The organism is Rhizobium sp. 05L419, assembly GCF_056397845.1.
In genome coordinates this window covers 1-114,352 of record NZ_JBFTOF010000016.1, presented here as the reverse complement: position 1 = coordinate 114,352, position 114,352 = coordinate 1, and the positions used below count along the sequence as shown (strand labels likewise).

Sequence of the window (114,352 nt, the reverse complement as noted above, 5' to 3'; positions counted from 1 at the left end):
CGCACCGCTGAAGCCGCGGATCGCATTGTCTTCGGATATGCCTTCGCCAACCCAGGGAGCGCGGCCATCACCCGCTGCTTCGATCAAAGCCAGCCCATCGCCATCGGGGCCGATGAAGCGCAGACGGTTGGCGCCGAACGTCGCATCGGCCTGAATGCCACCGACACCCTGTGCGACGAGGCGGTCTCGCCAGAAACCAAGCGAGCCTTTGGGGATCGAGAATTGGGTTTCGCCGACTTCGCCAACACCCGGGCGGCCGATCATCATGTGCGGGAACGGAAAGTAGGTCATGACCGTGCCCGGTGTGCCATTCTCATCGCCATAGTAGAGGTGATAGACGCTCGGGTCGTCGAAGTTCACAGTCTTCTTCACACGGCGCAGGCCGAGGGTATCAGTGAAGAACCTGTTGTTTTGCTGCGCATCCGACGCCATCGAGGTGATGTGATGCAGTCCCTTGATATCCTTGATCATTGTCGTGTCCTTCTGTAGCTGGCGTTGTTCGTCTCTGTTGAGAGAAGGTGTAGCCCAGTTGATTGATGCGCAGAATTGCAATATTTCTTTCGAATGAATTGTCCTTTTTGAAATAATCGAGATGAACGACTACAAAGCCCTGAAAACCTTCCTGCTGGCTGCCGAGAAACGCAACTTCGCACAGGTGGCACGCGAACTCGACATGACGCCCGCGGCGGTCACGCGTGCGATCGCGGCGTTGGAAGAGGATCTTGGAGTTCAGCTGTTCGTTCGCACGACCCGTCAGGGGTCTCTGACCACCGATGGCGCTGTCTTTGCCGCGCAAATCCAGCCGGCCGTCGATGCGTTGGAAAATGCCCGCAAAGACGTCAGGAACGCACACAAAGCCGATCAGGGGCGCCTGAGGATCAGCGCACCGACCTGGCTCGGCAAGACCATCCTGCCGCCAATCCTGTCCGGTTTCCGCGAGCTCTACCCCAAAATGAGCTTCGAAATCTCGCTATCGGATGGCCTGGTTGACATCGTCGACGACGACTACGATCTCGCCATCCGCATTTCGTCTCAGCCGTGGACAAGTTCACGATCTGGCGCAAGATCAGGGCGGTGCCGAGGATCCTGGTGGCCGCGCCCGGTAGCCGGTTCACGCAAATGGAACATCCGAGCGAGCTGACCCCGGACGATTGCCTTGCCTATAGCGGTGAAAGTCGCCGGGAGAACTGGGTTTTGTCCGACGGCGGATCGAGCATAACCATTCCAGCCGGTCGAGCGTTCAGCGCCAACAATGGCGAGGTCCTCGCGGACATGGCTGCGGACGGCGCGGGCGTGGCCCTGCTTCCGGGATTTCATATCGCCGAGCACATCCGAAGCGGGCGGCTCGTCCATGTTCTCCGAGGTTGGGCACCGCCAGAGCTCTGGCTGACGCTTTATTATCCGCCCTACCAATCTCTGCCGCCTCGTATCGCAACATTTTCGAAGTTCTTCGAGCAGCAACTGGCTTCTCACATGATCATGTTGGACTAGCCACTGAGATGCTGCACGATTGGCGGCGGACAGTATCGTGCGTAGGTAGAGCGCCTCGGACGGCGCGCCGTATGACAGAGGTCGTCGTCCCGCACGGAGTTAAGCGGCTGATTTTCGTCAATTTCGGCATGCCCTCATTCACCCCAAAGCCTAGACCGATGGTCTCACGCGGTCGGGATGCGCTATTTTAAAGGCTGGCAAAGCCGTGCATCTGCGATCGATATCGACGATACGCTTGAAACCAGTCACGTCTACTCCCCAGCGGCGGGCGTTGTAGACCTGGGGAACCAGACAAAGGTCTGCCATCGTCGGCGCATTTCCAAGACTGAAATCTCCATCGAATTTGTCGAGCATCGCTTCCAGTTTGCGCAGCCCTGCCGAAATGAAGTGCTTCATCCAATCCTCGCGCGCGTTGGCCTTACTCACTATCGTCATGACATGCGCCGCGACATGCATGTTGCAGACTGGATGAATGTCCATGGCGATCGCGTATGCGAGTGCTCTTACGTGTTGCCGGTCTGAAATGTCCAATGGCAGCAATCCACATTCTGGCCGAACCTCTGCCAGATATTCGATGATCGCCAGCGACTGCGTCAGCGTCCGTCCATCAATCACCAATGTCGGCACGAGGCCCTGGGGATTGAGCGCAAGATAGTCCGGGTTCTTGTGCGCTCCCTCCAACAAGTCGATCGGCACCGTCTCATAGTCGATCCCCAACATGTTGAGAGCGATACGAACGCGATAGCTCGCGGACGATCTCCAGTAATCGTAGAGAACGACCTCGTTCATTGCGGCCCGCCCCCGCCGTATCTCTCGACGGTTTGCTCGATCGCCCCGAAGATCGAATGCCCGGCTCGGTCCTTCATCTCGATTTTGACCTTGTCGCCGAACTTCAGGAACGGAGTCTTCGGGGATCCGGTCTGGATGGTCTCAATCATCCGTATCTCGGCGATGCAGGAGTAGCCGTCCCCTCCGTCTTCGATCGGCCTGCCCGCCCCGCCATCCAGCTTGTTGGAAACCGTTCCCGAACCGATAATCGTTCCGGCCGCGAGATTGCGTGTCTTGGCGGCATGGGCGATCAGTTGGCCAAAATCGAATGTCATGTCGATGCCGGCATTCGCTTTGCCGAACGCTTTGCTGTTCAGGGTCACGAGCAGCGGACGATGCACCTTGCCACCGTCCCAGTCGTCTCCGAGTTCGTCCGGCGTCACCGCGACCGGAGAAAATGCCGATGCGGGCTTAGACTGGAAAAACCCGAATCCCTTCGCCAGCTCTTCCGGTATGAGACTGCGTAGTGACACATCGTTGACAAGCATCACCAGCCGGATAGCGCCACGAGCGACCTGCGGACTGGACCCCATAGGCACGTCGCCGACGGCGACGGCGATCTCTCCCTCCATGTCTATCCCATAAGCCTCGTCGGCCACCATGATCGGGTCACGCGGGGCGAGAAAACCGTCCGACCCCCCTTGGTACATCAGTGGATCGACCCAGAAGCTGGCCGGCATCTCAGCCTTGCGTGCCCTGCGTACGAGTTCGACATGATTGACATAGGCCGAACCGTCGGCCCACTGATAGGCCCGCGGCAACGGCGACGCGGCGTCATGTTCATGGAACCTGCTCGTCGGCTGGGCTCCGGTTTCGACGCCTTGTGCAATCCGCGCAAGTTTCGGAGCCACATGCTCCCAGTCGTCGAGAGCTGCCTGCAACGTGCGGGCAATGTGACCAACCTCGCAGCAGCGGGTAAGGTCGCGGGAGACGACGACGAGCCGACCGTCCCTCGTGGAGTCCTTCAATGTCGCGAGCTTCATGTCCCAATTCCCGTGGCGGAAGATGCGTAGCCGGTCGTCACTTGATGCCCGGGGTTCCGTCGAACTTGCGTTCCAGGCCGTCCCAGCATTCCAGGTAGTTGTCCTGCAGCGTTTCAAGCTCGGCAGCATACTTTGTCAGTTGCTGCGGGTACCGGGTCTCGAACATGAAGGCCATGGTATGATCGAGCTTGACGGGCTTGAGTTCGGATTTGGAAGCCTTTTCGAAGCCCAGCGTGTCCGGCCCGTGAGGGAGCATCATGTTGTGCAGGCTCATGCCGCCCGGAACAAAGCCTTCCTCCTTCGCATCATACTGACCATGGATCAGACCCATGAATTCGCTCATGATGTTTCGATGGTACCACGGCGGACGGAAGGTGTGCTCGGCGACCAGCCAGCGCGGGGGAAAGATCACGAAATCGACGTTCGCCGTACCCGCCTCTTCAGTTGGCGCGGTCAGCACCGTGAAGATCGAAGGATCGGGGTGATCGAACAGGATTGCGCCCACCGGGGAAAATGTCCGCAAGTCGTATTTGAAAGGCGCATAATTGCCGTGCCAGGCCACCACATCGAGGGGCGAGTGGCCGATTTCTGTGACATAGAACTTTCCGCACCACTTAACATGGACGCGGCAAGGCGTTTCCTTATCCTCGAAAGACGCGACAGGTATCTTGAAGTCGCGGGGATTTGCCAGGCAGTTCGCGCCGATCGGTCCTCGATCCGGCAGCCTGAATTTCGCGCCGTAGTTTTCACAAATATACCCACGCCAGACCGCATGCTCTCCGCGGCGCATCACTTTGAACATCATGCCACGGGGAATGAGACATATTTCGAGGGGCTCGACATCCATGATGCCCATTTCGGTGAAAACGCGGATCGCGCCGAGTTGCGGAACGATCAAGAGCTCGCCATCGGAGTTGAAGACGTAGTCGTCAATCATGTCTTCGTTGAAGGTGTAGACATGTGCGGCCATCCCTACCTGGGTCAGGACATCGCCGGCGGCCGTCATAGTCCGCACCCCCTCGATAAACGTCAGCTTCTCGCTCGGCGCGGTGATAGGGTCCCAGCGAAGCTGGCCCAGAGGAAGCGAGTGTTCGTCCAAGCAGGGCGCAGACTTCCAAAGCGGATAGGAAGCGTTTGAAAAGCGACGGGTGTGGCGCACGCTCGGGCGAATGCGGTAGAGCCAGGACCTTTCGTTCGTGCCTCGGGGGGCGGTGAAAGGCGAGCCAGAGAGCTGCTCCGCGTAAAGACCGTAATTGCATCGCTGCGGGCTATTTTGGCCTTGTGGCAAGGCGCCAGGAAGAGCCTCGCTCTCGAAGTCGTTTCCGAATCCCGGCAAATATTTGAGCGTGCCTACCGCGGAAGCCTCGCCGTCGGGAGCCTGCGTTACTGTTTGTTCCATTGCTCAAGTTCTCCCCGAAAACTGAGGGAGACCCCACGATGCCGAGGGTCGCCTCAAAATTATTCTGCCGCGGTGCCGATCACGCCTCGCTTGATCTGATCCGCCTCTATCGATTCGAAGAGAGCGCGGAAATTGCCTTCGCCGAAGCCTTCATCACCCTTGCGCTGGATGAATTCGAAGAAGATCGGGCCGATCACGGTTTTGGAGAAAATCTGCAGCAGGATTTTCGTCATGCCACCATTCACGACCCCTTCGCCGTCAATGAGGATGCCGTGTTTCTTCATGCGTTCGATAGGTTCGTCATGGCCGTTCACCCGTTCATGGGACATGTCGTAATAGGTCTCCGGAGGGCCTGGCATGAAGCGGAGCCCGTTGTCGGCAAGCCTGTCGGTGGCCTCATAGATGTCTTCTGTTCCAACGGCGATGTGCTGGATGCCCTCGCCCTTGTACTTCTTCAAAAACTCCTCGATCTGGCTCGTCTCGTCCTTTGATTCATTCAGCGGAATGCGGATCTTGCCACAAGGCGACGTGATGGCCCGGCTGACGAGACCGGTAATGCGTCCGTCGATATCAAAGAAGTGGATCTGCTTGAAATTGAACAGCTCACGGTAAAAATCCCACCACTTGTCCATGTTGCCGCGGAAGACGTTGTGCGTCAGATGGTCGAGATAGTAAAAACCCAACCCGCCGGGATGCGGGTTGCGTTCGTCAAGCCAATCGAATTCGGCGTCATAAGCCGATCCTTTTGCACCGTAGGTCTCGACAAAATAGAGCAGTGAGCCGCCAATGCCAACAATCGCCGGGACGTCGAGCGCCTTGTCCTTGCCTTCATAGGCAACGGCACCTTGCGACACGGCATGGTCGAAAGCGTGCCTGGCGTCGACGACACGCCAAGCCATCGACGGGGCCGAGGGACCGTGCTGTGCGACGAAACGAGTGGCATGACTGCCCGGTTCGGCGTTCAGGATATAGTTGATGTCGCCCTGACGCCAGACGGTGATGTCTTTCGTCTTGTGCCTCGCGACCGCAACGTAGCCCATGCGTGTGAAAAGGTCGCGCAGCTTGTCGGGCTCCGGATGGGCGAATTCAACGAATTCGAAGCCATCGGTGCCGGCCGGATTGTTGGCGGTGATCTCCGGCGGCGGCGCATCATGCGGGAATGGGCCCATTTTCTCCTCCAAGGAAATTTGCTTTCTGGCTATGCAAAGTGTGATCCAAAACGCGCGCAAAGTTCTTGCATTCTTGGCGGCCGGGGAAGAAATTATGCACGGTTCGTGAGATTTTTAGGGATTTCGTGCAATGGATGAACGACTTGACAAGTTCGATTTGCGGCTGCTCCAGGAACTCCAAAAGGACGGCAGGTTGACCAACAACGAGTTGGGCGAGCGGATCGCGCTTTCACCCTCGCAGTGCTCGCGCCGGCGAACCAGGCTGGAGTCGGAGGGATTTATCAGGGGCTACCAGGCCAACCTGGATAGGCAGAAGCTGGGCCTGGATATGCTGGTGGTGATTTCCGTGACGCTCGCAACCCACAACAGAGACAATGCCCGCAGATTTTCCCAACTCATCAACGGACTACCGGAAGTTCTCGAAGCCTATGCGCTAACCGGTGAAATGGACTATCACCTGAAGGTCGCGACACGGGGGCTCACGGACCTTTCACGCTTCGTCAACGACGTTCTGTTGCCCCATGAGTCGGTGCAGCACGTGAAGACTTCGATCGTCCTCGACACGCTCAAGACGTTCGAAGGGCTACCAGTGCACATGTTGAGCGGCTGAGCATCGCCGGGCTGCACTGCTTTGGGCGACACGCTAGATCGGCAGTTCGGTCGAGAATTTCAGCTCGCGCAGCACAAAACTTGACACAACCGTGCGCACATGCGGGTTTCGCATCAGGTACCGGGTCATGAAAGCCTCATAGCTTTCGACGTCCCTTGCGCGGATCTTCAACATGTAGTCGAACGCGCCGGACAATGCGTAGCACTCCATGATCTCCGGCCGCTCCAGAACCACCGAAGCGAAAGATGCTACCGCTTCTTCGTGATGGTCCTCCAGCGTCACGTGCGCAATGACACAGAGCTTGAGATCGAGTTTTCCAGGATCGAGCAATGTCACACGCTTGCGGATGACGCCGTTCGCTTCCAACTCCTGGATCTTCCGCCAGGCCGAACTTTGCGACATGCCGGCCCTGTCCGACAGTTCCGCCAGCGAAAGGCTGCCATCGGCCTGGATGAGCTCCAACAGCTTGCGCGGAAAATTCCCGGATTCTTTCATTTCTAGCGCCATCCCTGAGAATATCTGCCACCGTTGTTTCAGTATCCAGAAGAAAAGGAAAGAAAATTCACAAAAGCCGGAGCATAGTAGTGAGAGACGGCAGTGCCTCGGAGGAACGGGATGACCAAGCAAAGCAGCTACACCGCCAAACTGCCCGGCCCGGATGGTCTGTATTCCTACACCCCTGAAGAAGATGCGATATGGGGAGAACTCTACACGCGTCAGCTGACGCTACTGGGCAATATGGCCTGCCGCGAATATCTCGACGGCGTCAAAACCCTGGGACTCAACCCGCACAAGGTTCCTCAACTCCTCGACGTCAACCGACGCCTGAACGAGACCACCGGCTTCGGAGTCGAAGGCGTGCCAGCGCTCATTGCGCCATCGCGCTTCTACGAACTCCTGTCGCAAGGCAAATTCCCGCTCGCAACCTTCCTGCGACGCCGCGAACACATCGACTACATCGAAGAACCGGACCTGTTCCATGAGGTTTTCGGCCACTGCCCGCTGCTCACCAACCAGAGCTATGCCAACTTTGTACGGCGCTTCGGCGAGACCGCCGTCCGCCTCGGCAAGGGGTATTCCTGGCATTTGTTCCGCATCTTCTGGTTCACCGTCGAATTCGGTCTTATCAACACACCGCAAGGCCGCCGCTGCTACGGCGCGGGTATTGTCTCGTCGCCAAGCGAAGCAAGGGCAGCGATGGAAGGCACTGCGTGCGAATTCCGGCCGTTCKATCTGCTGAGCGTGCTCAGGACACCGTACCGGATCGACATCGTCCAACCTATCTACTATGTCATCGACAGCTTCGCCGACCTTGAGGTGATCGTCGAGCATGATATCGAGAACCTGATCCTGTCGGCGAAGTCGCTCGGTGACTTCGCGCCCGCGTTCGAAGCGAAAGCCTCGTGAATCGGCAATTGCCCGGTTGGTGAATATCACGCGGGCCGGCGATTGTGGCGGCTGGAGCGCTCCCGCAACCTATATCTCCCTTCGCGGTATCAACACCAACGGCAAAAGCGGAAACCGTTACCGTGTCTCCGCTAGGCATTGATCTCCGGTAATGTTCCGGAGATTGGCAATGTTTAGAGGTCGGCATTTCGAGCAGTCTGTGATCTTGTTGTGCCTGCGTTGGTATCTGACCTATGGCCTGAGCCTGCGCGACGTGAAGGAAATAATGGCCGAGCGTGGCATCAGCGTCGATCATTCGACGATCCATCGCTGGGTCGTGCACTTTGCGCCCCTGCTGGCGGAGCGGTTCAACCGGCGAATGGCATGCCGACGAGACGTATATCAAGGTTCGCGGTCGTTGGACATATCTCTATCGGGCGATCGACAGCAACGGATGCACGGTCGAGTTGTGGCTCAGCGAGCATCGTGATCTTTCTGCCGCCAAACGCTTCTTCAAAAGGGCGTCCGCTCGGCATGGCCGGCCGGAACGCGTCGTTATCGACGGCAGCCAGACCAACTGGGAAGCGATCATTTCCTGTGACACCATCAGCCGCCTTCAGGATCGGTCGCGCCGCCGACTTGAACCCGTCCGCATCCGACAACGTCAGTATCTGAACAACCGCATCGAGCAGGATTATCGGCGGATCAAGCGACGCGTCAGATCGATGCTCGGCTTCAAGTCTTTCAGATCCGCAGTCGCAACATTGTCTAGCATCGAGATGATCCACACGCTGCGCAAGCACCAACTGCAAGACGCTCACACTGCCAGCTTGTCGATCGCCAAACAGTTCGAAACCCTCGTTACCACGATCTGAGAAGCCGTAGAAATCGCCCGGCCTCGCGGATACCTCAAATTTTGCAACAGAACCCCGCCATCCGGATCGAGTTTGACGATCGGTGGCTACACGACGCCGATGGCCCTGATTGATGCGCACAACAGCGCGTCGGACTGTGGCGAGGATTTCGATTGGCGTGACCTATCGGGATTGTCCTTCAGGCCGCGCGGATCGACTGCAATCAACTGCATGGGAATGACCCTTCGGTATCGGGCGGACGGACTGTCCTTGCCTCCTCGTCTTCTTCTCGAAGACATCTCCAGAACCGCAGGGCGGGCCGGCGGCTGCAATTGCGCCGGAGCAGACCTGGCTTGCGATTGAGCGAGGCACACCTGCCTTGCGAGATAAGCTGGCCCGGTCTCGGCGACCGGCGCGATATAAGCCATTGCTATAATCTTCGGAACTTCACACAACAGAAGTGATCTAGGCATTTAGTTCTGTTGGCGCATGATTGCTCGCCGGCGCAACTTCGACCTCCGATAGCGATCCGTATAGCAATCTATGTCAAGCCCACGCGGAGCGCGCCTGCGGCCCGGTCTGGCGATGGGTGAGGACGCGGCTCGCCAGGCGCCTGGTCTGTGATGGCTCAGATGCTACCTAGGAAGGGTATCCTTCATAGGTATGGAAATTAACCCTCCATTAACCATCTCTGCCTAGCCTCCATACTGCTTTCTCTCAAGGAGAGGTGGCTCTTCGCACGGGCGCCAGTGGTGTACCATCAAGACACGGGTTGAGTCGCGCGCGATGCGCGGACCCACCAGTCACAGTGTTTCCTAGGAGATCGAGATGCCACTCGTTGCGATACCCGGCAAGATCAAGTTGATCGGCGCAGACACCATCATTGTCATGGACGCGGGCACCGCGCATCAAGCCGTCCATATCACTGAAGATGCCCTGAACAATAGCGGGGGCGAACTGACGCGCCAGCATCTCGCCGCCCAGCTGGAGCTCATCGAGCAGGTTGCGAGCCATAAATTCGACAGAGGCGAGCTGGCGTTTGATGGCAGCATATGGATCACGTCGGAGGATATTCTTTCCTGGCGCCGCGGGCGGTCGCATTAGCTGGATTTCCCATTCGCCCATTGACGCTAGCCTCGCTTAACCGCCCGGTTCGCGGACGGTGGCGAAATTCCTCCGATCTGAATTGCCGAGGGGTGAAAATGATTGAGCAGCCCTTGAAATGCGATGGCGCGGACGTCATCTAACGCTCACTACCCGTACTGATAGCCTGCGGTGTCGGCCTCTCTGGTCGGCCAGCGTTTGCTGTCCGGGAAGAAAAGGCGCTCCCCGAAAGGGTCGAGCGCCTTTTTCGTTCCGCCGCAGGTGTCAAAAGGCGGCGATCTGCAGGCCGTTCGCGCAATGCCCGATCGATGCCTCCGTTGGTCTTTGCCCCTTGAAGACGATCACTTCGGAGAGAGTACGCATCTTGGCACCTTGGTGCCCTGTCGGTCAGCAAGCGCGATTGCCGGGTCTTCGCTGCGGGGCGAGGCGCAAGCAAGCTGGACCTCGCAGGCCCCGACGATCCGGCGCTACGGATGCCCGATGCGACGCCCGCCGACGGACACGAGGCGTCGGGCCGCCGCAAGAGGCTAGTCCCGTCAAGGCCCGCACTCGGCCCAGCTCGTCTTCGGAGGCGCTCCAGCAACACGGCTGCGATCGGGGCCGCGACCCAATTGAACCCTCGAGCGTCTACCAGATGCTCTCGCTGCCGCTGACCGGCCACCTTCCATCAGCGGCGGATGCAAGACGGCCGCGACTGCCTCTGGAGCAACGTCCAACCGCTCGGGAAAGTGCGATGACGAAGCACCTGGTCCAGCCGTTGCTCTTGATGCTCCAGGGTGAGCCGGTTGTTCCCCGCGGGGAACTCTCGATGCCGGTGCCGACAATGGCTCGCCCGATCCCGTCGCCGACGCGACCGGAGGCTTCACCGGCTACAATCGGCAAACGCTGACAAACCGACCGTCTCACCGGCAAACGCCTCGCGGCCCGCCCGTCTCAATTGGCTTGGGAAGGGCCTACGCCGCGATACCGTCACTGCGCACGCCTTCCGCCTCCTGGGAGCGTCCTGCCCCCAGCGCCTTAGAATTCACCCGATGGCAACCTGCAGACAACGTCCCGTAAGAAAAAGCCGTTCCATGCCGCAGCGTCCATTGCCAACAACTGGGCATCACGCTCACGTGCGTGTTTCCGGCGCCCATAGCCACCACAACACTGCAAATCTCGCCTGCTCAACAATGCGATGGCGAAACGCGGGTCAGGCCCGCCGCTCTTGACCCTTTGGCACCGACAGAGTGTTCCCCGCGGGGAACACTCTGTCGGTGCCGGCAACCCCGTGCGGCCCGTTTCCCCACTAGACCTCGGATATTGGCTGGCGCCGGCGACGACCCGCCCGATCCTGTCACCGAGCGGCAGGCGGTCTGGCCTGCCTCAATCTACCGACGCTGGAACCGTGACGGTCTCCACCCACAGGCGCCTTGCAGACGCGCCCACGCGAACGGCCTCAATTGGATTTGGAAGGACGCATGCCGCGATATTGTCACTGCGTCGCCTTCGGCCTCACGGAAACTTCCTGCGCAGAGCGCCTGCGATGTCCCCCTGATGGTCAGCCCCGACTGGTTCGCCACCGTCGTCGAATTGGGCGCCCCGGGAACCAGCGAGCGGCCCGGGCGCCGGCCTTTTCGCCAACCACTCCCCAAAGAAAGGTAACAACAATCGCATTCTTCCACGCGCCACTTTCGCCCACCGGGTGTCGCCCAGTTGCGCTCCGCTGGGAAATCCTTGCTCGGTCCGGCCTTCCTCGCACGACACACCGCCAGTAGTTCCCCGCGGGGAACACGCCCATTTGCCGTCGCGTGCGAATCGGGATACTTCTTTAACTACGCAAAAAAAGCGAATTATCGGTTTTCGTCGAAACAACATGCCGGTTGACCCCGTGTGAACCAACTCGGCGCTTAGGTTTTTGAAACGAATTGAGGGAAGAATCGTGACCCGGCACTTAAGCAGCCTCGACTTCATGCAGAGTTTCTCAAGCAAACTCGAGCTCGCATTGCAAAATCTGTCGATGGCACAATACCCACCCGATGCCCGCAGGGAAATGCGCAAGTTCGCATCGTCGGAAGTCGCGGCACTCCTTGATGTCTCTGAAGCCTACATCAGGCAGATTGTCGTGAAAGAAAAAGGGCCCGCGCCGGAGACCACCTCCAACGGCCGGCGAATGTACTCGCTCGACCAGATTCTCGAGCTCAGGATGATGCTTTCCGAAAAAGGTCGCAAGAAATGGATGAACCCCCGCCGGATCGACGGCGAGGAGTGCCAGATCATTGCTGTCACCAATTTCAAGGGAGGATCGAGCAAGACCTCCACCACAATCCATCTCGGCCATTATCTGGCGCTCAAGGGTTATCGCGTGCTGGCCGTGGATCTCGACCCTCAGGCGTCGCTGACCAGCCTCCACGGCGACCTGCCGGATTTCAATCCACGGGAAGATGAGACGCTCTATGCGGCGATCCGGTTCGACGAGCCAAAGCCAACCAGGTCCCTTATCCACAACACCCATATTGCCGGCTTCGACGTGATCTGCGCTGGCCTCGACCTGACTGAATTCGAGACGGCCGTGGCGCTGGAAATGCGCAAGCACGGCGGAACCAGTTTTCTGTTGCGGGTCTCTCAAGCGCTCGAGCAGGTATCCGGCGATTACGATGTGATCCTCATGGATTCCGCACCCTCGCTTAACTTCTTGACGCTCTCCTCCCTGACTGCGGCGACCGGCGTCATCATTCCTGTGCCGGCCCATATGCTGGACGTCGACTCGACCGGAAAGTTCCTCGAACTCGCCTCGTCCTACATGCAGATCCTCAGCGACATGGGCGCGTCCGCCGAGTGGGACTTCGCCAAGTTCCTGGTCACGAAATTCGAGCCGAACGACCATCCGCAGGCCAATATGACAGCGCTGATGCGACAGGTATTCGGCGACGACCTGCTGTTGAACATGGTGGCAAAGTCCACCGCTGTCGCCGACGCACTGACCTGGAAGCAAAGCCTCTATGAGGTACAGCGCTCACGGTTCTCCGCGCCCAAGACCTATGATCGCGCGATGGAATCGATCAATGCGTCGAATGCCGAAATCGAGAAACTACTCTGTGCAGCATGGGGGCGTGAATGAGCCGCAAAGACTCGCGTGGCATGTTTGCCAACGTACTCGGCCAGCTTGACCAACAGGCGGCCACCGCTCAGCCGGCCAAAACGACATCGCCGCACCTGTTGAAGGTCGCCGCTGGTGTCCGACAGATACAGGAGAAAGGCGAAGTCCTCGATCGCCTGTTGAAAGACGGCGACCACATCGTCGATGTCGATCCGAACGACGTCGCTCCGTCCCCGATACCCGATCGTTTTGACGGATCTTACGACGATGCCGCGATCGAAGACATCGTCGCCTCGATCAAGGAGCGTGGACAGATCGTACCTGGCTTGATCAGGCCGCATATCGCCGGTGGCCAATCCTATCAGATCGTGTTCGGACGCCGCAGGCTTGCAGCCGTCAAAGCCCTCGGCCTCAAGTTCCGCGCCATCGTTCGCGACCTCAGCGATGAACAGGCAATCGTTTTCCAAGGCGAAGAAAACACCAACCGCAACGACCTTTCTTTTATCGAAAAGTGCGCTTTCGCGTTCTCGCAAGAGCAGGCGGGCTACAGGCGCGATGTCATCTGTGCGTCGCTTTCAACCGGCAAGTCGCACATATCGGAAATGCTGCGTATCGCATCGACCGTCCCGCGCGCAACGCTGCACGCGATCGGAGCCGCACCGGATGTAGGCAGGCGCCGATGGATCGATTTCGCTGAGGTTTTTGCAGCGCGCACCGATGCGGTTGAGTGCGTTCAGCAGGTGCTGGCGACCGTGCCCCCCGCCATTGGAACGGATCGGTTTGCCATCGCACTTGGCGCTCTGAAAACCGAAGCCCCCAGGGAGCCTGTTGCCGATGCCGCTCAAACAGCCGAGATCCGCGCAAACGGGTTCCTGCTAGCCACAGTCAGCTACCCGAAGTCGGGTCCACGCATCAACTTTACCAAGTCGGTGCCGACAAGTTTCGTCGATTTTCTGAATGATCGCATGGAAACGCTACATGGCGAGTTCCTGCAGTCGATAGACCACAAACGCAAAGGATAATACCGCAAAAGAAAAAAGCTCCCGAACGTTGCCGTCGCGGAAGCCCTTCTCATTGGTTTAGCAGCTAGAGAATCGCACTTCCGGGAATCACTGTCAAGAGTCTTGGCGTCGTTTTGGCGAGTAGAATTCTTTTGCCTTGAAGAAGGTGAAGGTAATGGAAGGTCAAGTTGTAACGACGCCGTTCGGGCGGCGGGCGATGACGTTTGGCATGCTCGCAACCCAGGTAAAAGCCAGGGACATCAAACCCGGGCGTGCCGTCGACAAATGGAAATTGTATCGCGCACTCTGTGAAGCCAAGCCGCTGCTCGGGGTAACCGATCGCGCACTCGCCGTTTTGAACGCACTGCTGAGCTTCTATCCGACTGCCGAGCTTTCGGAAGCCGCGGGGCTTGTGGTATTTCCGTCCAACGCACAGCTGTCGATGCGATCGCACGGTATGGCCGAGCAGACGATCCGACGGCATCTGGCGGCGTTGGTGGAAGCTGGCCTGCTGACCCGCAAGGACAGCCCGAACGGCAAGCGCTATGCACGCAAGAACAGGGCTGGCGAAATCCGCGAGGCATTCGGCTTCTCCCTGGCACCGCTTCTGGCGCGTGCCGACGAGATCGAGCACCTTGCATCGCAGGTCGTTGCCGAACGATTGCACGTGCAGGATCTGCGCGAACGCATCAGCCTATGCCGCCGCGACATATCCAAGCTGATCGAAGCAGCCGTCGCGGAGAGGCTCCCAGGTGACTGGACGGTTGCCTTCAACCATTTCCGAGACCTCGTGGAGGGGATTCCGCGCTCGCCTACAACGGCTCAGCTGGAGGCTGCGTTGGATGCAATTACCATTCTTCGCCAGGAGGTGCTTAACCAGTTGGAGGCACAGCTTAAATTTAGAAATCAGAGCGCCAATCCCGGTCAGAATGAGCGCCACATACAGAATTCTAATCCCGAATCTATCTTTGATCTTGGAGCGGGTTACGAAATGAAGCAGGACGCGCTACCGAAAGACCAGTCGTCTCTGCCGCCGGTATCGACAGTCGATGCCTCAAACATTGCGAACGAACCAAGCCACAAAACCAAGCCCGAGACCCGACCCCAACCAGCGCCGAGAACCGACGCTGTGGGCGAGCGTGAGCTGAAATCCTTCCCGCTAGGGCTTGTTCTTCAGGCCTGCCCTGAAATCGCAGCCTACGGGCCGGGGGGGATCGTCCGAAACTGGCGGGATCTGATGACCGCCGCAATTGTTGTGAAGTCCATGCTTGGCGTCAGTCCCTCGGCCTATCAGGAGGCCTGCTCGATCATGGGCCCGGACAATGCGGCGACCGTCATGGCCTGCATCCTGGAACGCGCAGAGCAGATCAACTCCCCGGGCGGTTACCTGCGTGATCTGACACGCCGAGCCGAACGAGGCGGGTTTGCCATAGGGCCTATGCTAATGTCGCTGGTTCGCACAAATGTAGTGCAAGCGACACACACCGGCTGAGCGTTGTTGTGGCCAGTGCCGGGTTTCGTCGAGCTGTGGATACTCTAACGGTAGCCAACGTGGCCTTAGCGGAGCTCCAAACGAGCCATTTGTCGTGTGTGAGAATGCTGCTGTGGGCCGGGATTTGCAGCCGCAAAACCGAACATGGCCGAAGACACATCGCTGCCTATGAGGAGAGGGCCGGTCACTGACAAAAGCAAACCCGCAGTTTGCTTCACTATGAGAAGATCATTTTGTGAGATCAAGGCGTTACGCTGAAGAAATCTGGGATCCCAAACTGCGTCTGTATGCCATCTTCCAGCAGGTTCGACCGTAACGATCTTGCCAAAGAACAACGTGAAAATCGCTGTTGATTGACGATACGACAGGATTAAACGCCATGCAACAGCGTTGCCTGCACTGATTTTTCCACAGAAGGGCAAAAGGAGAACCGGCTTTTCTTTAATCTACAAGATTTATAGACAATATTGCCGGCATGGAACTGGTCGCTGAAAGGAAATGGAATGTCGGCTCCGAAACTCGTTGGCCTTGCAGGCAGCTTCAATCGCCCGTCAAAGACCTATGCGTTGGTTAAACACGTGGCAGACCTTGCTGGCGGCCAGTACGGCTTTGAACATACAATCTACGACCTGGCCGATCTCGGTGCGTCGCTGGGCCAGGCGCAATGGCGCAAGGACCTTGACGACACGGCAAAGCGCGTCATCGACGATATCGTCAGCGCAGATGCCTTGATCATCGGCTCGCCGACCTACAAGGGATCTTATCCCGGTTTGTTCAAGCATCTGATCGACCTGATCGATCCGCACGAGCTTCGCGCCAAACCGATCATCATAACGGCAACAGGCGGAGGCGATCGCCATGCCCTGATGGTCGAGCATCAGCTGCGGCCGCTGTTCGGCTTCTTCATGGCGCACACGCTGCCGACGGCGGTCTATGCGTCGGACCGCGATTTCACCGACTACAAGGTAGCGTCCGAACCTCTCTCCCAGCGCATCGACGAGGTCGTCGGCGAACTGGCCGCTTTCTTTCCAGCCAAACGGGCGGTTCTCGCCGCCGCCGAATGACATCCCGACATCGGTGACATAACGCGGGATCTTCCCTCGCAAATTCTCCTTAAGCTCTATCGCCCCATACGCCGTTAAAGTGATAGCGTGCGGAAAAGCATAAAAGCCGGAGGAAGAGATGACGAAGAGAACGCTTGGCGATTGGCACACCCTTGCCGAAAGAGAGCTGCGCTCTTCGCCCGATACGCTCGTCTGGAACACACCGGAAGGCATCGACGTCAAGCCGCTTTATACCGAGAGCGATCTGGAGGGTCTTGATCACCTCGGGTCAGTGCCGGGCCTCGCGCCGTTTACCCGTGGCCCGCGCGCCACAATGTATGCCGGCCGCCCCTGGACCATCCGCCAATATGCGGGCTTCTCAACTGCGGAAGCCTCCAATGCCTTTTACCGCAAGGCGCTCGCGGCCGGCCAGCAGGGTGTTTCGGTGGCCTTCGATCTCGCCACTCACCGCGGCTATGACAGTGACCACCCCCGGGTGGTCGGCGATGTCGGCAAGGCCGGCGTGGCAATCGACAGCGTCGAGGACATGAAGATCCTGTTCGACGGCATCCCGCTGGAAAAAGTCTCGGTGTCGATGACGATGAACGGTGCGGTCATTCCGATCCTTGCAAGCTTCATCGTCGCTGGCGAGGAACAGGGGGTGCCACGCGCCGCACTTTCAGGCACCATTCAAAACGACATCCTCAAGGAGTTCATGGTCCGCAACACCTATATCTACCCGCCCGAGCCCTCGATGCGGATCGTTGCCGACATCATCGAATACACGGCAAAAGAAATGCCGAAGTTCAACTCGATCTCGATTTCCGGCTACCATATGCAGGAGGCCGGCGCCACACTGGTGCAGGAACTGGCCTTCACGCTTGCCGACGGCAGAGAGTACGTGCGCGCCGCGATCGCCAAGGGGCTTGATGTCGACGACTTTGCCGGCCGCCTCTCCTTCTTCTTTGCGATCGGCATGAACTTCTTCATGGAGGCGGCAAAGCTGCGCGCAGCGCGGTTCCTGTGGACCCGCATCATGGAAGAGTTCAGGCCGCAGAAGGCCTCGTCGCTGATGCTGCGCACGCATTGCCAGACATCGGGCGTGTCTCTGCAGGAGCAGGATCCCTATAACAACATCGTCCGTACCGCCTTCGAGGCGATGTCGGCAGTCCTTGGCGGCACCCAGTCGCTGCACACCAATTCCTTCGACGAGGCGATTGCGCTACCGACCGAATTCTCCGCACGCATCGCCCGCAACACGCAGCTGATCCTGCAGCACGAGACAGGTGTGACGAAGGTCGTCGATCCGTTGGCGGGCTCCTACTACGTCGAGAGCCTGACGCAAGAGCTGGTCGACAAGGCCTGGGCGCTGATCGAGGAGGTCGAGGCGCTCGGCGGCATGACCAAGGCCGTCAACGAGGGATTGCCGAAGCGGCTGATCGAGGAAGCGGCGACACGCCGGCAGGCGGCCGTCGACAAAGGCGAGGAAGTGATCGTCGGTGTCAACAAATATCGCCTGGAGGACGAGCAGCCGATCGACACTTTGGAGATTGACAACACAGCGGTGAGAGCAGCGCAGGTCAAGCGGCTCGAAGACACGAAGCGCCGACGCGACGGCGAGTGGGTACGCCAGGCCCTCGACGCGCTTGCGCGCGTGGCAAGCAGCGGCACAGGCAACCTTCTTGAGGCAGCTGTCGAGGCCGCCCGTGCACGCGCGACGGTCGGCGAGATTTCCGACGCGATGCGAAGCGCCTTTGGCGACCATACAGCGACGCCGGAGGTCATCAGGGATGTCTTTGGCGAGGCCTACCGTGACGAACCGGAGCTTGCCGTTCTGAAAACCCGTATCTCGGATGTCGGCGCGGCACTCGGCTACCGGCCGAAAATCATGGTTGCCAAGCTCGGCCAGGACGGCCATGACCGAGGCGCCAAGGTCATCGCCTCGGCCTTCGGCGACATAGGCTTTGACGTGCTCGCCGGCCCGCTGTTCCAGACTCCGGAGGAGGCGGCCGATCTGGCCATTGCCAGCAAGGTCAACATCATCGGCATCTCGTCGCTTGCCGCCGGCCACAAGACGCTGGCGCCACAGCTGATCGAGGCGCTGAAGGCCAGCGGCGCCGACGACATTATCGTCGTCGTCGGGGGAGTTATTCCGCGCCGGGACTACCAATTCCTCACCGACCACGGCGTTGCCGCCGTCTTCGGACCCGGAACCAACGTCATCGAGGCGGCAAATTCGGTGCTGGATCTGCTGGAAGGAAAGCGGCGGAACAACTGACGTCCCGTTGCCGTTGTCTCGTGCCGCGGGTTCCATCCGTGGATGCCATGCTCGATGGAGCGACATCTTCCTTGCTTCGTCCGTTTTAAATTAGGATAAGCATGTATCAACATTGCGAAGCCAGCCACCGGCACGGCACAGGGTGGAACGGCGAACTCGGATGACCTGCTCGTTTGGTGAGCGCTCATGCTTGTTTCCGAGCGAGCCGCCAGCAGCTCAAACGCGCTGCCCCGTGATGAAAATCGAAGGCTCGCCAAAACAAGCGCTTATGAAAATTAATTTCATAGTTTCAACTTTTTGCGTGATTCGTGTTGACGACATCGAATTTTTGTCTCAACTTGACGAAAATAAATTACGTAAATGGGAACGAGAACGGCATGAAAGTGGGAATTATCGGGCTAGGTTTCCGGCTCGGCTACCTTGGCTATGTTTTCAAGTCTGTCGATGAAAGCTTCGAGATCGTCGGTTATGTCGATCCCGAGCCGGCGGGACTTCCTGGCCTGGTTGAACAGGGCATTTCTGCAGGCAAGGCCTATGCTTCTCCCGCAGAGCTGATCGCCAGCGAAAAACTCGATCTGCTGATGATCGGGTCGCCGAACCACATGCATCTCGACCATATCCGGCTCGGCCTTGAGGCTGGCCTGAAGGTGTTCTGCGAAAAGCCGATCGTCACAACGATTGCCGAGAGCATCGAGCTTGCCCGTCTGATGGCGAAGTTCGGACACGAGCGTCTGATGGTCGGCCTCGTACTGCGCTATTCGCCGCTCTATAAGGATCTGCGCGCCATTCAGGGCGCCGGCACGCTTGGCCAGATCGTCTCGATCGAGGCGGCGGAACATATCGAGCCCTATCACGGCGCTTTCTTCATGCGCGACTGGCGCCGCTACGAGCGCTATTCCGGCAGCTTCATGCTGGAAAAGTGCTGCCATGATCTCGATCTCTACAACGGCGTTGTCGGAGCACGGCCCGAGCGGGTTGCAAGTTTCGGTGGCCGCAAGAGCTTCACGCCGGTAAACGATCCTGCCCGCGAAGGCATCAACGATCTCGAACTGTTCCATCGCAAGCCGAGCGGCTGGATGGGGTCGGAGAAGGTTTTCGACAGCGACGCCGATATCATCGACTACCAGGTCGCGATCGTCGAATACGCCAACGGCGTCGGAATGAACTTCCACACCAATTTGAACGTTCCCGACCAATTCCGCCGCTTTGCCATCATGGGCTCTCGCGGCATGGCCGAGGGTGACTTCGTTCGCGGCTATCTCGATGTGCATGAGCAGCTGACCGGCAAGAAGGTCGTCGAGAACAAATACGTCGCGACAGAGCTTTCCCAGCACTACGGTGCCGACGAACAGATGGCTGCCGATTTGCTCGACAGCGTGCGCACCGGGACAGAGCTCCCCGTCTCTACGCTCAATGCTCTTGAGGCGGGCATCCTTGCCCTGTCGATGGACGAGGCCCGGATCAAGAAGGCGATCGTCGACCTGCGCCCGGTATGGGACAGCTTCGACGAGGCGCTCCACGCAAGAGCGGCTTGAGGAGGGCGGCAGGATGAATGTTCAACGAAGCACGGTCATCTTCGCCTGGTTACTGCTTCTCCCGGCTGTTCTCTATGTCGCGGTGATCGTCGCCTACCCACTGGTCGATACCTTCATCCTTTCCTTTACCGACGCATCGCTGAAGAAGACGACCAATTGGGTCGGCTGGGTCAACTACGGGAAAATATTCAACTCGACGTTTGCCGAGGTCATCATCAGGACCTTCGTCTGGACGTTCTTCTCCGTCTCCATCAAGATGATCATCGGCGTATTCGGCGCGACGATGCTGAATTCGGCGGTTCCCGGCAGGGCGCTCTTCCGCGTCCTGACCATGCCGCCCTGGATTGTCCCCATGGCGATCGGCATTTTCATGTGGGGCTGGATGTACAACGGCCAGTTCGGCATGATTTCGGGCATGCTGCAGCGCGTCGGCCTGGCCGATGGACCTGTCGCTTTCCTCGCGGAAGGCTCCACGGCATTCTGGGCGACTGTTATCACCGACGTCTGGATCGGCGTCCCCATGGTTACGCTCTATATGCTTGCCGCCATGCAGGCGATCCCGCAGGATCTGTACGAAGCCGCCTGGACAGACGGGGCTGGCCGTTTCTATCGCTTCCGCCGCATTACCATGCCGCTGATCGTGCCCTCGATGATCACCATGTCGATGCTGTCCCTGATCTCCACCTTCAACTCCTTCGACATCATCTGGATTCTCACGCGCGGTGGTCCGAGCGGCGAAACGACGACGATGATCATCGACACCTACCGCACCGCGATCGGTTCGAACAAATATGGCGAAGGCGCTGCGCGGGCAGTGCTGATCTGCATTTTCCTTTCGATCTTCTGCGTCTGCTACTTCCGCCTGACCAGCCGCCTTGCTTCCGGAGACAAGCGATGAAACAGCCCCCTCAGCTGATCAATCGGTACAAATGGTATGAAGTCATCGGCATCTATGCCGGCATCCTGTTGTTTCTCACCTTCGTGCTCGCACCGTTTGTCGAGGGCTTCCTCGTCTCGCTGAAACCGCTCAGCCAGCTGTTTTCCTCGCCGTACCGCTTCATTCCCCAGAACGGCTCCTTCGAGGCCTACCGGACCATGTGGGTCAGCGTGCCCGGCTTTGCGCGCTATATCTTCAATTCCTTCTTTATCTCGACCATCGTCACCGCCGTCGTCCTAATTCTCGTCATCCCCGCCTCCTACGCCTTTGCGCGGTTCGAGTTCAAAGGCGCAGGGCTGCTGCTCGGTGCGTTCCTGGCCGTCAACATGTTTTCGGGCGCCGTGCTACTCATTCCTCTGTTCCGGCTGATGCGCACGCTCGGCCTGCTCAATACCTATTTCGCAATCATGGTCCCCGGCATCGCCTTCCTGATCCCCTCCGCGATCTGGCTGCTCAGAACCTACATGATGCGCATTCCGAGGGAATTGGACGAGGCGGCCTTCGTCGACGGCGCCAGCCATTTCTACACGCTGCGCCGTGTCATTCTGCCGATTGCCATGCCCGGCATCACAGTGGTTGCGATCACGACCTTCATCGGCTCCTACGCCCAGCAGTTCATCTTTGCGCTGACCTTCAATTCCAAATCCGAATTCGCGCCGTTGCCAGTCGGGCTCTTCGCCTACTTCGGCCGGCAGGAAGTTGTGTGGAACGAGCTGATGGCTGCAAGCTTCGTTGGCATTGCGCCTGCCATGATCGTGATCTTCTTCCTTCAAAAGTATCTCGTCAGCGGGCTGACCGCGGGCGCGGTGAAACAGTAAGCCAACCACCAGAGAAAAATGGGAGCTAAAAAGTGACGATTCAACTCAAGACCGGGCTGATTGCCCTTGCCCTGCTCGGCTCCACCGCGCTCGGCACCATGACCGCTCACGCCGCTGACAAGGAGATCAGCTGGATCTATTGCGGCGACAAGATCGACCCCATTCATGAGAAGTACATCAAGGAGTGGGAAGGCAAGAACCCGGGCTGGAAGGTTACGCCTGAGGTTGTTGGCTGGGAGCAGTGCCAGGATAAGGCCACGACGCTCGCCGCCGCAGGCACGCCTGTCGGCATGGCGTATGTCGGCTCGCGCACGCTCAAGGAATTTGCCCAGAACGACCTGATCGTTCCTGTGCCGATGACCGACGAAGAGAAGAAGGCCTACTATCCGAACATCGTCGATACCGTCACCTTCGAAAACACCCAGTGGGGCGTACCGGTCGCCTTCTCGACCAAGGCCCTCTACTGGAACAAGGACATCTTCAAGCAGGCTGGTCTTGATCCGGAAACCCCGCCGAAGACCTGGGCTGAAGAAATCGCCGACGCCAAGCAGATCAAGGAAAAGACCGGTATTGCTGGTTACGGCCTGCCGGCCAAGACCTTCGACAACACGATGCACCAGTTCATGCATTGGGTTTACACCAACAACGGCAAGGTCATCGATGGCGACAAGATCGTCGTGGACAGCCCTGAAGTGCTTGCAGCCCTCCAGGCCTACAAGGACATCACGCCCTACTCCGTCGAAGGTGCAACCGCCTACGAACAGAACGAAATCCGCGCCATCTTCCTCGACGGCAAGGTCGGCATGATCCAGGCAGGCTCCGGCGCTGCTGCCCGCCTCAAGGACACCAAGATCAACTGGGGCGTCGCACCGCTGCCGCTCGGCCCTTCGGCCAAGGGTGAAGGCACGCTGCTCATCACCGACAGCCTTGCGGTCTTCAAAGGCACGGGCGTAGAAGAAAAGGCGGCGGAGTTTGCCAAGTTCATCACGTCTCCGGGCCCACAGGGCGAGTACGAGCTTCAGGGCGGCGCAGGCCTGACACCGCTGCGCCCGTCGGCGAAGGTCGATGAATTCGTCAAGGCCGACCCGTCGTGGAAGCCGTTTATCGACGGTATCGCGTTCGGCGGTCCAGAGCCTCTCTTCACCGACTACAAGGGTTTCCAGAACTCGATCATCGAGATGGTCCAGTCCGTCGTGACAGGCAAGGCCCAGCCGGCTGATGCCCTCAAGAAGGCTGCCGGCGAGATCGAAGCGTTCAAGTAAGCCTTTGTTGGGATCGCGGGCGCAACACCCGCGATCCTTTAATTATCGAGTGTAAGCGCCGCACGCGCCGGCGACCGGAGACAGGTTTTGGGACAGCTTTTTCTCAACAAGGTTCAGAAGTTCTACGGCGACTTCGAGGTTCTCAAGAGCGTTCAGCTCGAGGTGAAGAACGGCGAGTTCGTTGTTTTCGTGGGCCCCTCCGGCTGCGGCAAGTCCACGCTGCTGCGAATGATTGCCGGCCTCGACGGGACGTCGGCAGGTGACATCGTCATCGACGGGCTGAGGGTCAACGATCTTGCGCCCGTCAAGCGCGGCATCGCCATGGTGTTCCAGTCCTATGCGCTCTATCCGCATATGAGCGTTTTCGAGAATATAGCCTTCCCTCTGCGCGTCGAAAAAATGGACGAGGCAAAGCTGAAAGCCAAGGTCGAGCATGCCGCGCGCATCCTCCATCTGGATCAGCGCCTGCAGCAGAAGCCGGGTATGCTCTCGGGCGGTCAGCGCCAGCGCGTCGCCATCGGCCGCGCCATCGTGCGCGAACCGAAGATCTTCCTGTTTGACGAGCCGCTTTCCAACCTTGACGCCGCCTTGCGCGCCGACATGCGCATCGAGCTTGCAAAGCTGCACCGCCAGCTGAAGGCAACAATGATCTATGTCACGCACGACCAGGTCGAGGCGATGACGATGGCGGACCGGATCGTTGTGCTCAATGCCGGGGACATCGCTCAGACGGGTGCACCGCTGGAGCTCTATCACAAGCCTGCCAACCTTTTCGTTGCCGGCTTTATCGGCAATCCCAAGATGAACTTCCTGCCGGTCACCTGCACGGCGGTCAGCGATGCCGGCGTGACGGTGGACTATAAGGGACAGACGGTAACGATCCCGGTCACGCCACGAGACGGCGCTGTCGGCAAGAGGCTCACGCTCGGCGTGCGGCCGGAGCATATCCATATCAGCTCCGGCGATATCTCGCTGACGGTTGTTCCGAGCGTGATCGAGCGCCTTGGCGCGCAGACGGTAGCCTACGCCTCGCTCGACGGTGAGGGCGAGAATTTCTGCGCCACCCTGCCCGGCAGCGTCGGCGTCAGACCCGAACAGCCGCTCGCTGCCGGGATCAATGTCGCAGACTGCCATCTGTTCGATGAGGCCGGCATCGCTTTCGAGCGGCATGTCGCGTTGACCGATATTGACCTGAACCTACTCAATCCGACGGCTGCCGCTTAGCTGCGCGCAGCCGCCTGTACCGTCATCAGCGATCGAGGAAATGAATGAACGGCGCGTTGGCCGGGTAAGCGTAAGCGCCCCGGTCAGTGATCGCGTACCGGTACATGCAGCTTCTCAGCGCCGCCACGTACAGCAGGCTGTTTGTATCGGTCGAGCCACGACGAATTGCTTCAGGCACACAATGGCGATACGTGCGGTCGTAGCGCGTCAGCAGACGCTGGTCGGAATCGACCCTAACGCCGCCATATGTCTGCCATTGCTGCGGAGGCTCGGCCGCTGATATGCATGCCAGGCTCGCTGCTATTCCCAATGCCACACAAACTCTCATTGACCGATCTCCCCAGCGTTACAGACATTTTGCCGCATGAATGAAATGCAGTCGCAACGCTGAACGTCAAGGTGACCTAGTCGAAGGGAGGTATCGGCCGCCGAAATGTATCCACCGGCCGAGCGATTTACCAAACGAGGCCGCGGGCCGCGACGTCTTCGACGCGTGTCACGATGCCAGCGCGATGGAAGACCATCGTATCGAAGAGGTTCGAGACGACGCAGGTATGATTGGGAATGATGCGGATCTTCTCGCCGATCTCCGGCCGCCGGCCGGTGCACTTCGACAGATCGATGACGCCATGCTCTTCGGAAAGGCCGGTGATGACAGCATCGGGATAGCCGATGACGGTACCATAGTCGGAAAAGCCGAGCAGATCGGAAGTCAGCGCCTTGGAGCCGGCATCGATCACCGCGCGGTCGGCGGTCGGTCGCGACACGACGGTTGCCAGCACATGCATGGCGCATTCGTCCTCGCTGCAATGACCGGCCCGCACCATGGAGCGGTCATTGTAGATGTAGGTGCCGGCGCGATGCTCGGTTGCCGCGGTCACGAGATGGGCTTCGAACAGGCTCGGGCTGCCGCCGTTGCTGACGATCGGGCAGTCTATTCCCGCAGCCTTGAGCGATGACAGGGTCTGGCTGAGAAACGCCTGCACCTCGACAGCAGCTCCTGGTTTGGGGTAGTTCAGGAGGCCGACAAATGTAAGGCCCTGCGCGTCGTTAATGCGGCTGGCAAGGGCTGTTGCTTCTGCCGGTGTCTGGACCCCGCAGCGGCCGCCGCCGGTGTCGCATTCGACAAGGACCGCGAGCGGTTTGCGCGTCGCGAAATATGCAGAAAGCCCATCGACCGTCACGGCACTATCGGCAACGACTTTGAGGCCAAAGATGCGCTCGTTGAGCGCGGCGAGGCGCTCGAGCTTTTGTGGTCCAAGAATGTTGAAGGTGATGAGGATGTCGTCGAAGCCTGCGGCTGCGAAGACTTCCGCTTCGGTGACCTTCTGGCAGTTGATGCCCTTTGCACCGGCGGCGACCTGTTCGGCGGCAAGTGCCGGGATCTTGTGCGTCTTGATATGAGGGCGGAAATTCAACCCGTGCCGGTCCATGTAGGCCTGCGCGCGCGCGATGTTTTCGGCCAGCCGATCCTCATCGATGATCGGCCGCGGTGTCGAAAGGTCGGCGACCTGATCGCCCGGGCAGGCGACGACGGCAAACGGATTGTCGTGCATCTCAGGCTGCTCCCCGCTCGGTGCCGTGTGGATCGGCGATCATCGGCCAGATGTCCTTTGGCGCACGACGATAGGGCGTCTTGGCCGGATTGTTGGGATAAGGTGTACCGGCCGCACAGTAAATGATGTCGGCCGCGATCTTCGAGAAGGAGGCGTAGAAGTGATTGGTCGATTTGATGACGAGGATCTTCTTCGACATTGGATCGATGCCCATCACAGAAAACAGGCTCGGATCGAAGCTCTGTGCACGCGTCGAGTTCAAAATGATGTCGATGCCGTTGAGGACGATATGAACGGAATCGCCAAATGGTGCGATGCTCTCACCAAAACGCATCTCGGCGTTGAGAACGATCTTCACGATCTTGACGAGACCATCGACCGGATTGCCGGTGCCGGGCGCCGACTTGGCGCCGAAGCGCAAGGGAATTTCAGCGCCCTCACCGGCTGCGATGCATATCTGCACCGCCATTGGATCCCAGATCGTGCCGATCGCGCTATCGCGGACGCCGCGGGCCAGCAGCTCCTCCAGGAGGACGGTCGCGTCGCCTGCGGTGCCGCCGCCGGGGTTGTCCCACATGTCAGCGATCACAACCGGCCAGGCAGTTGCAGCAAGTGCCTCGTCCACGGCATGCTTCTCGTCGATCTGTGGCATGATGAAGGTGCCGCGCTTCGAAAAAAGCTCGAGCCCAAGTTCACGGGCCAGCGCTTCGCCCTTCTCGCGCTTGTCGTTCGTCACCACCAGGAGCTTCGTGCCCATCTCGGGCACGTCGCCGGCCATGAAGCCGTGGATCACCGAAATCGACAGGATATCGTCATCGTCGCGTTCAATCTGCATCAGCTTGTCAACGAAGGAACGCATCGGGTCGCGAGACGTCGGAAAAACGTCGATCATCCGGCAATCGAAGACCGACATGACGGGCTTTACCCGACCCTCGATCGTGTCGACGGCAATCTGCCAGAGGTCTTCAGCCCGTTCCACGAAATCCGTGTGCGGGAACTCCTTGAAGTAGACGAAGACGTCAGCCGCGGCGAGACGCTTGGCGGTCAAATGACTGTGTGGATCCAGTTCGGCAAAGACGAGGATATCGGGGCCGACGATCTCGCGTACGCGTGCAAGAATATCGCCCTCGGTATCTTCATAACTTGCCGCCACCATCGCCCCGTGCAGGCCGAGCACCACCGCATCGACAGGCATCGCTGCCTTCAGCTGGCCCAGGACTTCATCGCGCAGCCCTTCGTATGTCGCCTTGTTGACGAGCCCGGCGGGGTCGGCCCAGGCGGCAGTTCCCTCGATCAGTTCCCATCCTTTTGCCGCGCAGACCTGACGGCCGACGGTGATCGGCGCCGAGCACAGTGTCGGCGTATCAGGATGCTGGCCGGGGGGAGCATAGAGCGACGCCTCGAACGCGCGACGATCGACGCAGATAGGGGAGAAGGTATTGGTCTCGGTTGCGAGTGCCGCCGTGAAAATCCGCAAGGTTTCGGCCTTTGTGTTGATCAGCCCATAGGGTTCGGCAGATAGCCGGTGAAGCCGCTGATCTTCCAGCGGCCCTCATGCAGGCGGCAGTAGTAAAGCGTCTGCCACTGCATGATATCGCGGCTGCCATCAGGCTTGGCAATGCCGCCGTCGAACTTCTTGCGAACGAGCGCCATATCGCCCTCGATCTCGATATCCTCGAGCGTTGTGGTCGTAAAGATGGCAGTGCGCGTGTTCTCGGCGAATGATTGGGTGGCAAAATCCTTTGCCTGGCGGACCCACTCGTCACGGTAGGCCGACAACGTCGGAAATGCCAGGCGCCACTTGTCCGGGCTCGTTTCCTTGCGACCGTCAATGCCGATGAAGCCGTCTTCGACGAAATCGTGCTCGACCATCGACCAGTCCGCTGCCAGGAAGGCATCGATATCGCGGTGAACGAGCATCTCCCAGATGGAGTGGCGAGCAATGTCGGAAGCGGGGAAAGGATTCTTGAAAGGATCGCGCATGGGGTTCCCGATTGAAATTCTTTTCATGATTGACGTTTTTCGCTGGTCAAATTCCCCTTTATATGGTCACTTGTCAACTTATCACGAAAATAATTTGCAAGGATCGGTCAATGTCCATCAAGCGTTATGGCACGGTTCAAAAGGGTGCGGGCGGCAAGCCTCTGCCTTTCGCGCGTGCTGTCGAAGCCGACGGCTGGCTCTATGTGTCAGGCCAGGTTGCCATGGAAAATGGTGAAATTATCGACGGCAACATCGTTGCCCAGACTCATAAGACAATCCAGAACGTGCTCGCGATCCTCGAAGAGGCCGGCTACGGCCTCGAGCATGTCGTGCGTTGCGGCGTCTGGCTCGATGATCCGCGCGACTTCTGGACCTTCAACGGCATCTATCAGCAATACTTCGGAGAGCATCCGCCAGCGCGGGCCTGCGTACAGTCTTCGATGATGGTCGATTGCAAGGTGGAGATTGACTGCGTCGCCTATAAAGCGAAAGACAAATAGCACGAGGAGCCGAGGGGGAGCTGGGCATGGATATTTTCTCGACACTGCAGGAAGAGAAGGCCCGGCTTTCGCCATCCGAAAATCGTATCGCCGACATTCTGCTTAATGACTTCGAATTCGCCGTGAACGCCTCGATCATCGAGCTTGCCGAAAAGGCGGATGTCTCGCCGCCGACGGTCACGCGTTTTTGCCGGCGTGTCGGCTGTGAGAGCTTTTCGGATTTCAAGGTCCAGCTCGCCCGCACCGCCTATGTCGGCATGCGCTATCTCAGGCCGGAGCCGAAAAGCAGAAATCCGGCCGACGTCGCCCAGGACATCATCACCAAAGCCCAGAACGCCCTTTTTCTCCTCCACCGCTCGCTTGACCTTGCGGCCGTAGAACAGGCAGCGGAGCATCTGGCCAAGGCTGAGATGATCTATGCCTTTGGCTCCGGCGGCAATTCGTCGATGATCGCAAGCGAACTTCAGAACCGTCTGTTCCGTTTCGGCCTGCGCGTCACGGCGAGTTCGGACCACAGCATGCAGCTGATGATGACGGCTGCGGCAAAACCGGGCGACGTGCTGATCGGCTCGTCTTTTTCCGGGCGCAATGCCGAGCTTGTGCGTTCGTTCACGCTTGCGCGTGAAACCAGGGTCACTTCGATCGCCCTCACCCAGGCAAACAGTCCCGTCGCGCATGCCGCAGATATCGTCGTGCCGATCGATCTTGCGGAAGGCAACAATATCTTCCGGCCCACCTCGACACGGATCGCCTATCTTGCCGCCGTTGATATCCTCGCCAGCCTGGTTGCGTACAATGTGCAGCCACAGGCAGCCGTGACGCTTCGCCGTATCAAACAACAACTCGTGGCCCACCGGGATGGCGATGACCGCCAACTCCTTGGGGACTGAGAATTTCATGCCAGGAAAGGACCTAGAATGACACAAACGGTAGCGATCGTAACCGGCGCTGCGGGCGACATCGGTCGGGCCATTGCAAGCCGGCTTGCGGACGATCACGATGTCATACTGCTTGTCGATATCGACATGGCCGCCGCTGAAAAAGCTGCTCGCGGGCTCGGCCCAGCGGAGCGTTTCGTTGCAGTCAGCTGCGACGTGACGAATGCGCAGAGCGTTGCAGAAATGGCCGAACGCGCAGCCACCCTCGGCACCGTCAAGACACTCGTCAACAATGCGGGTGCAGCTCGCGCCGTCAGCCTGCAGGCTACCACGCCGGAAGACTGGCGCGCCGACAATGCGCTCAATCTGGAAGCGCCGTTTCTGTGCTTCCATGCCGTTGCCGACCTCCTGAAAGCGTCCCAGGGGTCGGTGGTCAACATTGCTTCGGTCAACGGCATGAGCGTCTTCGGCCATCCCGCCTACAGCGCCGCCAAGGCCGGGCTCCTGCATTTCACCAAGCTGGTTGCCGTGGAATACGGCAAGTTCGGTGTCCGCTCCAATGCGGTCGCGCCCGGCACTGTGCGCACCCAGGCCTGGGAGGCGCGTGCGAAAGCAAACCCCAATGTCTTTGAGGAGGCACGTCGCTGGTATCCGTTGCAGCGCGTCGTCGATCCAAAGGATGTCGCCAATGCCGTGGGCTTTTTTGCCGGCCCGCAGGCTACTGGGATTACCGGCGTCTGCCTGCCCGTCGACTGCGGCCTGACGGCCGGACAAGCCGAGCTTGCCCGTACCTTCTCCCAATCCTCAGACTACTGACATAAGTGATATAAAGAGAGCAACAGCTATGGAAACGGCTTCCTATCGCCTCGAAAGCGCGTGGCAACCGGACGGTGGCCCGAACGGTCGCTTTACCTTCACCCTTTTCAACCTGTCGGACGCACCCGTTGCCGGCTTCAAGCTGGTCTACACGTCTCTGACGCGCGTGATCGACAAGACGGCATGCGAGAACGCCACGTTCCTGCGCCGCAACGCAAATTTCCACGAATTCGCGCCGCCGTCGGGCCTGTCGATCGCTCCCGGCGGAAGCTGGACGTTTACCGTCAGCGGCCTGCATCGGCCGGCCAAGCACTGCACCGATGGCGCCAAGTCTGCCTATGTGACGCTTGCCGACGGAAAGCACGCCACGGTCGCGGTGTCGGACCTCCTTCTCGAAGGCCGCGTCAACGAACCGCCGCCGGTGCTGTTGCCGGAGGGCAGGCTCGACCTGCCCTTCGCGCTGCAGCCGTGGCCGGCGGAGATCGACGCCAAGCCCGGCGAAGGTTTCCCGGTCGTGCTCTATCCGGCCGAAGGTTCGTCTTCGGACGATCTTCGTGCGATCTCGACAGTCCTCGCGCTCGTCCGTCGCCTCTTCGAGAGCGCTCATGCGCCGTTCCATCTGTCACCCTCGCCCCAAGGCCGCGCGTTGCGCTTCGTCGCCGATCAGTCGATCGCTGGCGAAGGCTACAAGCTGAGCTTCTCGGCCGACGAGATTACCCTCTCTTACGGCGATCCGGCCGGCCGGCAGTACGGTCTGACCTCCCTGGCACAATTGCTCGAAGGGGCGAGAAGCCAGCCGGGCAGATTCCGCTTTCCTGTTTCGGGCACGATTGCGGACAAGCCGCGCTACAGCTGGCGCGGCTGCCATCTCGACGTGTCGCGCCAGTTCTATCCGGCCGCCGACATCAAGCGGCTCATCGATATCCTGGCCTGGTTCAAGCTCAACATCTTCCACTGGCACCTGACCGACGACGAAGCATGGCGCCTAGAGATCAAGGCCTATCCGCAACTGACGACCACGGGCGTTGTGCGTGGCCCTGACGAACCCCTGTTGCCGCAGCTCGGCAATGGTGCCGAGCCGGTCGGCGGGTTCTATTCGCAAGACGATGTCCGCGACATCGTCGCCCACGCGGGTACCCTGAGCGTAGAGGTCGTTCCGGAGATCGATATCCCCGGCCACAATTCTGCGACGCTGGCCGCACTGCCGGACCTGACCGACGGCCAGGAGGCACCGGAGAGCTATCACTCCGTGCAGGGCTATCCCAACAATGCGCTGAACCCTGCCGTTCCGCTGACCTACGAATTCCTGGAAAAGGTGTTCGACGAGATGGTCGAGCTCTTCCCCTCCTCCTACCTCCACATCGGGGGCGACGAAGTCGCGAACGGCTCGTGGCTCGCCTCGCCGCTTGCCAAGACGCTGATGGAGCGGGAAGGCATATCGGGCACGTTTGCCCTGCAGTCGTACTTCCTGAAGCGCATCAAGGACATGCTGATTGTGCGCGGCCGCAAGCTTGCCGGATGGAACGAGGTCGCCCATGGCGGCGGCGTTGCGGCCAAGGATACGCTGCTGATGGCCTGGGAAAATCCGCAGGTCGGCATCGATCTGGCGAAGGAGGGCTACGAGGTCGTCATGACCCCCGGCCAGGCCTACTATCTCGACATGGTACAGGCTGAAGAGTTCCAGGAGCCGGGCGCGAGCTGGGCCGGCACGGTGCCACCGGCCCATACCTACGGCTATGAAGCAGAAGGCGACTTTCCGGAGGAGCTGAAGGACAAGATGAAGGGCGTGCAGGCCTGCATCTGGTCCGAGCACTTCCTGTCACGCGGCTACTTCAACCGTCTCGTCTTTCCACGCCTTCCAGCCATCGCCGAAGCCGCCTGGACGCCGAAGGCAAAGAAGGACTGGGATCGCTTTGCCGCCATCGTGCCGCTGAGCCCGAAGCTTTAGGAGATTGACCATGCGGATTGCAGTGGGTGGAATTCATACGGAATGCAGCACCTATTCTCCGGTGCTGATGGCAGTTGAGGATTTCAAGGTCCTGCGTGGCGCGGATCTTCTCGGCGCCGATTATTTCAACTTCCTCAAGGCGGAAGACGTCGAACACCTTCCGCTTCTCCATGCCCGTGCCGTCCCCGGAGGTCCGGTCTCGCGCGTCGCCTACGAGGCGTTCAAGACCGAGTTTCTCAATCTCCTGAAAGCGGCTTTGCCGCTCGACGGGCTTTATCTCGCCATGCATGGCGCGGTCAACGTCGAGGGAATGGAGGACGCGGAAGGCGACTGGATTTCGGCGGCCCGAGACGTCGTCGGACCGGATTGCGTTGTGGCCGCAAGCTACGACCTGCACGGCAATGTCAGCCAGAAGATCATCGATCGGCTCGATATCTTCGCCGCCTATCGCACGGCGCCGCATATCGATGTGCGTGAAACGATGGTCCGCGCCTGGTCGATGCTCGTCGATGCCCTGAAGAGCGGCAAGCGTCCGGGCGTCGCCTGGGCGCCGGTGCCGGTTCTTTGGCCCGGTGAGCGTACCTCTACGGAGGACGAGCCGACGAAGGGCCTCTACGACGTCTTGCCCGACGTCGACCGTCGCGACGGCATTCTCGATGCCAACCTGATGATCGGGTATGTCTGGGCCGACGAGCCGCGCGCAACGGCCTGCGCCGTGGTGACGGCCTGCGATAAGGCGGCGGCCATCAAGGCCGCGGAGGAGATTGCGCGTTCCTATTGGAGCGCACGTGAGGAATGTGTTTTCGGTCCGGTCACCGGTCCGCTTTCCGACATGCTTGATATCGCCGAGAAGGCGGAGACGATGCCGGTCATCCTGGCTGACTCCGCAGACAACCCGACAGGCGGTGGTGTAGGCGATCGGGCCGATGTCTTGAACGCGGTGATCACCCGCCGCTTCGACGGCGCCCTGATTGCCGGCATTACCGATCGGCCGGCCGTCGAGGCCTGCTTTGCGGCGGGCAAGGGTGCGAAGGTCGCGCTGTCGATCGGCGRCAGCCTCGATCCGGCGAGCATGCCGGCAAAGGTTGACGCGGAGGTGGTCAATCTCGACGATCCGGGCCCCGCTGCCGAACGCCAGGCAGTGGTCAGGTTCGGCGGTATCACCGTCGTTCTTGCCGCCCGTCGCCGCCCCTACCACAACATCGCCGATTTCACCCGACTCGGGCTCGATCCGAAGACGGTGCGGCTGCTCGTGGTGAAATCGGGTTATCTTTCCCCCGAACTGGCGCCCATCGCCAATCCGAACCTCATGGCGCTGACGCAGGGCGTGGTGAACCAGGATATCGAGGGGCTGGCCAGCAAGCGTCGTGCACGGCCGGTTTTCCCCTTCGACCGGGATTTCGACTACCAACCGCAAGCGCGCTTTTCGGCGCGCTGGCAGGACTGACATCATCTTGCCTTGGCAAGGTTTCGGCTTCCCGCCGAACCTGCCAAGGCGCGGTCACCCCCGCAGCGGCGGGTGATTTGCGAGCCCCTCGATACCCATCATGACCCGTCTCCTCCCCGATGTTTTCCGCAACCCGACGATCCGGGTCAGCATGCTTGCGATCTTCGCCTTCGGCTTTGCGGGCGCCGCAACCTCGCCCTATCAATCCGTGGTGGGCATTCGCGAGCTTGGCCTGAGCAATGGGCTCTACTCCGCGCTGATCTTCTCTGCCGCGGCCGTCAATGTCATCGTCAGCATCCTGCTCGGCAACCTCGCCGACCGGCTCGGCGAGTACCGCACCATGATGCTCTCGGTCGCGGTCTTCGGCATTCTCGGCTATGGTGCAATTTATGTCATCCCCACTCAGGTGACGTTCGTCGTCAGTGCGCTCTTGTTGTTGCCTATCTATGGCTCCATGAACTCGCTGCTTTTCGCCAACGTTCGCGCGACGACCAAGGGCATGCCGCGCGACGAAGTCGCGACGGTCAATTCCGGCGTTCGGGCCATGATTTCGCTGTCCTGGGTGCTGGTGCCCGGCATCACCGGCGCACTCTTGTCGCGATCGTCGAGCATGCTGCCGGCCTATCTCTTCGCAGGCCTTGCGTGCGTCGTCTGCCTTGCGCTGATCGCCATCTTCCTGCCGCGCCAGACCGGCACGGACAAGGCTGCCACCCGCCATCTGTCGTATCTGGCCGCTCTCGGAGAAGTCGTCTCGCCACCTGTCTTCGCCAGGGTGATCGCCGTGGCGCTGATTAGCAGCACGCTGCATGTGAATGGAGCCGTTCTGCCGCTGATCGTCACCGGCGCCGCGCACGGGACCGTCGGCGACATCGGCATTCTCGTCGGTATCGTCGCCTTCCTCGAAGTTGTCTTCATCGTCGTCTGGGGCCGCGCGCAGCGGCTGATGAGCCACGTGACGGCGCTTGCGATCGGCACCGTCATCTATGTCGCCTACCTCCTCCTGCTTGGCTTTGCCTCGGCGCCCTGGCATGTCTACGCACTGACGCTGATAAGCGGTATCGGCGCTGCAGCGCTGATCAGCATCCCGATTACCTATCTGCAGGATCTGATTGCCGAACGCCCCGGTCTCGGCAGCGCCCTGATTTCGGTGAACATTTTCCTCAGTGCCGGCCTGAGTGCCCTGCTGTTTGCGATCGGCACCGGCGTCAGCAGCTATTCCGGAACAGCCGTCATCGGCGCGGTCGCCGGTATGTCCGGCCTCGGACTGCTGTTGTTCTTTGAGCGGGACAAGCGACGCTGAAGGCGCTTTTTCCTCGAGGTTCCACTGGGGAACGACGATGGGCATGAATGCCAAAAGCGCGTGCCGAAACCCACTACAGCAGCATCGATGCGCCCCGATCGAGATAGGTGTCGAGGAATTGCTCGAGGCGCGGGTTCCGCGGTTTCCTGAATACGTCTTGCGGCGCGCCGGTGAAAAGCACCTTGCCGTGATCGAGGAATGTGATCTGCTGGCCGACCGTCGCAGCAAAGCCGATCTCATGGGAGACGACCACCATCGTCATGCCTTCCGCGGCGAGATCACGCATGACGTTCAGGACTTCGCCGGTCAGCTCCGGATCGAGGGAAGATGTCGGCTCGTCGAAGAGCATGATCTTCGGCTTCAGCGCGAGTGCGCGGGCGATGGCGACGCGCTGCTGCTGTCCGCCGGAGAGCTGCGAGGGGTAGTGCCCCGCGCGGCTTTCCAGACCGACCTTGATCAGCTGTGCCATGGCGCGCTCTTCGGCATCCTTGCGGTTCAGCTTGTGAACAGTCTTGAGCGCCTCGCTGACATTGCCGAGTGCCGTCATATGCGGCCAGAGATTGAACTGCTGGAACACCATGCCGATCTGGGCCCGGATCGCGCGGTTGGCCGCAGGCGATATGCGCTCGCGCACCCCTTGAGCGTTCTGGGTGAAGCCAAGGACCTCGCCGTTGACTGTAATGGTGCCGGATGTGGCCTCTTCCAGAAAGGCCATGCAGCGCAGGAGTGTGCTTTTGCCGGAACCGGACGGGCCAATCAGGCACGAAACCTGCCCCTGTGGAATCTCGAGGTCAATGCCGTGCAGGACCGTCGAGTCCCCGAACTTCTTGACGAGATTTCTGACTGCGATCGCGGGGAGGCTCATGCGTTGAAAAACCTGAATCTGGTGAGTTTCGTTTCGACGAGATGGCCGAGTCGGCCGGTAATCTCGACAAGAATCCAATAAAACAACGCCAGCACCGACAGTGCTTCGACGAAGGCATATTGTTGGGCACCGATGGCGCTCAGCGTTGCCGTCAGCTCTGGAACGGTGATGATCGACAGCACGGCCGTCTCCTTCATCAAAAGGACGGCCATATTGAGCGACGGCGGCAGGACCAGCATAGTCATCTCGGGCAGCAGGATGCGGCGGATGATCTGACCCTGGTTGAGGCCGACGCATTCGCCGGCCTCGATATGTCCTTTGGGGACGGCCATGAAGCCGGAACGGAAGATCTCGCTGTAGTAGGCTGCACCGTAGATCGAGATGCCCAGAAGACCGGCGGGCAGCGGGTCGAGAGACAAGCCGATGAACGGACCGCCGTAATAGACCAGGAATATCTGGATCAGGAACGGCGTGCCGCGCAAAATGGCGACGACGAAACCGAGCAGCTTGTCCAGCGCCATCCCGCCAAATCGCCTGCCGACGGCGATGAAGAAGCCGAGTACGGCGGCAGCGATCGTGCCGACGATCCAGATGAAGACGGTGACGGCGGCTCCGCTTGCGATGGCGGGCCAGGCGTCGAGAATGACGTTGATGTCGAAGCTCATCTGGGAACTCCGGGAAGGGAGCGCTCGATCATGCCGCCGGCCAGCGCCACAATCCAGTTGATCGCGAGATAGATCAGCCCGGCGGACGCGAAAATCTGCAGCGGCAGGAACGTGCTGCCCGCCAGGTCCTGCGCCATGCGGGTCAGCTCGACGATACCGACGACAGAAACGAGCGACGATGCCTTGAGAATGAGGATCGCCTCGTTGACGAGCGCTGGAAACGTCAGCCGCAGGGCAATCGGTGCCTTGATGCGGCGGAAAATCTGGCTCGGCGTCAGGCCGACCATCTCTGCCGATTCAATCAGGCCGACCGGCACGCTGGCAAAGCCCCCGCGCAGGTTTTCGGCCTGATAGGCTGCGGTGCAGAGCGAGAGGCCGACAATCGCCGCCACGATACTCGGCACGTTCAGCCCGATCGCCGGAAGCATGTTGTAGATGAGCAGCAACTGCACCAGCAGAGGCACGCCGCGGAAGAAGCTGATGAAAATCTGGGCAGGCATGACAAGCAGTTTCTTTTTCGAGAGAAGCATGCCTGAAAGAAGGATCGCGATCGCAAAGCCGATCAGGATCGATACGACGCTGATCGTCACCGTATAGATCGACGCCTGCAGCAGCAATTCGAATAGTTTGATGGACATGTCCGGCTTGTTCCGCCTGGGCGTCGGAGAGACCTGATCGCGCCCGGAAGTCCCGAGCGCGATCGATTATCGATCTGGACTGATTAGAATGCCGGGTCCTTGACAGCATCCGGGGTGTCGAAGGAAGCACCGAACCATTTTTTCTGGAGCTCGGCCATGCGCCCGTCAGCCTTGATCTTCAGCAGAGCCGCATCGATCGCGTCCATCAGCGCAGCATGATCGGCATCCTTCAGGCCGATGAAGCCGAAATAGGACTTCTTGCCGAAGGGGGGCAGGACGACTTCGAAGGTGCCTTCGCGCTGCTTGGCGACGAAGGCAATGTTCGGCAGCGAGTTCGCAACGCCGGCGATACGGCCCGCTGCCAGATCGGCGTAGGATTCAGTAAAGGCGGGATACTCGCGGATATCGACCTTGGACGGCAGCGTTTCGGAGAATTCCTTGAGCTGGTCGAGCTGGGACGTGGCCTTGCCGACGCCGATCTTCTTGCCGGCAATGTCTGCCGGCTTGCTGATCGACGTGTCGCCAGCCTTCTTCAGCACGGCAATCGTTGCTTCAGCGATCGGGGGGGTAAAGCGATAGCGCTCCATGCGCTTCTTGGTGATGGTTGCGGGTCCCGCAACAACGTCGAACTTGCCAGCTTCGAGCGCAGGGAAAACGCCATCCCAGGGGAGGGCCACCCACTCGATCTTGACGCCGAGTTCCTTGCCGATTTCGGCGAAGAGGTCGACGTTCAAGCCAGCGTGCTCGCCGGCGTCGATAAAGTCGAACGGCGCAAAGGCCGTCTCGGTGCCGACCTTCAATGTGCCGGCCGCCTTGACTGCTGCAAGGGTGTCGGCCGCGTGCGCCGAAAACGTCGCTCCGAACAGGAATGCAGCGCCGACGAGGCCCTTGAGCAATGAATTTGCAATCATGATCATCTCCAGTTTTCACTCCCCGAAAGAGGAGTTCGAGTTCCCGATTTTTAGTCCGTTGAACGGACTTCTGTGGTCCGCTTTTGACTATACAAATAGATATAGGCTAGCCTAAGGTGTCAACGTCAAAGTCGAAAGACGCAAATTTTGTGCCGGACGGCAAATGTTGAGAGCACGCAGCATGGCCATGCCGCGTCCGATCCGGGTATTTTATGTCGCTGGAAGAGGTGGCGTCTTGGTGCCGATTCATCAGAGAATTTTCAAAGACATAGAGACGAAGATCCTGAACGGCGGTTGGCGGCCCGGCGACCGCATTCCGATAGAACACGACCTTGTGGAGCAATATGGCTGCTCCCGCATGACGGTGAGCAAGGCGCTGTCCACTCTGGTGGAGCGAGGTCTGATCGTGCGCCGGCGGAAAACCGGTTCTTTCGTCGCCAGTCCCCAGATTGATCGCACTGTCATGGATATCCAGGACATCAGCACCGAAGCGGCTCTGGCGGGCTACGAGCATCGCCACGAAATCCTGGCACGCAAGATCGACAGGCTGGGACCGGCGGAGGCGGCACAATTGCGTAGTCCCGAGGGGGAGGACGTGCTGAGGCTTCAGTGCCTCCACATCGTCGACGGCAGGCCGACCGCCATCGAACGCCGCATTATCCTCTTGGCGACCGTGCCGCTCGCCAGGCACGAGAATTTTAAAGAGGCGCCGCCGGCAAAGTGGCTTCTGTCGCAGGTGCCGTGGTCGAAAGCCAGGCACGTTATCCGTGCAGTCTCGGCCGATGCTGTGACCGCGCGCATCCTGCAGATCGAGCGCGGCGAGCCCTGCCTCAATCTCATTCGCCAGACGTGGCAGAACGACCGCATGGTGACCTATGTGGAGATCACGCATCCCGGTGATCGCTTCCAGTTCGCCGGCGTGTTTCATCCGGCGGAGAAACGCCCGTCGCGCCGCCACCCGTAGGAGGCCCCGATTGACCGACCACCAACACGTCAGGCCCCTTCCGCTCAAATCCCTCCAGGCCTTCGAGGCGGTGGGCCGCTGCGGCGGCGTGACGGCCGCAGCCACGGAACTCAACGTGTCGCCGGGGGCGATCAGCCAGCAGATCCGCAAGATCGAGAGCTTTCTCGGCGTCACCCTCTTGGAGCGCAGCGGCCGCACGGCAGAGCTGACAGTGTGGGGGCGGCTCTATCATAGGGAGATTTCAAAAGGATTCGAGCAGTTTGCCGTCGCCGAGCAGGTCCTGGAGCGCGCGCGCAACGAGAATGCACTGGTGCTGAGCGCGTTGTCATCCGTGGTCAACAAATGGATCGGCCGGCGCATCTTCGACTGGCAGGCGCTTCACCCTGATGCTCACGTCAGGGTGACGGGGCGAGACAGGGAACCGCGCATGGGGTTCGACGAGGTCGATTTTCGCGTCAGCTACGGATCCGACGTCCTGCAGCACGACCACTACGCGGAACTCTTTCGCGATTGGGTCGTGCCCGCCTGCTCGCCGGCGCTGGTCGAAGGCCGCACGCTCGCGCCCGCAACGTTGTTTCAATATCCCCTCTTGCACGTCGAATGGGAAAGACACTTCACCCCCTACCCCAGTTGGGCGGAGTTTGCCGCAAAAGTCGGCGTTCAGCTGAAGGAGGCATCCTCGGGGCTTTCCTTCACATTGTCGAGCAGCGCCATCGACGCAGCTGTCAACAAGCGAGGCATCGTGCTTGCGCAGATGTCGATGATTGCCGACGAACTCGAAGCGCAGACGCTGGTCATCCCGGTCGACATCCGGATTGCGCTGCAGGAGAGCTATTTCCTGGCCTGGGACCGCTCAGCGCTCCAGAAGCCCTACGGGCGGGAATTCCGCGACTGGGTCATCGCCATATCCAGACAGCAGGCGCAGATCTCCGCGCCGTGATCCTTTAGAAAAACTAAAACGGAAATCAGTTCAGCGATATTGATGAAAAAAATCGCATGGCGCTAATTTGCGCGATCCGCAACGATCAGCCTTCAGGAGAGCGTCATGGCACGGACCGACAAGATGAAACTGGGTACGTTTGTCTACACGTTCGGCTTTCATCCGGCCTCCTGGCTGCATCCCGCCAGCAATGTCCACGGCGCCAACGATTTCAGCCACCTCCTCGATGTCGCGAAGCGCTCAGAGGCCGCTAAACTTGACTTCATGTTCATGGCCGACTCCCCGGCTGCGGCGGTCGGTGATCCGGACGCGCTATCTCGCATCCCCACAAAGATGAACCGTTTCGAGCCGCTGTCGCTTCTCTCAGCTCTGTCGGTGACCACTGAGAAGCTTGGGCTCGTCGCCACCGTGTCGACGAGCTACTACGAGCCGTACAATGTCGCCCGCCTCTTCGCCTCGATCGATCATCTGAGCGGCGGCCGCGCCTGCTGGAACGTCGTGACTTCGGATCACGACGAGACCGGCTACAACTTCAATCGCGAAGGACTGGATCCGCACGCGCTGCGCTACGAGCGCGGCAACGAGTTCGTCGATGTCGTATTCGGTCTCTGGGACAGTTTCGAAGAAGGCGCATTGCTTCTCGACCGGGAAAACGGCGTCTACTACGACAAGGCGAAGCATCACACGCTCAATCACAAGGGCAAGCACTTCCAGGTGCGCGGGCCGCTCAATATCGCCCGCACACCGCAGGGCCGACCAATCATCGCGCAGGCCGGCGGTTCGCAGCCCGGCATGGACATGGCCGCGCGCACGGCCGAGATCGTCTTCAGCCTTGCCTCCAACATCGATCGAAACCGCGCTTTCTATGAGAACGTCAAGGCTCGAATGCCGGCCTATGGGCGCAATCCGGACGATCTGAAGATCATGCCGGGCGTCGTGCTGAACGTCGGCGAGACGCAAGCCGAGGCAAAAGCGAAAGTCGACTACCTGATCGATAAGATGCACCCGGATGTCGGACGGCTCATGCTCTCAGAATTTCTCGAAGCGGATCTGCGTGGCGTACCGCTGGACAAGCCGTTTCCGATGGACCGGCTGCCGGACGCGCCCAAGGGCTCGCGCGCGCTGTTCGATGAACTCGTCGATTTCGTCAAAAGCGGGCGCACGGTCGGCGAACTCGTTCGCCACTATGCCGAAAAGCACACCGGCAACGGCATCACCGGTACACCGGCCCAGATCGCAGATTTCATGGAGGAATGGTTCGAGACGCGCGCCGCCGACGGCTTCATACTGATGTTCCCGACGCTTCCCTCAAGCCTCGACGATTTCGTCAGGATGGTACTGCCCGAACTGCGCCGGCGTGGCCTTTTCCGCGAGGAATACGAAGGCACAACGCTTCGCGAGAACCTTGGGATTTCGATGCCGGCCAATCGCTTTGCCAAACTCCCCGTCACAGCGTGAAGATGGAGGCGTAGCGATGGACACGGTCATCATGGACAGGACGGTCGTCGATCAATCTGCATTCAAGCTGTCGATGCGCCAGTTGGCCGGCGCTGTCAGTGTCGTGACGGTCGGCGAGCGCGAGGAGCGCACGGGCTTTACCGCAACGTCGGTGTCATCGCTCTCTGCCGACGTCCCCTCGGTGATTGTCAGCGTCAACCGGACGTCTTCCTCCTGGCCCGTCGTCGAACAATACCGCCGCTTTTGCGTCAACGTGCTTGCCGCCGATCAACAGCACGTGGCGCAGTCCTTTGCGGGTTTCGGCGGACGGAAGGGCATTGACCGTTACGCCGACGCACAATGGTATTGCCTTGCGACCGGGACGGCTGCGCTCAAGGATGCACTGACGGTTCTCGACTGCGAGCTCGAAGCGGTCTTCAACCACCACTCGCATGCCGTTTTGATCGGGCGCATCTGCGCGATCGCTACCCGCGAGGACGTCGAGCCGCTACTTTACTGGCGCGGTGGCTATCGTCGCCTCTTGGGCGACGCCATGGTGGATTCCTTGGCTTGAGGCTGACGCGGCCAAGTCCCAATCGTCTCCGATCGAAAGCGGTCAGCCGGAGGCGATTGACTGGCGGCGATCATCGACCTGTTTGGCGATCACGCACAGAAGCTCGAACATCATCGTTGCCCCGGCCAGTGCCGTCATTCCAGCCAGGTCGAAAGGTGGGGAGACTTCAACGACGTCAGCGCCGACGATGTCCACGCCCTGAAGCAGCCTGATCATCTGCTGTGCCTCGCGGGTGGTGAAGCCGCCGGCTTCGGGCGTGCCTGTCCCCGGCGCCATGGATGGATCGATGCTGTCGATGTCGAAGGTGACATAGGTCGGCTGATTGCCGGCAATCGCTCTCGCCTCCTGCATGACGGCTTTGACGCCCCGGTCGACAAACTCCTCCATGTAGATGATGCGCACGCCTTGCTGCCTTGCCCAGTCATGTTCATCGGGCTCATAGATCGAACCGCGAATTCCGATCTGCACGATCCGCTTCGGATCCAGCAGGCCCTCTTCGATGGCGCGGCGGAACGGCGTCCCGTGGGTGTAGGGATTATCGCCGAAATACCGGTCGTTGGTGTCGGAATGGGCATCGAAATGGATGAGCCCGACAGGCCGCTCCCTCGCGACAGCGCGCAGAACTGGAAGCGTCATCAGGTGGTCGCCGCCGACCGAAAGCGGAATAGCACCCGTAGCGACGATCGCTGCCATGCCGGTTTCGATACGGCTCAGGGCATCGGCAAGGTTGATCGGGTTCACTGACAGATCGCCGACATCGGCAACGTTTGCGATGCCGAATGGCTCGGTGCCGGAGACGTGATGAACCCGGCGCATCAGGCTGGACTGGCTACGCACCTCGCGCGGGCCGTGCCTCGCCCCCGCCCTGTTCGTCGTCCCGCCGTCCCACGGAATTCCCACCAACGCGATATCAAGTCCTTCGGCGGTTCTGGCGACAGGCAGCCGCATGAAGGTCGCATGCCCGGCAAAACGCGGAACGTCGGCGGCGTCGATCGGCTGGTGGAAAGTCTCGTTCATGGCGCTGTCCTGTCGGGCTGTTTGGTCGCTCGCAAAATTGGATCGCCGCCATTCGTTGCACAAGTGCATTCTGCGCAGTTCCCGTACGGTGCCGATCGGCGCTTCTCACGATCAGCAAAAAAGGCCGAGCGATCGCGGCTCGGCCTTTCTTCATTCGGACATGCCTCAGCAGCAATCAGCCAATCGACATCAGACTGGCGTTTCCGCCCGCTGCCGCCGTGTTGATCGACGTCGACACTTCCTCCAGCAGCCAGTTGAGGCAATAGGCCTCGGGATCTTGCTCCAGCTCCAGCGTGGAGGCCGATTGCACCAGCAACAATGGACCTGGCATTGCGGCGACCTTCTGCAGCATTGCTAAGACGCGATCGGGATCGCCTTCGATGAGGGCGCCGGACATCGGCGTGCCGTCGCCCGCAGCGTCACTGAAGGCGATGCGCTGGGCAACGCTTGCCGGAATACCGTTCAGGCTGGAACGAAGACCATCGCCACAGTCGATGACCGCGCTGTTGCCGGTGGCAAGCACCGATGACACCTGCCGGCGCAGGCCGACGGCCGAAACGGGCGCACAGTAGATCGTGCCGCGGGCGTGGAGCGCGTAAACGTTGCGTTCCCCGACCGGACCTGCAAGCTCGGTTTCGAGACCGAGCGCTGATTGACCGCCGAGATTGCGCGCCATTTCGGCCTCGTCCTGGAGCCCCTCTCTATCAAGCCACTTGGCGAAATCCGATAGCGCCGGATCGCTATAGACCGAGCTGTGCTGCGGCGGGATGGGTTGTGTTCTGACGAGACGCCCAAGGTAGAGCGGCCCGCCGGCCTTGGGTCCGGTACCGGACAGGCCCCGGCCACCAAAAGGCTGTACGCCGACCACAGCGCCGATGACGTTGCGGTTGACGTAAATATTGCCGACCTTGATGCGCGACGTCACGTGCGCGATGGTTTCATCCAGGCGCGTATGCAGGCCGAACGTCAGGCCGTAACCGGTCGCGTTGATGTCGTCGATCAGCCGGTCGAGATTCTGGCGGCGCCAGCGGATAACGTGAAGGACAGGCCCGAAGACTTCCCGTTTGAGATCGGAAATGGTGCGCAATTCGACAATGGTGGGGGAAACGAAAGTGCCGTGCTGGGTTGCTTCAGGCAGTTCCACTCGTTCGACTGTGCAGCCAAGCTCCCGCATCGCCCGAACATGGGTCTCGATGATCTCTTTCGCCTCGGCGGTGATGACAGGGCCGATGTCGGAAGACAGGCGATTGGTGTTGGCAATTGTCAGTTCCTGAAGCGCGCCCTTCAGCATCGCAAGCGTCCGATCTGCCACGTCTTCCTGCAGGCACAGGATACGCAGTGCCGAGCAGCGCTGCCCGGCGCTGTCGAAGGCTGAGGCGATGACGTCGCCGACAACCTGCTCGGCGAGCGCCGACGAGTCGACGATCATGGCGTTCTGGCCGCCGGTCTCGGCGATCAGCGCAATAGGTTCGCCGCTCGCAGACAGGCGCCCTGCGAGCTCCGCCTGGATGAGCCGGGCAACTTCGGTCGATCCCGTGAACATCACAGCCGCGGTTTCGGGCGCCGCAACGAGCGCGGCTCCGACCCGGCCGTCGCCGGGCACGAGCTGGACGACATCGAGCGGGATTCCGGCCTCGTGCAGGATGCGGACCGCTTCGGCGGCGATCAGCGGCGTCTCTTCGGCAGGTTTTGCCAGAACGGGGTTGCCGGCCACCAATGCCGCCGCAACCTGCCCGGTGAAGATTGCCAGCGGAAAATTCCACGGGCTGATGCAGACGACAGGGCCAAGCGGCGCATGCGACGGACCGAGCGTCCGGCGAGCCTGTTCTGCGTAGTAGCGCAGGAAGTCGATCGCCTCGCGCACCTCGGCGATGGCGTTCTGCACCGACTTTCCAGCTTCGCGAATGATCAGCCCGAGCAGCGTCTCGATCCGGGCCTGCATGATGTCTGCGGCGCGGTCGAGCATGACCGCCCTGTCGCCCGGCGATACCGAAGCCCAGGATGACGAGATCCTCTTTGCTGCCCCGGCGGCAATTGCCGCCTCCTTCTGCGTTGTCTCGCGTACGGTGCCGACGACGTCACGACTGTCGGCGGGGTTGAGAACGTCGCGCGGCTTGGCGGCTGGCGACGTCGTCTGGCTTGGAACCGCTTCCCAGGCCTGCGCTGCGCTGGCCTTCAACGCGTGGGTCAATCCCGCAAGCACCGCTTCGTCTGAAAGATCAAGGCCGCCTGAATTCCGGCGCAAGTCGTAGAGGTCGGTCGGAAGAGCAATCTTGTCGTGCTTCTGGCCGACGACAGCCATCGTCGAGACGATGTCGACCGGGTCGGCGACGAGCTCTTCGATCGAGACGTTGGGGTCGGCGATCCTGTTGACGAAAGACGAGTTGGCACCGTTTTCAAGGAGACGGCGCACGAGATAGGCGAGCAGCGTTTCATGCGTGCCGACAGGTGCATAGATGCGGCAGGGACGGTTCAGGTTCTGGCGTCCGACGACCTCGTCATAAAGCGGCTCGCCCATGCCGTGCAGGCACTGAAACTCGTATTTGCCGACATAGTAGTCGGACCCTGCCATCTGGTAGATCGTCGCCAGGGTCTGGGCGTTGTGCGTGGCAAACTGCGGGAAGACAGCGTCTGTCGCCGCCAGCAGCTTTTTCGCGCAGGCGATATAGGAAACGTCCGTGTAAATCTTGCGCGTGAAGACTGGAAAATCGTCAAGGCCGTCGACCTGGGCGCGCTTGATCTCCGCATCCCAATAGGCGCCCTTGACGAGCCGCACCATGATGCGGCGCCCGGCGCGACGGGCAAGGTCGATGATGAAATCGAGCACGAAGGGGCAACGCTTGCCGTAAGCCTGCACCACAAATCCCATGCCGTTCCAGTTCGCGAGATCCCGGTCCAGGCACAGGCTCTCCAGGATATCGAGCGACAGTTCCAGCCGGTCGGCCTCTTCGGCGTCTATGTTCAAGCCTATGTCGTAGGACTTGGCGATCAGCGCCAGTGCCTTCACCTTCGGCAGCAGTTCATCCATCACGCGTGCGCCCTGCGCACGGGCGTAGCGCGGATGCAGGGCCGAGAGCTTGATGGATATGCCCGGACCCTCATAGATGCCGCGGCGGTCGGAGGCCTTGCCGATCGCGTGAATCGCGCTCTCGTAATCCCTGTAGTAACGCTGCGCATCGGCGCCGGTCGTCGCGGCTTCGCCGAGCATGTCGTAGGAATACCGGAAGCCGCGCTGTTCGAGCGTCTTTGCCCGCTGCAGCGCTTCGTCGATGGTCTCGCCGGTGACGAACTGCTCGCCCATCATCCGCATTGCCATGTCGACGCCCCGGCGAATGACCGGCTCGCCGCAGCGGGCGATCAGGCGCGTGAGTGCCGCAGACAGGCTGCGATCGTTGACAGTGGATGTCAGCTTGCCGGTGACCACAAGGCCCCATGTGGCGGCATTGACGAAAAGCGAGCGACCGCCGCCGAGATGAGCCTTCCAGTCACCCTCAGAAACCTTGTCGCGGATCAGGGCATCACGCGTCGCGGCGTCGGGAATGCGCAGCAGAGCTTCGGCAAGGCACATCAGCGCCACGCCTTCCTGGCTGGAAAGCGAGTATTCGTGCACAAGTCCCTCGACGCCGGTGCCCTTGTGCTTGGCGCGCAGCGCTTCGATCAGCTTGCGGGCGGTCTTTGCGGCGGCTTGCCGGACCTGATCGGGAAGAGCTGCGGCATCGACGAGGCGGGGAACGCACACAGTTTCAGGCGTGCGGTAGGCCGAAGTGATCGCCTGCCTCAGCTCGCTCTGAGGGCGGATGGCCGGTGCAAACCCGTCAAAGGGATTTGCAGTGCCATCTGCCTTCTCTATGGTGACCTCGGCCGCCACCGCGCCATTGATGCTCGTCATATCAGCTCCTATTGGGACAGGTGGACAAGCTAGCAGATTTCATGAGGTCAATTTCACTTGATTTATGGCCAACAAACCTGTATTTCGCCATTAATTTGCCGTTTCAAAGGGAATTATTGTGACGACGTCAAGCCACAGCAGAGAAATCGACCTTTTCGATCACAAGATCATCGAAGCGCTGATGGCGGATGGCCGGATGTCGGTGACGGACCTTGCAAAGCGCGTCGGACTGTCGAATACGCCTTGCCAGGTGCGGCTCAAGAGATTGATCGAAGATGGCTATATTCTGGGCTTCCGCGCCATCATCGATGTCAACAAGCTAGGCAGGAACCATGTTGCGTTCACCGAGGTCAAGCTTTCCGACACACGTGAGAATGCCCTGAACGCATTCAATATCGCAGTCAGGAAGCTGCAGGAGGTCGAGGAATGCCACATGATCGCTGGCGCCTTCGATTATCTGCTCAAGATCCGGACGTCGGACATTGCAAACTATCGGCAGGTTCTCGGCGAAAAGATCTCCAGCCTGCCCTTCGTTGCAAACACGTCGACATTTGTTGCCATGGAAGCAATCAAGGAAGCCGGCGCCTAAGGCCTGCGCAGAGAGCGGGGTTACTAAGCAGCCCTGGAGACGTTTGTGGTGCAGCCGGAAGCCTCAAGCGCCGCGACAACGACGTCGACAAACAATCTGCGGAACCAGACCGATCGGCCGTCGGCGCGGTCGACGCGCCGATAGAGCATGGTGACCGGGTCTGCCGGCAGGTCCAGCGGCGGCACCGAGAGCGCAAGTCCATGCAGTTGCGCCATGCATCGGGCAATCGACTCCGGAATCGTCGCGATTGCAGGCATTGCCCTTAGCGCCGTCGGCAGGGCGGAAAAGCGCGGTACCGTCGCGACCACCTGACGACGCAGGCCGACGCGGCCAAGAGCGACATCGAGGTTGTTGGCGCTGTTGCCTTCGAAAGACACGGTCAAATGCGGCGTCTTGACAAAGTCCTCGAGCTTCAAAGGAGCCTTCAGCCTCACCTGCTCAGGGTCGAAGACGCAGATCGAAGACTGGTTGAAGAGCGGCGCACGGATGTGCCAGGACGCAGGATCGTCATGGACGGAGACGCTGAAGTCGTAGGCGCCTTCATCGAGCATGCGCGCAGCGTCGCGCTTGTCGGACGCTATACCGACCAGCCGGGATCCGGGTGAGAGTTCGCGCAATCGCGCCACCAACGGGCCGAAAAACGCCGACTCCAGATTGTCGCACATGCCGATCCGGAATTCGCCCTGCCAGCTTGCGGGGTCGAATGCCGTCGGCGGCCGAATGGCTCGCTCTATGCCTGACAATGCGTCTTCGATCGCCGGTGCGATGGCAAGAGCCCTTGGTGTTGGCTGCAGCCCTCGTCCTACCCTGACGAACAACTCGTCGTCGAGCGTCTCGCGCAACCGCTTCAACGCAGCCGACAGGCCGGGCTGGCCGAGCAGAAGTCGCTCGGCGGCACGGCTGACATTCCGTTCCTGCATCAGCACGGAAAATGCCAGCAGCAGGTTCAGGTCTATCTTGCGGAGGATTGCATCATTCATCATCTCCAGTAATACCTGGCATAGGTACTATCAATTTGCAATAGGTTCTGAAGCTGTACATTTTCTCGTTCCTCTGTCGCCCGATCCTCCCGCGGCGCCAGCACGAAAGGAACGATCATCAATGACTATTTCCAAACCGAAAGGCGGAGCCGGCCTGGCGTTGCTGCTGCTGTGCGCTGCCAATTTCCTTGACGCCATGGACGTCTCGACCATCGGCGTTGCGCTTCCCGCCATCCAGGCGGAACTCGGCATGAAGGCTACATCCCTGCAATGGGCAGTCAGCGCCTACGTGCTCGGATACGGGGGCTTCCTGCTGCTTGGGGGCCGTGTGGCCGATGTCTTCGGACATCGCCGCACCTTCCTCTGGTCTCTCGGCATTTTCGCCGCTGCCAGTATTGCCGGCGGTTTCGTCGACAGCGGGCCGACGCTGATTGCCGCGCGCCTGGTGAAGGGGATTGCCGCCGCCTTCACGGCGCCGGCTGCTCTTGCCCTGCTGCTCTCCGTATTCGGCGAGGGCAATGCGCGCGCAAAGGCGCTCGGGGTGTTTGCGTCGACAGGGGCCACCGGATTTGTGCTCGGAATGGTCCTGGGCGGCGCGGCGACCATCGTCAGCTGGCGGGCAACGCTCGTGATGGGTGCGCCGGTGGCCATGATTGCGCTTGCAGTCGCCCCCTTCGTGCTGCCTGCGGATCAGCCGAGGACCGGCCCGCGCCCGACGTTCGATTGGGCTGGAGCCCTGACGATCACCCCCGGCCTCCTGCTCTTCGTGTTCGGCATCACCAACGCCGCAGCCGCCGGCTGGGATGCGCTGCCGACTTGGAGCTCGCTGCTGGCCGCCGTTGTGCTGATCGGCCTCTTCCTGGTCGTCGAGATGCGCCATGCCGATCCGATGGTGCCGCTCGCGATCTTCCGTCGAGCCAAACTCAGCCATGCCAACGCCGTCGCCGCGCTGTTTCAGGGGGTCTATGTCGGCTTCCAGTTCATCGCGACGCTCTATTATCAGAACGTCTTTGGCTGGTCGGCGTTTGCGACCGGCTTCTGCTTCGCCTTCGGTGGCGTCTGCGTGATGATCCTGGCGCCGCGCTTTGCCGCAATCGGGCAGAGCCGTGGCACCACCGGCCTCATGACAGCGGGCGTTGCGTTGCAAGCGGCCAGCTATATCCTCTGGATCTCCGCGGTCGGTCACATCCATCCGGTGCTTCTGGTGGCGCTCTCGCAGATTCCGCTCGGCGTCGGCTATGCCATGACCTATCCTTCGGTGCAGGTGGCAGCGCTGTCCGATGTCGAGGAGGACAAATCCGGTCTGGCCTCGGGGTTGCTGTTCGCCTCGTTCCAGATCGGTGGCGGCATCGTGCTCGCGGCGGCATCGGCGGTATTCGCAGCCGCACCGGGCTTCGGTTGGGATCCGTACTTTGCTGGCATCTCCTTTGTCGCGACGCTCTCTGTCGCGGTGACGCTTGCCGCTGCCTTGGGACCGAGAACATCGGCTCGCCGGGCAGACGTCTACCAGGCAGCCGAATAGCCTCGGTGCTGCCATGTCTGCAGGACGTCGCCCTTCCGGCGGCTTGCGCAGCAAACGAATAGCGTCGCTGACACAGCCGGCATCCGACGGCTGTGTCAGACATTTGAAGTGACAGGCGGCCCGTTCTCTGCAACAAGATGGTCCATTGAGAGACAGGGGCGTTCGCCGGAAGGCGGACTGAGAAGTACCCTTGGAACCTGAACCAGATAATGCTGGCGGAGGGAGTCGCTCGGGACTTTGCGATCCTGCGTTTCGTCCCCGCGCCTTGCCCCCCGCGTGAAAGGGCAAAATGCAAGACCAGACCTCGCCGGGAGCGGCTCTGAATGCGATGCGCGAGCAGACGCCGCTCGTGCAATGCATCACCAATTTCGTTGCCATGAACATTGCCGCCAATGTGCTGCTGGCGGTCGGCGCCTCGCCTGCCATGGTGCATGCCGAGGAGGAGGCCGGCGAATTTGCCGGCATTGCTGGAGCTCTGACGATCAACATCGGCACCATTTCCTCGGCGTGGATGAAAGGCATGCGCGCGGCTGCAAAAGCGGCGAATGACGGCGGCAAGCCCTGGGTTCTCGATCCGGTCGCCCACTACGCGACCGGCTTCCGGCGGGAGGCAGTTGGCGGGCTGCTTGAATTGCGTCCCACAATCATCCGCGGAAATGCCTCGGAGATCATCGCCTTGTCAGGCAAAGCGAGTCGTGGCCACGGCGTCGACAGTCGCGATGCCGTCGAACAGGCCGAAACCTCAGCCCGGCACCTTGCCAGGACCTACGGGACGGTTGTTGCCGTCACCGGGGCGACCGACTTCGTCACCGATGGTGAAAGGGCTGTTCGCATCCAGGGTGGCTCGCCGCTGATGCCGCAGATAACGGCGCTCGGATGCTCTCTCACCTGCCTGGTCGGCGCCTTTGCCGCGACATTTCCGCGTGCGCCCTTCGACGCAACCGTTGCAGCACTCGCGACCTTCGCCGTTGCCGGCGAAGAAGCGGCTCGAAAGGCGGAGGGTCCCGGTTCGTTTTCGTGGCGGTTCCTCGATAGCCTTGCCGCAGTCGACGGTGCTTTTCTGGATCGCCACGCAAGGATCCGCATGGCATGACGCAACTCGATCTCTCGCTCTATCTCGTCCTCGACCCTGATCTGTGCGCATACCGCGGCATGGTCGAGACCGCCCGCGCGGCCGTTGCTGGCGGAGCGACCGTCGTACAACTGCGCGACAAGCATGCAGACACGGCGCGGATGATAGAGACGGGCCTGGCTCTGAAGGCGGTACTTGCGGGCACTGGTGCGCTCGTCGTCATCAACGATGACGTGGAAGCGGCAATCGCCATTGGTGCCGACGGGCTCCACATCGGCCAGGACGACATGGACGCATACGCGGCACGCCAACGCATCGGTCCCGAGATGATCCTCGGCCTCTCCGTCGAGACGCAGGCACTGGCGGCTTCAGTCGATTCGGAGCTCGTCAACTACGCCGGTGTCGGGCCGGTCTTCCAGACGCCGACCAAACCCGATCACAAGCAACCGATCGGCTTTGCCGGTCTGGCGCGCCTTGTCGAGGTCTGCCCCGTGCCGGCCGTTGCCATCGGCGGTCTCAAGGCCGCACATGTTCGGAACGTCTTCGCAGCCGGAGCCGACGGGCTGGCTGTCGTCTCCGCGATCTGCGGCACCCCCGATCCGGAAGCTGCAGCCCGCGGCTTGATCGACGCCATCAGAAAGGAAGCAAGATGATCCGCAACGTTCTCTCCATCGCAGGGTCGGACCCATCCGGCGGTGCCGGCATCCAGGCCGACCTCAAGACTTTCGCCGCCCGGGGCGTCTATGGCATGGCAGTGCTGACGGCGCTGACGGCGCAGAACACCCAGGGTGTTTGCGGCGTTCATCTTGTGCCCGCCACCTTCGTGGCCGATCAGATCAGAGCAGTCTTTGCCGATGTGCGTGTCGACGCCGTCAAGATCGGCATGATTGCCAATGCCGAGATCGCCGATGCAGTGGCCGACGCGCTCCAGCCGCACGGCGGCATTCCGATCGTGCTCGATCCTGTCATGGTCGCCAAGGGTGGCGCCAATCTTCTGGATCCCACAGCCGTCGAGGTCCTGACACTCCGACTTTTGCCAATGGCAACGCTTTTGACGCCGAACCTGCCGGAAGCGGCCGCACTTCTTCACGGGAACGCTGCCGAAAGCCGCGAGGAGATGGCGGATCAGGCGCAGCGGCTGCGCGCGCTTGGTCCGGCGGCGGTTCTTGTCAAGGGCGGCCACCTCGACGGCGTTGAGAGCCCCGATGTGCTCGCAACATCCGGTGGGGTGAGCTGGTTTGAGGCTGTCCGGATCGCGACCGCGAACACACATGGAACGGGCTGCACTCTGTCGAGCGCGCTGGCTGCCGAACTGGCGCGAGGAGCAACGTTGTTTCAAGCCGTGACGGAGGCGAAATCCTATCTCGCCGGTGCCGTCGCACACGCCCATACGCTCGACGTCGGTTCCGGCCATGGCCCCGTCCAGCACTTCCACGAGCTTTGGCAGACGAAGGAAGGATACGTGCCATGACACAGACGATCAGCCAGCAGACGGTCATCGTCACCGGCGCCGCCCGCGGCCTCGGAGCAGCGATCGCCACCGCATTTGCCCGCGAAGGGGCAATGGTCGCAATCAACTATCGAGCGAGCAGCAAGGAGGCCGAGGCACTCGCGGCCAACCTCGGCGACCGCACCAGAGCGTTCATGGCGGATGTCCGCGACGGGCAGGCCGCCAGGAACATGGTCGCGGAGGTAACGGAGACCTTCGGTGCGCCGACGACCATCGTTCACAACGCGCTTGCCGATTTCAGCTTCAACGGCGATGCCCGTCCAAGGCTTGATCAGCTGACATGGGCGGAAATGACCTCGCAGCTCGACACCGCGGTCAAAGGTGCGCTGAACCTGATCCAGGCAGCCCGTCCGGGCATGGCTTCGGGCGGTTTCGGACGGATCGTGACGATCGGCACCAATCTGTTTCAAAATCCCGTCGTGCCGTACCACGACTATACGGCCGCCAAGGGTGCGCTTCTGTCGCTGACCCGCACGGCAGCGGCCGAACTCGGCCCTCTGGGCATTACCGTGAACATGGTTTCCGGTGGTCTGCTGCGCACCACGCAGGCCAGCAGCGCCACCCCAGAAGCGGTGTTCGATCTGATCGCGGCAAGCACGCCGCTTCGTCGGGTGACGACACCGGAGGAAGCGGCAGATGCGGTTCTCTTTTTCGCAAGCCCGTGGGCACGTGCGGTCACCGGCCAGAACCTCATTGTCGACGGCGGTCTCGTCTTCGGCTAGGCTCAGCCCGGCATCGATCAGGACTTGACCGCACCTGCGGTCAAGCCGGCGATGATGTGCTTCTGGGCCAGGAAGAACACGATGATCGTTGGAAGAATGGTGAGAGTGATGAAGGCGAGCACCAGCTGCCAGGCGGTGCCGAATTCGCCGCGGTAGACCATGATACCGAGCGGCCACGGATACATCGCCTCCGAGTTCAGCATGATCAGCGGCAGGATGTAGCTGTTCCAGCTGCCCACGAACGAGATGATGCTGACGGTGGCAATGATCGGACGCGAGAGCGGCAGCGAGATATGCCAGAAGAAGCGCATGTAGCCGCAGCCGTCGACAATGGCCGCCTGGAACAATTCTTCCGGGAGGTTGCGAAAATAATTCCTGAACAGCAGGATGCTCATGCCAAGGCCGAAAGCCACCTGCGGCAGCACCACGCCCCAGTAGGAATTGAGCAGTCCGAGATCGCGGATGCGGATGAACAGCGGCAGAATTGCAGTGGCCGCGGGAAACATCAGGCCGATGAGGAAATAGTTGAGCAGGAAGCCCGAGCCGAAGAATTTGACGTGGGCGAAGGTAAACGCCGCCATCGCCGAGACCGACACGGTCAGGAAGACCGTGAGCACGGCGATGATCAGCGAATTCGTCATCTGTCGCCAGTAACGATCGCCGAACAGGATGTCGGTGTAGTTCTCGAAACGCCACTCGACCGGCAGGCCGAAGGGGTTGGTGCGCAGATCACCGAGTTCCTTGAAACCGCCCAAGGCTGTCGTCAACAGCGGGATCAGGACGATTGCGGCAATGATCGTCAGCGACGCGTAGAGATAGATTTTCGTGCCGACGGTCAGCCGGTCGGGTGAAACCACATCAGTCATGGCGCATGAATATCCGTTTGTATCCGAAGGCGAGCGTGATGCAGATCACGAAGAGGACAACGCCGAYGGCGCTGCCGAGACCGACCTGCATGCGGGTGACGCCGAAATTGAACAGGAAGGTGACCATCGTCTGCGTTGCGTTGAACGGCCCGCCGCCTGTCAGCGGCATGATCAGGTCGAACAGCTGAAGCGAGCCGACAACGGCGAAAAACACCGACAGGCGCACGGTCGAACCCAGCAACGGAAGGGTGATGTACCGGAACCGTTGCCAGCCGCTAGCGCCGTCGATCTCGGCTGCCTCCAGCACGCTCTTGTCCAGCGACTGCAGGCCGGCGATGAACAGCATCATGTGGAAGCCGAAGTATTTCCATACGATCACGGCCAGCACCGCGTACATGGCCAAATCCTTGTCGGCCAGCACATAGGGGGTCTCCACCCCGAAGAGATGCGCCATCGAGGCAAACAGGCCGTAGTCGCCGTCATAGACGAAGCGCCAGATGAGGCCTGCTGCCACCTCGGCCAGAACGTAGGGGAGAAAGAAGATCAGACGGAACAGGACGACGCCGGCCATGCGGTGTGCCAGCATCATCGACAGCCAGATGGCGAGCGGTATCTGGACCGCGATGGAGACGACGATGATCAGCGCATTGTTCTTCAGGGCCGTCAGAAAGGCGCTGTTCTTGAACAGAACCTCGAAATTCCTCATGCCGACGAACTGCGTCGGCAGGCCGTAGCCATCCCATTTGTAGAGGCTGTACCAGGCCGCCTCCCCCATCGGCAGGATGACGAAGATCGTAAAGAGCAGCAGCGCCGGCGGCAGGAACAGGAGCAAGACGGGCAGTCGGCCGGAAACAGCCGGATGCTTGCGTCGCGCCGTGGGCGCCACCGTCGCACGCGCGGGGCGAATGGCGGTCGTTGCGCTTATGTTGGTCATGGGATGCCGACCTCGCACTCGGAATGAAATGGCGGCGCGGGCCTTGCTGCCCGCGCCGCGATGGTGCGTGGTTAGAACTGATCCTGCTCGAAGGCGTCCTGGATTTGCTGGGCGCCGTCTGCCGAGCTCATCTGCCCGGAGACGACGGCGACCGACACGTCGTTGACGACGCGACCGACGGAGGGGCCAAGATCCTGGTCGAAGAAGTTCTGGTGCCAGGTCGAATGCGCGAGCTGTTCGGCCGACTCGTGCAGCAGCGGGTTGGTGACGCCGTCCTGGGCGCCGACCGCGACGGGAATGAGCATCCCGGCTTTTGCCATGGCGCGCTCGTTCTCCGCATTGGTCAGATAAGCCAGGAAGTCGAGCGTTTCAGGAGGAGCTTTCTTGGTAATAGCCCAGCCGTTCAGGCCGCCGAGCGTATCGGTTGGCGCACCGGCGCCGCCGGTCACGGCCGGGAAGGCGAAGCGACCGATATTGTCTGAGGCGAGCCCCTTGCCATCGCCCGAATTGGTGCGCTGGTTGGCCTCCGTGTTCTCGAAGCCGAGGATCATCGCGGCCTTGCCGTCACCAAAGACACCGAGCGCCTGCGGCCAGGTTGCTCCGAGATAGCCCGGCTGGAACGGCTCGAGCTTGCCGAGTTCGGCGAGCTGCTCGCCGGCCTTGATGATGGCCGGATCGTTGAAGCCTTCGCCCTGGCCATTCTTGGCGGCGTCGAAGACCTTCTGGCCGCCGTCGCGCATGACGAGGTAACTCCAGTAGAAATGGATCGGCCATTTCTCGCCGCCACCGCCGGCGATCGGCACGATGCCGGCTTCCTTGATTTTCTTCACGGCCGTCAGATAGTCGTCCCACGACTTGATGCCGGCAGCATCGATGCCGGCCTTGGCGAACAGCGCCTTGTTATAGAAGAACGACACCGTTCCCATCTTGTAGGGCACCGCGCCAATCTTGCCGTCGAAGGTCAGCCCTTTGACCGAGGCCGGATTGTAGCTTTTCAGCCAGACGCCGTCCTTGGCGTTCATCGCTTCGGTCAGGTCCATCAGCGTTCCGGTGGCGAGCTGCTGCTTCAAGACGCCGCCGCCCCAGCTGAAGAACAGGTCGGGGGCGTCGCTGGACTGCAACAATGTCGGCAGCTTTGCCTTGAAGGCTTCGTTTTCCAGGAACTGCATCTCGATTTTCACACCAGGATGCTCGGCCTCGTACTTGTCGGCAATCTTGTGCCAGACCGCGAGGTAATTGGGATCGATTTCGAGATGCAGCCACTTGATGGTGGTGTCGGCCGCGGCGCTGCCGGCCGCGATCAGAAGTGCCAGTCCGGTGGCCGCGGAGCGGGCGATGAAACGGCTGCGAAGCTGGGCTTTCGCCCTCAGTTGATCAAACATGGATTCTCCTCCTCAAGGGAAAAACCGTCCTCTTCAATTTTTTCCCTTATGCGGATTAAATCATCGGGAGGTTTGCCGGAATGTCAACTCCCCCCGTTGAAATTGATAGATTTGCCTTGACAGGAGGGCGCTGACTCGCGCTATTTAATTCGCATACCGTTGAAAATAATTGCCTGTTTCGGCAAACGCAAGAAGAGCCCCGCCAGACCTTATGAAGACCGCAGATCCGGAATTGATGCGCGCGATCAATCGCTTGAACGTGCTGGATACGATCCGTCGACATGGGCCGATATCGCGTGTTGAGATCAGCGAGCGCACGCAACTCTCGACGACGACGGTTTCGGCCATTACCGCCTCGCTGCTCGATGACGGGCTGATCCTGCCGCGTCATGAGGGCGATATCCGCAACGAGGCGGCCCGCGGCCGGCCGCGTGTCATGCTGGAGCTCAATCCCGATGCGGCTCGCGTCGTCGGCGCCAAGATCGCGGCCAACCGGCTGGTCTTCGTGGTCACTGATTTTCGCGGCGACGTGCTGTCGAAGCTGACGCTGCCTATCCGCATCGATCGCCAGCCCATCGGCGTCATTGCCGATCTTGTCGAGGACGGTGTGCGACGCTGTGTCGTGGACGCCGGCCTGTCGCTGGAGGATGTCGACACTGTCTGCCTCGGCCTGCCCGGCGTCATCGAGCATCGCACGGGTCGCGTACGCAGCAGTCCCATCTTTCGCGACGCGAACGTCGATTTCGCAAGCGAAATGACGGCGCGGCTTCACACGCCGACCATCGTGGAAAGCGATGCGCATGCCATAACGCTCGCGCACCACTGGTTCGGCAAGGCCCGCGACCTCGAGGATATGGCGCTGATTTCGCTGGAACAGACGCTGGGCCTGGGTGTTCTTCACGGCAATCAGCTTTTCCGCGGTGCCGGCGGTCTTAGCCACAATCTCGGTGATCTCGTGCTCGGCATGGGCCCGCGCGGCATCGTGAGGTTGTCGAGCCAGGCCGGCGAAAGCGAGATCCTGGGCGATCAGCCGGCCGGTGGCCGTTTCGCTGAGGCGATCCGTCTCGGCCGCGGCATGACGCACGCTCAAGCGCTCATCAAGGCCGAAGACAATATGCTGATCGCCGCTGCCATTCGCGCGGGCGAAGCCGTTGGTGTCGCAGTTGCCAACATCGTCACCATTTTCGCGCCGCCGCGCGTCATTCTCGTCGGCTCCAGCCTTGCGCTTGGCGAGCCCTTCCTGGAGAGCCTGCGCAACGCTTATGCGCTCGCCATTCCACCGTCGCTGAAGGGCGTCGCCGAACTTGTCTTCGACGATTCGACGGACGATTTCTGGGCCCAGGGCGCCGCCGCTGTCGCCCTTTACGAACTTTACGAGTCGCCCTGGAACACCACCGGGCCGGCGCTCTGATCCCAGCATTACAAAATCCATCGGGAGGATATCATGGAAAAAGTCGGCATAGGCATCATCGGGTGCGGTAATATTTCCGGTGCCTATCTGAAGGCGATGGCCATTTTCCCCATTCTCGACGTCCGGGGGGTGGCCGATCTCAATCAGGCGCTCGCTGATGCGAAGGCGGCCGAATTCAATGTGCCTGCCAAGACCATCGATCAACTCTTATCCGATCCGGCGATCGAGATCATCGTCAATCTGACGGTGCCGAAGGCACATGTGGCCGTCGGCCTGCAGGCGCTCGCTGCCGGCAAGCATACATACTCGGAAAAACCGCTCGGGATCAATTTCGCCGAAGGCAAGACGCTTGCAGATGCCGCCAGGGCGAAAGGCTTGCGCATCGGTGCAGCACCCGACACGTTCCTCGGTGGTGGCCACCAGACGGCGCGCACGCTTATCGATCAGGGTGTCATCGGCCTGCCGGTCGGCGGCACAGCGACCTTCATGTGCCCCGGCCACGAGCGGTGGCATCCCAATCCCGGGTTCTACTATGAGGTTGGCGGCGGTCCGATGCTCGATATGGGACCTTACTACATCACCGACCTCGTCAACCTGTTCGGTCCGGTGTCAAAGGTCGCCGGCTTCGCGATCACGCCGCGCAGGGAGCGCATCATCACCAGCGAGCCCAGAAACGGCGAGCATATCCCTGTACACGTGCCGACGCATGTGTCTGGCCTCATGGCCTTTGCCAACGGCGCCGTCGTGCAGATCGGGATGAGCTTCGACGTTGCCGGCCACAAGCACGTGCCGCTGGAGATCTACGGCACCGAGGGTACGCTCATCGTGCCGGATCCCAATCATTTCGGCGGCGAGGTCGAGCTTCTGAAGAAGGGCGGCGCGTTCGAGCCGCAACCGCTGACAGCGCCCTATGCCGATGGAAACTACCGCTCGATCGGCGTCGCGGATCTCGCCCACGCCATCCGTTCAAACCGGCCGCACCGGGCAAACGGCGGCCTGGCACTGCACGTCCTCGAAGTCATGGAAGCCTTCCAGACGGCATCCGAAACCGGCCGCACGGTCGCCATCACCACTCAAACCGAACGGCCAGAACCGCTTTCGGTCTCCCTCGTCGACGGACGCCTGGGCAAGTAATTATCAGGAGGAAGAACTATGCGTGAAGCACTGATCGTCTGGGGCGGGTGGAGCGGCCACGAACCGCAGGAATGTGCCGCTATCGTCAAGGACATTCTCGAGGAGGATGGTTTCAAGGTCTATGTCGAGCACACGACGGAAGCGTTCGCCGATCCTTCCGTGCATGATCTTTCGCTTGTCGTGCCGATCGTGACGATGTCGAAGATCGAAAAGGAAGAGATCAAGAACCTCGCCGAAGCGATCGAAGGCGGGGTCGGGCTCGCGGGATATCATGGCGGCGCCGGCGACAGTTTTCGCGAGTGCGTCGAATACCAGTTCATCGTCGGTGGCCAATGGGTCGCTCATCCCGGCAACATCATAGACTACAAGGTCAACATCACCCGGCCCGACGACCCAATCATGGAGGGCATTGCCGACTTCCCCTATACGTCCGAGCAATACTACATGCACGTCGACCCTTCGAACGAAGTGCTGGCAACGACCACCTTCACCGGTGACCATGCCTACTGGATCGATGGCGTCGTGATGCCGGTTGCCTGGAAACGGAAATACGGCAAGGGCCGCGTCTTCTATTCCTCCCTCGGCCACCAGGCCAAGGAGTTTTCCGTGCCTGAAATGAAGACCATCTTCCGCCGTGGCGCAAACTGGGCGGCGCGTTGAACTGAACCAAATAGGTAAGCGCGCACGTCTGGAACAAACCGGGCGAGCGCGCTATCTTTTCAGGTGTTCCAACAGGAAGGGATTTCGATCATGTACAGGCTTATCGCAATGACCTCCATCGTTATCCTCGGTTTTGCCGGCGGCGCTCTTGCGCAGGCCAGTATGGGCATGGATAGCAGCGGCCGCTTCGATGGTTCGGCGCCGCTTGGAACGGGCCGCCCGGACCAGGCGCCGAGCGGCGGTTTTTCCATCCCGCTCGACTCGCTCGAGACCGGCAGCACAAGCACGACCGGATCCATCCAGTGGAAGTGCCCGCCGCATCAGCGGCAATCGGCACGCACGACGAACCCGGTGTGCTCGGATAACCAGTAGGACATGGCACGATGAACGAACCCGCGATCCTCGTTTCGGGTTCGCGGGCGAAGTCTTTTGTGCTAGGTGGGCCACTCAACGTGAGGCCCGGTTTAAATGCTCCCTTGGATCCAGCTCGATTCCGCTCCCATTCCCGGCGAAGCCGGCGAGTTGCGCCTGAAGCAGCGCGGGAGCGAGTTTTCGATCATGCTGGGCTCCAACGAACTGATGAACAGTCGCTTGAGCGGTTCGGAAGAAGCGCTTGCGACGCTTTCCTGTGAGAAGATCAATGGCCGCCCCCACCCCAGTGTGCTGATCGGTGGCCTCGGTATGGGCTTTACCCTGCGCGCTGCGCTTGGCGCTGTTCCGCAGGATGCCCGCGTGGTCGTCGCGGAACTCGTGCCCGCCGTCGTCAGCTGGGCGCGGGGCCCGATGGCGCAGGTGTTCAAGGGCTGTCTCGACGATCCGCGTGTTGCTGTCCACCAGGGCGATGTTGGCGAACTCATCCGTTCGAGCAGGGCCAAGTTCGATGCAATCCTGCTCGATGTCGACAACGGTCCGGATGGGCTGACCCGCCAGTCGAACGACGGTCTTTACGATCTCAAAGGCTTGCGCGCGGCCCGCGATGCGCTGCGGCCCGGCGGTGTGCTCGCGGTCTGGTCGTCCGGCCAGGATACGAGTTTCACGCGCCGCGTGCGCGACAGCGGGTTTTCGGTCGAGGCAATCAATCTGCGGGCAAACGGAAAACGTGGCGGCGCCCGCCACGTCATCTGGCTCGCTGTGAGATAGCCTCAGCCGGCCTGCACCTTGCGGGCTGCCGCAATGGCGCTTGCGGCACCGAGACGCAACTGCTGCGTATCTGCTCCCGCGATCACCAAGTCGAAGCCCATTTTCAGGAGCTCACCCGCGCGCTCTCCATTGCTGCCGAAGACGCAGGCAAACTTGCCATGCGCCCGGCAGCGGGCAACGAGATGCTTCAGAACACCATCGATCTCGGGGGTATCGGGTGCCAGCTTCGCGCCATTGGAAAGGGCGATCGAGAGGTCGGCCGGCCCGATGAAAATTCCGTCGATGCCTGCGACCCGCAGGATTTCATCGGCGGCATCGAGCGCTGCACGCGTCTCGATCATTGCGATGGCGACCGTCTGCTCGTTCGCCGTCGCAAGATAGTCGCTGGCCGACTGGCCTCGGTGGTTGATCGCCAGCGTYGGTCCCCAGCTGCGTTCACCGAGCGGCGGATACTTGGTTGCCCTCGCAAGGGCCTCGGCGTCGGCAACGGAATTGATCATCGGGGCGATAACCCCCGAGGCGCCGGCATCGAGCAGACGCGACGCGAGCGCGAAGTCGCCAACCGGAATGCGGGCAACCACCGGCTTGCCAGCCAGTCTCCCCTGGCCGATGCCGTTGGCTGCCGATGCCATGTCCCAAACGCCATGCTGCATATCGAGCACGACCGCGTCGAAGGCTTCCTGCGCCAGATGATTGACGAACAGCGGATCAGGAATGCCGATCCAGGCCGAAATCATCCCGCCGCCCTCGCCGCTTCTGATGCGCTTTGCAAAGCCATCGATCGTGGTTGAACTGCCCATGCCTGTCTCCTTTGCAGCTCAGCCGACGGCGCGCTGCTTTTCCTGATAGAATTCCTCGACGAAAGCCCTCTGCAGGAGGATGCCGTCCCACTCGTCAGCAAAAAAGGGGGAATCGTAGATCAGCGTATACGGACCGCCATAGCCTGCCTGACGGCACGCCTCCAGCGACCTGCGATAGTCGTCCGCGTCGAGGCCGGATGCAGTATAGTTTGCCTTGGCGTGGCAAATTTCCGCGCGGCTCATGATGTCGGCCAGACCGGCATACTTTTCGGGCGCGGCCCAATTGCCGAGATCGCCGTTAAGGCCGATTTTTCCATCCAGCCGGTCGAGCAGCCAGTTCATCTCCTTCGGCGACGGCACGAGATCAAACCAGTTTTCGGTAACGACGCGTACGCCGCTCCCATCGGCCTGATCAGCCAGCCAAGACAGATGTCCGGCCGCGCGTGTCAGGTTCTCCTCGCTCGGCTGCTGTTTGCCGGCGATGACGCGCATGTGTCTGGCGCCGAGTGCCGCAGCAATCTCGATCCAGCCCGCGATCCAGCGGATATCGCGCTCAGCGCTCGACGCATGGCTCGGATCACCGTCTTCGACCAGCAGCGTCTGGAACAGAATGCCTGTATCATCGAGCGCCGAACGCAGTTCTGTAAGATATCCACGATCGAGCGACGGCAGATGGAACGAGCAGATCTCGAGGCGGCCTATGCCGCGGTCGCTGAGCTGCTTTGGCACCTCCAGAAGCGCGGCGCTCCCGGGGCCATAGGGCTCCCTGCGTTCAGCACTTTTGTCGGGATCCGGGCTATAGGGATAGGTCGCGCCCAGGAGCCGGTGCAAAGACCACGTCGAAACGGCGAACCGTCCATTTTCCAAATTCTCAGTCATGCCATACTCCTCCTCGCTCCGCGCCTATCTAGGCCGCAACGCCTTGGAACTTCAAACGAAATCTCCCCGAATGGTGGCTTCGGCCGAAAGCGCCGCACTGAGCAGCGCTTCATCGCGCCCACGCAAGGCCGAAAGCAGGAACCCGACCGGCATATCCGCGTCACCTGTGCCGCAAGGAATGGTCACCCCGCACCAGTCGAGAAAATTGCCGAGCATCGTGTTGCGCAGCGTCTTGCCGTTGGTCGCAAAGAACAGCTCGTCGTCAGCCTCGAGCGGCGCGATCGGCGGCGCCACATGGGCAACCGTTGGAAAAGCGACAAAACTGTCTGCGACAAGCCGCTCGACGTCTGCGGTCAGTCGCTCGCGCGCGTCGAGAATTGCGAGATAGTCAGGCATGGTGATTTTTCCGCCAAGACGCGTCCGCACCACGACGCGACGATCCATGTCTGCCGCCTTGGGACCCGCCAGCCGCTCGCGATGCAGGGCAAAGGCCTCGGCGGTCACCAGCGAGCCGTGTTTCGCCATCAATGCGAGAATCTCGTCGAAGGCGGGAATTGTAACACGGCTGACGGAGGCGCCTTCGGCGATCAGCCATTCGACCGCGTTCTCGAAGGCTGCAATGACGCCAGCTTCCGCACCGTCGAACACGACGTTGTCCGGGATGACAACGTCGAGCCCCCTGATGGTGCCCGGCGCAATGTTTGCAGCCGTCAACCCGCGCATCGCTGCATCGATCCAGACGGCATCCTGAACCGTGCGGCAGAGGGGGCCGAGCGAATCGAGGCTTTTCGCCAGGGGATAGACACCTCCCATGGGGTAGCGGCCGCGCGTTGCCTTGTAGCCGACGATACCGTTGAGGGCGGCAGGAATGCGCACGGAGCCGCCGGTGTCTGTCCCCATGGCCACCGGCGCCAGGCCGGCTGCGACAGCAACGCCCGCACCCGACGACGAGCCGCCGGGAATGCGCGGCACGTCTGCGCTCCGCGGATTGTGCGGTGTGCCGTAATGCGGGTTTATCCCGAGGCCCGAGAAGGCGAACTCGCTCATATTCGTGCAGCCGATGGAGACCATCCCGGCCTGCTGAAGAGCGGTCACGACGGCCGCGTCGGCCTTCGCGGCCGGATCTTCGGCGAGCACCGTGGAGCCGGCGGTAGTGGCCCGTCCCTTGATGTCGAAAAGGTCCTTCCAGGCGACAGGAACGCCATCCAGCACGCCGCGGGAGCGCCCCGCTTTCAGCCGGGCCGAGGATGCTTTTGCCTCTTTGATCGCCCGGTCTTTGAACAGCGCGGTGAAGACGGTTTGGTCAGAATGGGTTTCGATACGATCGAGAACGTCTTCAGCGACGTCGACCGGATCGACGGCGGCACTCTGGATGAGGACGGAAAGTTGCGCGACGGACATTGCACCAGGTGATTTTCTCATGGGGTATCCGCGATCTGGATGATGACTGACCTAAGCCGAATTTTATCGAAGAGCCAAGCCCTTAAAGTGACATCAAACCGATTGGTTCGATTTTATGAACACTGCGTTTGCGCATCCGGCCTTCAACTTGAGCGACCGCAAGCACACATGCTGCTGGCGAGCAGGAAAACGCCGGCCGGGAGGATTTGCGTTCACCGGCGCACGCAGCTTTGCAGGAGAAGGACAATGACACATGACGATACCTGGAACGTCGCCCGCAGCGACATGGTGCAACATCACGCGACGGACGAAGAATTGAACGGCATGGGTGAACGCGAATACGCCGAACATGTCAGCGCGCATCGACCATCGGCCTCCGAGCGGTTTGTTGTGGTCGTCGCATTGCTCCTTCTGGGCATTGCAGGTTTGACCGTCCATCTCGGAGGCTCGATGCCAACGGGGGTCGACACCGAAACAGTGAGTTCGATCTCGCAGTCGCTTCCGGCGCTCGACTTTTGCCGGGAACATAGTCCCTACGCCGACCAATCCTGCTGAGTGCCCAAGTATGATTTTGTCTGATTTTGAGAATGGTCGGGGCATGGACAAACTCTCTTGCCGATATAATTGACGGCATGGGAGGCACCGCCATGTCCGCTGACATCGACTTTGAACTCGATCGCTTCATAGATGCCCAAAACGGCATCTATGATAGAGCCCTGGCAGAATTGAGGGCTGGCCGCAAACGGTCCCACTGGATGTGGTTCATCTTTCCGCAAATAGCCGGCCTCGGCTCGTCGCTCATGGCAGAAAAATATGCCATTCGTTCGGCGGAGGAGGCCTCGAGCTATCTTGCCGACCCCATTTTGGGCAGTCGCCTTTTGCGATGCGTCGATGCGGTCTTGGCGGTCCAGGACCGATCGGCGAATGAGATTTTCGGTTCACCGGACGACATCAAGCTGCGATCGTCAATGACGCTCTTCTCAGCCGTCAGCGACTCTGGGTCACCCTTTCACAAGGTGATCGGCCAGTTCTACGACGGAACGTTCGACGCCCGCACAATTCAGTTGCTGGACGCTTCCAACTAGCCAGGAGAATGTTCAAGGAGCTCGATCTCAGCTGAAATCTCGTTGATCCGTTCGCGGAGATCGTGGTCAGTGCCATCGCTGACGTCTTCGTCGCCGAAGCAGTCGCGCGCATCATAAAGCTCGAGCTTTGCTTCGAGCTCAGCGCGCTTGGTATATAGCCGGTGGAGATAGATATAGTTCATGTCCGCACTTCAGTCTTGCTTTCCACATCGGTTGGAAAACGGGTCCGAAGCGGTAAGGTTCCCGCCGGGACGGATCGACCTCAGGCAAAAGCCGTGATTGCGGCGCTACAAGCCTTGGAGAAATGGTTGCAGCAGTTGTCATTTCCCATCGCCTGCCGCGTCACGCGCGCTCCCTCCAGGAGGAGCGTCAATGTATCTGCAAGGAGCTGGGGTTCGCGCGCACCGGCCGCGAGACAGAGCGCCTCCAGCTTGTCGCGCTGTTCGGCTTTGTGGTGCTCGATGACGCCATAGGCCGGATGCCCTTCGCCTTTCAGCTCGATGGCAGCGTTGGCGAGATCACAGCCGACATGCTGGCCGCAAAGGCTTTGCGTGCGGGCTTCGACCCAGGCAGTTAACTGGGCGCGCGGCTCGCCCGGATGGGCGGTCTCCAGATCTCGCCATATCGCTTCGGCTTTTTCCGATGCCCGGCGCAAGGTCTCGCAGACCAGTTCGTCCTTGGAGCCGAAGTGCCGGTAAAGCGTCATCTTGTTGGTAAGCGCTGCATCCGCAATGGCGTCAACGCCAATACCGCGAATGCCGTGCTCGCGAAACAGCTCCGCAGCGGTCGAGACAATTCGCTCCCGCGGAGGGATCTTTTCGTCTGTATTCGCAGGGAAGAGTACGCCTGAAGTTTCTGATTTTTTTGAGGACAAGGTCCTTGACATCCATGTGACCGATCGGTAACAAATGCATTGTTACTTACCGGTAACACCACTCCTCGCGAAAGTCAATGCCGAGAGGGCATTGCAGCCGGAGCGGAACACGGGCTTCTGCCCACGAAAGGAGGAATGAGCCATGAGAAAGACCAGAGACGACCTGACGATATCCGAAGCCCTGCGCGACCCCCTGATCGCCATGGTGATGCGCGCTGATGGCGTGAAGCTTGACGATTTCAAGCGACTCCTCGAGACGGCGGCCGTCAAACGCGAACAGCGCGTTTCCCCCGTGGGCAAGTTCATGAACGCGATTACCGGCAATCCGACCGCGACCTGCAGCTTCTGCTGACCCTTTGGGCTTTTCCCTGCCCCGCAAGAGCCGTCGCCAACTTAAGCGGCGGCTTTTCTGTTTGAGCCGCTGCAATCAGGCGGATCATTCCTCGAGGAGCACGTATTTCATCGCGCCCAGCTGCTCGGGATCGGCGACGGCATCGATCGCCGAAATCCGGTTGCCATCAAATGCAAGCAGCAGCACAACACGCAGTGTCCCGTCGAGGGCAACCACAAGCCCGCATTCGCCGTCCACCAATGCCGGCCGGGCGGCCTGAGCCCTCCCTTTGAAAGTCTCGGCCACGGCCGGCGCGCCGCGAAGCGCTCCGGTTGCTCCCAGGCGCATGGCGGTTGCATCCGGGGTAAAGACGACCTCCGGATCGAGCACGGCAAGTAGCGCCTGGAGATCGCCGGTGCGCGAGGCTGCCAGGAAGGCACTCACCACTTTGCGCTTTTGGGTGAACTCGGCTTCCGGCACCTCGCTCTTGCCCTGGACCCTGCGACGCGCCCGGCTGGCGAGTTGCCGGGTGGCGGCGGAGGACCGATGAATGATCGGCGCGATGTCGTCAAAGGGCAGATCGAACATGTCGTGCAACACGAAGGCGACGCGCTCGGCGGGCGCCAGCGTCTGAAGCACGACGAGCAGCGCCACGCCGACTGAGTCGGCAAGGGCAACCTCGCGTTCCGGATCGGCAGTCCCTGTCGTGTCGGCGATCTTGCCATGAACAGGCAGATCGAGCGCCTCCTCGCGCCGGCTCTTCCTCGACCGCAGCATGTCCAGGCAAATGCGCGCGACGACGGTCGTCAGCCAACCGCCGATATTGCCGATCTCGGCCACATCAGAGCGGCCGAGCCGCAACCAGACCTCCTGCACGGCGTCATCTGCCTCCGCACGCGAGCCCAGCATGCGGTAGGCGACGGCCGCAAGGTGCTCCCTTTTCGCTTCGAATTCCCCGGCCAGCCAGTTTTTCCCGCTCATCCGTCACACTCCTCCAACCTGATCCGTCAACTCCATGACGAACGAAAGCCGGTCGGTGTGACAGAGTACCGCCGGCAGCGTCACTTCGGAAAACACCTCAAGGAGACAGATGATGCAAGCAAGAATGGGCAATCCGGCCGTCGTCATTCCCGAAGCCATGCAGGCACTGATCGCGTTGGGCGGCGTACCGGCCAAGACCGGTCTCTCGCCAATCCTTCTGGAGCTGGTCAATTTGCGCGCCAGCCAGATCAATGGCTGCAGCGTCTGCATCGACGGGCACCCGCGCATTGCCAGGAAGGCGGGCGAAACAGACGAGCGGCTGTTCGCCGTCAGCGCCTGGCGCGACACACCCTATTTCACCGAAGCAGAGCGGGCAGCCTTGGCACTGACCGAAGCCGTCACCCGCGTCAGCGATCGCCCCGATCCGGTGCCGGACGAGATCTGGGACGAGGCGACACGGCACTTCGACGGCAGGAGCCTCGCCGCTCTCGTCATTGCCATCGCCAATATCAATGTCTGGAACAGGCTGAACATCGCCACGCGCCAGATCGCCGGCGAATGGAAGCCGTAGGAACGCAATCGGGCCGCTGCTTTATCGGCAGCGGCCCGGCGGAATGCGCCTTGGGAGGCTTAGATGATGCCGCCGCTGCCGGCGACGGAAGCCGGACGCTCGGCGGCCACCTTCTTGCGGTAGCCGCTGGCGCGGTAGGTCGCGACCGGATCGATCGCGCCACCCGCACGGCGGCGCGCTTCGGCAAGGATCGGCTCGACGTCGGCGCGGTAGGCGCGCTTCAGCGTTTCCGTCGCCATCAGTGCGTCGTTTTCGTCCTGGTAGCCGGCGAGCGCCTTGCGATCGACGATCAGCGCCTGCGCGTAGGCGCGGCGGATTTCGTTGGCGCTGTTGATCAGGCTTTCGATCGGATCGGTGACGTTGTGAGACTGGTCGATCATATGGGCCGGATTGAAGTCGTTGACGCCGCGCTGCTCGGCCTCGACCAGCTCGTTAAATACCAGGAACAGGCGGTAGGGATCGATCGATCCGGCATCGAGGTCGTCGTCGCCATACTTTGAGTCGTTGAAGTGGAATCCGCCGAGCTTGCCGAACTGGATCAGCCGGGCGACGATCATTTCGATGTTGGTGTTCGGGGCATGATGGCCGAGGTCGACCAGGCAGTGGGCCTTGGGTCCAAGCGTCTGGGCGATAAGGTAGTTCGTTCCCCAATCCTGAACGACCGTCGAATAGAAGGCCGGCTCGTACATCTTGTGCTCGGAGAACAGCTTCCAGTCATCCGGCAGCGCCTTGTAGATGTCGCCCATGGCTGCGAGATAACGTTCGAACGCCCTGGTGAAGTTGCTCTGGCCGGGGAAATTCGAGCCGTCGCCGACCCAGACGGTCAGTGCCTTGGAGCCGATCGCCTTGCCGATCTCGATGCATTCGATATTGTGTTCGACGGCCTGTGCGCGTGTTGCCGCGTCGGTGTGGCTGAGCGAACCGTACTTGTAAGAGCGCGCCTGGCCCGGTGCGTCGGAGAAGGTATTGGAGTTCATCGCGTCGAAGCCGAGGCCCAGTGAATCGCCTTTTGCCTTGAGCTCCTTCACATCCGTCTTGTCCCACGGGATATGCAGCGAGACATTGGGCGTCGCACGCGTCAGCTCGTTGATGACGGAGCAATCGTCGAGCTTGTCGAAGATGCCGCGGGGTTCGCCGGTCCCGGGAAAGCGGGCAAAGCGGGTTCCGCCGGTGCCGACGCCCCAGGAGGGAACAGCGACGAAGAATTCCGAGACCCTACGGGTAATCGCCTCGATATCGACGCCGCGGCGCGACAGATTGGCGCCGAGCGCTTCGTAATCGGATTTGAGCGCGGATGCGCGCTTGTCGTTTTCCTGCGCAATCAGATCCTGCGCGATTCTGAACTCGGCCATCGTTTCCTCCCTTGACGCAACGAACCAACGGCTCCTGTGCGCGTTCTCATGCGTGCAATGCTAAATCATGAACGAGGCGACCTTGGACATCATGCGAATTCTGCTCGCAATCGTCCTGCCGCCTCTCGGCGTATTTCTGCAGGTCGGCCTCGGCCTGCAGTTCTGGCTCAATATACTGCTGACGCTATGCGGCTACGTTCCGGGGATCATCCAAGCAATATGGGTGATCCTGCGGAGGTAGGTATCAGCGCGGGAAGCTCTGCGCGTTGCCGGCGTCGACGTTGATGATGTTGCCGGTGGACTTTGCCGAAAGGTCGGATGCCAGGAAGTAGATGGCCTCGGCAATGTCTTCCGGAAAGACGTTGAGCTTCAGCATGGAGCGTTTGCGGTAATGCTCTTCCAGCTCGTTGATCTCGATCTTGGACGATGCCGCACGCTGTTCGCGCCACTCGCCGCTCCAGATCTTCGAGCCGCGAAGAACGGCATCCGGATTAACGGTATTGACGCGAATGCCAGCCTCCGCGCCCTCGAGCGCCAGGCAACGGGCCAGATGGATTTCGGCAGCCTTTGCCGTGCAATAGGCAGCAGCGTTCGGCGAGGAGGCGAGGCCGTTCTTGGAGGCGACGAAAACGACGTTTCCGCCGAGGTTCTGTTTACGGAACAGGCGGAACGCTTCGCGTGACACGAGGAAGTAGCCGGTCGCGAGAATGTCCATATTCTTGTTCCACATCGAAAGCTCTGTGCTCTCGATCGGAGCCGACGAGGCAATGCCGGCGTTCGAAACGAGGATATCGATACCGCCGAATTCGACGCAGGCTTCTGCGAAGGACGAAATCACCGCGTCTTCCTTGGTGACGTCGAGCCTGACGCTGCGAACGGCATCGGCGCCGAACTGCTTGGCAAAATCCTGCTGCGTACCGTTTAGCGCATCCTGATCGATATCGGCTAGAACCACGCACGCACCCTCGCCGATCAGGCGGGCAGCCGTTGCGCGACCGATGCCGCCGGCACCACCGGTGACCAAGGCGACCTTGCCGGCAAGGCTCTTTGGTTTCGGCATGCGCTGGAGCTTTGCTTCTTCGAGCAGCCAGTATTCGATGTCGAAGGCTTCCTGTTCGGGCAGTCCCTGATACTCGGAAACGGTCGAGGCACCGCGCATGACGTTGATGGCGTTGACATAGAACTCGCTGGCGATGCGGGCGGTGGCCTTGTCACGGGCAAACGACAGCATGCCGACGCCTGGAACGAGGAAGATGACCGGGTTCGCGTCGCGCATGGCGGGCGAGTTGGCATGCTTGCACTCGTTATAATAGCGGGCGTAGTCGGCGCGGTAGTCCTCAAGTGCCTTGTCGAGACCGGCGACGATTGCATCGACATCCGGCTTGGCCGGGTCGAACTCGACGATCAGCGGGCGGATCTTGGTGCGCAGGAAGTGGTCCGGGCAGCTGGTGCCGAGCGCGCCCAGCGGCTGCAGGTCCCTGGAATTGACGAATTCGAGAACGGCGTCCTGATCGTCGAAGTGGCCGAGCTTGCGCTCCGCCTTGCCGATGCGGCCGCGGATCTCAGGCATGAGGCGGGCAGCGATCGCACGGCGTTCGGAAGCGGCCAGGCTCCCCTTGACGGCGCCGCCGAAGATCGTCTTGCCTTCGGTCTTTTCCGCAAACCAGATGATCGCCTTGTTGATGATATCAAGTGTCAGTTCGTAGCAGGCCCTGGCATCGTTCGCCCAGGTGAATAGACCATGGCTTTCAAGCACGACACCCTTGGAATTCGGGTTTGCCTTGACGAAGGCTTCGAGATCGAGGCCGAGCTGGAAACCCGGACGACGCCACGGCAGCCAGCCGATGTCGGCGCCGAAGATCTGCTGGGTCAGTTCCTTGGAATTCCGGGACGCGGCGATTGCGATGATCGCATCCGGATGCATGTGGTCGACATGGGTGAAGGGCACGAAGCCATGCAGCGGCGTGTCGATCGACGCGGCGCGACTGTTGAGGTTATAGGTGCAATGGGGGAGGAAGCCGACCATGCGGTCTTCGTCTTCCCCACCCTTGTAGATGCCCTTCAGCGAATCGAGCTTGTCCTGGTAGAGCGTCGCAAAGCCATCGAGCTTGATCGTGCCGACATCGCCGCCCGAACCCTTGACCCACAGGACCTTGACCTTTTCGCCGTTCAGCGGATCGGTCTCCATGACTTTTGCGGAGGTGTTGCCGCCGCCATAGTTGGTGATGCGCTTGTCCGCACCCAGCAGATTCGAGCGATAGAGCAGTTTTCCAGGCTCATCGAGGCCTGCTGCGTAAGAATCGTCCCAACGATTATCAAGAAGCCGGACGGTTGCCGCCATGTCATCCTCCCATGTAGAATTTCTTGGAGGCGCAAATGGATTGCGCCCCTTTGTGATGACGGTATCGCTCATCAAAACGAACATTGTCAATCGAAAACGATCAAATTCGATTATTGTGCAACGCAATATGAAATTTCGTGATCGTTTTTGATTGACACATTCTCACAACTGCGAAATAAGCAAGCTAGGAGGAACCCCATGCACGAACGCGAACGCCATCGCATCATATTGAGCGCCGTTCAGGAAAAGTCTGTCGTCACGATTCAGGATATTTCCGAATTGACAGAGGCTTCCGAGGCGACGATCCGGCGTGACATCGCGGCCCTTCATGTGCAGGGGAAAATCCGGCGCGTCCGCGGTGGGGCGGAAGCTGTGCATCCGCCGCAGCTCGGCAATCTCGCCGGTCGGCCTTTCCGGGTCTCAGAATCCGTCAACATCGACAAGAAGCGATCAATCGCGCGTGCGGCGGTCGATCTCTGCGACCCAGGCGACGCGATCATCATCAACGGCGGAACCACCACCTTCCAGATGGTGCATTTCATGGCTGCGCATCGCATGCAGGTCATGACAAACTCGTTCGCCATCGCCGAGCACCTGGTCAAGCACTCCAAGAATACGGTGACGGTTCCAGGCGGTGTGATCTATCGCGAGCAGAGCCTGATCCTGTCGCCTTTCGACAATGACGCGATCCGCAATTTTTACGCCCGTCGCTTCTTCATCGGCGCGCAGGGTGTCGGTCCGCTCGGCATCATGGAAGCCGATGCGCAGATCATTCAAAGCGAACAGAAGCTGATGCATCAGGCCGACGAACTGGTCGTCATGGTCGATTCCAGCAAGTTTCGCCGCCGGTCGAGCCTCATTCTATGCCCGCTCGACCGCGTTTCGACAATCATCACGGATGACGGAATTCCCGAGGATTCCGTACGGATGATCGAAGATGCGGGCATCAAGCTCGTGATTGCGAGCACGGTCTCGCAAGCGAAGGAGGATTCCTCGTCGGTCGCCTGAGTGGCCGCCGGCAGGATGTAGTCAAGTCTTATCAACGTGGGAGGATGATATAATGAAACTCGCAAAGACACTGGCAGTAGGCGTCGCGTTTGCGGTCGCCTTGATGGCAGGCGCCGCCAGCGCCAAGGACATCAAGATCGGGCTGGTCGTGAAGTCTCTCGGCAACGGTTTCTTTGAAGCCGCCAACAAGGGCGCACAGGAAGCCGCCAAGGAACTCGGYGGCGTGGAAGTGATCTACACGGGTCCGACCTCGACGACGGCCGAGGGCCAGATCGAAGTCATCAACTCGCTGATCGCACAGGGCGTCGACGCCATCGCCATCTCTGCCAACGATCCGGACGCCGTTATCCCGGCTCTGAAGAAGGCCAAGCAGCGCGGCATCAAGGTGATCTCCTGGGATTCCGGCGTCAATAAGGACGGCCGTATCCTGCAGCTGAACCCGTCGTCCAACGAACTGATCGGCAAGATGTGCCTGACGCTCGCCAAGGACCACCTCGAAGGCGGCAAGGGCGACTTCGCCATCCTGTCGGCAACCACGACCTCGACGAACCAGAATATCTGGATCGATCAGATGAAGAAGCAGCTCAAGGATTTCCCCGGTCTGAACCTCGTCACGACCGTTTACGGTGACGACCTTTCGGACAAGTCCTATCGTGAAGCTGAAGGCCTCCTGAAGTCGAACCCGAACGTCAAGGTCATCGTCGCTCCGACGACGGTCGGCGTTCTGGCTGCTTCCAAGGTTGTCGAGGACAAGGGCCTCGTTGGCAAGGTCTACGTGACGGGTCTCGGCCTGCCGTCTGAAATGGCCGGTGCGATCAAGTCCGGCGCGACGAAGGAATTCGCCATCTGGAACCCGATCGACCTCGGCTACTCGGCAACGCAGATCGCCTACCACCTCGTCAAGGGTGACGCGACCGGCAAGCCAGGCACCGAAATCGAAGCCGGCCGCATGGGCAAGATCAAGATCGACGACAAGGGCGAAGCCGCCATGTCCGACCCCTTCGTCTACAACGCTTCGAACATCGACCAGTTCTCGAAGGTGTTCTGAGCCTCGCTCATCCAAACAAAACCCGGCGGTTCAGGCCGCCGGGACTTTCCAATGAACACTGGTAAACGCTGATGAACACTGCCCTTCAACAACCCGTCGCGGGCACTCATGCCGACGACGCGCCCGCCATTCTGGAAATGCGTGGCATTTCGCAGATCTTCCCGGGCGTGAAGGCGCTCGACAACGTCAGCATCGCTCTCTATCCGGGAAAAGTCACCGCGCTGATCGGCGAAAACGGCGCCGGCAAATCAACTCTTGTCAAAATCCTGACCGGCATCTACCGCCCAAACGAGGGTGAGATCATCGTCGACGGCAAGCCGACGACGTTCTCCAACGCGCAAACGGCAATCGACGCCGGCGTGACTGCGATCCATCAGGAGACCGTGCTCTTCGATGAGCTGACGGTCGCCGAGAACATTTTCCTGGGTCATGCGCCGCGCACCAAATTTCGTACCATCGACTGGAAGCTGATGAACAGCCGTGCCAAGGCGCTGCTGATATCGCTCGAAAGCAATATCGACCCGACGATCCGTCTGAAGGACCTCTCGATCGCGCAGCGCCACCTCGTGGCGATTTCCCGCGCGCTTTCGATCGAGGCCCGCATCGTCATCATGGACGAACCGACCGCTGCCCTGTCGCGCAAGGAGATCGACGATCTCTTCCGCATCGTCGAGGGACTGAAGGCACAAGGCAAGGCGATCCTGTTCATCAGCCACAAGTTCGACGAGCTGTACGAAATCGCCGACAATTTCGTGGTCTTCCGCGACGGCCGCGCCGTCGGTCACGGCAAGCTCAAGTCAACGCCGCAGGACGAAATCGTCCGCATGATGGTCGGGCGCGACGTCGAGAATGCCTTCCCGAAAGTCGACGTTGCAATCGGTGCGCCGGTCCTTCAGGTGGACAAATACTGTCACCAGACTGAATTTCGCGACATCTCCCTGACGTTGCGCAAAGGTGAGATCCTCGGCATCTACGGCCTCATCGGCGCCGGCCGCTCCGAGCTTTGCCAGTCCCTCTTCGGCATCACCAAGCCGCTCTCCGGCAAACTGACGCTGGACGGCAAGGACATCGTCATCAACTCACCGCTCGACGCGATCCGGGCCGGCATCGTCTACGTGCCGGAAGAGCGAGGCCGCCACGGCCTGGCGCTTCCGATGCCGATCTACCAGAACATGACGCTGCCGTCGCTCGCGCGCACGTCGCGCAAGGGCTTCCTGAAAGCCGCCAACGAATTCGCGCTTGCCCGCAAATATGCCGAGCGGCTCGATCTGCGCGCGGCAGCCCTGTCAGTCCCGGTCGGCACGCTTTCGGGCGGCAACCAGCAGAAAGTCGTCATCGGAAAGTGGCTGGCAACGATGCCGAAGGTGATCATTCTCGATGAACCGACCAAAGGCATCGACATCGGCTCCAAGGCCGCCGTCCACGGTTTCATCAGCGAACTTGCCGCCGAAGGCCTTTCGATCATCATGATTTCCTCCGAACTGCCAGAAATCATCGGCATGTCGGACCGGGTGCTGGTGATGAAGGAGGGACTTTCCGCCGGTCTTTTCGAGCGCGAGACACTGACGCCGGAAACGCTGGTTCGCGCCGCAACCGGCAATGCTTGAGGTATCCCTGATGTCCAGACTCCTGAAAAAACGCGAAACTCTGCTGTTCATCATCATCGCGGTGATGATCGCGGTCTTCTCGACGAGAGCCCAGGGCTTTGCAACGCCTGGAAATCTCGCCGGTATCTTCAACGATACCTCGATCCTGATCATCCTTGCGCTGGCGCAGATGACGGTCATCCTGACGAAATCGATCGACCTTTCAGTTGCGGCAAACCTTGCGTTTACCGGCATGGCGATTGCCATGATGAATGCTCATTTTCCCGATCTGCCGCTCTTTGTTCTGATCCTCGCTGCCGTCCTGATTGGCGCCTTTCTCGGCGCGATCAACGGCTTCCTCGTCTGGGCGCTGGAGATCCCGCCCATCGTCGTCACGCTCGGAACGCTCACCATCTACCGCGGCATGGCCTTCGTGCTGTCAGGTGGCGAATGGGTGAATGCACACCAGATGACGCCAACGTTCCTCAACGTCCCGCGCACCGTCGTTTTCGGCATGCCGGTGCTCAGCTGGGCCGCCATCATCATCGTCGCGCTGATCTATGTACTGTTGAAATACACCCAGTTCGGCCGCGCCACCTATGCCGCAGGCGGCAATCCGACGGCTGCGGTCTATGCCGGCATCGATGTCGGCTGGACGAAGTTCCTGGCGTTCGTCCTATCCGGCGCGCTTGCCGGCCTTGCAAGCTATCTCTGGGTCTCGCGCTACGCCGTCGCCTACGTGGATATTGCCAGCGGCTTCGAACTCGACAGCGTCGCGGCCTGCGTGATCGGCGGCATTTCGATTGCCGGCGGCGTCGGCTCGGTCATCGGCACGGTTCTGGGCGCGCTGTTCCTCGGGGTCATCAAGAACGCTCTGCCGGTGATCGGTATCTCGCCATTCACCCAGATGGCAATCTCAGGCACCGTGATCATTCTCGCCGTCGTCTTCAATGCAAGGCGCGAACGCAATCGCGGCCGCATCATCCTGCGCGACAAGGCCGCCACAGAGACCCCAGCAGAGGTGGCCGCATGAGCACCGTCGTTTCCACTCCGGGCCAAAGGCGCGTCATTCCCGATCGCCTCGGCACGCCGTTCAAGCGCATCATGTCGAGCTGGGAAGTCCTGCTCTTCGGCGTCGCCGTCGTGATCTTCATCTTCAATTCCTTCGCGTCGCCGTATTTTCTCGATGCCTGGAACCTGTCGGATGCGACCTTCAATTTCACCGAAAAGGCGATGATCGCCTTTGCCATGGCGCTGCTCGTCATTGCCGGCGAGATCGACCTTTCGGTCGCCGCCATCATCGCACTTGCCTCCACAGCCATGGGTGCGGCTGCCCAGGTCGGCATCGGAGCTCCGGGCCTCGTCGCCATCGGCATCGGCGTCGGCCTGCTCTGCGGCATGTTCAACGGCTTCCTCGTATCCGTGCTGAAGCTTCCGTCGATCGTCGTCACGATCGGTACGATGAGCCTGTTCCGAGGCATCTCCTACATCGTGCTCGGCGACCAGGCCTATGGCGGTTATCCGGAGGACTTCGCGTTCTTCGGCCAGGGTTATGTCGTCTGGGTCTTCTCCTTCGAGTTCGTCCTGTTCCTCGTGCTGGCAATTCTCTTTGCGATCCTGCTGCACGCGACCAATTTCGGCCGCCAGGTCTATACGATCGGCAACAATGATTTTGCCGCACGGTTTTCCGGCATCCCGGTCGAGCGTGTGAAGTTCATCCTCTTCATGCTGACCGGGGTGATGAGCGGCATCGCCGCCGTCTGCCTGACCTCGCGTCTCGGCTCCACGCGTCCGTCCATCGCTCAAGGGTGGGAACTCGAAGTCGTTACCATGGTGGTGCTCGGCGGTGTCTCGATCCTCGGTGGCTCCGGCAAGATCGGCGGCGTGGTGATCGCTGCCTTCGTGATGGGCCTCGTCACCTTCGGTCTCGGTCTCCTGAACGTTCCGGGCATCGTCATGTCGATCTTCATCGGTCTGCTTTTGATCATCACCATCGCGATCCCGATCATTGCCCGCCGCATCAAAGCCATGAGCAACAAATGACAGTTGAAAAACATGCCTTCAAGATGAGGCTCAATCCGGGCATGGAAGCCGAGTACAAGAAGCGGCACGATGAGATTTGGCCAGAACTGGTCGATCTTCTGCACCAGTCCGGCGCCAGCGACTACTCGATCCATTTGGATCCAGAAACCAACACGTTGTTCGGCGTGTTGACGCGCACGACCGACAACAGAATGGCCAGCCTGCCGGAGCATCCTGTCATGAAGAAGTGGTGGGCGCATATGGCCGACATCATGGCGACCAACCCGGACAAATCTCCCGTCCAGAGCGACCTCGTTACCGTCTTCCACATGCCATGACATCGCAGCCGGAGCATCGTCGCATCGCCGTGCTTGACATCGGCAAGACAAACGCCAAGGTGGTTGTGCTCGACGGTGCGACCGGCGCGGAAATCGCCGTCGTCAAGACGCCGAACACCGTCGTCAGAACTCAGCCTTACCCGCATTACGACATCGACGCGCTGTGGGCCTTCACGCTCGGTGCATTCAAGTGCTTTGCGGCATCCCCCGGCTTCGATGCCATCTCGATCACCACACATGGCGCATCGGCGGCATTGCTTGATGCGAACGGTGCGCTGGCCATGCCGGTGCTCGACTACGAGCACGAATACCCGCAGGCGATCATCGACGCCTACACTGCGCTGCGCCCACCCTTCGAGGAGACGTGTTCGCCACGCCAGTCGATGGGGCTCAATATTGGCGCCCAGTTGCACTACCAGCAGGCCGCCTTCCCCGAGCTGTTCGCCAATGTTGCGACCATCGTCACCTATCCGCAATATTGGGCGGCGCGGCTGACCGGTGTTTCGGCTAACGAGCTGACATCGCTTGGCTGTCATACCGATCTCTGGAACCCCCGCGCGTCGGCATATTCCAGCCTCGTCGACAGGCTCGATATTCGCGGCCTGATGGCACCGATCCGCTCGGCCTTTGACGCTCTCGGTCCGCTCTTGCCCGCGATCGCCGCCGAGATCGGCCTTGCCGCCTCGGTACCGGTCTATTGCGGCATCCACGATTCAAACGCGTCGCTGTTGCCGCACCTGGTCAATCGGGACGCGCCCTTCGCCGTTGTCTCCACCGGCACCTGGGTGATCAACTTCGGCGTCGGCGGCGATCTCGATCAACTCGATCCGACGCGCGATACGCTGGCCAACGTTGATGCCTACGGACGCGCCGTGCCCTCGTCCCGCTTCATGGGCGGGCGCGAGTTCGAAATTCTGACTGCCGAGATCGGCCCTATACGGAAGGACGAGGCGACTGCTGCGATCGCGCCGGTGATCGAAAGTGGCATCATGCTGCTGCCCAACGTTGCCCCGGGCTCCGGCCCGTTTCCAGGCAGGGAGCGACGCTGGATTAACGCCGAAGCAGCCAGTGGCCAAGAGCGCTATGGGGCCGCCTGCCTCTACCTGGCACTGATGACCGAAGCCTGTCTCGATCTGATCGGGGCCAAGGGGCCGATCATCGTTGAAGGTCCGTTCTCGCTCAATGAAACCTATCTGGCCGTCCTCGCAGCCCTCACCAGCCGCGACGTGATTGCCGTTCCGGGCTCGACAGGTACGAGCGCCGGTGCAGCACTTCTGGCCGGCATCAGCCCGGTGCCTGGCGCCGAAAAGCACGTCGCGCCGTCCGATATTGCCGGCCTTCGGGATTATCGAGATCACTGGTATGTGGGGATGGCATAGCAGTCTTTCCCGATGGACCCTTTGTCCCATTTACGAATGTCGATAGTGTGGTGCTTTCAGATCAGGTGAGGAAAATACGACATGGCAGCTTCTTCCGCCAAGGATTTCGATCCGCGGGCTCTTGCGGCACGTCTTCACAGTCTCCAGAAGGCCGGCAAGACGGCGCCGACGGCCGACTTCGCGTTGCCGGCGACCCTGCAGGACGCGATAGATGCACAGAATTTCCTGGTGGCGGAAGAACGGATATCCACGCCTGCTTGGAAAGTTGCGGTATCGCCCGACGGCCAGCCGGTGACTGCACCGCTCAATCCTTATGTTGAAGCGTCGTCGGGAGCGTCCATTGCCTGGAGGCCGGGCATCAAGTTCGAGGCGGAAGTGGCCGTGCGCCTTGGCAAGGATCTGCCGGTGCGCGTTGACGGCAGCTATACGCGTGCCGACATTGCCGATGCGATTTCCGAGGTCTACCTTGGCGCAGAGCTGCTGGCGAGCAGCGTCGCGGAAAGCGGCAAGCTTTCCTTCCTGCTCTTTCTTGCCGACCGGCTCGGCAACAGGGGCTACGTCCTCGGTCCGGTTTTGCCGAAGAGCACTATTGACACCATCACAAACACGCCGCTCAGCGTAACGTCCAACGGCCGCTCGATTTATGATGGCCCGGCGCAGCACCCGAAGGGCGACGTGCTGGTCTGGCTACTGGACTACGCCAATGACAGGCTGCGCCCTCACACGTCGCTGAAACGCGGTGCGCTGGTCACCACAGGTACGCTTTGCGGTGCAATCGAGCTGACCTCACCGGGCACGATTGAGATTGTACTCGACGGCAAGGCTCGTCTCGGTCTCGCCGTCGCCTGACGAAGCAGCGTTCGGCTTGCCCGTCCTTATGGCGCAGCCCTGTTTTCCCGGGAACTTTATGCTGCATCATGCATTTTTGACAGATGCGCCATCGGGAGGACGTCATGAGGTGCTTCTACGCGACTGCTCTTGCAGCATTCCTGGTTGGCGTGAGCAATGCATGCGCCAACGAGGCGCCGTTTCTGAAGTCGCTTGCCGGCGAGTGGAGCGGCGGCGGGATGATGAAACGGACCACCAGCTCGTCCCCTATCAATCTCGACTGCAGCTTTCAGTCGAGGTCGAACGGGCAAGCACTGTCGATGACCGGCATATGCCGGGGAATGATCGTTCTGTCGCGCGAGGTCTCGGCCCAGCTGACGGCGACCGGCAACCAATATGCGGGGCGCTACATTGGCCCGTCCGGCGGTGTTTCAAACCTTAGCGGCGGGCGCAGCGGCGACGCGATCAATCTTGCCGTTCGGTGGTCCAAGCTGATCAACGGCGATCGCAGCGCCAACATGACGATCCAGCGCGTCGGCGACAATTCCATTCGCATCAGGACCGTGGACAAGGACCCCGAATCCGGCCGGCAGGTTGTGACGAGCGAGATCAATCTGCGCAGACAATAGCGGTCTACGGACACCTGCGTCAGTAGCCATACTTCTCCGCGCTATATTGGCATTTGTTCAAGACAACCCCCAGGACGTTGGTCTTTTCCGCCAGGCTTTGCTCGCACACATCCACCTCGCTGAGAGTGCTGTGCTCGGCCGCGGCGACGAGGACCACGCAGTCTACGTTCGGTAGGAATGCGAGGACATCATCGGTTGAAAGCATCGGCGGAAGATCGAAAAGGATGATGTCCGGGCTCATCCTTTGCTGCATTTCCAGTAGCGCCTCGGCGGTCGTCGCGCTTTGCAGGAGCTCCGCCGAATACTGAGCGGGTTGCCTGTTGGCCGCAATCGCCAGATTGTCCCCATAGCGCATGAAAACATCATCGCACCCGATCTCGCCGCGCAGGAAGCTCTCCATCGATCCCGCGTCCTTGATGCCCAGGGTTTTGCCAATTTGTGGGCGCCTCAAATCAAGATCGAGCAACAATGTTCGGCAATCCGGTTGGTTGGCGAGACTGAATGCGAGGTTCACGGCGGTGAACGTCTTCCCACACGCGGGCGTCGGTGAGGTGATGGCAACGGATTTCCAGTTGTTCTGTCTCAGGCTCTGCAACAGTTTCGTTCGCATCATGTCGAACGCAACGTGGGCAATATCAGAACGATTTGCGGTGACAATGCGATTGCGCGCTATTGCATCCGCATCGACCCTGAGCGTCGGCAGTTCCGTCCAGACTATCTTGTTATCCTCCGGTGAGCGCAATGCGTGTATCCGATCTCTGTCCAGCGGCGTATCCGGGCTCCGAGCTGATAAAGGAAAGTGTTCCATCGTTTACGCCTCCACCGTTGTCCCAGAAATGTTCGTATTCTTCAGAGCAAGTCGTCTCACCTAGCCGGGCCTCGTGAAGCTCGACAGCAGCTTTTGGAATGCCGTTCCCAAGGGCATGTAGCAGTAGTGGATGACGAGCAACGAGGCGGGAATGGCCGATGCCGAGAGGGCTGCTGCAAGCCCTCGCTTGACGGGGGCGGCGCGTGCTTCGAAGGGCGCAACAACATAGGGAATCACCGCCAGAGGCTGACGCTGCAGCAGCTGGGTCAGCTCGGAAGGCCGGCGAATGGTCTTGTTCAGCACCTCCAAGAGGGCAATGAACGCAAGGCCGAGTGCAATTCCCCCCAGCGCGCCTATCCCAACGATCAAACGACGACGTGATCGCAGTGCGTTCTCCGGCGGCGTGGCAGGTTCCAGCAGCGAAAATCGCCCGCCGTCCGAGCGAACTTCAATCTGGTTTCCGAGCGAAGCTTCAGCTCGTCTTGCAATGGCAGTGTTGTATTGCGTTTGAATGTTTGCGAGGGTTCGCTCGATCGCGTTCAACTGAATGTCGGTTGCTGGCGTTGCGCTAACGGATTTGGTGAGATCGGAGATGCTCTGTATCAGTGACGCCCTCTCGCGCCCTATGATCTCAAGGCGCTCATTGATATCGGACAGCTGCATGTCGAACCCGGTCGAAATGGACTTTTCCGTTGACCGATCATTCTTCGTCGATCCGTCCTTGGCGCGAAGGGCCGCTATTCGAGCTCGAAGAGCCAGAATGTTTGGACTTGTTTCCGAGAATATTGCGAGCTGCTCAGACAGTGCTTTGTTCAAGTCTTGCAGCATCTGCTGTTCGGGGCTGATCGGAGCATTCGCGTACTGACCGGTGGCTCGATAGCTCTCAATGAGCATGCTTCGCCTGGCACGAAGATCTGCTTCCTCACGCTCCAGCGATATCAGGCGCTCTTGTTGGCTGCTCTGCTGTTGACGCCGAAAGCCAAGGCTTTCCGGCAGGCTGTCTCTGTTTTCGTTCTTGAACTTGAGAAGGTTTGCCTCCGTCCGATTCAACTCGGAATCAAGCCTTTTCACTTCATCATTAAAAAACTGGAGCGTATCGCCTGATCTGTCTGTTCGCTGACGTTGATTGCTCAAGAGGATCAACGAGGCGAGCTCATTGGCAGCCTTTGCGGCCAGTACGGGGGTGGCGGCGTCGAAGGAGACGCTAAAGACCGTCGCCCCGTCACCTGTGCCCAACGGCAACTCTGTAAACGTGATACGGGACTGCATATCCCTGACGATCGCATCCCCCGACGGCTCTGGTTTCGGGCCGGCATATATCTTGAGTTTGGCAGCCAGCGCGAGGAGGTTCTCACGCGTCGTAATCTGCTGCTGAATAATCTGCAACTGCTGCAATGAGCTTGTGGACACCGTCGATCTGACCAGCTCTGCAGGGATCTGCGGTGCTTCGACCAGGATCTTCGCGGTTGACTGGTACTCGCGCGGCAACAACAACGCGACGACGATCGCTACAGTCGTCGACAGGCAGACGATCGCCACAAAATATGGAAGCCTCCGGAGAAAAAGTGACAAGTAGAAGCTGACATCCATGGCGCCCATTACGCGATCACCGAAATTAAGACCCTGAGGGTGCGTTTCTAAGCTGCCATCTATATTGAGTTCGCGAGTTGAGGGTAGTTCATCGATAGTGGATGGGAACTCGGGATTGCTAGTACATTTGGCTAAGTACAACGCTGCCTGCCTGCACGCTTTGCTTTGGAGGATATCCGCAGAATACCGCGCGGGCCGCCACCAGGGGTGCCGCGAACGCGCCCCTCGGCCCTAGCTCCGCGGGGTGGAATGCTTGCGAGGCCGCTTGTGAATGCGCTTCCGCGGGGGTGTGAGGGTCAGATCTCTACCAAGCGAAGCCGTTGCAATTGCCGATGCTCTCTACTTTGCCTCATCAATTTTGGTAGGGTCAGTGTACTTGCCTTTGCGTCGCGCGATATTCAATATAGGTCATCGATGATGTATTATACCGTGAGCTTTCCGCAATTGATACTAGTATAATCCGGTAGTATTTTCGTTTATATTGCAGGTCCATTCTGACGGTAGCGATCGGCAAGTAAATCGGCATGCTGGAGACATAAATGCGCGTATCACTCGGTGCCCGTCTGCGTACCTTGCATCCAGGGTGGCTAGGATTGATTGCATTTGGAGCCGCGGTGATACCGGGGGCTGCCGATAGCGCTCCCCTTCCGCCGCATACCAAAATCAAGCTGACCGTCGTGCAGTGGATGCCCACCAAAGGTCTGTATGAGCAATGGGGCTCCCTTGGGGGAGAGTTCACCGTTTCGGAGGCGGGTACGTTGTCCATGCCGGTGCTGGGCAGCGTCCCAGTCGGTGACCTTGATAACAACGGACTTGCCGCCGAGATCGCCAAGCGCCTCAAGGACAAGATAGGCTTGGTCGAAGCGCCGATGGCTTCCGTTGAAATTCTTGAATATTCGCCGGTTTACGTCGTGGGAGACGTTACCCGGCCGGGGGAATATAAATTCAGCACTGGGTTAACCGTCCTGCAAGCTTTCGCAATGAGCGGCGGCGAGCTCCGGCCGACCGTCGCCTTCGAGAATTCGACTGATGTTACAAAGCTGCTGGGTGAACTGAAGGAGCTGGACGATTCCATCATACGGAGCAGCACCAAGATTGAGCGCCTCGAGGCGGAAATGGCTGGGGCCAAAGCACTTGATTTTGTCAAGCAGGCAGGAAGCACAGACCAGTTTACCGCCGCTATCTACAGCCAGGAACAGGCCATATTTTCGGCCCGGGCCAATTTGCTGGAGCGAAAGTCAAAGTCGCTGGTGGAGCTCCGCGACCTGCTGACCGAGGAAATCCATGTCCTCGACGAGAAGACAAAAAGCATGGACGCCAACATCAAATCGATACAGCAACAGGTCGACAGTACCGCTATGCTGGTTGCGAAAGGTGCTGTCGTCGCAACGCGGCAAGGCGAGGTCGAGCGCGCTTTGAGAAGTTACCAGGATGACAAGCTGGATATCACGACCGCCATCATGCGGGCGCGGCAAAGCATCAGCCAGACGACACGGGATCTCCAGGGTCTCTACGACGAACGGCAAACCGAAGTCGCATCCGAGCTGCAATCAGAAAGGGCATTGCTTGTTCAGCTGAAAGTAAAACGGGAAACAAGCCAGAAGCTGATGCTGGCCAACCTGTCCGCTCTCGCAGGTTCGGCGCGCCAAGGCGAAAAACTAGCGCTGACATTTACCATCGTGCGGCGAGACAACGAGAAGGAAATTGGCGCTTCCGAGACCACGGCGTTGCTGCCGGGTGATGTCATCAAAGTGACCCGACCAGTGACGCAAGGGGCGACACCCGTCGGCCAGATTTCGATACCTGCCAGCCCCACGCATACGGATCAGGCCAGTCAATGATTGGCCGAGGTTACTGTTGCATGACAACAAGCCTGGCGAACAACCAGGCGTCGATCCTATGGGGATCCGGTTGTTTGTCGGCTGCAGCACAGATCCGTCGATCTCCGCAGCTTCAAGGTTAGCAGGACCCGATGGTCTCACAGTCAAACCCAGCCAGCAAACAAAGCTACGCCCAGATCCTCAAGTCGACGATGGTGATCGGCGGATCCTCGATCGTGAACGTCGGATTTGCTATCATCCGCAACAAGGCAATGGCGGTCTTGCTGGGGCCGGAAGGTGTCGGATTGATGGGCCTTTACAGCGCGACTGCCGATATCGGACATACCATCGCCGGCCTGGGGTTGAATGCCAGTGGTGTGCGTCAGGTCGCAGAAGCTGCGGGCACGAGGGATGCCGGCAAAATTGCGCGTACCGCCACGGCGTTGCGGCGCCTGTCGGTTCTTCTGGGACTCCTGGGGACGTTTTTGATGGCGTGCCTGGCGGTGCCGATTGCAAGACTGACGTTTGGCGACGATCAGCATGCCAGCGCCGTCATGTTGCTTTCAGTCGTGATCTTTTTTCAGGTCATGTCAGGGGGGCAGGGGGCGCTGCTGCAAGGCATGCGGGATATTGCCAGTCTTGCCCGGATCAATGTCATCGGCGCATTCGTCAGCACAGCGATTGGCATCCCGATCATCTATTTCTATGGCGAACGGGGTATCGTTCCGTCGCTTGTCTGCGTCGCGGCGACGACGCTGCTGACCTCCTGGTGGTACAGCCGCAAGATCAGTATTGAACCGTGTCGACTATCGCTCGTAMAACTGCGCACAGAAGCCAAGGGGTTGTTCAAACTCGGTTTCACCTTCATGGTAAGCGGGTTTCTGACGGTCGGCAGCGCTTATGCCATCCGCATCATAGTGTTGAATGAGGAGGGCATCGCGGCCGCTGGCCTATACCAAGCGGCCTGGGCGTTGGGAGGGCTGTATGCCGGCTTTATTCTCCAGGCAATGGGCACCGATTTCTATCCRCGCCTAACCGGCATTGTCAGCGACGATGCTGAATGCAACCGCCTCGTTAACGAGCAAACGCAGGTCAGTGTCTTGCTCGCGGGTCCTGGGCTGCTTGCCACGCTCACTCTTGCTCCGGTGGTGATGCACGTCTTCTATTCGCCMCAGTTCTACGCGGCCGTCGATCTTTTACGTTGGATTTGCCTTGGGATGATGCTTCGGATCATTGCCTGGCCGATCGGCTTCATCGTGTTGGCAAAGGGCGCGCAGAAGATCTTCTTCTGGACGGAAGTGGCCGCAAGCCTGGTGCACGTGGGTTTGGCTTGGCTGCTTGTAAAGACATTCGGGACCGTCGGCGCAGGCGCTGCCTTTTTTGGGCTCTATGTCTGGCACAGTCTCTTGATCTATTGGATTGCCCGGCGTTACACGGGTTTCCGCTGGTCCGCGACCAATCGGGTCCTCATACTGATCTACCTCCCGGTCTCGGGGCTTGTCTTTCTGGCCTTCCAGTGTCTGCAGATGTGGCAGGCCGTTACGATCGGTTCGCTGGCGACCGCGGCAACCGGACTCTATTCCCTGAAGATGTTGATTGAGCTGTTGCCGCGGGAAGCCTTTCCAGCATTCGTCCGAGTATGGCTTTTTCGATCCGCACAGTCTGGTGCCGGATCTTGACACTCGATCGTTGTGCGGGGGCTGGAAGGTCGCCGGAGCATTCAGACCGCGCCGACCACGATTGATATTGGGTAGAGAAAATTTCCCTCGGCACGGCGAAAGGACTTCTCCCCGCCGTTCACATCTGATGCTGTCATTGATTATAGTGGGCGACCGAATTGTCCAAGGCCGCTACTGAACAGGCTTCGTCCTGGCAGGAACTCAAAAACGCCGCTCACCATTGGTGCGGCCATGAGATCTCAAACGCGGAAAAACAGATTCAATCCTCCTTTCACAAGGAGGATTGAATCTGTCAGACGACAAACGCCGGTGGCCGCAAGGAATACCCCAGATCGAGAGCATTTCAGCTTTTCTTCGAATCGCGAAAACGCTCTATCTTTTTGTTTTTACGCAATTCCGGACGCAAAATCGCTATGCACTTTTGCTGGAATTTCTCTAGGCGATCAGTTCTGCAACGCGAGCTGCAATGCGGTTGGAAACATCCTTGAAGGGGTCGCGTGCCGGAATGATGCTCGAGACACTCAGGAGCAATAGGGCTTTCAGGTGCTGCCGACCGCTCTCCTCGCCTACAACCGGTGCGAACGGTGTCATCCGAGGCTTATCCGCAGGATAGAGACGCTCAACCTCGATAAAGTTGTCAAACTTCTCATAGTCGTCGCCGCGAAGTTGGAATGTCTCCACTGGCGTTGCCTCCGCCATGACCACATCATGACTATCAAGCAGAATATTGTAGTATTCGATCGCTTGCCGGCCGGCCGGCAGCGCCCGCGCAATCGAACTGCCGTTCACAAGGTCGTTCGCACGGATCAAAACGCCGTCGAGATAAAGGGAGTGGCCAGGAGAAACATATAGATCCCGGCTCGGCATGCCGTCATCAAGGGCATTCCGCGAAATGCGGATCGACATGACGCTGTCGGACCACGACGGGCGGCTCGTCTTGAAGCTTTGGCGACCGATCCAGCGGATAGGTTTGGGTCCACCGGACACGGTTTCGACAAGGTCACCGATCTGGAGGTTCTCAATCGGCATTTCACCCGTCGGGGTCATGATCAGCGTCCCGCCGAGAAGGCAGTTCGCGCCGCCGCCGCCGTCATACCCGCCGCCGCCGCCATTGCCACCACCACCACTATTGCCGCCGCCGCCACCACCGCCGCCGCCACCACCGCCGCCACGGCCGCCGCCGCCACGCCTGCCCCAGTTGTGTCCCAAGGCGTGGGCGGGCGAAGAGGCAACTGCCATCGTTGCAGCCGCGATACCGGCGCACCTCGCGCCTGCGGCAGCAGCCGCGCCGAGGAAATGCCGTCGTGCACGGTTAAGGGGTATTTCTCGCGGATCCATCGATGACATTTCACTCTCCGTCGTTTGGGTTACGCCGATCCATTTTCAGTCGCTGTTAACCATTCTACAGCAAGTTGCACCCCAATAAATCGGCCTATTGGTTCGGCCGCCTACTCAAAAAGCGGTAGGCACAAAAAACCGGAAACTCCCCGGAACACAAAATCTCAGGTTGAATTAGTGAGTGACAAATAACACAATCTATCAAAGTCGCAACCTGCTGGACGAGCCTATTTTGACCGGATTATTGCAGTCGACGCGCAACTAGGAGGTGTCAAATCAGGCTCGCATGCCCTCGCGGCACCACGTCGCCCCCTCGCTAAATGCAAGGGGTTAATGCGCTCCGCTCGCGGGGGAAGTTTCAGAAGGTTCCGGCCGACGGCACGATGGATCAGGCGGTCATCCCATGGCAGCCGTTGCGAGCTTGGGAAAGACAGGCCCGCATTGAACCGCCTCGACGACCTGAAAGATTTCGGCGTCGGTCATTTGCATGAAAAGCGGCAGGATGACTGTTTCATTTTGCGCCCTGACGCTGTTCAGCAGACCGCTCGCGACCCGGTGCGAGGCCGTTCCCATGTAGGCTTTCTCGAGGTGGCTGTTCATGATGCCCCGTCGGGTCGAAATGCCGCGATCCAGCATCGCCTGCATGAACGCAGCTTGTTGCCATTGGTCAGGCAACCCGACGCAATAGCTCTGCCAATTGCTGCGCGCCCAGTGGGGCTCGACGGGCGGCCTTATGCCCTTGATCGCGGCGAGGTGCTTGCCGTATCGCTCGGCAATCGCGCGCCTGCGTGCAACGATCTCCGGCAGGCGCTTCAACTGCTCTCTTCCGACTGCAGCCTGCATGTCGGTCATTCGGTAGTTGTAGCCGAGTTCGGGATAGCTCTCGAAGATCACCTGTTTCGAGCCGTGCCGCACCGTGTCGTTGACGCTCATGCTGTGCTGCCGCCACAGCCGGAACTTTCGATCGTACTCTGGATTTGCGGTCGTCAGCATGCCGCCGTCACCGGTCGTTACGACCTTGCGCGGATGGAAGGAGAAGCAGGCGATGTCACCATGTGGCTTGCCTATTTTCTCCCACCGGCCTTTCCAGAGGATCTCGCTTCCGGTGGCACAGGCAGCATCCTCGATGACCGGTATCGAGTGACGGCTGCCTATTTCGACGATGCGAGACAGATCGCAGGGCATGCCGAGCTGATGCACGCACAGGATTGCCTTCGTCCTCGGCGTGATCGCGGCCTCGATCAGATCCGGGTCAATATTGAAACCGTCTCTTTCGATGTCGACGAAGACCGGTATCGCGCCGCAATAGCGGATCGCATTTGCCGTTGCGATGAACGAGTGGCTAACGGTGATGACTTCATCGCCGGCAGACACTCCCACGGCCATCAGGGCAAGGTGAAGCGCGGTCGTGCAGTTGGAGACGGCACACGCGTGCGCCGAGCCGACAAAATCGGCAAATTCCTCTTCGAAGGCGGCGACCTCGGGACCCTGGGTGACCCATCCGGACAGGATCACGCGGCGGACCGCTTCAACTTCCCGCTCGTCGAGAACGGGCTTGGCGACAGGAACAACCTGGGTCATGCCGCTTCTCCCGCGCTCAGAACCTTTTCCTGTCGCCACCAGGCGACGAGGTCGCGAAGTCCCTCTTCCATGGTGATCTCAGACTTGAAGCCGAGAAGTCCTTCTGCCTTGGCGGTGGACGCGAGACGGCGGGGGACGGCATTCACCTTCCGTGCCGGACCGAACTGCGGTTCCATGGAGGCGCCCATGACATGGGTCAGCAACTCCGCCAGTTGGCGCAGGCTTGTTTCCTCGCCGCTTGCAACATTGAACACTTCGTCTGTGACATCCGACTTTGCCGCGAGCAGGTTGGCGCGCGCGATATCGTGCACATGGACAAAATCCATGGTCTGGGTGCCGTCCCCGAGGATGATGGGCGGCAATCCACTGGCGATGCGCTCCATCCAGCGGATCAAGACCTCGGTATAAGCCCCGTGCACGTCCATACGCGGCCCATAGACATTGAAGTACCGCAGCGCGACGTAACGCAGACCGTACATCTCGGCAAAGCTGCGCAGCAGTCCTTCGTTGAAAGCCTTGGCGGCGCCGTAGATCGTCCTGTTATTGTAGGGATGATGATCCTCTGTCGTCGGGAACGTTTCGGCAAGGCCCAGCACCGAAGCCGAGGAGGCCGCCACGATCTTTGACACGCCCGCCTGCATGGCCGCTTCGAGCACGTCAAAGGTGCCGCCCGCCAGAACGTCGAAGGCCAGACGCGGTTCTTCGGCGCATTGCGTAATTCTGATGGCGGCCTGATGAAAGACGATATCAACGCCCTCGACCACGTCCTTGAGAAGCGCGCGGTCGCGGATGTCGCCCTCGACGATCGTGACCGGCGCCGACTGGATGGCCAGGGCGAGGTTTTCGCGCCGGCCACGCACGAAGTTGTCAAGGACGACGATTTCGCGTGGTCCTTCCAGCGCAACGAGATCGGCAATGTGTGAGCCGATCAGGCCAGCGCCGCCGGTAATCAGAATCCGCTTGTCCTTCATGGCTTCTCAAGCCTTTCCGCTGTTGACGGGTCGCAATCTTCGCGCCACCKGATGAATTTGGCCGGCACGCCGGCGACGATGGAAAAAGGTTCGACATCCGACGTGACCACGGCTCCGGCGCCAACGATCGCACCCTTGCCGATCGTAACGCCCGGCAGGATCGTGGCGTTTGTGCCGATGTCCGCCCATGCGCCGATGCGAACCGGCTTGATCTCCAGATCCGTGCGGATGATCGGCACATCGACCGGCAGAGCGGTGTGGCTCGATCCGAGGACCTTTGCCCCGGGTCCCCAGCCGACACACTCCTCCAGGATCAGGTTGCGGGCATCGAAGTAGGCTTGCGGACCGATCCAGACATTGTCGCCGATCCTGCATGTTCCGTCGTATCTGCCTTGGATATAGGCCTGGGCGCCGATGAACACACCGCTGCCGATCTCAAAGGTTTCGGGGTGCTTGAACCCCACTCCACTCCCCACCTGCAGCCCAGAACCACATGTTCGTGCCAGACTTTTCCAGATCACCTTGCGCATGAAGGCGTCGACGAAGCCGTCGCCCGTGGTGAAGCGCGCATAAAGCTCGATGAGGCCAGCCGGTCCATAGGACTGGTTGAGCTCGTTCGCCAAAGCGACCTGATAGTCGGGATCGGAGGGAAGGCCCTGGCGACCGTGCATAGCTTTGACAAGCCGCGCGACAGACGTGACGTCAACTGACATAGGCGTCCTGCTCCACGGCGGCAACGACCTGCTCGACCTGCCGCATCGTCAGCTCCGGATAGATCGGAAGCGAAAGCACCTCGAGCGCGGCGGCTTCGGAGACCGGGAAATCGCCAATCTTGTAGCCGAGATCTGCATGAGCCTCCTGAAGATGAACCGGGACGGGGTAGTGCAACCCGGTGTGAATGCCCTCGGCGCGGAGCGATTGTTGCAGTTGATCGCGGTCTCGACTTCTCACCGCATACACATGGTATACGTGACGGCGATCATTGACTGCGGCCGGCGCTTGCACGCTTCTGGATCCGGCGAGCAGAGCGGTATAGCGCGCAGCGCGCACGCGCCGAGCTTCGGTCCAGTCTTCCAGATGTCGGAGCTTGATGCGAAGGATTGCGCCTTGGATCTCGTCCATCCGGTAGTTGAAGCCCTTCATCACGTGGTGATAGCGCTGTTGCTGGCCCCAATCACGAAGCATGCGCATGGTCTGCGCCTGCTCGTCATCGTCTGTCACGACGATGCCCCCTTCCCCGCAAGCACCCAGGTTCTTGCCTGGATAGAAGCTGAAGCAGCCTGTCAGCCCGATGCTTCCAGCACGTCGTCCCTTGTATTCGGCACCGTGGGCCTGGCATGCATCCTCGATGATCGGCAAACTGTACTTGTCGGCAACGGCCCTGATTGCGTCCATATCGGCCATCTGGCCGTAGAGATGCACGGGCACGATAGCCTTGGTCTTTCGGGTTATCGCCGCTTCGAGCTTGGTCGGATCCATGGTGAGCGTTACTGGCTCCACGTCAACGAAAACGGGTCGTGCGCCGGTGTAGCAGATTGCCGCTGTGGTTGCGACGAAGGTGAGAGAAACCGTGACGACCTCGTCGTCGGCGCCAACGCCGGCAGCGAGCAAAGAAAGATGCAGGGCGCTTGTGCCGGTGTTGACGGCGATGGCGTGCTTGGTGCCGCAATAGGCCGCGAACTCCTCCTCGAACCGCGCGACCTCCTCGCCAAGGACATAGTGGCCCGACGCGAGCACACGAAGAACAGCGGCATCAACATCATCTTTGATCGACGCATATTGGGCCTTCAAGTCGAGCAGCGGGATCATGCAATCAACCTTGCCTGTTCGAGTTCAACAACGCGGCCACGCTGGGCCAGCGACTGTGTCGCTGCCTCAAGAATTCGCACGACGCGCAGCCCGGCATGGCCATCTGCGAGGGGCTGTGTGTTTGTGGCGACGCATTCGACGAATTGTTTCAATTCGCGACCAAGAGCTTCGGTCATATCAAGCTGCGGAGCGTACATGTCTCCGGTGCGATAGCCGACGCGCATCTCGAGCACCTTCTCGCCGTTCTGTTCAGCGTCGCCGGTCAAGGTGATGCCCTTGTCATAGACCTTGATCTTTTCGCTCGGCTCGAGATCGTCATAGACGATCATCTTGTTGCTTCCGCCGACGAGCGTCCGGCGGACCTTCACCGGCGCCAGCCAGTTTACGTGGATATGCGCGATCAACTTGCTTTCGAAGAAGAGGGTGAGATAGGCGATATTCTCAGGTTCGCCTGTCACGTGGCCCATGCCGGTCGCCGAAACCGCCACCGGCTTTTCCGGCAGGACATAGTCCATGATAGAAAGGTCGTGCACTGCGAGGTCCCAGACGACGCTGACGTCATGCTGGAAGAGGCCGAGATTTACGCGCACTGAGTCATAGTAGTACACGTCGCCAAGACCGTTTTCGATGATTTCGCGCATCTTGCGCACGGCACCGGTGTGGATGAAGGTATGGTCGACCGCCAGGATGAGCCCCCTGCGTGCGGCTTCGTCCACCATGCGGCGGGCTTCTTCCGAGGTGGAGGCCATTGGTTTTTCAACGAAGACATGCTTGCCGGCCATCATCGCCTTCATCGCAAGCCTGTAATGTGCCGAGACAGGCGTGGCGATCGCAATCGCATGGACCCGGGGATCACGCAGGACTTCGTCGAAGTCGTCGGTGATCTGCACCGTGGGATAGCGCATCTGAACGGCGCCGAGCCGGTCCTTTTTGAGATCGCAGACCCAGACCAGCTGTGCGCCGGGGGTTTCTGCAAAATTGCGGACCAGGTTTGGCCCCCAGTAACCGTAGCCAACGACGGCAACTCCAATCATCGTGCTCTCCCAGATGATAAAACTTCGACCGGCGCATCCTTGGCGCGCCCGATGACCACGGCCGGCACGCCGACAACGACTGCGTAGGCAGGAACGTCCTTGGTCACGACCGCCCCGGCGCCAACCTGCGCGCCCTCGCCGATCGTTATACCCGCGACAATCGTGGCATTGCTGCCGATGGAGGCGTAACGCTTGACCATCGTCGGCACGACAGACCAGTCGCCGTCGGCCTGCAGAGTTCCATCGGGATTGACAGCGCGGGGATTGAGATCATTGGTAAACATGACGCCATGGCCAACGAAGACACCGTCCTCGATCGTCACGCCTTCGCAAACGAACGAGTGGCTGGAGATCTTGCAGTTTCGCCCTATCGTCGCGTTCTTCTGTATCTCGACGAAGGTGCCGATGCGGGTGCCGGCACCGATCGAGCAGCCATAGAGATTTACGAGATCCGGATGGTGGATCACGACGCCATCGCCCAATGTAACGCTTTGCGCGATCATACTGTAACGCCCCTGTTCCTAGTCGACACGATGTCGGTTAGACTTGGTGAGCTGAAACACCGCTCCCAAACTTTCTTTCGGGATCAAGAGAAAGCTTTTTGACGTCAGAGTAAAGGAATCAAAATGCGGTAGACAATCAATCGAAAGGCGTATTCGTCTTTGTAGTTTTCTGGCTTCCTACTGCATTGCTAAAGTATTTTCTGAAGTTATATTTGTTGCAAGGTAAGAGTTTCTCTTGGGCTTGTCGCAACGACAGCTTATCGTGACGGGAGGAGGAACTTATTGCCGCCCGTGTGGACCAACGACAAACGCTGGGCCTCCGACGTGAAGGGGGATGGATCTGTTGCAGATCAAAATCATGGCTGCTGCGGCGCCGGATAAACGTGCGAGCCAGCCGATGCGGGTAGCAATGACTCTAAGACGCGCTTGCATTCAGGTCGATCGCCGCGCTCGCCAGCTCAGACACCTCCTGCTGCGTGATGGGTACAGCGTTTTTACGACGCGGGTGCGATCAAAGTTGTCCGACTGGATAAAGCCGAAGGGCTTTACCTGGCACGTCTTCCCGGAGGATGTGCTGCGGGCTGATTTTGCACGGCCAGCAATGCCAAAGGTTCCAGCGGTCGTAGATGGCGCACCTATTGCAATCAATTGGATCGTGGGTCCTGCAGGTCCCGGATCGGGCGGCCATACGACTATATTCCGGATGATAAAGTACCTACAGCAGATAGGGTACGACAACCGTGTGTATTTCTACGATCCCTATGGGGGCGATCACCAGTATTACAAAAAGGTTGCCCGCCTACACTATGGTATCACCTGCAAGATTGGAAAACTGGGTCCCGAGATCGAAGATGCGCACGCCGTCGTCGCGACCCATTGGCCGTCGGCCTATGCGGTGTTCAATATGCGCTCGGCAGGAAAGCGCTTCTATTTTGTCCAGGACTATGAACCGTCATTCTATCCCATCGGCACCAACAGCGTGCTGGCGGAAAACACCTATCGGATGGGCTTTCACGGGATAACTGCAGGTCGCTGGCTGACCGAGAAACTGGGCAGTGAGTTCGGCATGACATCGGATTGGTTTCCGTTTGGGTGCGATACCAGCCGGTATCGCTTTGACGGATCTGCCAAGCGAAAAGGCGTGGCGTTTTATGCGCGTGCGGGGACACCACGCCGGGCCGTCGAGCTTGGTCTGTTGGCACTTGAGCTTTTCGCCAAGCGTTGCCCGCATATCGAGCTGCATCTCTTCGGCGAGGAGCTTGGGGCCCTTCCCTTCAAGTTCACGAACCACGGTTTGGTTTCCCCGGAAAAACTTGCCGATATCTACAATCAGTGCTTCGCGGGCCTCACACTGTCTCTTACCAACGTGTCGCTGGTTCCACACGAAATGCTCGCCTGCGGTTGTATTCCGGTCGTCAATGATGCCGATCACAACCGCATGGTGTTGGACAATTCACACGTGCGATACGCGCCCTTGCTTCCCCACGCGCTTGCGGATGCATTGGAGGCCGTTGTGACCATGTCGGACTTCGAAACGGAATCCAGGCAAGCAGCCGAGAGCGTTGCCTCCATTTCCTGGGATGTCGCGGGGGCGGCAATAGACACCGCGCTACGTCGCGCCCTGAAGACATAGCAACGAACTTTCGCCTGAATAAGCCTGTGTTCCACCGATCAACGTCCGAGGAAACCGTGACAACAACTGTTGATGTAGCAATTCCATGTTATCGATACGGGAACTTCTTGCGAGAGTGCGTCGAAAGCGTGCTTTCACAGGAGAATGTGGATGTCCGCGTATTGATTCTGGACGATTGTTCACCCGACAACACGGCTGAAGTGGGAAAACAACTCGCAGCCCAAGATCACCGGGTCGAATTCCGGCGGCATACGGCCAACCAGGGACATATTACGACCTACAATGAAGGGATCGACTGGGCATCGGGAGATCTCTTCCTGCTGTTGTCTGCCGACGACTATCTGGCGCCCGGAGCTTTGTCGCGCGCGTCGCAGCTCTTTAAGACGAATCCAGAGATGAGTTTCGTCTTCGGAAATGCCATTTTGCTTTCCGACGACAATCTACGCCAGGCGCTTGAGCCTTTCGGTAGCAGCTTTCCGGCAGAGATTGCAGTTCTGCCATGTCTGGATTTTGTAAAGGCGATGAAGGGACAGAATATCGTCCCCACTCCGACGGCTGTGGTCAGAACGAGCGCCCAGAAGCAAGTTGGTGGATATTGCCATGCCTTGCCCCATGCCGGTGACATGGCCATGTGGCTACGCTTGGCAGCGGAAGGTGACGCTGGCTTCGTAAACGCGACGCAGGCAGTCTATCGGATGCATTCGCAGAATATGTCACGATCGTACTCGTCCGCGCGGCTTCCAGATGTGCAGCAAAGACGTGCAGCCATTGAGCATTTTCTCGAGCACAGCGCCGCAAAGCTGCCAAATGCTGTTTCCTACCAGCAAATTCTGCTTCAAGCCCTCGGCCGCAACGCGGCCTATCAGGCAAGTGAGGCGCTCAATGAAGGGGATCTGGAGACATCGCGTCGACTGTCGGAACTGGCAAAAGAACTTTACCCGGGCGTCTGGCGTACCAGTTCTTGGCTTCGGCTGCTGCTGACGAGAGCGATGGGGCCGCGCGCGTGGCGACTTCTGCGGTCTGCGCTGGGCGCTGCCAGAATCTGAATCCCAAGTCGCAGGTCCAAATGGCATTTGGACCTGACAGCTGAAGGCGCGCCTCTTCGGTAGACACACGCCGACCTGATGGCAACGGGTCGCCGGTGATGCGAAGTGTGTTGGGCTCGACATGGCGTCGCCTGCCCGGCTCAGCGACTTGAATGCGCGAGGGTCCGCAAAAGCTGGATGTTGATCACGGTTCCCGGATCGCCGTGTCCAGGCCCTTCAGCAACGGATAGAGGAAATACGACATCACTGTTCGGCGTCCGACCATGATCTCGGCAGAGACTGCCATCCCTGGAAGCAGCATGACCGGGTCGTTTGCCGTGCCCAGGCGCGCATCCGAGAGCAGAATGCGGGCCTTGAAGAACGGCGAACTGGACTGGGTTGCTGCCGCATCCTGCTGCGACGGGGTGAAGGTGTCGCGGCTGACCGTTCTGACTGTGCCCGAGGCGGTGCCATATTTCTGGAAGGGATAGGCGTCGAACTTGATCCGCGCCTCTTTATCAGCCGCTATACGCCCGATGTCGCGTGAATTGATCGACACCTCCGCCTCCAGCGGAACGTTCAGCGGGACAAGTGTTACAATCGGCTCCGCTTCCTTTACGACCGAGCCTACAGAGCGTTGGGCAAGGTCGAGAACCACCGCGTCGGCGGGGGCCGTCAGGGCGACCAAGTTGCGCCGCAGCTCCATTTTCTTCAGTTCTTCGCCCGCTGTGTCGCGCTGGCTGCGCAGATCAACGAGCTGTTCCATCAAGGCGCGGCGAAAGTCTTCAATAAAGGCCTGACGGTCGGCCTGCAGCTTTGCGCGCGCGTGCTCGGCCTCATCAGCCCGCCCCTTTACTGCCGACAGGGCTGCTTCGACGTCGAGACGCGCATCGCGAGAACCAAGCAGGGTAATCAGAGAGCCGCTCTCACGATTGTAGAGGCGTTCGCGCGCACTCTCGATCCGTGACAGGTTTTCACGGCGGTCGACCAGAACCGCCTCCTGGCTCTTGCTGGCTGCGAGCGACGCAGCCTGGCCCGCAATCTGCTGTTCGAAATTCTGGAGCTGTGCCACGTAAAACGCACGGCGCTGCGCGAACAGCTGCACCTGCAGTATCTCATTCGAGGAGACGCCGGCCATTGTCGAATAGTCGGCGCCGGCCAGTTCCGCTTCGATCCGTTTCACCTGAGCGTCAAGGGCTGCGAATTTTGCCGTCAGCTGGTCGACATCCGCCTGGCTGAAGGTCGCGTCAAGTGTCGCAAGTGTCTGGCCTGCGCGCACCACCTCGCCTGCCGTAACATCGATCGTGCGGATGATCGATGTTTCGATGGGTTGGACAACGATCGTGGGCTGGGTGGTGACCAGCTTGCCGGGAGCAACAACGACCTCATCGATCGATGAGACCGAAGCCCATAGGACCGCCGAGCCGATCAGCGCCGTGACGCAGTAGAGTGTCATGCGGGCTATTCTGGGCGGCGCACGCTCTTCAAGCTCGACGGCATCTGACTGGAACTCCGCGATCACCGGTGAAAACGAACGTCTCGCCGTGAGGTCGTTTCCTTGCCGCTTGGCCGGGACCGGAAGGTTTTCATTCGGTTTTTCGGCGCGCGCGTTCATGCTACCTGCCTCATCTGTTGCGACCAGAGATGCCGATAGGTCATGCATCGTGACACGAGCTGGTCATGGCGGCCGATATCAGCAATCTTGCCACGTTCGACGACGAGGATGGCGTCGGAATCGACAAGCGTCGACAGGCGATGCGAAACGATGATAACCGTCCGCCCCGCCGCGATCTGGCTGAGATTTTGCCTTATGATCGCTTCGCTATCCGGATCAAGCGCACTTGTAGCCTCGTCAAAGATAAGCAGCTTGGGATCGGTTATTAGCGCACGTGCGATCGCCAGACGCTGTTTCTGACCGCCGGAGAGATTGGATGCGTTTTCCTCCAGCATCGTTTCGAACCCGCGCGGAAGGCGTTCGATGAACTCCTCGGCGCCTGCGATGCGGGCGACCTCGACGATCTCCTCGATACTCGCATCCGGCTTTGCCGCTGCAATGTTTTCGCGCACCGTGCCACGGAAGAGAAAGTTGTCCTGGAGCACGACACCGATACTACTTCTGAGATGAACGAGGTCGATCTCACGACTGTCGTAGCCGTCGATCCGCACCAGCCCCTGCTGGCTTTGATAGAGCCCCTGGATAAGCCTGGTGATCGTCGTCTTGCCCGAACCGCTCTTGCCGACGACCCCGAAGACCGATCCCGCTGGGACGGTGAAGGAGACGTCGTCGAGTGCCGGCGGACCCTCCGGACCGTAGCGGAAACTCACCTTGTCGAACTCGATGCGCCCCCTGAGCTGCGGCCGGATGCCCCGGCCGCGACCGAACTGTTCCGGGCGCTGGTTCATGATCTCGCCGAGCATGCGAACCGACAGCGCAACCTCCTGGTATTCGTGGACCATGGTCACGATCTGGACAAGCGGCCCGGACACCCTGCCGGCCAGCATGTTGAACGCAACCAGGGCACCGACCGTCATCGCGCCGCTAAAGACGTCGAGCGCGCCAAGGCCAATGATTGCGACGCTCATCAGTTTCTCGAGGAGCCCGGTCAATGATTGTGCAACGGTCGAGATCTTCTCCACACGGAAACGCACGGAAATAGCCTGGGCAGAGCAATCGTCCCACACCTTGCGTTGCCGCGGCTCCAGGGCAAGCGACTTGACGGTGCGCATGCCGTGAACGGTTTCGACCAGCAGGGCCTGCTTGTCTCCTTCCGCCAGATAGAGCGCCTGCAGCCGCCGCTGGAAAGGGCCAACGAGCATCATCACCACGAGCCCGACGAGAGCTGCGAAGCCGAGCACGACGAGCGTGAGCTTGACGCTGTAGAGCAGCAGGATCGGCACGAAGACCAAAAGCGACAAACCGTCGAGAAGCGTCAGGAACAGGCGACCTGTCAAGAACTCGCGAATGCGGCCTGTTTGCTGCATGTGTTTGACGATAACGCCGGCCGACGCCTGCTCGAACAGCGAGATCGGCAGGTTCAGGAGATGCCCGAATGTCCGCGTGGCTATTCTGATGTCGATCCTGTTTGTTGCGTAGAGCAGCAGATAGCGACGTAGAAAGCTGAAGGTGGCGTCGAAGATGAGCGCGACGGCGATACCGATCGTCAGGACCGTGAGCGTCGCGTAGCTCTGGTGCACTAGGACCTTGTCGATCACGAGCTGGAAGAACATCGGCGTGGTCAGGCCGAGCCCGTAAAGAACGAACGCGGCCAGCGCGACATCGCGGAAGAAGCTGCGCTGCCTGATGACTTCGGGGATGAACCAGCGAAAGCCGAACGGCTGGTCGTCATCCTTCATCTTGTAGTTGCGCTTCATGAGGATGACGGAGCCGTGCCACGATCTGGAGAACTGCTCCTCGTCCAAAAGGATGAACTCCGGACGCTCCGCCAGCGGATCGAGCACGCGGACGCGCTCGCCGCCGTCGTCATCGGTCACTGCGCCGGCGATGACGATCCAGTTGCCGTTTTCAAGTTCGGCCAACACAGGATAGGCATTGCCCAATTCAAACAGCGATCGCCACATCAGGTCGACGTGCCTGGCGCGCAGGCCGGCGTCTTTCGCCATGCGCAGAAGCTGGCGCAAGGCAACGGGCTCGTCCGTTACGGCATAGTCGTGCTGCAGCCGCTCGGGTGAGAGATCGACGCCGTGATGACGGGCGACGAGAGCAAGGCAGTGTAGATTGGTGTGCAAAAACATACGCGTGGCCCACCCTGGCGATACTTGTGTTGTGTGGCTAGTTGAAGTTCGGCGATGCGTTGACAGGCGCGTTCGCCGGTTGAGCCGCATCATTGATCGGTGGTTGAATATCGCCGATGCGACGCACGGCTCCGGCTTCAACCAGTCCGGCAAGGGCCTTCTGCATCAGGTCCACCGCATTGGCGAAAGCGTCAACCGGCATGATTATCCGTTGGCGAAACACCGGTATCGGATTGTTACCCGGATCGCGTTCGGTGGCGGAGAGCGACATCATATCGATCCTGACGATTGTGCCGGTAACCGTGATTTCGCCGATGCCGTCTGCGTAGAGTTCGTTGCTCATTATAGGCCCCTCTGTTTTCTGGGTTCAAAGTCAATCATGCCGTGTGGGTGTGTTGCCACGCGGGAAAGGGATCGTGCAGATCTTGCGCCAGCTGCTGATCGAAACCGGTCTCTTCGCCAAGCAGGCTCTCGTCGAGAGCGGCACAGATCGCCTCCTCGTCGAGCCCGGCGCCGATGAACACGAGTTCCTGCCGGCGATCGCCCCAGACCTCGTGCCAGTGCCGATCAAGCAACTGGCGAAACTGCGGATAGCGGGGCCACTGCGCCTTCGGGACGGTCGCCCACCAGAACCCCTTGGTTGCGAGAGTGCGTTGTACGCCCGCGATCGACAACAGGCCGATTTCGTCTGGGCGGGTTGCCAGCCAGAAGTGTCCCTTGGCGCGAATGAGACCGCGCCATTCTCGTGCAAGAACGTTATGGAGCTTCAAAGGATCGAACGGCCGCCGCGCGCGATAGACGAAGCTGGTAATGCCATACTCCTGCGTCTCGGGAACATGGTCTCCCCAGCCGTACAGCTCCTTGTGCCACAGCGGATGCCGTGCGGACTTAGCCTCGCTGAACAGCTGCGTATCGAGGATGGAGGCGAGCGGCAAATGCCCGAAATCGGTCTCCACGACGCGCGCATCAGGATTGAGCGCGGCAACGATCCGACGGACCGCCGCTCGGATATCGGCAGTCACGTCGGAGATCTTGTTGATGACGACGACATCGGCGAACTCGATCTGCTCGACGATGAGATCGACCAGGGTACGCTTGTCATCGGCATCGCGGGTCTCTCCCCGATCGCTGAGAAAATCCCTGCTGGAGAAGTCCGCCAGCAGATTTGCGGCATCGACGACGGAAACCATCGTATCCAGTCTGGCGATGTCGCAGAGCGCTGCACCGCTCTCGTCACGGAACGAGAAGGTCGCGGCGATCGGCAGAGGTTCTGCGATCCCTGTGCCCTCGATCAGCAGGTAGTCGAAGCGTCCGTCGGCAGAGAGCCGCCGGACTTCGCCAAGCAGATCGTCACGAAGCGTACAACAGATGCACCCGTTGGTGAGCTCCACCAGCGTCTCGTCAGTCCGCGACAGATTGGCGCCGCCGTCTCGGATAAGGTCTGCATCGATGTTGATCTCACTCATGTCGTTGACGATCACCGCAACGCGACGTCCCTCGCGATTGCGCAGCACATGGTTGAGGATCGTCGTCTTGCCGGCGCCGAGAAAACCCGCCAACACGGTCACCGGAAGTCTGCCATCACCAATCGTCCGTTCCATGCTCAATCCATTAAGCTGCGAGTTGCGGCTTGAAGGCCACGTCTACGTAGTAGTTCGTGCTGTTGTAGGTGCTGGTCGGGAAGAGCCCGCTCGAGCCATAGGCATAGACGCCGTTGCCACCGCTCAGGGCTGACGACAGAGCCTGCAAATTGCCGTTGGACGTTTCGGCACCGAAGTAGCCGCCCGTCGCCGAGTAATTGCCGTTGGTGCTGTAGGAGACGACATACGTCGTATCGGCATTGATCTCGACCTGTGTGGAAAGATTGACCGACTGCCAGCCGCTCGCGGTTTCGTTCGAGAAGGTGGCGCTTGCAAGCAAGGTTCCGGTCGAAGTCCAGAGATATCCGGTATGAGAACCCGTGTTGGTTTCACCCTTGTAAAAGCGAATGCCGGTGATCCAGCCTGCCGTATCCGCCTGAAATTTCATCCCGAGATTGACAGGCGAATTGTCGTTGACCGACACGATCGACGGGGTCGAGCCGGCGGAAAAGACGTTCTGTTCGCCGCCCTGGTTGTTGACCGCCACGGAAACCTGGGCCGAAGCGATCGCTCCCGCAGCATCGGCAATCGTGTAGGAGAAGCTCGCTGCGCCCGAATAGCCAGCCGTCGGCGTGAACGTGATCGTGTTCGACTGGCTGTCAAAGATTGCAGTGCCGTTGACGCCGCCGCTGACGCCGGTGATCGATATGGCATCGCCATCGGGGTCGCTGTCATTGGCAAGCAATGCTGAGGCCTGAATGGTGATCGGCGTTCCGGTGGTGGTGGAAAAACCTGGATCGTTGGCTGCGATCGGTGCCGAGTTTTGCGCACCGTTCTGGTAGAGGACGTCGACCCAGTAATTGGTTGAATTGTAGCTTGCGCTTGGAAACAGGCTTCCGGCTCCGTATGCGTAGACGCCATTTCCACCACTCGGCGCGGTCAATACACCGCTGGAATGATCGGTGGTGAAATAGTTCGGTGTTGCGGCATAGAAGCCGTTGGAATGATAGCTCGCGACATAGGTGGTTCCCGACATGATCGTAATCGGCTGGGAGAACGTCACCGTCTGCCAGCCGCTGGCTGTTTCGTTCGTAAATGTCGCCGTTGCAAGCAGCTGCCCGGTGCTGCTCCACAGAGATCCGACATGTGTCCCGGTGTCTTGCGCACTCTTGTAATAACGGAGTCCCGCGATGTTGCCGCCGGCGGAGGCAACGAACTTGACGCCGAGCTCCACCGAACTGGAATCGTTCCCCGACGGACCGCTGGGGACATCGGAGGATGAAAACAGGCCTGTACCACTTGCCTGCGGGCCGACAGTCAGGCTCACGGAGGCCGACGAAGTGCCGCCACGGCCATCCGAAACGGTATAGGAAAAATTGGCGCCGCCGGTATAGCCATTTGTCGGCGTAAAGATGATCGTGTTGGTCTGGCTGTTGAACGTTACCGTGCCGTTCGTTGCGCCGTTTGCCCCCGTAATGGACAGGACATCGCCGTCTGCATCGGTGTCGTTTGCAAGCAGGGCCGCAGCAGCGATCGATAGAGCGGTGTTTGAGTATGCGACAAACCCGTTGTCATTGGCCGCGACCGGCACGGCGTTGGCTGTGGACTGGTTGAAAACGACATCCACCCAGTAGTTCGCCGCATGATAGCTGGAGGTCGGGAACGTTGAATTGGATCCGTAGGAAAACACGCCGTTGCCGCCGCTGGATGCGGCAGAAAGTCCGGTCAGCGGACCATTTGTATGCGCCGTCGTGAAATAGTCTGCCGTCGCGACATAGGCGCCGGTCGTATGATAGGAAGCGACGTATGTGGCACCGGCGGTGACCTGGATGGGACTGGAGAACGTCGCAGTCTGCCATCCACTGAGCGATTCGCTTGAAAATGTGATGGTGCCCAGCAGCGTGCCGTCGGACATCCAGATGGAACCGGTGTGTGCACCGGTGTCGCCCGCTGCCTTGTAGAAACGGATGCCGGTGATCGTGCCGCTGGTGGACGAAACGAACTTCATGCCAAGTTCCAGCGGAGCATTCTCGCTGACGCCGGCGTTCGCCGGGCCTTCGTTCGGCTGAAACAGGCTTACACCGGATGGGCCTTCATCGACCGACAGGCTGACATTGCCTTGAGCGGTTCCACCCCGGCCGTCGGAGAGCGTGTAGCTGAAATTCGCCGGGCCCGCATAACTTGCGTCCGGAGTGAAGATGACATTCCCCGTCTGTGCGTTCAGCGTGACGGAGCCGTGCACCGCATTGCCGACGGCGGTGATCGTCAGGGCGTCGCCATTGGCATCGGTATCGTTAGCGACAAGTGCTGCAATCGATATCGTAAACATCCCGTTGCGGGCGACCGTATAGCCGGTATCGTCTGTTGCAACCGGCAGGCTGTTCGGCCCGGCGTCGAAGACAACGTCGACCCAGTAATTCGAGCCTGCAGGGCTGTTGCCGGGGAATGTGCCGGCGTTTGCGCTATAGATATACGCCCCGCCGCCGTCGACCGCCTTCAAGGGGCCGTTGCTGTAGGTGGTGCCGAAATAGTTGTCGGTCACCGAATAGAAGCCATTGCTGTGATAGGAAGCGACATAGGTCGTTCCGGCGGCGATCGGGATCGGGCTGGAGAACATGACGGTCTGCCAGCCTGACAGTGACTCGCCCGTGGATATGCCCGTCGCGAGTAGCGTTCCGTCTGCTTTCCAGAGACTGACGACGTGCTCCCCGATATTGTAGAATCCCTTGTAGAAGCGAATTCCCTGCACCGAGCCGCCGGTTGTGGACTGAAAGCGAACGCCGAGTTCCACGCCATCGCGCTCGATCGTGGTCTCAGTGGCCGGCTTGGCAGCGAGTGTCCATAGGCTAGACGTTGCGGGCAGGGCAACTGTGACCTGTTTGCCTGTCGATGGCGTTTCCATGTTGACACTGTCGTCGACGGCGCGGGACATGATCGTGTAGGTGCCGCTCGCCTGAACGACCCAGTTGTAGCTCCAGCTCTCCTTGCCGGTGGCCTTGTACCAGTGCTGACCGCCATCGGTTGAGATTTCGACGCCCGCGATGATGCCGCCGCCGGTATCCTGGGCCGTACCCGTTATCGTGACGTGCTGCCCTTCAAGGAAGCTGCCGCCCACGGTGGGCGACGTAATGGTCGACGTCGGCTTGAGTGTGTCCGTCGATTGGGTCGCAAGGGCCAGACTGGCAACCAGCGTGGTCGGCTGGATGCCCATGTCGGCGAACATGTTGACCATCGCCTGCTGGACGTTCGGATCGGTTGGCGTGGCCGCGCCTTCGTGGTTGGAGCTCAGGCCCCATGACCAGAATACGGTTCCTGCACCGAAAACGAGCGCACCGCTTTGCGCCCGATACATGGTCAGGCTATGCGTGGCCGTGTTGCTTCCAACTGTGGTGCCGTAGTCAAAGAGATAGCTGTCGACCGCGATTGTCGACAGCGAGAGATTGATGAGACCGGCTGGTCTAAAGCCGTTTTCGACGTCGGAATCCCACTCATAGCCGAGCAGGTTCTGCACCAGATTGTAGGATTCGCCGGGTTGCAGGTTCGCGACGTCGGTGTTGCGCCAAAACCGGAGGTTGGAATAGTCGTAAGGGATGGAAATGGTATCGGCACGGTAACTGTCCACCGTGAACAGCGTTCCGGTCAACGCGTTCTCGGGCTGCTGTCCCGGATCAGCGTAGCGGGGGTCACGCCATGTGCCCGTACCGATCGCGCTCGGATCGCTGCTGGTGCCCCAGGTTTCCTTGTAGCAGACCATGGTGCGATAAGGCGTACCATTGCCGTCTATGCTGGTTTCCCAGCGAACCTTCCAATAGACTTCGTTGCCGCTCCAGAATGCCAGGTTGACGCCGCTGTCGCGCGCCGCTTCCACGTTGCTCCTTTGCTCGGCGGACCAGTACTCGTCATGCCCCACCGAAAGATAGGCCTGATGGTTGAGCAACAGGCTCCCGTTTCTCGTGGCATCGACGCCTGATATGTAGGAGACGTCGTATCCATTCTGCTCGAGCCACTCGATCGCAGGCTGCTCCGCGCCGAAAATGAAATCGTGCGTCCCTCCGATGGGGCTCGTATTGGTTATGATCGGCCGGTTGTAGCTGACAGCGGACGCGCGTCCGATCGCAGTCAACCCACAGCTGCAGTTGGGCGGCAGGTAGCCGATCATGTCGGCCGGGTCGACAGGGACTTGCCCGTAGTAGAGGCTGGCTCCGCCCCAGGCATTGTAGGCCTGCCAGGTCGTGTCCGATGTCTGGAAGACGATATCGCTCGTCGAAGCGTCATCACGTACCACAAAGGGGATGATGCTCGCCCCGTTGGTACCGTCTTCGCGAACGAGCTTGGCAAAGTAGACGCCTGAAACGGCATCTTCGGGAATTTCCCAGCTCGCAGATACCGACCAGTTGCCACAGTCGATCAGCCCGAGCGACATATCCACGATCGGATGAGGTTGGATCTGCGCGGTGGTCAGCGATTTGTCGATCGACGCGACTTTGCGTGCTCCGTCGCCGCCGTAGTAACCCATGCGGTATATGTCGATGCGATAATGTGTCGAATCCGTTGCAATCTTGAAATCGACGGTCTGGCCGATGTTGGTGCTGATTTGGGTCGCAAAGCCCTGAATGTTGCCGTCGCCGTCGCCCTCGATAGCCCACTCGCTGCGGGGGGTGCCCTGCTTCATGTTTTCGAGGGGAATCCTGTTGGGCGTCACCGCGAGAGCGGCTGCGGGGGCGACAGCCGCCGCAGCGATGGAGACCTCAGGTTGCGTCACGGTCGAGTCGAGCGCGGTTTGCGCTGTCGCAGTCGAGGAAAGCCGCATAACCGGCGAAACAGCCGGCGCCGGGGCGTCGAGTGCCGAGCTGCCGTTGACGGATTGCACGGCGTCAATCTCACTGACGCTGCTGCTGCCCGTCAACGCGCTTGATTGGACCTGGATCGGGGATTCCTCCACCGAAAGGACCTTGCGTGCCGGCGTGGGCCCAGGCGTCGTCCCCGTCGAGGCGGACGGGAGGATAGTTGTTGTTGTAAAATCGGCTGCCGCATAGGAGGGTTGGCCGTCTTGGCGAAGTATTGTTGCCGACGTCGTTGGTGCAATATCCCCCGCCGCTTGAAACACCGCGCTTGTTGCTTTGGGCCCGTCGGCCACTGGCACCGACACGACCGGCACCGCATTGGTGCGCCAGGCATCGGAGGTGACATAAACGCTGCTCGCACCGCCGAAAACACCTAGAAATTTGTTATCCTTGACGCGCATCTTGAACATACAGGAACACCCATCGCCATTCGAGAAAGTATATTCTGCCAGTTTTCTCGACGGAGCGAACGACGGCAAACAGTGGTATGCGCTGGAGTAGTTCGTACATCGTTATGATTACTTGCGTGCAATACTTGGCGGGGGTGTCGGAATGGCGATAACCTTGAATCCTGACAAGGATTAAAAAGCCGTCCGCAAGGCAGGCTAGTCACCGCTGGTAGGTGCCGACAGAGGCGGCAGCGGCCAAGCCGGCGACCGGTCAGCTTGCGGCAGCGGTGGCCGGCCTCGGCGTCTGGCTGCAACTCTCGATGAGGGAGCACGGTTGCCGATCAAACCCGACGGCACCGTATCCTCCTTCGGACTAGCCACGGCATCCAACAGCCAGACGCCCGAGCCTCCGAGGAAGAAAAACCATGCATAGGTGGCGCCCCAGAAATGCACAGTCGACCCCACGAACACAAAGGTGGCCATGCAAATGAGATAGGCGGTCCGGTAGGAACGGAGGGTGCGATCGAGGCCCCTCCTTCGCGCCACGGCGATCCAAAGGAAAAGCCAGGACAGGGACATCAACAGGAAGGCGGGGAGCCCGTACCGCATGGCGGTGAGCAGCCAGAAATTGTCGACACTGTCACTCCCCATCCAGCTAGGGCGCTCCCAGTCGCCAAGCCCGATTCCAAAAAGAGGATGGTTGGAAACGGACGCGGAACCGTAGTCCCAGATCCAGATGCGATACCACCCAGTCTGCTGTTCGAATGTGAAGTGCGAAACGTAAAACTGCACCGGCGTCTGATTGGAGCCAAATTCGACGACAAGGTAGCCGATCAACACCAATACCCACAATAGCTTCCATCGGCCCCTAAAGTTGCGGAGGAGCCTGTTCCATGTCAGCAGCGCGATCTGGAAAACCACGCCGGCTATCGGGGCTGACGACATCGACAGAACAGCGGTCCCGCCGACCAGACAAACCAGGAATGCGCGGGTGGACGGCTTTTTGCTGGCCACGAGGCTGGTCAACGCAAGCATGCTGCCGCAGAAGACACCGAATAGGATGGAATGACTGAATGGGCCTTGCACCCGCCAGAGACCCATTCGCGGAACCATTTTCGTCACTTCAACAGTTGGAAAGATCGTTCCGAACGCGACCAGCAAAGGCTTTTCGCCGGTCATCCACTCATAGAGGGCAAATGGCAGAAGACACATCATCAGCTTGATCACAAATATGATCATGTTGCGAAAATCGGCGGCGGTACGAATGTAGCAGCGCGCCAGCAGATAGGCGCCCGTTCCTTCGATAAACAGCATGCCACCCGATTGGAGGCCCGGCCCCACCCCGTGAATGACGGCGAGCGCGAGGGCCGCCCAGATACTGTAGAGTTGAAGACCGATGTCCGCTATCCGGATTGGCCCCACTTTCCCCTGTGCCCACATCGCGACGCAAGGCAACAGCGCGACGATGAGGACAATGCGATAGGCCGAGAGGTTGAGTGACCCCAAAGGCAGGATCCACGGGATCACCAGCCCTATCAGAAACAGCTTGATTGCAACGGGTAGTCGTCCTGACTGAGCAAAACCCGATTGATTACCCAGGTCAAAGCGGCGTCGATCGCTTCTGGTGGTCGGCGGGCTTGAAGCAACACTTCCGCTCGCACCGGCACGATAGAGCGTATGTCTGCTGGCTGCCTGATACTTAGACATCGTCATGTCCGGATATGCTGGCGGAATTGCCCTTAAACCATCATTCTCAACCATCTCGCTGAGAGGCTGAATAGAAATGGCCCGAAACGACAATATCCAAAACCAACTCGATCTGCGATTAATCCTTCTGACATACCTGGTTTCGTCCAAATAGACGATCCCGGCAGCGCTTACTTACATGAATACTATCGGATAAGCTTGGCAGGCTCGCTTTGGGTGCCGTCGAACCGCCAAGGCAACCCTCGTCCAAGGAACAAGAAATGCTGCCGGGACCTGACAACTTTGATGGGCAATTCGTCATTTCGACCGTCGCCAGACCATGCCCCAGCGGCTGGCGACAACGTCAACTTGATTGTCTCTTCCTGAACCTGGCTCCAGAGATAAGTGTCGTCCCGGTTCTGGATGCGGACGACAAGTCAATCGGCCTCCTTTTCGGGACTCCAATTGATATCGATCGCGGCGTTGTCGTCGATGGCCAATATCGCATCGATAGAAAGCTGGATGACGTGCAAGATCTGGATGATCTTGTCGAGAAGTGCATCTACCGCCTGGCCGGAAGTTTTCTGTTCGTACTCAGCGCTCTTGGCTCGCGACGCGTCTATCTCGACGCAGACGGCACACTCTCCCTCGTCTATGACGGGCTGGCAAAGGTTGCCGGTGCGACTGCTGCGGTTCTCCTTGACGCTGCTGGATATCAGGAGCGATTTCGGGCAAAGCTCTACAAAACGCTCGACGTCGACAATGCCGGTTGGTTTACGGCGGGCCTGACGGCGCATGAAGGGATCTCCCGTCTCCTCTGCAATCACTATCTGGACTTGGACAGTTGGACGCCGAAGCGCCACTGGCCCCTAGCTCCAATCGCAATATCTGAAGATCCAATGTCGTCTTGCGCGCGGATTTGCGAGCGCATCACTCAAACGACGGCGATTCTCGCCGGTGCCGGAAAAACCAGTGTTGCCCTGACCGCGGGCAACGACTCCCGTCTCCTGCTGGCGTGCTCGCGGCATCTCCTTGCCAATCTGACCTTTGTGACCGTTGCAGCACCAACCGCCGATGTGGATGTCGCCTGCGCGACCCGGCTGGCACGCCAGTTTGGCCTGCGGCATGAGCTTCTGCGCTACCGCGAAGCCACGCCGGAAGAAGCTGACCTCTGGAGATCCAGGGCCGGCCATTGCGTTGGCGGCAACAACGTCAAGATGCATCCGAGCGTCAGGCCTCTCGACGGACAATACTTCATCGGCGGGCTTGGCGGAGAAGTCGGTCGGGGCTTCCTCTGGTTGAATGCGGAGCACGACACAGCGATCGACGCGAAAGGTTTGGTGACCAGGTTGAAGCTGCCGCAGAACGCCGAGGTGATACAGGCAGTGGATGCCTGGCTTGCGCCCATTTCGCATTTGGACACCTTGGCTATACTGGATCTTGCATACCTAGAATTGCGAATGAGCGCATGGGGATTCTGCGATTCCTATGTAAAGCCGAAGCAACACGAAATACATCCCATGATCTCAAGAGCAAACTATGTGGACATGCTTTCGCTGCCACCCGAAACGAGACGGAAAGGCGAGATATATTTCAAAGCAATTGAAACGCTGTGGAAAGAAATATCGGAGATCCCGATAAACAAGTATGGAAACTACCGGGACATATTGCGGCCTGCCAGGGAGGCGATCAAAAATCCCAGGCGAGCGTCCAGAAAGGTCATGCAGATCGTAGGCACATGGAGATGAAAGGCCGGCGCAAACATCGATCGAAAACGATGCTGACAGCATTGGTGCGGGATCCGAGAGCTTTCGGGACTTCATTCTTTGATACCGTCGTTTATGCGGTGGCTGCGTTGCGCCGGACGGATTTCGGGCGTGCGCTGCCAGCATTCGGTTAAGGACGGCGCAGCCGATGGCTACCTCGGTCTTTTGTGCTTTGAAGGATCGCGCCCGCAGCCGGCGCCGATGATCGATTTGTAGCGACCGATGGCTGTCTCGACCAACGAACGCTTGCCATATCCGGTGGCTGCTTGCCATTTCATTCGCCCGTTCGTGTTGATTGCCGCGATGTGTCGGTCGCGCTGGCTATCGATCCCCGTGTTCGGGGGTAGACTGCGTTGACCCGAGGTCTTCGAGCGTTTTTCCCGTATCTATCCGTTCATTTTCGTGGACGAAGTGCAGGATCTTGCCGGCTACGATCTCGATATCCTGATGGCCTTGTTCAAAACGCCTTCCCAAGTCGTTCTGGTGGGTGACCCGAGGCAGGTGACCTACCTGACACACCTGGAAGCGCGTCACGAAAGACAGGAATGGCGGCATAGAGAACTTCATTCGCGAGACCCTGCCCAAAAAGCTCGCATTCGATATCGACGTGGCCAGCCTAGCCACATCGCATCTCAACAGCGCCGCGATATGCGCGTTGTCGTCCAAGCTCTATCCTGAAATGGCGGCGACTGCGGCATGTGACTGCGCAGATTGCCGTCAGCCGGAACCCCAGGACGCCGGACTATACATTGTCTGGCGTAATGATCTGCCTCGCTATTTCGAGACCGGCCGACCGGTACAGCTCCGATGGGGTTCCAACGCTAAGGTCGCATCTGCCGTTCTGCCGATGATCACCTTCGGACGATCTAAAGGACTTGGTTTTGACCGCGTCGTTGTCTATCCCACGCAAAACATGATGTCATGGCTGAAAGACCCAAAAGGAAAATTGGAGGGTGAGGCGCGTGCGAAGCTGTATGTCGCCCTGACACGTGCAAGGCACGTGCTCGCTGTTGTCTTTGACCTCCCCGAAGGTCAGGAGGTCCCCGGATTTACACTGTTCCAGTAGTCGAAATTCCCGGAAAACGGACCATATATAACTTCACGATATCAGCTCTTTAGGTCCCCAAATAGCGCAGCCATTTGCATGAAATTTGAAGAAAATTGCATTCACACCCATATTTCGCTATAGTGAGTGCAGGAGCTATCCCATGACGAAGTTACAGGAACTGAAAAAGCATCTGCGATCCGGCAAGGTCTACCGTCGGGAGGACCTCGCCCAATGGTCGTCCTCTGTCGATCGGCACCTGCAGCAGCTGCTGGCGGAAGGGTACCTGACCAAACTATCGACTGGCGTCTATCACCGGCCGAAGCAGACCGTGTTCGGCAAGGCTCCCGCCGAAGATGATGCCCTCGTCGAGGCGTTCCTGAAGGATGACCGTTATCTCGTCACCTCGCCCAATGCCTATAACAGCCTGGGTGTCGGAGCGACGCAGCTCTATAACAAGACCGTCGTCTACAACCATAAGCGCCACGGCAACTTCACGCTGGGCGGTCGGGAATTCGAGTTCCGCAAGAAACCGGCCTTCCCCAAAACCCTGACCAAAGAGTTCCTGCTGGTCGACCTGGTCAACAATCTCGACCATCTGGCCGAAGACCGTGAACAGGTGCTGGCCCGTGTGAAAGAACGTGCCCTGCAAGGCAATCGCAATGCCCTCACCCGTGCCGCCAAGGAATACGGAATGGTGCGCACACGCAAGTTCTTCAACGGCCTCGTAGCGGACGCGCATGCCAGCTGATTTCCTGCATAACCACAAGGATTTCGCGTCCCTGCTGCGTATCGTCGCCGATGAGATGAAGGTGCAGCCGGTGCTGGTCGAAAAAGACTACTGGATCATGCACTGCCTCTACGGCCTGCAGCAGCTGGGGATGGCGTTCGAGCTGAAGGGCGGCACCTCGCTCTCCAAAGGGTACCGCATCATCAACCGGTTCTCGGAGGATATCGATATCCGTATCGAGCCTCCCGAAGATATGGGGGTCAAGACCGGCCCCAATCATGACAAGCCCGCCCATCGCGAAAGCCGCAAGGCCTTCTATGACTGGCTGGCCGAGACGATCACGATCGACGGCATCAAAAGCAACGAGCGCGATACCGAATTCGACAACGAGAGTTATCGCAGCGGCGGCATCCGCCTTTATTATCCGGAGACGACCGGTACGACGTCGGTGCTCAAGGGCGGCGTCCTGCTCGAAGCCGGCTTCGATACGGTGGCCCCTAATATCGCTAAAGACATCAGCTCCTGGGCCTACGACTATGCATCATCGCGCGTCGAGCTGATCGATAATCGCGCGCTGGCCGTACCCTGTTACGAACCCGGCTACACACTGGTGGAGAAGCTCCAGACCATTTCCACCAAATATCGCAAGCAGCAGGAAACCGGAAAGTTCCCCGCCAATTTCCTCCGGCATTATTACGACGTCTATTGCCTGTTGGAACAACCGGACGTGCAAGCCTTCATCGGCATGGACGCGTATCGCGCCCACAAGGACCGGCGTTTTCCGAGACTCGACAATCCCGATATCAGCGGCAATCCGGCGTTCAGCCTTTCCGACCCCGAGACATTCGCGCTTTACGAACGCGCGTATGAGCGGACCGCGGCGCTTTATTACCATCGCAGGCCCAGCCTGAAAGAGATCCTCGCACGTATCGCGTCCTACGCAGAGCGCCTCTAGCGGTCCCGTCGCATTCCGGCTGATCTTTCGCCAGACCTCATCGTCCATGTGTTAGGGGCACGCCTCCGGGATGCGGGGTGTGAAGCGGAAATCCAGGGCATCCCGTAGGTGGGTCGTGGCCTTGAGTGTGGACCGGATTCCTACACAGCGCGGACGCTTTGCCCTGTCCGCCTGCCCGCTCCATTCGCCGCCTGCAGCGCCTCCCGTGTTGGGGGACAAACCGCCTTTCATCGCCGTGTTCTTGGGGAACCATCCATCAGGACAACAACCCATCAACAAAGGAGATGAACCATGAATTTCAAAAAACAAACCCCGGCAAGCCGGAGCCGAAAACAGAGCTGGCTCGGAAAAATCGGACAACCGGTATAAGTGGAATTCTTGCCTGACTTTGGCTTAGATGCCGGAAACAGGAGATACCATGACGAGACGACCGCGCCGGAACCATAGCCCGGCTTTCAAGGCGAAAGTGGCACTGGCTGCCATCAGGGGCGAGCAGACGCTGGTGGAGTTGTCCCAGCAGTTCGACGTGCATGTCAACCAAATCAAGCAATGGAAGGACCAGCTGCTTGAGGGAGCGACAGAGGTATTTGGCGATGATGCCAAATCGGAACCGGCGGTACCCACTGTCGATATCAAAACACTCCATGCCAAGATTGGAGAACTGACGCTGGAGAATGATTTTTTATCCGGTGCGCTCGGCAAAGCCGGGCTGCTGAGCGGAAAGAAATGATCAACCGCACACATAAGCTGTCGGTTGTCCGCCAGGCGAAGCTTCTCGGCCTCAGTCGCAGCAGCATCTATTATTCGCCGCGTCCGGTGTCTGACGGCGATCTGGCGCTGATGCGGCGGATCGACGAGCTGCATCTCGATTATCCCTTTGCCGGGAGCCGGATGTTGCAAGGGCTTTTGAAGGCAGACGGGTTTCAGACAGGGCGGCTTCATGTCGCAACGCTGATGAGGAAGATGGGTATAGAGGCGATCTACCGCCGCCCGAATACCTCAAAACCGGCACCAGGGCACAAGATCTATCCATATCTGCTGCGCAAGCTGGCGGTCACCAGACCCAACCAGGCGTGGGCTATGGACATTAGCTACGTTCCGATGGCGCGGGGTTTTGTCTATCTCTGCGCGGTCGTCGATTGGTTCAGCCGCCGGGTTCTGTCGTGGCGGCTGTCGATCACGATGGAGACGGCTTTTTGTATTGAAGCGGTCGAAGAGGCGCTCGCCAAGTATGGAAAGCCTGACATCTTCAATACCGACCAGGGATCGCAGTTTACGTCTACCGACTTCACGGCGGTGCTGAAGGAGGCCGAAATCGCCATCTCGATGGACGGCAGGGGCGCATGGCGGGACAATGTCTTCGTCGAGCGGCTCTGGCGGACTATCAAATACGAGGAAATCTATCTTCATGCCTACGAGAACGTCCCGCAGGCACGGGCTGGGATTGGTTGTTACATTAACTTTTACAACCAACGGCGCCCGCATTCATCGCTTGACCGGCAGACACCGGATCAGGCTTATTTCAACGCGCTGACGCCGATGCTGGCTGCAGCGTAACCAAGGCGGGAATCCACTTAACAAACGCCGGGTACTGTTCAGACAAACCGAGCCAGCTCA

At 59.9% G+C, this 114,352-nt stretch carries 103 protein-coding genes, 3 pseudogenes and 1 riboswitch (1 of these 107 cut by a window edge); of the genes and pseudogenes, 61 read left to right on the top strand and 45 right to left on the bottom strand.

Annotation, left to right across the window (positions count from 1 at the left end):
• Nucleotides 1-471, bottom strand: partial view of a VOC family protein gene (locus AC1DMK_RS19895; RefSeq protein ID WP_037064897.1) — the 5' portion only. 462 nt of this gene lie to the left of the window's left edge; 471 of the gene's 933 nt are visible here — the first part of the coding sequence; its start codon is at nt 469-471; the stop codon falls past the left edge of the window.
• A 121-nt stretch (nt 472-592) separates the two neighbouring features.
• Between AC1DMK_RS19895 and AC1DMK_RS19890 the strand changes: the two are divergent.
• A pseudogene (locus tag AC1DMK_RS19890) lies at nt 593-1,491 on the top strand (LysR family transcriptional regulator).
• A 150-nt stretch (nt 1,492-1,641) separates the two neighbouring features.
• Here AC1DMK_RS19890 and maiA read toward each other — a convergent pair.
• Genes maiA through hppD form a run of 4 tightly spaced genes read right to left on the bottom strand, consistent with a single transcriptional unit; the run spans nt 1,642 to nt 5,870 of the window.
• Entirely contained in the window at nt 1,642-2,280 is a 639-nt protein-coding gene (gene maiA / locus AC1DMK_RS19885) for a maleylacetoacetate isomerase (RefSeq protein WP_037064892.1), read from the bottom strand.
• On the bottom strand, nt 2,277-3,302 hold the full coding sequence (locus tag AC1DMK_RS19880; protein ID WP_037064890.1) for a fumarylacetoacetate hydrolase family protein: 1,026 nt from the start codon (nt 3,300-3,302) through the stop codon (nt 2,277-2,279). Before AC1DMK_RS19880 ends, maiA begins: the two co-directional genes overlap by 4 nt.
• A gap of 37 nt (nt 3,303-3,339) precedes the next feature.
• Nucleotides 3,340-4,701, bottom strand: coding sequence for a homogentisate 1,2-dioxygenase (hmgA, locus tag AC1DMK_RS19875; protein WP_477861302.1), 1,362 nt, complete (start codon nt 4,699-4,701; stop codon nt 3,340-3,342).
• Between the two features lie 59 nt (nt 4,702-4,760).
• Complete coding sequence (hppD, locus tag AC1DMK_RS19870; protein ID WP_477861300.1) at nt 4,761-5,870, bottom strand: 4-hydroxyphenylpyruvate dioxygenase; 1,110 nt, start codon at nt 5,868-5,870, stop codon at nt 4,761-4,763.
• Between the two features lie 130 nt (nt 5,871-6,000).
• On the opposite strand from hppD, the gene AC1DMK_RS19865 reads away from it, so the two are divergent.
• On the top strand, nt 6,001-6,480 hold the full coding sequence (locus AC1DMK_RS19865; RefSeq protein ID WP_477861298.1) for an Lrp/AsnC family transcriptional regulator: 480 nt from the start codon (nt 6,001-6,003) through the stop codon (nt 6,478-6,480).
• Between the two features lie 33 nt (nt 6,481-6,513).
• On the opposite strand, the gene AC1DMK_RS19860 is transcribed toward AC1DMK_RS19865, so the two are convergent.
• A complete protein-coding gene (locus AC1DMK_RS19860; RefSeq protein WP_477861296.1) occupies nt 6,514-6,975 on the bottom strand; it encodes an Lrp/AsnC family transcriptional regulator in 462 nt (153 codons plus the stop codon).
• Nucleotides 6,976-7,095: 120 nt separating this feature from the next.
• On the opposite strand from AC1DMK_RS19860, the gene AC1DMK_RS19855 reads away from it, so the two are divergent.
• From AC1DMK_RS19855 to AC1DMK_RS19790, 14 genes and pseudogenes are all read left to right on the top strand, one after another.
• Nucleotides 7,096-7,887, top strand: coding sequence for a phenylalanine 4-monooxygenase (locus AC1DMK_RS19855; protein ID WP_477861294.1), 792 nt, complete (start codon nt 7,096-7,098; stop codon nt 7,885-7,887).
• 169 nt (nt 7,888-8,056) lie between these two features.
• Nucleotides 8,057-8,741: pseudogene (locus AC1DMK_RS19850) on the top strand (IS6 family transposase).
• An 807-nt stretch (nt 8,742-9,548) separates the two neighbouring features.
• Complete coding sequence (locus AC1DMK_RS19845) at nt 9,549-9,824, top strand: hypothetical protein (protein ID WP_477861292.1); 276 nt, start codon at nt 9,549-9,551, stop codon at nt 9,822-9,824.
• A 733-nt stretch (nt 9,825-10,557) separates the two neighbouring features.
• Nucleotides 10,558-10,713 (top strand): hypothetical protein, encoded by a 156-nt coding sequence (locus tag AC1DMK_RS19840; RefSeq protein ID WP_477861291.1) that lies wholly within the window; start codon nt 10,558-10,560, stop codon nt 10,711-10,713.
• A gap of 1,032 nt (nt 10,714-11,745) precedes the next feature.
• Nucleotides 11,746-12,924 (top strand): plasmid partitioning protein RepA, encoded by a 1,179-nt coding sequence (repA, locus tag AC1DMK_RS19835; RefSeq protein ID WP_037064874.1) that lies wholly within the window; start codon nt 11,746-11,748, stop codon nt 12,922-12,924.
• Nucleotides 12,921-13,925, top strand: a complete 1,005-nt coding sequence (repB, locus tag AC1DMK_RS19830) for a plasmid partitioning protein RepB (RefSeq protein WP_477861288.1) — start codon at nt 12,921-12,923, stop codon at nt 13,923-13,925. Before repA ends, repB begins: the two co-directional genes overlap by 4 nt.
• Before the next feature lie 154 nt (nt 13,926-14,079).
• Nucleotides 14,080-15,396, top strand: a complete 1,317-nt coding sequence (repC, locus tag AC1DMK_RS19825) for a plasmid replication protein RepC (RefSeq protein ID WP_477861286.1) — start codon at nt 14,080-14,082, stop codon at nt 15,394-15,396.
• A gap of 503 nt (nt 15,397-15,899) precedes the next feature.
• Nucleotides 15,900-16,460, top strand: coding sequence for an FMN reductase (gene msuE / locus AC1DMK_RS19820; protein WP_477861284.1), 561 nt, complete (start codon nt 15,900-15,902; stop codon nt 16,458-16,460).
• Nucleotides 16,461-16,578: 118 nt separating this feature from the next.
• Complete coding sequence (gene scpA / locus AC1DMK_RS19815) at nt 16,579-18,717, top strand: methylmalonyl-CoA mutase (RefSeq protein ID WP_477861282.1); 2,139 nt, start codon at nt 16,579-16,581, stop codon at nt 18,715-18,717.
• A gap of 377 nt (nt 18,718-19,094) precedes the next feature.
• Nucleotides 19,095-20,252, top strand: a complete 1,158-nt coding sequence (locus AC1DMK_RS19810) for a Gfo/Idh/MocA family protein (RefSeq protein ID WP_477861280.1) — start codon at nt 19,095-19,097, stop codon at nt 20,250-20,252.
• Nucleotides 20,253-20,265: 13 nt separating this feature from the next.
• The gene (locus AC1DMK_RS19805; RefSeq protein WP_037064862.1) at nt 20,266-21,150 is read left to right on the top strand and encodes a carbohydrate ABC transporter permease; all 885 of its coding nucleotides are present in this window, start codon (nt 20,266-20,268) and stop codon (nt 21,148-21,150) included.
• Entirely contained in the window at nt 21,147-22,007 is an 861-nt protein-coding gene (locus tag AC1DMK_RS19800) for a carbohydrate ABC transporter permease (RefSeq protein WP_477861277.1), read from the top strand. Before AC1DMK_RS19805 ends, AC1DMK_RS19800 begins: the two co-directional genes overlap by 4 nt.
• 98 nt (nt 22,008-22,105) lie before the next feature.
• Nucleotides 22,106-23,269, top strand: a complete 1,164-nt coding sequence (locus AC1DMK_RS19795; protein ID WP_477861353.1) for an ABC transporter substrate-binding protein — start codon at nt 22,106-22,108, stop codon at nt 23,267-23,269.
• An 87-nt stretch (nt 23,270-23,356) separates the two neighbouring features.
• Nucleotides 23,357-24,493, top strand: a complete 1,137-nt coding sequence (locus AC1DMK_RS19790; RefSeq protein WP_037064857.1) for a sn-glycerol-3-phosphate ABC transporter ATP-binding protein UgpC — start codon at nt 23,357-23,359, stop codon at nt 24,491-24,493.
• Between the two features lie 25 nt (nt 24,494-24,518).
• Here AC1DMK_RS19790 and AC1DMK_RS19785 read toward each other — a convergent pair whose 3' ends face one another.
• The 4 genes from AC1DMK_RS19785 to AC1DMK_RS19770 all read right to left on the bottom strand — a co-directional run bounded on the left by AC1DMK_RS19785 (nt 24,519) and on the right by AC1DMK_RS19770 (nt 28,032).
• Entirely contained in the window at nt 24,519-24,821 is a 303-nt protein-coding gene (locus tag AC1DMK_RS19785; RefSeq protein ID WP_477861275.1) for a hypothetical protein, read from the bottom strand.
• 127 nt (nt 24,822-24,948) lie between these two features.
• On the bottom strand, nt 24,949-26,049 hold the full coding sequence (locus tag AC1DMK_RS19780) for a D-TA family PLP-dependent enzyme (RefSeq protein WP_477861273.1): 1,101 nt from the start codon (nt 26,047-26,049) through the stop codon (nt 24,949-24,951).
• Between the two features lies 1 nt (nt 26,050).
• Nucleotides 26,051-27,526: a M81 family metallopeptidase gene (locus AC1DMK_RS19775; protein WP_477861271.1), complete on the bottom strand. Its 1,476-nt coding sequence runs from the start codon at nt 27,524-27,526 to the stop codon at nt 26,051-26,053.
• Nucleotides 27,527-27,546: 20 nt separating this feature from the next.
• Nucleotides 27,547-28,032, bottom strand: a complete 486-nt coding sequence (locus tag AC1DMK_RS19770) for a hypothetical protein (protein ID WP_037064849.1) — start codon at nt 28,030-28,032, stop codon at nt 27,547-27,549.
• A gap of 110 nt (nt 28,033-28,142) precedes the next feature.
• Between AC1DMK_RS19770 and AC1DMK_RS19765 the strand changes: the two genes are divergently transcribed.
• The 6 genes from AC1DMK_RS19765 (at nt 28,143) to AC1DMK_RS19740 (ending at nt 34,921) form a co-directional block, all read left to right on the top strand.
• Nucleotides 28,143-28,532: a RidA family protein gene (locus AC1DMK_RS19765; protein ID WP_037064847.1), complete on the top strand. Its 390-nt coding sequence runs from the start codon at nt 28,143-28,145 to the stop codon at nt 28,530-28,532.
• 26 nt (nt 28,533-28,558) lie between these two features.
• Nucleotides 28,559-29,422, top strand: a complete 864-nt coding sequence (locus AC1DMK_RS19760; protein WP_477861268.1) for a MurR/RpiR family transcriptional regulator — start codon at nt 28,559-28,561, stop codon at nt 29,420-29,422.
• Nucleotides 29,423-29,449: 27 nt separating this feature from the next.
• Nucleotides 29,450-30,226 carry an SDR family oxidoreductase gene (locus AC1DMK_RS19755; RefSeq protein WP_037064843.1) on the top strand — a complete coding sequence of 259 codons (777 nt, stop codon included), beginning with the start codon at nt 29,450-29,452 and terminating at the stop codon, nt 30,224-30,226.
• 28 nt (nt 30,227-30,254) lie between these two features.
• Nucleotides 30,255-32,174: a beta-N-acetylhexosaminidase gene (locus tag AC1DMK_RS19750; protein WP_477861265.1), complete on the top strand. Its 1,920-nt coding sequence runs from the start codon at nt 30,255-30,257 to the stop codon at nt 32,172-32,174.
• 10 nt (nt 32,175-32,184) lie between these two features.
• A complete protein-coding gene (locus AC1DMK_RS19745; protein WP_477861263.1) occupies nt 32,185-33,621 on the top strand; it encodes a M81 family metallopeptidase in 1,437 nt (478 codons plus the stop codon).
• 100 nt (nt 33,622-33,721) lie between these two features.
• Complete coding sequence (locus AC1DMK_RS19740) at nt 33,722-34,921, top strand: MFS transporter (RefSeq protein ID WP_477861262.1); 1,200 nt, start codon at nt 33,722-33,724, stop codon at nt 34,919-34,921.
• 73 nt (nt 34,922-34,994) lie between these two features.
• Here the strand turns inward: AC1DMK_RS19740 and AC1DMK_RS19735 are convergent, their stop codons facing one another.
• The 4 genes from AC1DMK_RS19735 to AC1DMK_RS19720 form a co-directional block, all read right to left on the bottom strand.
• The gene (locus tag AC1DMK_RS19735) at nt 34,995-35,786 is read right to left on the bottom strand and encodes an amino acid ABC transporter ATP-binding protein (protein WP_477861260.1); all 792 of its coding nucleotides are present in this window, start codon (nt 35,784-35,786) and stop codon (nt 34,995-34,997) included.
• On the bottom strand, nt 35,783-36,451 hold the full coding sequence (locus tag AC1DMK_RS19730) for an amino acid ABC transporter permease (RefSeq protein WP_037064832.1): 669 nt from the start codon (nt 36,449-36,451) through the stop codon (nt 35,783-35,785). Before AC1DMK_RS19730 ends, AC1DMK_RS19735 begins: the two co-directional genes overlap by 4 nt.
• Nucleotides 36,448-37,089, bottom strand: a complete 642-nt coding sequence (locus AC1DMK_RS19725; protein WP_477861257.1) for an amino acid ABC transporter permease — start codon at nt 37,087-37,089, stop codon at nt 36,448-36,450. Before AC1DMK_RS19725 ends, AC1DMK_RS19730 begins: the two co-directional genes overlap by 4 nt.
• An 83-nt stretch (nt 37,090-37,172) precedes the next feature.
• Complete coding sequence (locus tag AC1DMK_RS19720; RefSeq protein ID WP_037064828.1) at nt 37,173-38,000, bottom strand: transporter substrate-binding domain-containing protein; 828 nt, start codon at nt 37,998-38,000, stop codon at nt 37,173-37,175.
• Between the two features lie 235 nt (nt 38,001-38,235).
• On the opposite strand from AC1DMK_RS19720, the gene AC1DMK_RS19715 reads away from it, so the two are divergent.
• The 4 genes from AC1DMK_RS19715 (at nt 38,236) to AC1DMK_RS19700 (ending at nt 41,915) form a co-directional block, all read left to right on the top strand.
• Nucleotides 38,236-38,964 (top strand): UTRA domain-containing protein, encoded by a 729-nt coding sequence (locus AC1DMK_RS19715; RefSeq protein ID WP_477861255.1) that lies wholly within the window; start codon nt 38,236-38,238, stop codon nt 38,962-38,964.
• Between the two features lie 10 nt (nt 38,965-38,974).
• On the top strand, nt 38,975-39,904 hold the full coding sequence (locus tag AC1DMK_RS19710) for a LysR family transcriptional regulator (protein ID WP_037064826.1): 930 nt from the start codon (nt 38,975-38,977) through the stop codon (nt 39,902-39,904).
• A 105-nt stretch (nt 39,905-40,009) separates the two neighbouring features.
• Nucleotides 40,010-41,362 carry an LLM class flavin-dependent oxidoreductase gene (locus AC1DMK_RS19705; RefSeq protein WP_037064824.1) on the top strand — a complete coding sequence of 451 codons (1,353 nt, stop codon included), beginning with the start codon at nt 40,010-40,012 and terminating at the stop codon, nt 41,360-41,362.
• Between the two features lie 16 nt (nt 41,363-41,378).
• A complete protein-coding gene (locus AC1DMK_RS19700; RefSeq protein WP_477861252.1) occupies nt 41,379-41,915 on the top strand; it encodes a flavin reductase family protein in 537 nt (178 codons plus the stop codon).
• Between the two features lie 42 nt (nt 41,916-41,957).
• On the opposite strand, the gene speB is transcribed toward AC1DMK_RS19700, so the two are convergent.
• Nucleotides 41,958-42,932, bottom strand: a complete 975-nt coding sequence (speB, locus tag AC1DMK_RS19695) for an agmatinase (RefSeq protein WP_477861250.1) — start codon at nt 42,930-42,932, stop codon at nt 41,958-41,960.
• 175 nt (nt 42,933-43,107) lie between these two features.
• Nucleotides 43,108-46,821, bottom strand: coding sequence for a trifunctional transcriptional regulator/proline dehydrogenase/L-glutamate gamma-semialdehyde dehydrogenase (gene putA / locus AC1DMK_RS19690; RefSeq protein ID WP_477861248.1), 3,714 nt, complete (start codon nt 46,819-46,821; stop codon nt 43,108-43,110).
• Nucleotides 46,822-46,939: 118 nt separating this feature from the next.
• On the opposite strand from putA, the gene AC1DMK_RS19685 reads away from it, so the two are divergent.
• Nucleotides 46,940-47,410 carry an Lrp/AsnC ligand binding domain-containing protein gene (locus AC1DMK_RS19685; protein WP_037064820.1) on the top strand — a complete coding sequence of 157 codons (471 nt, stop codon included), beginning with the start codon at nt 46,940-46,942 and terminating at the stop codon, nt 47,408-47,410.
• A gap of 23 nt (nt 47,411-47,433) precedes the next feature.
• Here the strand turns inward: AC1DMK_RS19685 and AC1DMK_RS19680 are convergent, their stop codons facing one another.
• Nucleotides 47,434-48,393 carry a LysR family transcriptional regulator gene (locus AC1DMK_RS19680; protein ID WP_037064818.1) on the bottom strand — a complete coding sequence of 320 codons (960 nt, stop codon included), beginning with the start codon at nt 48,391-48,393 and terminating at the stop codon, nt 47,434-47,436.
• 118 nt (nt 48,394-48,511) lie between these two features.
• Between AC1DMK_RS19680 and AC1DMK_RS19675 the strand changes: the two genes are divergently transcribed.
• The 5 genes from AC1DMK_RS19675 (at nt 48,512) to AC1DMK_RS19655 (ending at nt 53,216) form a co-directional block, all read left to right on the top strand.
• Nucleotides 48,512-49,912 carry an MFS transporter gene (locus AC1DMK_RS19675; RefSeq protein WP_037064816.1) on the top strand — a complete coding sequence of 467 codons (1,401 nt, stop codon included), beginning with the start codon at nt 48,512-48,514 and terminating at the stop codon, nt 49,910-49,912.
• Between the two features lie 144 nt (nt 49,913-50,056).
• Nucleotides 50,057-50,153: riboswitch (TPP riboswitch) on the top strand.
• Nucleotides 50,154-50,201: 48 nt separating this feature from the next.
• Nucleotides 50,202-51,005 (top strand): hydroxyethylthiazole kinase, encoded by an 804-nt coding sequence (thiM, locus tag AC1DMK_RS19670; RefSeq protein ID WP_477861245.1) that lies wholly within the window; start codon nt 50,202-50,204, stop codon nt 51,003-51,005.
• A complete protein-coding gene (thiE, locus tag AC1DMK_RS19665; protein ID WP_477861243.1) occupies nt 51,002-51,637 on the top strand; it encodes a thiamine phosphate synthase in 636 nt (211 codons plus the stop codon). Before thiM ends, thiE begins: the two co-directional genes overlap by 4 nt.
• A complete protein-coding gene (gene thiD / locus AC1DMK_RS19660; protein WP_477861241.1) occupies nt 51,634-52,455 on the top strand; it encodes a bifunctional hydroxymethylpyrimidine kinase/phosphomethylpyrimidine kinase in 822 nt (273 codons plus the stop codon). Before thiE ends, thiD begins: the two co-directional genes overlap by 4 nt.
• Nucleotides 52,452-53,216: a 3-oxoacyl-ACP reductase gene (locus AC1DMK_RS19655; protein WP_477861239.1), complete on the top strand. Its 765-nt coding sequence runs from the start codon at nt 52,452-52,454 to the stop codon at nt 53,214-53,216. The genes thiD and AC1DMK_RS19655 overlap by 4 nt, the downstream gene beginning before the upstream one ends.
• A gap of 17 nt (nt 53,217-53,233) precedes the next feature.
• Here AC1DMK_RS19655 and AC1DMK_RS19650 read toward each other — a convergent pair whose 3' ends face one another.
• The 3 genes from AC1DMK_RS19650 to AC1DMK_RS19640 all read right to left on the bottom strand — a co-directional run bounded on the left by AC1DMK_RS19650 (nt 53,234) and on the right by AC1DMK_RS19640 (nt 56,398).
• Nucleotides 53,234-54,082, bottom strand: coding sequence for a carbohydrate ABC transporter permease (locus AC1DMK_RS19650; protein WP_477861238.1), 849 nt, complete (start codon nt 54,080-54,082; stop codon nt 53,234-53,236).
• Nucleotides 54,075-55,016: a carbohydrate ABC transporter permease gene (locus AC1DMK_RS19645; RefSeq protein ID WP_477861236.1), complete on the bottom strand. Its 942-nt coding sequence runs from the start codon at nt 55,014-55,016 to the stop codon at nt 54,075-54,077. Before AC1DMK_RS19645 ends, AC1DMK_RS19650 begins: the two co-directional genes overlap by 8 nt.
• 71 nt (nt 55,017-55,087) lie before the next feature.
• Entirely contained in the window at nt 55,088-56,398 is a 1,311-nt protein-coding gene (locus tag AC1DMK_RS19640) for an ABC transporter substrate-binding protein (protein WP_477861234.1), read from the bottom strand.
• A 211-nt stretch (nt 56,399-56,609) separates the two neighbouring features.
• Between AC1DMK_RS19640 and AC1DMK_RS19635 the strand changes: the two genes are divergently transcribed.
• The 5 genes from AC1DMK_RS19635 (at nt 56,610) to AC1DMK_RS19615 (ending at nt 60,743) form a co-directional block, all read left to right on the top strand.
• A complete protein-coding gene (locus tag AC1DMK_RS19635) occupies nt 56,610-57,809 on the top strand; it encodes an ROK family protein (protein ID WP_477861232.1) in 1,200 nt (399 codons plus the stop codon).
• Nucleotides 57,810-57,842: 33 nt separating this feature from the next.
• The gene (locus AC1DMK_RS19630; RefSeq protein ID WP_477861230.1) at nt 57,843-58,943 is read left to right on the top strand and encodes a Gfo/Idh/MocA family protein; all 1,101 of its coding nucleotides are present in this window, start codon (nt 57,843-57,845) and stop codon (nt 58,941-58,943) included.
• A gap of 18 nt (nt 58,944-58,961) precedes the next feature.
• The gene (locus AC1DMK_RS19625; protein WP_037064798.1) at nt 58,962-59,603 is read left to right on the top strand and encodes a ThuA domain-containing protein; all 642 of its coding nucleotides are present in this window, start codon (nt 58,962-58,964) and stop codon (nt 59,601-59,603) included.
• A gap of 90 nt (nt 59,604-59,693) precedes the next feature.
• The gene (locus AC1DMK_RS19620) at nt 59,694-59,975 is read left to right on the top strand and encodes a hypothetical protein (protein ID WP_037064796.1); all 282 of its coding nucleotides are present in this window, start codon (nt 59,694-59,696) and stop codon (nt 59,973-59,975) included.
• 96 nt (nt 59,976-60,071) lie between these two features.
• Nucleotides 60,072-60,743: a spermine/spermidine synthase domain-containing protein gene (locus tag AC1DMK_RS19615; protein ID WP_037064794.1), complete on the top strand. Its 672-nt coding sequence runs from the start codon at nt 60,072-60,074 to the stop codon at nt 60,741-60,743.
• Nucleotides 60,744-60,745: 2 nt separating this feature from the next.
• Here the strand turns inward: AC1DMK_RS19615 and AC1DMK_RS19610 are convergent, their stop codons facing one another.
• Genes AC1DMK_RS19610 through AC1DMK_RS19600 form a run of 3 tightly spaced genes read right to left on the bottom strand, consistent with a single transcriptional unit; the run spans nt 60,746 to nt 63,844 of the window.
• Nucleotides 60,746-61,543, bottom strand: coding sequence for an HpcH/HpaI aldolase family protein (locus AC1DMK_RS19610; protein WP_477861227.1), 798 nt, complete (start codon nt 61,541-61,543; stop codon nt 60,746-60,748).
• Between the two features lie 18 nt (nt 61,544-61,561).
• Nucleotides 61,562-62,422, bottom strand: a complete 861-nt coding sequence (locus AC1DMK_RS19605; RefSeq protein ID WP_477861225.1) for a sugar phosphate isomerase/epimerase family protein — start codon at nt 62,420-62,422, stop codon at nt 61,562-61,564.
• A gap of 51 nt (nt 62,423-62,473) precedes the next feature.
• Entirely contained in the window at nt 62,474-63,844 is a 1,371-nt protein-coding gene (locus tag AC1DMK_RS19600) for an amidase (protein WP_477861223.1), read from the bottom strand.
• 225 nt (nt 63,845-64,069) lie between these two features.
• On the opposite strand from AC1DMK_RS19600, the gene AC1DMK_RS19595 reads away from it, so the two are divergent.
• A complete protein-coding gene (locus AC1DMK_RS19595) occupies nt 64,070-64,378 on the top strand; it encodes a hypothetical protein (protein WP_477861222.1) in 309 nt (102 codons plus the stop codon).
• 92 nt (nt 64,379-64,470) lie between these two features.
• Entirely contained in the window at nt 64,471-64,908 is a 438-nt protein-coding gene (locus tag AC1DMK_RS19590; protein WP_477861220.1) for a DUF1810 domain-containing protein, read from the top strand.
• On the opposite strand, the gene AC1DMK_RS19585 is transcribed toward AC1DMK_RS19590, so the two are convergent.
• On the bottom strand, nt 64,905-65,090 hold the full coding sequence (locus AC1DMK_RS19585) for a hypothetical protein (RefSeq protein WP_037064782.1): 186 nt from the start codon (nt 65,088-65,090) through the stop codon (nt 64,905-64,907). The two genes, AC1DMK_RS19590 and AC1DMK_RS19585, sit on opposite strands and share 4 nt — an antisense overlap.
• Nucleotides 65,091-65,170: 80 nt before the next feature.
• Nucleotides 65,171-65,794, bottom strand: a complete 624-nt coding sequence (locus AC1DMK_RS19580) for a TetR/AcrR family transcriptional regulator (RefSeq protein ID WP_477861218.1) — start codon at nt 65,792-65,794, stop codon at nt 65,171-65,173.
• 130 nt (nt 65,795-65,924) lie between these two features.
• Here AC1DMK_RS19580 and AC1DMK_RS19575 point away from each other — a divergent pair, with 130 nt between their 5' ends.
• A complete protein-coding gene (locus AC1DMK_RS19575; RefSeq protein WP_037064778.1) occupies nt 65,925-66,134 on the top strand; it encodes a hypothetical protein in 210 nt (69 codons plus the stop codon).
• Between the two features lie 84 nt (nt 66,135-66,218).
• On the opposite strand, the gene AC1DMK_RS19570 is transcribed toward AC1DMK_RS19575, so the two are convergent.
• On the bottom strand, nt 66,219-67,094 hold the full coding sequence (locus tag AC1DMK_RS19570; RefSeq protein WP_477861215.1) for a sigma-70 family RNA polymerase sigma factor: 876 nt from the start codon (nt 67,092-67,094) through the stop codon (nt 66,219-66,221).
• A gap of 112 nt (nt 67,095-67,206) precedes the next feature.
• Between AC1DMK_RS19570 and AC1DMK_RS19565 the strand changes: the two genes are divergently transcribed.
• Nucleotides 67,207-67,665, top strand: a complete 459-nt coding sequence (locus tag AC1DMK_RS19565; protein ID WP_037064930.1) for a carboxymuconolactone decarboxylase family protein — start codon at nt 67,207-67,209, stop codon at nt 67,663-67,665.
• A 59-nt stretch (nt 67,666-67,724) separates the two neighbouring features.
• On the opposite strand, the gene rhaI is transcribed toward AC1DMK_RS19565, so the two are convergent.
• The gene (gene rhaI, locus AC1DMK_RS19560) at nt 67,725-69,017 is read right to left on the bottom strand and encodes an L-rhamnose catabolism isomerase (RefSeq protein WP_477861213.1); all 1,293 of its coding nucleotides are present in this window, start codon (nt 69,015-69,017) and stop codon (nt 67,725-67,727) included.
• A gap of 82 nt (nt 69,018-69,099) precedes the next feature.
• Between rhaI and AC1DMK_RS19555 the strand changes: the two genes are divergently transcribed.
• Nucleotides 69,100-69,258: a YqaE/Pmp3 family membrane protein gene (locus AC1DMK_RS19555; protein WP_037064928.1), complete on the top strand. Its 159-nt coding sequence runs from the start codon at nt 69,100-69,102 to the stop codon at nt 69,256-69,258.
• 3 nt (nt 69,259-69,261) lie between these two features.
• On the opposite strand, the gene AC1DMK_RS19550 is transcribed toward AC1DMK_RS19555, so the two are convergent.
• Nucleotides 69,262-71,358 (bottom strand): bifunctional rhamnulose-1-phosphate aldolase/short-chain dehydrogenase, encoded by a 2,097-nt coding sequence (locus AC1DMK_RS19550; RefSeq protein WP_477861211.1) that lies wholly within the window; start codon nt 71,356-71,358, stop codon nt 69,262-69,264.
• A 198-nt stretch (nt 71,359-71,556) separates the two neighbouring features.
• Here AC1DMK_RS19550 and AC1DMK_RS19545 point away from each other — a divergent pair, with 198 nt between their 5' ends.
• The 9 genes from AC1DMK_RS19545 (at nt 71,557) to AC1DMK_RS19505 (ending at nt 80,196) form a co-directional block, all read left to right on the top strand.
• Entirely contained in the window at nt 71,557-72,366 is an 810-nt protein-coding gene (locus AC1DMK_RS19545; RefSeq protein ID WP_037064772.1) for a DeoR/GlpR family DNA-binding transcription regulator, read from the top strand.
• A gap of 52 nt (nt 72,367-72,418) precedes the next feature.
• Nucleotides 72,419-73,414, top strand: a complete 996-nt coding sequence (gene rhaS, locus AC1DMK_RS19540; RefSeq protein ID WP_037064770.1) for a rhamnose ABC transporter substrate-binding protein — start codon at nt 72,419-72,421, stop codon at nt 73,412-73,414.
• Nucleotides 73,415-73,485: 71 nt separating this feature from the next.
• Nucleotides 73,486-75,021, top strand: a complete 1,536-nt coding sequence (locus AC1DMK_RS19535; protein WP_477861209.1) for a sugar ABC transporter ATP-binding protein — start codon at nt 73,486-73,488, stop codon at nt 75,019-75,021.
• Between the two features lie 10 nt (nt 75,022-75,031).
• Nucleotides 75,032-76,033: an ABC transporter permease gene (locus AC1DMK_RS19530; protein WP_477861207.1), complete on the top strand. Its 1,002-nt coding sequence runs from the start codon at nt 75,032-75,034 to the stop codon at nt 76,031-76,033.
• Nucleotides 76,030-77,043 carry an ABC transporter permease gene (locus tag AC1DMK_RS19525; protein ID WP_477861205.1) on the top strand — a complete coding sequence of 338 codons (1,014 nt, stop codon included), beginning with the start codon at nt 76,030-76,032 and terminating at the stop codon, nt 77,041-77,043. Before AC1DMK_RS19530 ends, AC1DMK_RS19525 begins: the two co-directional genes overlap by 4 nt.
• Nucleotides 77,040-77,360 (top strand): L-rhamnose mutarotase, encoded by a 321-nt coding sequence (gene rhaM / locus AC1DMK_RS19520; RefSeq protein WP_477861203.1) that lies wholly within the window; start codon nt 77,040-77,042, stop codon nt 77,358-77,360. Before AC1DMK_RS19525 ends, rhaM begins: the two co-directional genes overlap by 4 nt.
• Nucleotides 77,357-78,739: an FGGY-family carbohydrate kinase gene (locus AC1DMK_RS19515; protein ID WP_477861201.1), complete on the top strand. Its 1,383-nt coding sequence runs from the start codon at nt 77,357-77,359 to the stop codon at nt 78,737-78,739. Before rhaM ends, AC1DMK_RS19515 begins: the two co-directional genes overlap by 4 nt.
• Before the next feature lie 81 nt (nt 78,740-78,820).
• Entirely contained in the window at nt 78,821-79,588 is a 768-nt protein-coding gene (locus AC1DMK_RS19510; protein ID WP_477861198.1) for a fumarylacetoacetate hydrolase family protein, read from the top strand.
• Nucleotides 79,589-79,692: 104 nt separating this feature from the next.
• Entirely contained in the window at nt 79,693-80,196 is a 504-nt protein-coding gene (locus AC1DMK_RS19505) for a hypothetical protein (RefSeq protein ID WP_477861196.1), read from the top strand.
• Nucleotides 80,197-80,215: 19 nt separating this feature from the next.
• Here AC1DMK_RS19505 and AC1DMK_RS19500 read toward each other — a convergent pair whose 3' ends face one another.
• Together AC1DMK_RS19500 and AC1DMK_RS19495 are read right to left on the bottom strand one after the other, a co-directional pair.
• Nucleotides 80,216-81,004: a CpsD/CapB family tyrosine-protein kinase gene (locus tag AC1DMK_RS19500; RefSeq protein ID WP_477861194.1), complete on the bottom strand. Its 789-nt coding sequence runs from the start codon at nt 81,002-81,004 to the stop codon at nt 80,216-80,218.
• 60 nt (nt 81,005-81,064) lie between these two features.
• The gene (locus AC1DMK_RS19495; RefSeq protein WP_477861192.1) at nt 81,065-82,603 is read right to left on the bottom strand and encodes a GumC family protein; all 1,539 of its coding nucleotides are present in this window, start codon (nt 82,601-82,603) and stop codon (nt 81,065-81,067) included.
• Nucleotides 82,604-83,133: 530 nt separating this feature from the next.
• Here AC1DMK_RS19495 and AC1DMK_RS19490 point away from each other — a divergent pair.
• Entirely contained in the window at nt 83,134-84,435 is a 1,302-nt protein-coding gene (locus AC1DMK_RS19490; RefSeq protein WP_477861190.1) for a polysaccharide biosynthesis/export family protein, read from the top strand.
• Between the two features lie 131 nt (nt 84,436-84,566).
• Entirely contained in the window at nt 84,567-86,093 is a 1,527-nt protein-coding gene (locus AC1DMK_RS19485; protein ID WP_477861188.1) for an O-antigen translocase, read from the top strand.
• Nucleotides 86,094-86,528: 435 nt separating this feature from the next.
• Here the strand turns inward: AC1DMK_RS19485 and AC1DMK_RS19480 are convergent, their stop codons facing one another.
• From AC1DMK_RS19480 to AC1DMK_RS19450, 7 genes are all read right to left on the bottom strand, one after another.
• On the bottom strand, nt 86,529-87,440 hold the full coding sequence (locus tag AC1DMK_RS19480) for a Hint domain-containing protein (RefSeq protein ID WP_477861186.1): 912 nt from the start codon (nt 87,438-87,440) through the stop codon (nt 86,529-86,531).
• A gap of 387 nt (nt 87,441-87,827) precedes the next feature.
• On the bottom strand, nt 87,828-89,012 hold the full coding sequence (locus AC1DMK_RS19475) for a DegT/DnrJ/EryC1/StrS family aminotransferase (RefSeq protein ID WP_477861184.1): 1,185 nt from the start codon (nt 89,010-89,012) through the stop codon (nt 87,828-87,830).
• A complete protein-coding gene (locus AC1DMK_RS19470; RefSeq protein WP_477861182.1) occupies nt 89,009-89,983 on the bottom strand; it encodes an SDR family NAD(P)-dependent oxidoreductase in 975 nt (324 codons plus the stop codon). The genes AC1DMK_RS19475 and AC1DMK_RS19470 overlap by 4 nt, the downstream gene beginning before the upstream one ends.
• The gene (locus tag AC1DMK_RS19465) at nt 89,980-90,696 is read right to left on the bottom strand and encodes an acyltransferase (RefSeq protein WP_477861180.1); all 717 of its coding nucleotides are present in this window, start codon (nt 90,694-90,696) and stop codon (nt 89,980-89,982) included. Before AC1DMK_RS19465 ends, AC1DMK_RS19470 begins: the two co-directional genes overlap by 4 nt.
• A complete protein-coding gene (locus AC1DMK_RS19460; protein ID WP_477861178.1) occupies nt 90,686-91,792 on the bottom strand; it encodes a DegT/DnrJ/EryC1/StrS family aminotransferase in 1,107 nt (368 codons plus the stop codon). The genes AC1DMK_RS19465 and AC1DMK_RS19460 overlap by 11 nt, the downstream gene beginning before the upstream one ends.
• Nucleotides 91,789-92,826, bottom strand: coding sequence for a Gfo/Idh/MocA family protein (locus AC1DMK_RS19455; RefSeq protein WP_037064741.1), 1,038 nt, complete (start codon nt 92,824-92,826; stop codon nt 91,789-91,791). Before AC1DMK_RS19455 ends, AC1DMK_RS19460 begins: the two co-directional genes overlap by 4 nt.
• A complete protein-coding gene (locus AC1DMK_RS19450) occupies nt 92,823-93,329 on the bottom strand; it encodes an acyltransferase (RefSeq protein WP_477861175.1) in 507 nt (168 codons plus the stop codon). The genes AC1DMK_RS19455 and AC1DMK_RS19450 overlap by 4 nt, the downstream gene beginning before the upstream one ends.
• 334 nt (nt 93,330-93,663) lie before the next feature.
• Here AC1DMK_RS19450 and AC1DMK_RS19445 point away from each other — a divergent pair, with 334 nt between their 5' ends.
• Together AC1DMK_RS19445 and AC1DMK_RS19440 are read left to right on the top strand one after the other, a co-directional pair.
• The gene (locus tag AC1DMK_RS19445; RefSeq protein WP_477861173.1) at nt 93,664-94,962 is read left to right on the top strand and encodes a rhamnosyltransferase WsaF family glycosyltransferase; all 1,299 of its coding nucleotides are present in this window, start codon (nt 93,664-93,666) and stop codon (nt 94,960-94,962) included.
• 56 nt (nt 94,963-95,018) lie between these two features.
• The gene (locus tag AC1DMK_RS19440; RefSeq protein WP_477861171.1) at nt 95,019-96,008 is read left to right on the top strand and encodes a glycosyltransferase; all 990 of its coding nucleotides are present in this window, start codon (nt 95,019-95,021) and stop codon (nt 96,006-96,008) included.
• Nucleotides 96,009-96,192: 184 nt separating this feature from the next.
• On the opposite strand, the gene AC1DMK_RS19435 is transcribed toward AC1DMK_RS19440, so the two are convergent.
• The 7 genes from AC1DMK_RS19435 to AC1DMK_RS19405 form a co-directional block, all read right to left on the bottom strand.
• On the bottom strand, nt 96,193-97,602 hold the full coding sequence (locus tag AC1DMK_RS19435; RefSeq protein WP_477861169.1) for an HlyD family type I secretion periplasmic adaptor subunit: 1,410 nt from the start codon (nt 97,600-97,602) through the stop codon (nt 96,193-96,195).
• Nucleotides 97,599-99,740 carry a peptidase domain-containing ABC transporter gene (locus AC1DMK_RS19430; protein ID WP_477861167.1) on the bottom strand — a complete coding sequence of 714 codons (2,142 nt, stop codon included), beginning with the start codon at nt 99,738-99,740 and terminating at the stop codon, nt 97,599-97,601. The genes AC1DMK_RS19435 and AC1DMK_RS19430 overlap by 4 nt, the downstream gene beginning before the upstream one ends.
• 37 nt (nt 99,741-99,777) lie before the next feature.
• Nucleotides 99,778-100,083 (bottom strand): hypothetical protein, encoded by a 306-nt coding sequence (locus tag AC1DMK_RS19425; protein WP_037064733.1) that lies wholly within the window; start codon nt 100,081-100,083, stop codon nt 99,778-99,780.
• 34 nt (nt 100,084-100,117) lie between these two features.
• Nucleotides 100,118-101,341, bottom strand: a complete 1,224-nt coding sequence (locus AC1DMK_RS19420) for a GTP-binding protein (RefSeq protein ID WP_477861165.1) — start codon at nt 101,339-101,341, stop codon at nt 100,118-100,120.
• A gap of 10 nt (nt 101,342-101,351) precedes the next feature.
• A complete protein-coding gene (locus tag AC1DMK_RS19415; protein ID WP_477861163.1) occupies nt 101,352-106,574 on the bottom strand; it encodes a DUF4082 domain-containing protein in 5,223 nt (1,740 codons plus the stop codon).
• A 195-nt stretch (nt 106,575-106,769) separates the two neighbouring features.
• On the bottom strand, nt 106,770-108,314 hold the full coding sequence (locus AC1DMK_RS19410; protein WP_477861161.1) for an O-antigen ligase family protein: 1,545 nt from the start codon (nt 108,312-108,314) through the stop codon (nt 106,770-106,772).
• A 362-nt stretch (nt 108,315-108,676) separates the two neighbouring features.
• Nucleotides 108,677-109,036 carry a hypothetical protein gene (locus tag AC1DMK_RS19405; RefSeq protein WP_477861159.1) on the bottom strand — a complete coding sequence of 120 codons (360 nt, stop codon included), beginning with the start codon at nt 109,034-109,036 and terminating at the stop codon, nt 108,677-108,679.
• 39 nt (nt 109,037-109,075) lie between these two features.
• Here AC1DMK_RS19405 and AC1DMK_RS19400 point away from each other — a divergent pair, with 39 nt between their 5' ends.
• Nucleotides 109,076-109,987, top strand: coding sequence for a hypothetical protein (locus AC1DMK_RS19400; RefSeq protein ID WP_477861157.1), 912 nt, complete (start codon nt 109,076-109,078; stop codon nt 109,985-109,987).
• Between the two features lie 91 nt (nt 109,988-110,078).
• Here AC1DMK_RS19400 and AC1DMK_RS19395 read toward each other — a convergent pair.
• Nucleotides 110,079-110,328, bottom strand: a pseudogene (locus tag AC1DMK_RS19395) (IS5/IS1182 family transposase); the annotation flags it as partial.
• A gap of 79 nt (nt 110,329-110,407) precedes the next feature.
• On the opposite strand from AC1DMK_RS19395, the gene AC1DMK_RS19390 reads away from it, so the two are divergent.
• The 5 genes from AC1DMK_RS19390 (at nt 110,408) to AC1DMK_RS19370 (ending at nt 114,292) form a co-directional block, all read left to right on the top strand.
• Nucleotides 110,408-110,683, top strand: a complete 276-nt coding sequence (locus AC1DMK_RS19390) for a hypothetical protein (RefSeq protein ID WP_477861155.1) — start codon at nt 110,408-110,410, stop codon at nt 110,681-110,683.
• Complete coding sequence (locus tag AC1DMK_RS19385; protein WP_477861154.1) at nt 110,661-111,071, top strand: 3'-5' exonuclease; 411 nt, start codon at nt 110,661-110,663, stop codon at nt 111,069-111,071. Before AC1DMK_RS19390 ends, AC1DMK_RS19385 begins: the two co-directional genes overlap by 23 nt.
• A gap of 142 nt (nt 111,072-111,213) precedes the next feature.
• Nucleotides 111,214-111,801: a DUF6088 family protein gene (locus AC1DMK_RS19380; RefSeq protein ID WP_477861152.1), complete on the top strand. Its 588-nt coding sequence runs from the start codon at nt 111,214-111,216 to the stop codon at nt 111,799-111,801.
• Complete coding sequence (locus AC1DMK_RS19375) at nt 111,791-112,735, top strand: nucleotidyl transferase AbiEii/AbiGii toxin family protein (protein ID WP_477861150.1); 945 nt, start codon at nt 111,791-111,793, stop codon at nt 112,733-112,735. Before AC1DMK_RS19380 ends, AC1DMK_RS19375 begins: the two co-directional genes overlap by 11 nt.
• Nucleotides 112,736-113,153: 418 nt before the next feature.
• A protein-coding gene (locus AC1DMK_RS19370; RefSeq protein ID WP_165504791.1) for an IS3 family transposase occupies nt 113,154-114,292 on the top strand; the annotation gives its coding sequence in 2 pieces (ribosomal slippage) (nt 113,154-113,412 and nt 113,412-114,292; 1,140 coding nt in all).
• The last annotated feature ends 60 nt before the right edge of the window (nt 114,293-114,352 follow it).

What these genes read in the sequence shown, in the direction of transcription:
- maiA (WP_037064892.1), bottom strand. Translation starts at nt 2,280, where the DNA reads ATGAACGAGGTCGTTCTCTACGATTACTGGAGATCGTCCGCGAGCTAT.
- AC1DMK_RS19435 (WP_477861169.1), bottom strand. Translation starts at nt 97,602, where the DNA reads ATGAACGCGCGCGCCGAAAAACCGAATGAAAACCTTCCGGTCCCGGCC.
- AC1DMK_RS19415 (WP_477861163.1), bottom strand. Translation starts at nt 106,574, where the DNA reads ATGTTCAAGATGCGCGTCAAGGATAACAAATTTCTAGGTGTTTTCGGC.
- AC1DMK_RS19840 (WP_477861291.1), top strand. Translation starts at nt 10,558, where the DNA reads ATGACGAAGCACCTGGTCCAGCCGTTGCTCTTGATGCTCCAGGGTGAG.
- AC1DMK_RS19760 (WP_477861268.1), top strand. Translation starts at nt 28,559, where the DNA reads ATGGATATTTTCTCGACACTGCAGGAAGAGAAGGCCCGGCTTTCGCCA.
- AC1DMK_RS19475 (WP_477861184.1), bottom strand. Translation starts at nt 89,012, where the DNA reads ATGACCCAGGTTGTTCCTGTCGCCAAGCCCGTTCTCGACGAGCGGGAA.
- AC1DMK_RS19730 (WP_037064832.1), bottom strand. Translation starts at nt 36,451, where the DNA reads ATGAGCTTCGACATCAACGTCATTCTCGACGCCTGGCCCGCCATCGCA.
- AC1DMK_RS19570 (WP_477861215.1), bottom strand. Translation starts at nt 67,094, where the DNA reads ATGAGCGGGAAAAACTGGCTGGCCGGGGAATTCGAAGCGAAAAGGGAG.
- AC1DMK_RS19865 (WP_477861298.1), top strand. Translation starts at nt 6,001, where the DNA reads ATGGATGAACGACTTGACAAGTTCGATTTGCGGCTGCTCCAGGAACTC.
- AC1DMK_RS19785 (WP_477861275.1), bottom strand. Translation starts at nt 24,821, where the DNA reads ATGAGAGTTTGTGTGGCATTGGGAATAGCAGCGAGCCTGGCATGCATA.
- msuE (WP_477861284.1), top strand. Translation starts at nt 15,900, where the DNA reads ATGTCGGCTCCGAAACTCGTTGGCCTTGCAGGCAGCTTCAATCGCCCG.
- AC1DMK_RS19845 (WP_477861292.1), top strand. Translation starts at nt 9,549, where the DNA reads ATGCCACTCGTTGCGATACCCGGCAAGATCAAGTTGATCGGCGCAGAC.
- AC1DMK_RS19625 (WP_037064798.1), top strand. Translation starts at nt 58,962, where the DNA reads ATGCGTGAAGCACTGATCGTCTGGGGCGGGTGGAGCGGCCACGAACCG.
- AC1DMK_RS19530 (WP_477861207.1), top strand. Translation starts at nt 75,032, where the DNA reads ATGTCCAGACTCCTGAAAAAACGCGAAACTCTGCTGTTCATCATCATC.
- AC1DMK_RS19880 (WP_037064890.1), bottom strand. Translation starts at nt 3,302, where the DNA reads ATGAAGCTCGCGACATTGAAGGACTCCACGAGGGACGGTCGGCTCGTC.
- AC1DMK_RS19545 (WP_037064772.1), top strand. Translation starts at nt 71,557, where the DNA reads ATGCACGAACGCGAACGCCATCGCATCATATTGAGCGCCGTTCAGGAA.
- repB (WP_477861288.1), top strand. Translation starts at nt 12,921, where the DNA reads ATGAGCCGCAAAGACTCGCGTGGCATGTTTGCCAACGTACTCGGCCAG.
- AC1DMK_RS19380 (WP_477861152.1), top strand. Translation starts at nt 111,214, where the DNA reads ATGACGAAGTTACAGGAACTGAAAAAGCATCTGCGATCCGGCAAGGTC.
- AC1DMK_RS19605 (WP_477861225.1), bottom strand. Translation starts at nt 62,422, where the DNA reads ATGACTGAGAATTTGGAAAATGGACGGTTCGCCGTTTCGACGTGGTCT.
- AC1DMK_RS19585 (WP_037064782.1), bottom strand. Translation starts at nt 65,090, where the DNA reads ATGAACTATATCTATCTCCACCGGCTATATACCAAGCGCGCTGAGCTC.
- AC1DMK_RS19460 (WP_477861178.1), bottom strand. Translation starts at nt 91,792, where the DNA reads ATGATCCCGCTGCTCGACTTGAAGGCCCAATATGCGTCGATCAAAGAT.
- AC1DMK_RS19680 (WP_037064818.1), bottom strand. Translation starts at nt 48,393, where the DNA reads ATGATGAATGATGCAATCCTCCGCAAGATAGACCTGAACCTGCTGCTG.
- AC1DMK_RS19410 (WP_477861161.1), bottom strand. Translation starts at nt 108,314, where the DNA reads ATGGTTGAGAATGATGGTTTAAGGGCAATTCCGCCAGCATATCCGGAC.
- AC1DMK_RS19675 (WP_037064816.1), top strand. Translation starts at nt 48,512, where the DNA reads ATGACTATTTCCAAACCGAAAGGCGGAGCCGGCCTGGCGTTGCTGCTG.
- AC1DMK_RS19550 (WP_477861211.1), bottom strand. Translation starts at nt 71,358, where the DNA reads ATGGCGGCAACCGTCCGGCTTCTTGATAATCGTTGGGACGATTCTTAC.
- AC1DMK_RS19725 (WP_477861257.1), bottom strand. Translation starts at nt 37,089, where the DNA reads ATGTCCATCAAACTATTCGAATTGCTGCTGCAGGCGTCGATCTATACG.
- AC1DMK_RS19740 (WP_477861262.1), top strand. Translation starts at nt 33,722, where the DNA reads ATGACCCGTCTCCTCCCCGATGTTTTCCGCAACCCGACGATCCGGGTC.
- AC1DMK_RS19580 (WP_477861218.1), bottom strand. Translation starts at nt 65,794, where the DNA reads ATGTCAAGGACCTTGTCCTCAAAAAAATCAGAAACTTCAGGCGTACTC.
- AC1DMK_RS19510 (WP_477861198.1), top strand. Translation starts at nt 78,821, where the DNA reads ATGGCAGCTTCTTCCGCCAAGGATTTCGATCCGCGGGCTCTTGCGGCA.
- AC1DMK_RS19630 (WP_477861230.1), top strand. Translation starts at nt 57,843, where the DNA reads ATGGAAAAAGTCGGCATAGGCATCATCGGGTGCGGTAATATTTCCGGT.
- AC1DMK_RS19455 (WP_037064741.1), bottom strand. Translation starts at nt 92,826, where the DNA reads ATGATTGGAGTTGCCGTCGTTGGCTACGGTTACTGGGGGCCAAACCTG.
- AC1DMK_RS19770 (WP_037064849.1), bottom strand. Translation starts at nt 28,032, where the DNA reads ATGCGCGATCCTTTCAAGAATCCTTTCCCCGCTTCCGACATTGCTCGC.
- AC1DMK_RS19735 (WP_477861260.1), bottom strand. Translation starts at nt 35,786, where the DNA reads ATGAGCCTCCCCGCGATCGCAGTCAGAAATCTCGTCAAGAAGTTCGGG.
- AC1DMK_RS19720 (WP_037064828.1), bottom strand. Translation starts at nt 38,000, where the DNA reads ATGATTGCAAATTCATTGCTCAAGGGCCTCGTCGGCGCTGCATTCCTG.
- AC1DMK_RS19515 (WP_477861201.1), top strand. Translation starts at nt 77,357, where the DNA reads ATGACATCGCAGCCGGAGCATCGTCGCATCGCCGTGCTTGACATCGGC.
- AC1DMK_RS19795 (WP_477861353.1), top strand. Translation starts at nt 22,106, where the DNA reads ATGACCGCTCACGCCGCTGACAAGGAGATCAGCTGGATCTATTGCGGC.
- AC1DMK_RS19860 (WP_477861296.1), bottom strand. Translation starts at nt 6,975, where the DNA reads ATGAAAGAATCCGGGAATTTTCCGCGCAAGCTGTTGGAGCTCATCCAG.
- AC1DMK_RS19755 (WP_037064843.1), top strand. Translation starts at nt 29,450, where the DNA reads ATGACACAAACGGTAGCGATCGTAACCGGCGCTGCGGGCGACATCGGT.
- AC1DMK_RS19615 (WP_037064794.1), top strand. Translation starts at nt 60,072, where the DNA reads ATGCTCCCTTGGATCCAGCTCGATTCCGCTCCCATTCCCGGCGAAGCC.
- AC1DMK_RS19800 (WP_477861277.1), top strand. Translation starts at nt 21,147, where the DNA reads ATGAAACAGCCCCCTCAGCTGATCAATCGGTACAAATGGTATGAAGTC.
- AC1DMK_RS19650 (WP_477861238.1), bottom strand. Translation starts at nt 54,082, where the DNA reads ATGACTGATGTGGTTTCACCCGACCGGCTGACCGTCGGCACGAAAATC.
- AC1DMK_RS19805 (WP_037064862.1), top strand. Translation starts at nt 20,266, where the DNA reads ATGAATGTTCAACGAAGCACGGTCATCTTCGCCTGGTTACTGCTTCTC.
- AC1DMK_RS19480 (WP_477861186.1), bottom strand. Translation starts at nt 87,440, where the DNA reads ATGTCATCGATGGATCCGCGAGAAATACCCCTTAACCGTGCACGACGG.
- AC1DMK_RS19635 (WP_477861232.1), top strand. Translation starts at nt 56,610, where the DNA reads ATGAAGACCGCAGATCCGGAATTGATGCGCGCGATCAATCGCTTGAAC.
- AC1DMK_RS19595 (WP_477861222.1), top strand. Translation starts at nt 64,070, where the DNA reads ATGACACATGACGATACCTGGAACGTCGCCCGCAGCGACATGGTGCAA.
- speB (WP_477861250.1), bottom strand. Translation starts at nt 42,932, where the DNA reads ATGAACGAGACTTTCCACCAGCCGATCGACGCCGCCGACGTTCCGCGT.
- AC1DMK_RS19495 (WP_477861192.1), bottom strand. Translation starts at nt 82,603, where the DNA reads ATGGGCGCCATGGATGTCAGCTTCTACTTGTCACTTTTTCTCCGGAGG.
- repC (WP_477861286.1), top strand. Translation starts at nt 14,080, where the DNA reads ATGGAAGGTCAAGTTGTAACGACGCCGTTCGGGCGGCGGGCGATGACG.
- AC1DMK_RS19425 (WP_037064733.1), bottom strand. Translation starts at nt 100,083, where the DNA reads ATGAGCAACGAACTCTACGCAGACGGCATCGGCGAAATCACGGTTACC.
- hmgA (WP_477861302.1), bottom strand. Translation starts at nt 4,701, where the DNA reads ATGGAACAAACAGTAACGCAGGCTCCCGACGGCGAGGCTTCCGCGGTA.
- thiE (WP_477861243.1), top strand. Translation starts at nt 51,002, where the DNA reads ATGACGCAACTCGATCTCTCGCTCTATCTCGTCCTCGACCCTGATCTG.
- AC1DMK_RS19450 (WP_477861175.1), bottom strand. Translation starts at nt 93,329, where the DNA reads ATGATCGCGCAAAGCGTTACATTGGGCGATGGCGTCGTGATCCACCAT.
- AC1DMK_RS19525 (WP_477861205.1), top strand. Translation starts at nt 76,030, where the DNA reads ATGAGCACCGTCGTTTCCACTCCGGGCCAAAGGCGCGTCATTCCCGAT.
- AC1DMK_RS19500 (WP_477861194.1), bottom strand. Translation starts at nt 81,004, where the DNA reads ATGGAACACTTTCCTTTATCAGCTCGGAGCCCGGATACGCCGCTGGAC.
- scpA (WP_477861282.1), top strand. Translation starts at nt 16,579, where the DNA reads ATGACGAAGAGAACGCTTGGCGATTGGCACACCCTTGCCGAAAGAGAG.
- AC1DMK_RS19565 (WP_037064930.1), top strand. Translation starts at nt 67,207, where the DNA reads ATGCAAGCAAGAATGGGCAATCCGGCCGTCGTCATTCCCGAAGCCATG.
- thiD (WP_477861241.1), top strand. Translation starts at nt 51,634, where the DNA reads ATGATCCGCAACGTTCTCTCCATCGCAGGGTCGGACCCATCCGGCGGT.
- AC1DMK_RS19620 (WP_037064796.1), top strand. Translation starts at nt 59,694, where the DNA reads ATGTACAGGCTTATCGCAATGACCTCCATCGTTATCCTCGGTTTTGCC.
- AC1DMK_RS19490 (WP_477861190.1), top strand. Translation starts at nt 83,134, where the DNA reads ATGCGCGTATCACTCGGTGCCCGTCTGCGTACCTTGCATCCAGGGTGG.
- AC1DMK_RS19750 (WP_477861265.1), top strand. Translation starts at nt 30,255, where the DNA reads ATGGAAACGGCTTCCTATCGCCTCGAAAGCGCGTGGCAACCGGACGGT.
- AC1DMK_RS19470 (WP_477861182.1), bottom strand. Translation starts at nt 89,983, where the DNA reads ATGAAGGACAAGCGGATTCTGATTACCGGCGGCGCTGGCCTGATCGGC.
- AC1DMK_RS19535 (WP_477861209.1), top strand. Translation starts at nt 73,486, where the DNA reads ATGAACACTGCCCTTCAACAACCCGTCGCGGGCACTCATGCCGACGAC.
- AC1DMK_RS19655 (WP_477861239.1), top strand. Translation starts at nt 52,452, where the DNA reads ATGACACAGACGATCAGCCAGCAGACGGTCATCGTCACCGGCGCCGCC.
- AC1DMK_RS19810 (WP_477861280.1), top strand. Translation starts at nt 19,095, where the DNA reads ATGAAAGTGGGAATTATCGGGCTAGGTTTCCGGCTCGGCTACCTTGGC.
- thiM (WP_477861245.1), top strand. Translation starts at nt 50,202, where the DNA reads ATGCAAGACCAGACCTCGCCGGGAGCGGCTCTGAATGCGATGCGCGAG.
- AC1DMK_RS19405 (WP_477861159.1), bottom strand. Translation starts at nt 109,036, where the DNA reads ATGCGCCGTCAGGCCCGCCGTAAACCAACCGGCATTGTCGACGTCGAG.
- AC1DMK_RS19705 (WP_037064824.1), top strand. Translation starts at nt 40,010, where the DNA reads ATGGCACGGACCGACAAGATGAAACTGGGTACGTTTGTCTACACGTTC.
- AC1DMK_RS19375 (WP_477861150.1), top strand. Translation starts at nt 111,791, where the DNA reads ATGCCAGCTGATTTCCTGCATAACCACAAGGATTTCGCGTCCCTGCTG.
- AC1DMK_RS19590 (WP_477861220.1), top strand. Translation starts at nt 64,471, where the DNA reads ATGTCCGCTGACATCGACTTTGAACTCGATCGCTTCATAGATGCCCAA.
- AC1DMK_RS19430 (WP_477861167.1), bottom strand. Translation starts at nt 99,740, where the DNA reads ATGTTTTTGCACACCAATCTACACTGCCTTGCTCTCGTCGCCCGTCAT.
- rhaI (WP_477861213.1), bottom strand. Translation starts at nt 69,017, where the DNA reads ATGGCCGAGTTCAGAATCGCGCAGGATCTGATTGCGCAGGAAAACGAC.
- AC1DMK_RS19640 (WP_477861234.1), bottom strand. Translation starts at nt 56,398, where the DNA reads ATGTTTGATCAACTGAGGGCGAAAGCCCAGCTTCGCAGCCGTTTCATC.
- rhaM (WP_477861203.1), top strand. Translation starts at nt 77,040, where the DNA reads ATGACAGTTGAAAAACATGCCTTCAAGATGAGGCTCAATCCGGGCATG.
- AC1DMK_RS19445 (WP_477861173.1), top strand. Translation starts at nt 93,664, where the DNA reads ATGGATCTGTTGCAGATCAAAATCATGGCTGCTGCGGCGCCGGATAAA.
- AC1DMK_RS19420 (WP_477861165.1), bottom strand. Translation starts at nt 101,341, where the DNA reads ATGGAACGGACGATTGGTGATGGCAGACTTCCGGTGACCGTGTTGGCG.
- AC1DMK_RS19505 (WP_477861196.1), top strand. Translation starts at nt 79,693, where the DNA reads ATGAGGTGCTTCTACGCGACTGCTCTTGCAGCATTCCTGGTTGGCGTG.
- AC1DMK_RS19780 (WP_477861273.1), bottom strand. Translation starts at nt 26,049, where the DNA reads ATGCACGACAATCCGTTTGCCGTCGTCGCCTGCCCGGGCGATCAGGTC.
- AC1DMK_RS19600 (WP_477861223.1), bottom strand. Translation starts at nt 63,844, where the DNA reads ATGAGAAAATCACCTGGTGCAATGTCCGTCGCGCAACTTTCCGTCCTC.
- hppD (WP_477861300.1), bottom strand. Translation starts at nt 5,870, where the DNA reads ATGGGCCCATTCCCGCATGATGCGCCGCCGCCGGAGATCACCGCCAAC.
- putA (WP_477861248.1), bottom strand. Translation starts at nt 46,821, where the DNA reads ATGACGAGCATCAATGGCGCGGTGGCGGCCGAGGTCACCATAGAGAAG.
- AC1DMK_RS19700 (WP_477861252.1), top strand. Translation starts at nt 41,379, where the DNA reads ATGGACACGGTCATCATGGACAGGACGGTCGTCGATCAATCTGCATTC.
- AC1DMK_RS19765 (WP_037064847.1), top strand. Translation starts at nt 28,143, where the DNA reads ATGTCCATCAAGCGTTATGGCACGGTTCAAAAGGGTGCGGGCGGCAAG.
- AC1DMK_RS19575 (WP_037064778.1), top strand. Translation starts at nt 65,925, where the DNA reads ATGAGAAAGACCAGAGACGACCTGACGATATCCGAAGCCCTGCGCGAC.